The following is a 115343-nucleotide window of genomic DNA, read 5'->3' as shown; positions in this document are numbered from 1 at the left end:
CGACCATGCACACCTTAAAAGAGCGTTGGCAGACTCGCCCAAGGCTACGTCACCGCTCTAAGGTGTTGTTACGCCGAAGCATTATTCCATTTACTTGGCCAATCGTGGTAGAGCTCACGTGTGTGGTACTGATGAGTATTATCAGTACTATTTTGGTAAGTCATATTGGCGCGGCAGAAACCGCCGCCGTCGGCATTAGCGATAGCGTGACTTACCTTATCATTTCACTGTTAACCGCAACAGAATTGGGCGGTTCAGTGTTGATCGCACAAGCTTTTGGCCGCCGTAAACGCGAAAAAGCACTGGATATCGCTATCCAAGCCATGAATTTGAACGTGGTGATCAGTATCACCACATGTCTGTTTATCTTCCTATTTATTAGTCCGATTCTCGACATCATCGCCATGGGCGCTGACCATCATGTCATCGAACTTTCTGCACTCTATTTAAAAACCATCGCTTTTAGTTATCCCGCGCTAGCCATCACCTTAGCTGGTAGCGGTGTGCTGCGTGCGGTCGGTAATTCTCGCTCGCCAGCGATGAGCAATATCCTAATGAATATTCTCAATATTGTGTTTAGCTATCCGCTCATTTACGGAATTTCCAGTTGGGGTTGGGACGGATTAGGGCTCTTTGGTGCAGGTATCGGTGTTACCGCAGCTCGTTGGGTTGGAGCGATGATGATTCTGGCAGTACTGGCTCACAACAGCACATTGCGGGTCAGACTCAACGATTATCGCCAAAAATTTAAACGTTCGACGCTATGGGAAATTCTTGGCATCGGTATCCCTGCCAGTGTCGAATCACTGATGTTTAACGTGGGTAAACTCATCACCCAGATCATGGTAGCAGGGATGGGTACTGTGGTTATGGCGGGGAATGTGATTACCTTTTCGATACTGCTGTTCGTCAATATTCCAGGTAACGCTCTTGCCATGGCGGGAACCGTGCTGATCGGTAAACGTTTAGGACAAGATCAAACCCGTTTAGCGAAATTGGAAATGCGCCTGATTTTGTGGTCTGCCACGGCACTTTTAGTGGTGCTCGGCATTTTTTCCATTCCTTTTGCCCGGCAAATTGCCCAGATTTACACCAGCGATCCCAAAGTTATCGATGTGGTTGCCAACCTTATTTATCTCAACGCCATCATGATGCCCGTCTGGGCTGCCTCCTTTGTATTGCCCTCGACATTTAAAGGGGCCAAAGATGTGCGTTACAGCATGTGGACTGCGATCGCGAGTATGTGGGGTTGTCGCATCGTGTTTGGGTATGTCCTTGGCATCCATTTCAACATGAACGTATACGGTATTTGGCTGGGGATGTTTGCCGACTGGTGGTTTAGAGCCGCTCTCTATGCATATCGTATGGTGACCGATAAATGGCTAAACATTTACCGCAGAAATAAATTGCAAGAGGAGTCACGTTAAGACTTCTCATTCGTTTCTCCTCTCTTCGTTCTCAGGCACAATCCATTTTGTGCTTGAGAATAATTGCGTTAACTCAATTCCCTTTCAATCGCCACTTTCAGTGATGGATTGATGCAGTATTTTAACCCTCAGAAACATAAAGTTAACCTTTCATCTCTCTTTGCAACAATTTGATGCGGTTATTTTCCTCTATCACACCCTCACTTCGTTTTGTCGGTAAAAAGACAACACCATGTTTCGTGAAAGTAATCACATTCCAACGGAAAAAATAAAAAATGAACCGTTGTTTCGATTTGCATCACAGATAACAAGGTTTCATAAAAATATACTTCCATTCAAATAAATTAAAACACTGTTTCGAGGTTTGGATATGGAATATGATTATCTAGTCATCATTGGTTATTTTATCCTGATGGTGGCAATCAGTTTGCTGTTTAAAAAAATGGCGAGTAAGAGTACCAGCGACTACTTCCGTGGGGGCGGTAAAATGCTCTGGTGGATGGTTGGTGCTACGGCCTTTATGACTCAGTTTTCTGCATGGACATTCACTGGCGCTGCAGGTAAAGCGTTCAGTTCTGGTTTTGAAATTCTAGGTGTGTTTGTTGGTAACATGGTGGCTTACGCCGCAGCGTATTTCTACTTCGCTCGTCGCTACCGTCAAATGCGCGTAGATACACCAACCGAAGCGGTTCGTCGTCGTTTTGGTCATGGTAACGAGCAGTTCTTCACTTGGGTGATTATCCCACTTAGCGTATTGAACGCTGGGGTATGGTTGAACGGTTTGGGTGTATTCGCTTCAGCGGTATTCGGCACTGACATTAACCTCACCATTTGGATCACAGGTATTGCTGTACTGCTAGTATCACTGATCAGTGGCGCATGGGGCGTGGTGGCATCTGACTTCATCCAATCTCTTGTGGTTGCGGTTATCTCGATTGCTTGTGCAGCCGTTGCGTTATTCGTGATTGGTGGTCCTGGCGAAATCGTGACTAAGTTCCCTGGCGGTTTCTTTGTTGGTCCAGACATGAACTACCCAATTCTGATTGTGGGTTCATTCCTGTTCTTTGTGGTGAAACAGCTCCAAAGTATCAACAACATGCAAGAATCTTATCGTTTCTTGAATGCTAAGGACTCTAACAACGCATCAAAAGCAGCGCTGTTAGCACTAGGTATGATGTTCATCGGCGCGATGATTTGGTTCATCCCACCATGGGCGCTACGTATCTTGGATCCAAACGCTGCCGCTGCTTACGCAGGTCTTGGTAAAAAAGCAGGCGACGCGGTTTACCTCGTGTTTGCTCGCGACTACATGCCTACTGGTACAGTGGGTCTGCTAATGGCAGGTCTGTTCGCTGCAACTATGTCTTCAATGGACTCAGCGCTAAACCGTAACTCAGGTATCTTTGTTCGTAGCTTCTACGCACCTATCGTGCGCCGCGGTAAATCAACCGATAAAGAACAACTACGCATGGGTATGATTGCCAGCATCATCAACGGCATCTTAGTTATCCTATGTGCTCAGTTCTACGTCTCACTACGCGGTTTGAGCTTGTTCGATCTCATGATGCAAGTAGCGACTCTGCTGCAATCACCAATCTTGGTACCACTATTCTTGGCTATCTTGATTCGCAAAACACCAAAATGGGCACCATGGGCAACTGTTGTCTTCGGTCTATGTGTTTCGCTGATGGTTGTAAATGTTTGGACACCAGAAGTTGTTGGTGGTTGGTTTGGCATGGAACACCTAACTGGTCGTGAATCTAGCGACATGAAAATCATGATCACTATCGCAGCGCACTTGATTCTGACTATCGGTTTCTTCCTATGCACCACCTTGTTCTACAAAGAGGAAAAAGACCCTTACAAAGCACAAACTGAAGAGTTCTTTAAAGACATTAATACCGAATGTATCGAAGAAGAAGGTCAAGATGTGGTTGACCGTCAACAACGTAACAAACTGGGTAGCTTGGTAATGTGCATGGCTGCTGGTTTGGTGCTGATGGTGTTGATTCCTAACCCATTATGGGGCCGTCTACTCTTCTTGGCGTGTTCTGCAGCGGTGTTCTTTGTTGGTTTTGCGCTGCGCCGCAGTGCCAATGCCGGCCTTGTGACTCGTAAAGTGGCAACGAATTAAAACGTAATTACCCTGTGCCATGCTCGATCCTCCCCTAAGGAGCATGGCACATTTTCTCTTGATTTTACTGAACATGACTGGGACGAGCGATTTGCTTGTCCGATAAAAAGGAGACAGATTATGGCTAAAGGCGACGTAGTACAGTTGCATTTTGAAAGTTTCACCGACAGTGATACTCAAGTCAAAGTAACTCGTTTAACCCCTACCGATGTTATTTGTCACCGTAACTATTTCTATCAAAAATGCTTCACTCAAGACGGTTCTCAGCTGTTGTTTGCCGGTGATTTCGATGGTCATCGCAATTACTATCTCTTGGATCTAAAGACCCAAAAAGCACGTCAATTAACTGAAGGTAAAGGTGATAATACCTTTGGTGGTTTCCTCTCTACTGACGAACAATCGCTTTTCTATGTAAAAAATGAACTGAACCTGATGAAGGTTGATCTCAACAGCCTAGAAGAGAAAGTCATTTATACCGTTGATGAACAATGGAAAGGTTACGGCACTTGGGTAGCCAACTCTGAATGTACCAAGCTGGTTGGTATCGAGATTTTGAAAAGCTGCTGGAAGCCACTCACTGACTGGAAAAAATTCCACGAATTTTTCTACACCAATCCAACTTGCCGCCTGATCAAAGTCGACATCAACAGTGGTGAATTGGAAGTGATTCATCAAGCAGATACATGGTTAGGTCACCCTATTTATCGTCCATTTGACGATTCAACCATCGGCTTCTGCCATGAAGGTCCTCATGACTTGGTTGATGCTCGTATGTGGCTGATCAACGAAGACGGCACTAACGTTCGTAAAGTGAAAACGCATGCGCCAGGCGAATCTTGTACCCACGAATTTTGGGTGCCAGATGGCAGTGCCATGGCTTATGTCTCTTACTTCAAAGGTCAAGCTGGACGCGTTATTTATAAAGCGAACCCAGACACCCTAGAAAATGAAAAAGTGATGGAAATGCCACCTTGTTCTCACCTAATGAGTAACTACGATGGCACTTTGATGGTGGGTGACGGTTGTGACACCCCAGTGGATGTGGCTGATGACGCTAGCTACAGTATTGAAAACGACCCATTCTTGTACGTGCTCAATACCAAAAACAAAACCTTTGCCAAATTAGCCAAACACAATACGTCTTGGGAAGTGCTTGACGGTGACCGTCAAATCACTCACCCACACCCATCATTCACACCGGATGACCACGGTGTATTGTTTACCAGCGATTTTGAAGGAGTCCCAGCACTCTATATTGCTGAGGTTCCAGAGGAACTCCGATAGTACTGTTCAGTCTATCATTTCGCCCTTAGTTACCCCACTAAGGGCGCTTTTTTATCTGCCGTCATTTTATCTACTGCAAATAGAGACGTTTTACCGTGCCCCTATTTTAATATACCCAAGTAACCTCAAGATGCTGTTTCAGCGAGAATGTATTCGCTCATAGGCAAGGCACCGATTTGAATACATAGTTATTCTACGTAGAAAATCGGTAACGCAGCATAGGAGCGAATACAACTCGCCCTTTGGGAGCTCATCAACAAGCCCATTTCTGCGCCCAATGACATTGAAAGGGAATAACCATTCCTGCCGTCATTGAGCTTGATCTGTGCTCGTTGATGAAGCTCTGAATTCTGCATATTGAGGTCATTTGGGTATAAATAGGCGGCTTTTCAATTCATTGCGTTTAATACGTCAAGCTCAATGAATTAAGTGCGATAAAGCACTTTCACTACGTGCCAACCAAATTTGGTTTTTACCAATTGCGGGGTTAATAGTTCGCCCGTAAAACACGCTTTATCAAATTGAGGTACCATTTGACCACGGCGAAACTCACCTAAGTCGCCGCCACGTTTACCAGATGGACATAAGGAGTGTTTTTTGGCCAAAACTTGAAATTTTGCGCCTTTTTTCAATTGGTTGATGATCTCTTCAGCCTGTTCCTTGTGCTTAACTAAGATATGCAACGCTGCTGCTGTAGATGCCATGATCGCTCTCATCTGTGTAAAAAAGTGGCCTAGTTTACCCAAAGCGCCGCCAAAATGCATCACACTCGAAAGAGTTGCTAAACGCGCCATGGTTTACTCGATTATTCATTTCAAATTCAATGAAAATATTTTTCCCTATCAGATCAATAAAATCGTCAATAAAGGCAGTTAATTGCCTCTAGACCATTGCCGTAATATGGAATTCAGTTAATATAGATCGTAATACGTGTTCCACTAAGTAATGTTATCGACTATGGCTAAAACGATCAGTAAGGCAAACCAATCGCAAGGTATGCTCATGTTCACCTTGAACATGCAAAAACAGTTGTTTGCGATCGGCACCCTGAAGGTAAGGGAGATCATTCCTTACATGCCAATGACTCAAATTCCTTATTCACACCACAACGTGGTGGGTACAGTGACGTTTCGTAATACCACAGTACCTGTCATTGATATGGCAGCTGCGATTGGTTTTCGTCGTATCGACCCAAGTGAATACAAAGATTGCTATCTGATTGTCACCGACTGTCTGCGTACTGTTGTGGCATTTATGGTGCGCAGCATAGAGAAGATCATTGAGTGTAACTGGCGTTCGATTGAATCAGCACCGGCAACCACAGGCAAAAATGTCTTCGTTACTGGGATCACCCATTTTGACGATCACATTGTTCAGCTACTTGACGTCGAACTTTTGTTATCCAAAATCTATCCGCAGTATGAATCGACTAAAGTGCCGATGTTAACCGACATTGAACGTGAACGTCTTAAAGCACTGAACATCATGTTGGTTGATGACTCCTCTATCGCCCGTAAGCAGCTTGCCGATGCCTTAGACCGGATCAACATTGGTTATCAAGTGTGTAAGAACGGCGCAGAAGCATTGGAAGTGATGCGTGAAGTCGCCAAAGAAGGCAAAGCGATTGATATTCTGGTAAGCGATATTGAAATGCCAGGATTAGATGGGTATGAATTAGCTTTTGAGGTACAAAGTGCCAATGAACTACATCATGCTTACATCATTTTGCATACCTCTCTGTCGAGCGAAATCTGTGTTGATCGGGCTCACCAAGTGGGTGCTCATGAAGCGCTAGAAAAATTTAATGCAACCGAACTCATCGAAGCGATGCTGCGTGGTGCGAAAAAAATCGAAAAAGGTCAATTAAGTCACGCAGTGGCCTAATAACGAAAGCGAATGAGAAAAAGCCTTACTGTAATGTAAGGCTTTTTTAATGGAATCCATTTAACTCAATACTGCTTATATCGCTTCGAACTTAGTCAGCCACAGGGCTAATTCTCCATCAAGCGCTTTCTGTTGTGCGGGTGAAAAGCAATCCATCACCGCAGCCTGCTCTTGAACATAAGCGTCAAGTATACCGTTAATCAGTTCTAGCCCCTGCGCAGTAAGCGCCACTTCCACACTGCGCCTATCTACTTCACTGTGTTGTCGAGCGATCAATGCCTTCGCCTCTAGTTTGTCTAAGCGGTTGGTCATCGCTCCTGACGTTAACATCATCGAGTTGAGTAAATCTGAAGGGGTCATTTGATACGGAGCCCCAGAGCGACGTAACGTCATTAACACATCAAATTCCCCCATCAGCAATCCATGCTCTTTGAGCCACTGGGCAATGTGATTTTCCAAGTGTTTGGTCAGACGAATCAGACGACCTAAAATTCCCATAGGTAACGTATTGATTTCAGGAAATTCTTTCGCCCATTGACCGCGAATAATGTCTATTGCATCCATTTCACTACTACTCTGTTTTAGTTCCTTTGCCATATTACTTTAACATTAAGATACTTTACAAAACTCTTTTTCTTCTTTATCTTTGCGTAAACTATTTTAACGTAAAGATACTTTACATGAATATTTTACTCGCGATGATACCGGCGTTCTTTTGGGGAACCACTTACGCGGTCACGCAATTTACTCTGCCTGATTGGCCACCATTGTTACTAGGAATACTCCGCGCGCTGCCTGCCGGACTGCTACTCTGGTTGGTCAAACCCTCATTTCCTGCTGCAAAAGATTGGCGTCCTCTGTTGATCGTCGGCACGATCAATATTGGGGCTTTTTTCTGTTTGATCTTTTTAATGGCACACACCCTACCCTCGGCTATCTCTGGGGTGGGAATGATTTCAGTGCCAGTGTTTGCCATGCTGTTTCAATGGGTTGTTTTCAAACAGCGTCCTAGCGTGATTCGAGCCATCTGTGGTTTTGGCTTAATCGTTCTGGCTTGGCAGTTATTTGATCCCAGCCACCTAAGTCTGAGTCCACTGGGGATGATCGCTATGCTTGGGGCGATTTTGTGCATGATCGCAGGATCAACCTACACGCAAAAGCTCGGTCAGAAAGTACACTGGTGGACAACGCTGACCTGGCAGCTTATTTTGGGGGGCTTGGTCTTAATTCCCGTAACGGTGATACACGCGCTGAACGCTCCAGAGATCTACGTAGCAGCATTAACTCATATCGATTGGAATCACATTGCAGGTCTTATCTGGATTTGTGTGCTCAATACCGCGCTCGCTTATGGGCTCTATGTTTGGTTGCTTCAACGAATGTCAGTGGTGGATTTTACCTTTGGTGGCATCGCCAACCCCGTGGCGGGTATTAGTTGTGGCTTCCTGCTGCTCGGTGAAACCTTTACGACGTATCAATACCTGCTTATGGTGGGCATGATCATAATGTCATTGGCTCCACAATGCGTTATGCAGTGGCAAAAGGCGCGACGCAGCGCCCTTGCGCTAAAAGGCGAATGTCATAGTTTATAACTCTTCAATCCGCTGCAGATTGTCCTGCGCCGTTGCTAAGATTTGCCCCTGAAGTTCAGGGGTAAATCCTTCCCAAACGCGATACATCATTTTCATGCGATGATTCGAGGCAAAACGCTCACGATGACGATGTAAAAATGCCCAATACCAAGCGTTAAGAGGACAGGCACTTGAACCGACTTTCTCTTTGACTTGGTAAGGACAACCCTTGCAATAGTCACTCATCTTGTTCACGTAGGAACCACTCGCGATATAAGGTTTGGTCGCAATCAAACCATTATCCGCAAATAACGCCATACCACGCGTATTAGGCAGTTCAACCCATTCCAACGCATCAATGTAGATACCGAGATACCACTCATCGACTTCATCTGGGTCGCAGCCCGTCAGCAAAGCGAAGTTGCCGGTGATCATCAAGCGTTGAATGTGATGGGCATAGGCGTAGTCGAGAGATTGCGAGATAGCAGCGCTCATGCAACGCATCTTCGTTTTGCCATGCCAGAAATAGTTGGGCAGTTTACGCTGTGCTGCTAGCGCATTTTTCTCCTTAAAATTTGGCATGTTGGCCCAGTACATACCGCGAACATATTCACGCCAGCCCAGAATTTGCCGCACAAAACCTTCTACCTGAGCCAACGTGACACTCTGCGTGTGTTGGTTGTAAAAATAGATAACCGCATCAATCACCTCTTTGGGGTTGAGCAGTTTTACATTGAGCGCAAAAGAGAGTCGGCTGTGATAAAGCGACCATTGATGAGGAGAATTGGCGGTCATCGCATCTTGAAAGCGACCAAAATTCGCCACACAGTGTTGGCAAAAATAGGCCAAGAGGTTAAGGGCTTGGCTACGATTAATGGGCCACAACAAGGTTGAACTTTGGGTTCCGAACGTCACCACATCATGGCGTTCGATTCGTGCCAAAATAGCATCGATGGGGTTTTCAAAACGAAGTGGTGGTGGAATGTCAGCCAAATCCGCCTTCTTAAGCGCCGACCGGTTCTCTTCATCATAATTCCACTGACCTCCCAGTGGATTCCCATCTGGTGTCATCAATATTTGATGACGTTTACGCATCCGACGATAAAAGTGCTCCATCAACACCGATTTATCACTGGGAAAATCGGCAGCCAATTCGTCAAACGGTACCATGAAATGCTGTGAGTCATATTCGCTTTTGGTGATCCCTTGTGGACGCCATTGGCGCAGTTGCTGTAACACGCGATACTCATCTGGCGTTTGATAGCCAAACTGGTCAATATCAAAACGTTGCAATAGCGATTCCAGTAAACTAGGCAAATCAGCAAACGAAGCCGTGTCATCTAACGTAAGATGCAGCACATGATGTCCAGCTTGTTGCAGTTGATGGGCAAACGCTTCCATTGCTGCAAAAAAAGCACAGACTTTCTGCACATGATGTTTTACGTAATCGGTCTCTTGCTTCAGCTCAGCAATCACATAAAGAGTGTCAGGGTTCACCTGAGCGAACCAGTGATGTTGGCTATTGAGCTGATCACCAAGAATCAAGCGTAATGTGGTATATTTCATAGGGTTCCCGTTATTTAACTGCATGATTTTTACGCAGCTAGTCTAGGTAGGATCATTCTTGATACAGAAAGCTTACACCAGCCTGTTATACTAGGAGTATCTTCCACGGTTTCCGTTTTTGGGTTTATTAGTATTGCGGATACCTTTTGCGAACAGTGACTCATGACCGACGAATTCAAAAAATCCACGGACAATCTAAAAAAAGCAGTACCACTGATGATGAAAAATATGGTGGCCACCACGCCAGCCAATTACGCTCTTTGGTACACCTATGTCGATAACACCCTCCCTGAGATGAATGCCCAGATCGACAACATCGTCGCGCAAAATGGTGTCTGCCCACCATCAGCAAACGAGCAAATGTATCAGCAATACATCGCGAGCAAAGCAGAAACCAGTATCAATGACCTTAAGTCGAATCTAGAAGTGTTGGTCGGGGAAATTAGTTGTTCGATGACCGATACATTAACCGACACCTCTGTATTTAGCTCATTGATTGATAAAAGCTTTAATGATCTAGAACGAGTCGAACGAGATAATCTTTCCATCGAAGAAGTGATGACCATTATCCGTAAGTTAATTGCCGACTCACGCCAAATTCGTCACTCGACTTCGTTTTTACACAATCAGCTCAACACGGCAACTGAAGAGATCACCCGCTTAAAAGATCAACTCGCAGAAGTACAAAAAGATGCGCTGTTTGACAGCTTAACAACCCTCTATAACCGCCGTGCTTTTGACCGCGATATCCAGACCTTATTTGAAATCGATCAGCCCATGTGCTTGATTGTGGCCGATATTGACCACTTTAAAAAGTTGAACGACACCTACGGTCATCTGTTTGGTGATAGTGTGATTCGCGCGATTGCCAAGCGCTTACAGTCTTCCTGCCGCGAGGGTATTAATGCGTATCGGTTTGGTGGGGAAGAATTTATCCTATTAGTGCCGCAGAAGAGTTTACGTATTGCGCGTCAGTTTGCAGAGAGCCAACGCCGTTCAATCGAAAAACTCAATATCAAAGACCGCCGTACGGGTGAGCAAGTGAGTAGCGTCACCGCCTCATTTGGTGTGGCTGAGCGCCAACCGCAAGACAACCCAACCTCCCTATTAGAACGCGCCGATAAAATGCTCTATGAAGCGAAAAACTTAGGCCGCAACCGAGTAATGCCCCTTTAGAAAAGACCACGCCCTGACTTGGTCAGGGCGTGAAGCTCAAATGAATCGACTTTTACAATTCATAACAATACGTTAGACAATACTCTTCACCGCATTTACCGCGATACTCTTTATCTTCAGAACACGCTTGAGGGCGACCTTGTTCATCACCTTTGACTAGGCTAATCCAATGGCGCATACCTGAGGTTTCATTGAACATGGTATTGGTTTCAAGCTGAATATCATCGATGGTGACTAATTGCACTTCGCCAGTCCCTTGATGGCGCGCAATCAATAGCTCAACATGACTGCCGTTTCCATCGCGGAACAGAATTGAGGTCGGGCGGTCTTTCTCACCAACAAAGGCAACAAACTGTTGATTGTTGCTCAAACCACTATGGGTGCCATCTTTGAAGTAAGCCAGCATGTGGTGGTAATCAATTTGGTAACTGGTGACATCTTGGTGCGAGCCCTGCTCAAGTGGGAAAAGGCGATCCAACAGCTGCTTGGCTTTGACCTGCTTCTCATCTTGCTGCTCGGCGCTGATGTTCTCCACCGCAAACACATGTTCAGCAATAAACGGTGTCGAGTGGTGGGGTTGTTTTTTGTCAAAAGTCAGCATGTTCATCTATCGTTCCTTCTAGGATGTTTCACGTATTCATTCTGTTTTATTGATGCCATTCACTGTTCACAGAGCTCAACTGAATTTCAATCGATTTTGTGACTCGGCTTACTTGGAAGAGTAATAGATTTCTCACTACAATTTCACAACAAAAATTTTACAATGTGAATTTTACAAATGGCCGTGTCAAAAAGTCTTATTCGACAATCCCATTTTTTGGGAACCAAAGTACGTAATTTGCGCAAGCGTAACCATCTCACCATGGAAGACCTCTCTGCCCGTTGTATTAGGATCAACCCTGAAAACGCGCCATCGGTCTCCTATTTGTCGATGATTGAACGGGGCAAGCGTGTCCCAAGCGCCGAGATGCTAGAAGTAATCGCAGAAGTCTTTCAAAAGCCACCCACTTGGTTTTTAGATGACGAGCCAGATCAAGAAGAGATCACACCCGATAAAGGTAATCGTGGCGGCATTAGTGGTATGGCGCTCGAACCGAGTTTTCTTTTCTCTCGAGACATTCTGCAAATTGCTATCCCAGAAATGCTGTCACAAACTGGCATCACTGGTCGCCAGTTCGCGCATCTTTTGATTCGAGCTCATCAAGAAAGCTTACAAAACCATTTTCCTGATTTAGAGCGAGCCGCAGAAGACGTCGGCAAAAAGCAGCTCAATCTTGATGTGCAAGATCTGTTGGATCTCGCTAAACATGTTGGGCTCACCGTTCATTGGATCAAACGCACACCGAAACAGGTGGTTGATGAGTTGGGGATCAGTGCCAAACAATTGGTCACCTCCTTTTTTGAGCCGCCAGGTCATGTTTATCTCAATGAAATGCTTCGAGATTACCCAACCCGTCTCAAATATGACCTTGCGGTGTACATCGGTCATAACGTACTGCACAGCAAAGATGGTTTGAAAAGTGTTCTGACGATAGGTCACACCAATCGTTGGGAAGAAGAGACCACAGGAACGGCTTCGTCGGAACTGAACTCACAGGACATATTGCAAGCATGGCGCGATTTTGAATCAAGCTTTTTTGCCGGAGCACTGCTTTGCCCCAAAGTACCTTATCGCCAATTACTGGATAGAAATGGCTATGAAATCGATGTTCACAAAAAAGCGGGGGTCTCTCCTTCCGTGGCAATGCGCCGAATGACGGTCGTCTCCCCCTACCCACATTGGCATTACTTCGATGCCTATGGGGAAGGAAAGCTCAAGGCGGTTTACCGTGGTAATGGGATTCCTCTCCCGTGGGGCAATATGCGAACCGTTAACGACCCCTGTCAGCATTGGGCAGTATTTCGCCGCTTGGCCAATCCACAATCGGGAAGTTCAGCGCAAATATCGATTCTCAACGTGGGTAACGAACCGCGAATTTATTGCTGTGAATCGGTTAACATGACCGATGCCGCAGGTAACAATAGGGTGTTGTGTGCTGGGATTGATCTTAATCCAGCGATTGATGCTCAAGGCGGGGATGCCGTGATGATAGCGGAGCAATTAAAAGCATCCTGTGTTCGTCAAGGTGGCTCGACACCGATTCCTTTGCCAATCAAACGCGACCTGAAAACCATCGCCAAGATTTTGAACATCAATTGGATTGAACGGGGCATTGAAGCCGAGGCGCGACTTATTTGTTCTCGGGGTGCCGTGTGCCCGAGAAACCCAAGCTGCTATGCCGGATGTGAAGAGACCACGGCAGGAAGTGAAGCGAACCAAGATCCAAATAACGCAACCTAGTGGTAAACCCAAGCTCGCAAGCATCACAGAGGCTATCGTTAAGATGGCCTTTTCTTTAGCCAGCGACAAATTGCAGGCAAAAAAAAAGCCAATCACAATAAGAGTGGTTGGCTGTAGATATTTGTGAACAAATTGGTCCACTAACAACGTCAGTTGGCTAGGTGACCCTCGGCTTAATAAGGGTCACTTGTATATATGCAGGTAGCGTGCCAACTTTTAAAAAGGCAAATTTTATGGTTTTTATACCACTAAATAGCTAATTTTTGCTGACAAATTAGGCATCAAGTGGAATATGTGATTTGCAAATTGCGAATTTAATTTCAAAATGCAAAGCAATTTTGCGCAAGACATCAACTTTTCGCTGAATGCTTTCCATCGAGTTACTTTCTGGTTAGAGTTTTTATCAGTGGCACATTTGTTATCCCCAACCAAGTCATAGGATACGCATCATGGATCAACTATCGCTCTTTTCATCAGCACAGCCAGAATGGCTCAACGTTGAAAATGGTCGACTGTACTGGTCTCCTCATTTTCTTAGTGATGACCAAGCTTCCGATCTGTTTGAACAGTTGCTACGCGATGTACCGTGGAAACAAGAAGTCATTACGCTCTTTGGCAAATCGGTTCTGCAACCTCGATTGCAGGCTTGGTGTGGGGACAAGGGGTATCAATATTCCGGATTAACCCTACCGGCAACGCCATGGCTACCTGCCCTGTTAAGCATCAAACAACAATGTGAAGCGATATCTGGACAGAGTTTTAACTCGGTATTGGTCAATTTATATCGGGATGGGCAAGATTCGATGGGCTGGCATCAAGACAATGAGGTTGAGTTAGGAAAAAACCCAGTCATTGCTTCTCTATCTTTGGGTGAATCACGTCGTTTTTTGCTACGACATTTACATTGTAAATCAAAAATGGAGTACGAACTGACGTCCGGTTCGCTATTAATCATGACCGGTGAACTGCAACACTTTTGGCAGCACAGTGTGCCAAAAACGGCGAGGCCTAAAGAGCCTCGCATTAATCTCACCTTTCGCCAAATCGTTTAACGACTAAGCGTGATGTGGTCGGCGTGCTTGAAGTGACTGAGCCAGTTTTGGCCCTAGTGCCACTAAAACGGTGGAGGCGATAATCAAGGTCAACCCCAGACGCTGCGCATTTGAGTAATGAACATCGAAGAACAACACTTGCCAAACCGCCGAAAACATCAGGTTGGTAAAAATCAACGGCGCCAATTGTGAGCCAGATTCGGCAATGCGATAGGCTTTAGCTCGAAACAACTGCGTGTTGATAACAAGAAGAGCGATGGCAAACACAGCACCTCCCATCAAGACATCGTGACCCGTTAGGCTACCTGCTGGGGAAAACGAAAAAGGGGATGTCCCGAGAAGAGGCAGTAACACTAGTGCTGCCATCACAAAACTCCACGCGTTCAGCTCAGTATTACGCATCTCACTTTTAGTCACACGATAGAGACACAATTGAGAACCTGCATTAAGCAAACCGGCCAGTACGCCCATACCTAATTCTGGCCGCCAATGGATGCCTGAAACATCCCCAGCTAACAACATAACGCCAGTAAAGGTAATGACTAAACTCACCAAGGTGATCGCTTTAAGCTGAACACGAAAAAACAGTTTTTCTAACAAAGGAATGAAAAGCGGCCCAGTACTAAACAGCACCACACTTTCCACCAAAGTTAACGTCTGCAGTGAATAAATAAAGCAGAGTTGACAACCTGCCATACATAACGAGCGCAGAAATAGCGCTTTCCGCATCGATTTCACGGGAAGACGAAACTTGGTCATCATCAGTACTGCCATGAGCAGTAAGCCAGGTAGTGCAAAACGCAAGAACGCCAATTGCTGCGTCGCGAAGCTGTCTGAAAGATATTTGGTGATTAACCCAGATAAAGACAAACTTAACGTTGAGCAAAGCATAAATGCGATAGCAAAAATTCGACTTGGCATGATGACTCCTTATTTCGTGTTCACTATTATAAGAAGTGCTATCCTCAAGAAATAACGAGTATTATTTAACGGTCTTGTAAGAAAAACTTACCAATGCGCAAACTACTACCTCTTAAATCGCTGTACACTTTCGTTGCTGTTGCTGAAACAGGCAGCATGAGTGAGGCTGCTAAAGTGCTCAACGTGAGCCACTCAGCGGTGAGTCAGGCAATCAAATCGATAGAAACTCAGCTGGATCAGCCTTTGTTTAATCGCATCGGCCGTAATGTGGAGCTCAATCACGCCGGTTACCGTTACTATAAAAAGATTGGCCCAGCGCTAGAGCATATTGTTGACGCCACCGAAGCGATGCTGCATAAGCCGAATGACCATCGTTTAACTCTCAACATGATCACGTCGCTTACTCTGCATTGGTGGATTCCACGAGTTCCCAAGTTTCAGCAAATTGCTCCTTCACTGGATATTCGTATTTCGAACTTATCCGGCCCTTTCTCATTAGAAGCCGAAGGCGTTGATGTGGCGCTAATCCATGGCATTAAAGATGAGTGGCAAGATTACTACTGTGAAAAGCTGGGTGATGACCAACTGGTGTTGGTCTGTCATCCTGAATTGGTGCCATCACAACAAACTTCTGATTTGGCTGCAGTGATCAATCAATACCCGATTATTATGGCCACCAGCTCACGTAGGATTAACGATTGGAAAGTATGGTGCCAAGCGCACCATCTGCCACAACCGAAACAACAGAATAACTTGTCATTTACGTCGTCAGCACAAGCAGTGCAAGCGGCTTATCGAAAACTGGGACTGTTTGTTACCCATAAGATTTTTGTCAAAGAGAGCTTAGAACAAGGACTGTTAGTGACTTTAGGGCAAGAGGTTCCTCACCCAACGCAAAGCTTCTTTTTTGCTTGCTCGGTCGACAAACTGAAACAAGAAAGCGTATTAACTCTGCGGCATTGGTTACGAGCTGAGTTTAATCCGCCAGCCACTAAGGCTTAAGCATGTAAACAAAACCGATGCAAAGCACACAGAACACACCAAACCACAGTAAAAACCGGCGCAAAGGTGAAGGTTGATTGCGAGCGCGACGTGCCCGACGCAATGCCATCAATTTGGCTCGACGCAACAGCGACAAACGTTTGAGCCGTTTCTCGACCAACACATCCATCTCATGTTGCAACTCGTGTTTGCGCTCGGCCTCATTGGCCTTTTCTGTGTAACTATGCAGCTGTTCCTTAGTGAGATCTTCACTCGGATCATATACATGGGGCGGTGGCGTTTTGTCATGAATAATTGGCATTGGAACCTCCCACTCTTTGGGACACAGTTTAAGTATATACACTCTGGTCACAAACAATCTGGAAGCCATCCCTAATTGTGGCTTTTGCCAATAACACTATCGGTTATTTTACGATTGGAAACACACTAGTTCGAATTTTTCGAATATGTTTCTCAATTCGTCCCACTCTTCATTTTTATAAGACAAACCTAAAATAGCCACATAGTCCATTAGGAGAGTTTGTTATGAGCACTTTACGAGAAATACGCCAATTGATTCCAGCCCAACCCACCTCGGATGGTGACGGTGTAAAAATCCGCCGTATCGCTGGATTCAATAATGCGGCTCTGTCACCTTTTTTAATGGTTGATGAATTAAAATCCGATCAACGTGCTGATTATGTAGGTGGCTTTCCTCCTCACCCACACCGTGGTATCGAAACGTTGACTTACATGATTCAAGGTCACTTTCAACATCGTGACCATATGGGAAATGTAGGAGAATTACGTAGTGGCGGCGCCCAATGGATGGCGGCAGGTCGCGGTGTGATTCACAGTGAAATGCCAATTATGCAAGATGGTCAGTTGCTCGGTTTCCAAATTTGGATTAACCAACCAGCAAAAGACAAGATGATTCCAGCGCGTTATCACGACTACCAACCGGAAACGATTACCGAACATCGCGATGAATCTCTCGGCCTAGTGCGTGTTCTGGCGGGGCAATTATCCCTTGAAGATCATGATTTGACCGGACCGCTAACCCAAACGGGTGTTCCAGCAACGGTTGCCGACTGGCGCTCAGATCTTGGTCAAGAGATCACGTTCAATACACGCACTGGTGATAATGTCATGGTGTATGTCTATCAAGGCAACATCAAAGTGCAAGGTAAACCCATCAAGCAAGGTGAAATGGCCGTATTCACTAAAGGTGAACAGCTCACTCTTGTAGCCAATGAGAATAGCGGTGTGTTGATTTTTATTGGCGAGCCGATCAATGAACCAGTGGTTCACTATGGACCATTTGTGATGAACAGCGTGCGTGAAATTGAACAAGCGATTAATGACTTCAACAACGGCGTATTTGAAACCTATTAGGGTTTAGAATCCATCAACTGCTTTTTCTGGCTTTGGCCGGATTTGAAACGTAAAACATCCATGCCATTTGTTTGTTTCAACCACACCGCATTGCGGTGTGGTTTTTTTCTAACTGCAGAAACCTTATAGGTATTCACACAAGTAGGCAGTATTCACAGCGACTTTAAGCTCAAATGAAGAGTTACCAGCTACTTCAAAAAGATCACCGTTATTGAATGTATGCCAAACTGATTCGCCTTCACGTTTAACGACCAATTGGCCTTTGACAACCGTCATACGCTCCGGTGCGCCAGTAGAAAACGTGTATTCTCCTGCTAGCATCACACCAACAGTCACTGAATTGCCTTCCTGTTCAAAACCCAATGATTTAACAGTCTCATTGAAATAACTATTTTCCTTGATCATACGTCTTCCTTGTTCGAAATTTTATGAATGGAGTGCACCAAGACCTCGCCATTAAGCAAAATGTTAAGCTCAGTCCAAAGATTTACCCTCACCCGCAAAAACGGCTTTGTAAGTTGTAGGGTATAACACTAACTGGCTAATTCTTTTACTCTATACCAATAATTTTCGCAAGACTTAGTCTTAGTCTCTATACTGACGACAAGTGGTTCAAAAGCAACCACATCAATATGCTACAGTGCGAACAGCAACAAGTTAAAAGTGAGTTTGAAGTCTAATTTTTCGCATTTTACATTTGATTAAAAAACAGCCGTTCCCCACTCTTGCGGCACATTGTGTCACTAGAGATAGTGTTAGAAACCACGTGGGGAGATAATTGAATGTCAGTGTCAAGTAACCGAAACCAGACTTTGAGAACTGTTCGTATGAGCGACATTTTGCTAAACGAGAAATTATTTAAAGCCGTATTTTTCTCTATTTCCTTCGTTATTTTGGTGGTATCCGGTGTTTATGGGTACGATGCTTACAAAGCCTACACTGACCCGAGCAATGTCTACGGTAAGTGGGTTGAAGTGGGTACACCAACTTATCAAACCGAAATTTTACAACTGTCAGATAAGGGCGTTTACCGCAACAACCATCTGATCAGCACAACCTTTGAATTCAGTGGTAGCACTGTTTCGATTTCCACTGGTGAAGGGGTAACGGAATACGAATTCACTGGCAGTGAATCCGCACCACAATTGAAACGTATTAAACCAAGTATGCCTGAACAGCTACTGGTAAAACATGGATATGAAGCCAAAGTAGAAGCAACAGAAGGGTCTAACGGTTCTCACGATAGACGCCTAATGCTGTCCGAACATTTTAAAGAAGGCAAATAATCAGCCGGTTAAAACGTTATCTTCTGGATACTTCAATAAAGTCGGCTCAGGACGAGCCAACATATACGCTAGGGTCAATGGCCCTAAACGTCCCACCACCATCACGACAATCAAAATCCATTTACCCGGTTCGCTTAATTGAGCGGTTAATCCTGCGGTTAACCCAACCGTTGCAAAAGCAGAGATGGTTTCAAAGATCACTTGAGCAAAAGTAGCTTTCTCAGTAATCATCAACAAAAACATCGCTAAGGTGAGAATCGCACCACTAACAACAATGATAGCGAGCGCCTTCGTTACCGTTGGCCAACTGACACTACGACGAAACATCACCACATGAGGTTTTTGCCGCAGGAAACTCCACGTAGCCACCAGCGCGACCATAAAGGTCGATACCTTAATCCCGCCCCCGGTCGAGGTTGACCCCGCACCAATCAACATCAGCAAAATCATGATCAGCAGTGCTGGTTGAGTAAAGGCGCTGATATCAATACTGTTGAAGCCTGCTGTACGCGCACTGGCTGATTGGAAAAATGCCGCCAACCATTGAGATTGGGTCGACAGAGGTGCCAACGTGTGCGGATTATGGCGTTCCAAGATATAGAACAGTAACGTGCCTACAATCAGTAAAGTTGGCGTGCCCGTTAACATGATTTTGCTGTGCAGATGCAGCTTGTGCCAACCTCTTAGACCATTAGCCCACACATCACCAATCACGGTAAAACCAATGCCGCCTAGGATAAACAGACCCGATAGGGTAAAAATGACGAGCGGATCGCCGACATACCCAGTAAGGCTATTTGAAAAAAGAGAAAAGCCCGCGTTATTAAATGCGGAGACTGCATGAAAGAGTGCATAAAACAGCCCTTCGCCCCACCCCAGTTGCGGTACCCACCGCCAAGCAAGTAGTGCCATACCAAGTAACTCGGTACACAAAGCAAAGGTCATGATTTTCTTCACCAGTGAGCGCAGATTGACGCCACGATCTTGCCCTAATGCTTCTTTCGCTAACGCTTGCTGCTGCAAACTCAAACGCACCCCAAATAGATAGAGCAATACGGCAGAGAGGGTCATTTGACCTAAACCACCTACTTGCATCAACAGCAGCAGCAATACCTGACCAGCCCGTGTAAAGTGTTGCCCAGTATCCACCACGCCAAGTCCAGTGACACTGATAGCAGACGTTGCCGTGAACAGTGCATCGACCAAACTCAGCCCATTAACGGAAAAGACCGGTAACGTTAACAGCAACGCGGCAGGAACCAATACCAAGAGAAAGGTGATAAAGATAACACTTGGCTCATTACCTTTGTTACTGTGTTTTTTGCTCTGATAATTGAAGAACGAACCACCCCGTGGCTGATACATCATAACGATTTCAATCCCTTGGTCAGTGTGAGCTGCGGGCCAACCACTATCAGCATATCGCCGATTTCCATTTCAATATCCAAGTCTGGGGTTGGGCGCACATGAGAACCACGTTTAAAACCTAAAATCAGCACACCTTCTTGTTCAGCGAAAGGCAAATCGCCAATTTTCTTACCCATTAACTTGGACCCAATCACTATCTCTGTCATGGCTAAGCCACTACCAAGCTCTTGAAATTCCAAGACACGTTTATCCAGCATTTTACGCGCGACACGCACGCCCATATCACGCTCCGGCATGATGATGTGGTCTGCGCCAATTTTCTGGAGAATTTTGACGTGAGCTTTGTCATTCGCTTTAACCCACACCGATTTTGCTCCGAGATCTTTGATGACGAGCGTAGCCAACATCGATGCATTGACGTTTTCACCAATCGAGACCATCACCATGTCATATTCGTTCAATTTAAGCTCAGCGACAGTCTCTTCACTGGTGCAGTTTGCCACAATAGCTTGGGTCGCAATGTTCGCTGCGACTTTGACTTTCTCTTCATCGACATCAATGGCCAGAACTTGTGCGCCAGAATCGACAAGCTCCTGACAGACGGATAGCCCAAAACGGCCTAACCCAACCACTGCAAACTGTTTATCTCGAAATTTCATACTAAGCCTTACTGTTGTTATTGTGCCCGTTATTAAGCCGAACAAATCTCTCTCTGTCTACTATGCCGAGACATTTCCCATAGGAATCAGGCAGCTAAATAAACTTGGGGTCTTAAAAAATGGAATCGAACCCGCATTTGGCAACAGCGCCAAGTTAACCAGCTGTAAGCTGTTACAGCTGCTTGCTGTCCACATCCTCAATGATGAAACCAATCTCGATATTTATAGATGTGCTTATCTAGATTTACCATTCGTAACTGATTATTTTCTGCGCCTAAGTCGCAGCGGTTATTGGTGGTGAATCCGCACAAATTCTGTTACTTTTGTGATGCTTAATTGATACACAGTAATAGGATGTATGGACGAATTTATTCAACTGTTAAAAGACTCCCCTTACCTTAAAGATTGGGATAACAGTGTTGTTTTAATTACTCTCGCTAGCTTCGTCGCTTGGGGAATATGGCGATTTACTTACACACGGCTGCTGTCACTCTCAGAGCGTACCAGTTTCCATTGGGATGATTTGCTCTTACATGCGCTTAAAACCCCTATCAGTACGTTAATCTGGTGTTGGCCGGCGACAATTTCAATCGGTCTGATCCTCGAAGATAACGTCAAGATGCAGTTCAACTGGCTGGCAACACTAAAGTTGTTGATGGTGATATCGATCTTTGTCTGGATTTTGATTCGCCTAGTCACTGAGATAGAAAAACAGCTGCTAAAAGATAAAAAACGGGATGAAACAACGGTACAAGCCGTGGCGAAAGTAGCGCGAACGTTCTTTGTCATCATTGGTCTGCTATCGTTCATGCAGGCATTTGGCTTAAGCCTTTCGGGTTTACTCACCTTTGGTGGTGTCGGTGGTTTGATCGTCGGTCTTGCAGCTAAAGACCTACTATCCAACTTTTTCGGCGGCATGATGATTTACTTCGATCGCCCATTCAAAGTTGGCGAGTGGATTCGTTCTCCCGACCGTCAAATTGAAGGGACGGTTGAACGTATTGGATGGCGTATGACCATCATTCGTACCTTTGATAAGCGTCCACTCTACGTGCCAAACTCAGTGTTCAGCAACATCATTGTCGAAAACCCATCGCGCATGCTAAACCGCCGTATCAATGAAACCATTGGTTTGCGTTATCAAGACAGCAGCAAGATGGATACCATCATCGCGCAAGTGAAAGAGATGCTGGAAAATCACCCAGAGATCGATAGTCATCAAACACTGATCGTCAATTTCAATGCTTTTGGACCATCATCGTTAGACTTCTTTATTTACACCTTTACCAAAACGGTAAACTGGATTCGTTACCACGAAGTCAAGCAAGATGTGCTGCTTAAAATTATCGAGATCATTCGTCATAACGATGCGGATATCGCGTTCCCGACTCGCTCGCTGATTATTGAACCCAACCAAGTCGAATCTGTACCTGCAGCACCACACAGCAAATAGCAAATAGCGCTGCAATTAAACAGCGAACTAATAAATAAGCCCTCCATTCGGAGGGCTTATTGCGGGCAGCATACTTTTCTTTTCAAAGAGTTTTATTTAATCACTTCGTACATTTTTTTCGTTGAACACGCAGAAGGTTATTCGGCGAGCTCAAGTGCGGTATTGATATAGATTTCACGCAGTTTAAGCGCCAATGGACCAGGCTTACCATTGCCAATCGCTTTGTCGTCAATCGCCACTACTGGCCAAACAAACGTAGTTGCTGAACTGATAAACGCTTCTTTTGCGGCATACGCTTCTTCAATGGTGAAGTGGCGCTCTTCAATTTTAAAATCAAAGTCATTCGCCAGTTTCATCAAAGAAGCACGGGTAATGCCATGCAAAATGTCGTTGCTTAAAGGACGAGTCACAATGGTATTATCTTCAGTGACGATGTACGCGTTGCTTGAACCACCTTCTGTCACAAAACCATTTTCAATCAACCATACATCGTCGGCATTGGCTGCATGAGCCATATGTTTAGCCAGACATGCAGGAAGCAGTTGTGTGGTTTTAATATCGCGACGACGCCAGCGAATATCATCAATGGAGATAACACGAATACCTGTTTCAGTCTTAGCGCTTTTAATCAATGAACGGGCTTGAGTGAACAGAACTAGGGTTGGCGTGATCTCTTCACTAAAGGAGAAGTCACGATCCCCTTCATCACCACGAGTCAGTTGCAGGTAGATGCCCCCTTCCTCCAACTTATTTTTCTCAATCAGCGTTTTTTGAATGGCAGTAAGCTCTTTACCTGTCACAGGAAGCTTTAGGCCCAACTCTTTGCATGAGCGTTCTAAACGAGCTAAGTGGCCTGCGTTATCAATCAATTTTCCGCCAAGAACTGCCGTCACTTCGTACACTGCATCGGCAAACAGAAAGCCACGGTCAAAGATTGAGATCTTTGCTTCGGATTCGGCGATGTACTCACCATTTAGATAAACTGTACGTTCCATCGTTTTTTCTCCTAGCCCCACAACGTTGTTGCAAAAGGCATCATAGTATTTTGTTCAAATTCAAAACCATCGTCGATATCTGCGCTTAACAGCAAAGGTCCATCGAGATCTACAACCTCAACGCCTTGAGCGGCGACAAACGCGGGTGCCATGCTTAATGATGAAGACAACATGCAACCGACCATGATATGTAACCCAGCTTGTTGCGCCTCACGCTTGAGTAATAACGCTTCGGTCAAACCACCGGTTTTATCGGTCTTAATGTTGATCATGTCATAACGACCAATCACTTTACTGAGGCTTGCACGGTCATGGCAGGATTCATCAGCGCAGATAGGAATTGGTCTGTCTAAATGGTCAAGCGCTTCATCGGCATTGGCCGGGAAAGGCTGCTCAATCATTGCAACATCCAATTTCAGCAACTCGGGAATCAGTTTGACATAAACCTCTTCAGACCACGCTTCGTTGGCATCCAAAATGATTTTCGCGTTAGGAGCACCACGACGAACCGCCTGCACACGCTCAAGATCTTCCGGCCCTCCCAATTTCAGTTTCAGTAAGGGACGAAAAGCATTTTCAATCGCAGCCTGTTCCATCTTTTGTGGTGTATCCAGCGACAAAGTAAAGGCGGTGGTAAGGGACGTTGGCTTAATCGCAACCTTGTTCCACACACTCTCACCTGATGCTTTGCATTCTAGGTCCCACATGGCGCAATCCACCGCATTACGCGCAGCGCCAGAAGGTAGCGCCTCTTGCAATGCTTCACGTGTAAGTCCCTGCTCCAGAGCCGGAATCACAGATTCAATCTGCGCCATAACGCTGGCAATAGACTCACCATAACGGGCGTAAGGGACACACTCGCCACGTCCGCGATATCCATCTTGTTCAAGATGCACAATAATGGTTTCAGCCTTGGTTTTTGAACCGCGGGAGATAGTAAAACTCCCACGGATCGGCCAAGTCTCAGTAGTGACAGTGACCTTCATTACAACTCCAACAAACGATCAACGATGCGAGCCACACCTTGACGGAATGGGTCAACAACAGGTAAGCCAAGTTCTGATTCGACTTTATCCATGTATTCCAAAGCGGCTTTTTCTTCAAGACCTGAGGTGTTAATCGACACACCGACAAATTGCACTTTTGGATTGGTCAAACTTGCTGTGGCGATATTGCGTTCCATACACTCTTTAAGACCAGGTAACGCATATTCTGGCAAGCCACGCATATGAGTACGAGTAGGTTCGTGACAAAGCACCAATGCATCAGCTTGCGCGCCATGAATCAAGCCAGTTGTTACACCTGCAAATGAAGCATGGAACAGAGAACCTTGACCTTCAATCACGTCCCAGTGACCATCGCTGTTCGCTGGAGAAATGGTTTCGATCGCGCCAGAGATAAAGTCAGCGACCACGGCATCAGCACTTACGCCAGCACCCGAGATCAAAATACCTGTTTGACCTGTTGCACGAAAATCAGCATCTACGCCACGATCTTTCAGCTCTTTTTCAATCGCTAAAGAGGTGTACATTTTGCCTACAGAGCAGTCAGTACCGACAGTTAATACGCGTTTACCAGAGCGTTTTTTACCACTGGCAACTGGGTAAGTTTGAGTAGGGAAACGAACATCATAAAGTTTGCAACCATTACGAGCGGCGCTTTCAACCAATTCTGGAATATCGTTAAGGCGATTATGCAAACCTGCTGCGAGATCCATACCTGCATCTAGGGCTTCTAATAATACACTCACCCATTCTTTAGAAATAATGCCGCCACGGTTAGCAACACCAATCACTAATGTTTTAGCACCAGCTTTAGCCGCTTCTTGAATAGTCACATCTTTCAAGCCAACATCAGCATGACAGTTTTCTAAACGAATTTGTCCCATGCACGCTTCTGGACGCCAAGTTTTAATACCTTGCGCTACTTTAGCGGCTAATGAGTCGGCTGCGTCACCTAAGAAAAGCAAATAAGGTTGTTTAAGTTCCATCTTTCTATCTCCATTAAATAATCTGTTTAAATATCGGTACTGGTGATTAATGTTGTGTTTCTTTCACTTCTACAGTGCAAAATACATGACAGAAAAAATGTGTAAATGAGATTTTTGAATCGATAGATAGCCATTAATTTGCATTATTATTCACATTTAACACTTATAATAGAATATTAATTCACAAACAGTCTTGAGGATAAAATTTACACAATATGCTTTAAATGTATTCAAATATAGAGAATGATAAAAGCTTAGGTGATCAGTTTCAGAATATCCCATGGCTATCGAACCAAATTTAATTTTATATAATTTCGCTTTATGACTGGTGTTATAGTCAATTAATCCGAAGAAAATATTGCGAAATTTATTCTAAAAAACCTGAAATAGATCACATAATAACCTTAAAAATACCAAGCCTATATATTCAAAAGCCAAGTTATTTATGCACCAAATTAGGCAAATATAGCCATATCAAGCCCCAATATAGTGCATAAACGGTTATTTTTATGCATTCGACACTCAATCAACAACAAGCAATAACCCTATTTTTAGTTGGTTTATCACCCTATTTTTCCCCAAATTAAATAAAAGTTTTAAATATTATTTTTTATACACTTTAAAGTTTTTTATAAAACTCGCTGTCTTTTTTTGCTAGCAATCTAACAGAATCTTTCGTCAGCATATCTCTCTGGGTTTTTCCACCAAATATGGCAACTACGCTAGTTTGGTAACAAATGTTAACCTTTGGTCTATATATTGCTAACGGTTTGGAGAAGGAAAATCTAAACAGCACTCCCAATGACTGGAAAACTGAGCGATAGCATTACGCTCATTGGCGACAATTAAGGAAGATGTGAGTGGATGTATCGCCAAGTTTGTCAGTACGTTAGGGATTAATTGAGAGAGACAGGGATGGAACTGATTCAAGATATATTAGGGAAGATTAACGGCTTAGTATGGGGCGTCCCCATGCTAGTGATGATCTTGGGTGTGGGCATTTTTCTAAACATCGGCTTGAAGTTTATGCCGCTATTTAATATTGGTCGCGCCTTTAAACTGCTTTGGAGTGGACGTCAAACCACCGACAAAGGAAAAGGTGAAATTCCTCCTTTCCAAGCATTGATGACGGCTCTTTCTGCCACAGTAGGGACAGGTAACATCGCCGGTGTTGCGACCGCAGTGTTTATCGGTGGTCCTGGCGCACTCTTCTGGATGTGGATGACGGCGTTACTTGGCATGGCAACCAAGTTTGCTGAAGCGGTTCTTGCGGTACATTTTCGCGAAAAAGACAAAAACGGCAGCTATGTTGGCGGCCCTATGTACTACATCAAAAATGGCATGGGCGAAAAATGGAAGTGGCTGGGTACCCTATTTGCTTTGTTTGGTACGGTAGCCTGTTTCGGTATCGGTAATGGAGTGCAAATTAACTCGATTGCCCAAGTGCTCGACACCACCTTTGCTATTTCACCTTTGGTCGTCGGTATTGTGGTTATGGTGCTTGCTGGCGCCGTATTGCTTGGTGGGATCAAACGTATTGGTGCTTTTGCTGGTGCGCTCGTTCCATTCATGGCAGTGGCTTACATTGGCTGTGGCGCGGTGATTCTCATTTCAAATGCGCATGCGGTGTTACCTGCCATTGGTACGGTAATTCAAGAAGCCTTCACTCCTTCTTCTGCACAAGGTGGCTTTGCTGGTGCAACGGTGTGGATGGCAATCCGCTACGGTGTTGCTCGTGGCGTGTTCTCTAACGAAGCGGGTTTAGGTTCAGCCCCTATTGCTCACGCCAGCGCCCATACAGACGATCCTGTCCGTCAAGGTTTGATTGCCATGTTAGGAACCTTTATTGACACCATTTTGATTTGTTCGATTACCGGATTAGTTATCATCATCACAGGTCAATGGACATCTGGTGAGTCAGGTGCAGCCTTAACTTCTGCTGCATTCGATCAAGTTCTGCCTGGTATTGGAGGTTATTTGGTCGCCGTAGCGCTGGCCATTTTCGCCTTCACTACCATCGTTGGTTGGTCTGTTTATGGGGAGCGTTGTGCAACCTATCTATTTGGCCATAAAGCGGTTCTGCCGTTTCGCATTATCTTCGTTCTCGCTCTGCCAGTCGGCGCAACCATGTCGCTTGATTTTGTATGGCTACTTGGCGACACCCTCAATGCCATGATGGCGATTCCGAACTTAATTGCACTCGCAGTACTCAGCCCTGTCGTGATTAAACTGACAAAAGGCTACTTTGCTTCCGAACGTAAGGCAGAAGCAATCACTATGGAAACCAATAAATAAGTAAGTTCAATCCTCCTCAGCAATGAGGAGGATAACTTCGATAAAAAATCAGGAAAGATTATGATTACAGCACAAGCCATCATTGACTTAACCGCTCTGCAGCACAATTACGATAACTTAAAAGCACGCCTTAAAAATCAAAAGCTTGTCGCGGTCGTAAAAGGCGACGCTTATGGTCACAACTCTGTCGAAGTGGCCAAAGCACTTCCTCAAGCAGACATGTTTGCCGTGTCGCGAATTGAGGAAGCGGTAGAACTGCGAGAAGCGGGAATTTCTCAACCTATCCTTCTTTTGGAAGGATGTTTCTGCAAAGAAGATCTTGAAACTGCAGCCGAATTGGAGTTACATACAGCAATTCATTGTCAGGAAACGCTACGCGATCTTGAAGAAGCCCAGTTAACCAAACCCATTTCGGTGTGGCTAAAAGTAGATACTGGGATGCACCGCATAGGTGTCCAACCTCACGAAGTTTCAGACTACGTTAGTAAAATTGAACGTACGGGTAAAATTGCCGGAAACGTCGGGTTTATGAGTCACTTTAGTTGCGCGGATGATCTGGACTCTCCCACAACTCAACAACAGATAAACCTGTTCAAAAAAGCAACAAGCCAGTATGCTGGTCCGAAAACCTTAGCCAATTCCGCCGGAATTCTTTTCTGGCATGACGCTTATTTTGAAGTATGCCGTGGCGGGATTGCCATTTATGGCGTCTCACCTTGTGAAGGTGAAACTGGACGCCAACACGGTTTACAACCAGTAATGACATTGAAGTCCAAGCTGATCGCAGTAAGACAACACCAAGCTAATCAACCTGTTGGTTATAGCCAAACTTGGACTTCCCAACGCGACACCACTATGGGGGTTATCGCGCTGGGTTACGGTGACGGCTTTCCCCGCACCGCACCACAGGGAACCCCTGTGTACGTGAATGGACGCATCGTACCTATCTCAGGCCGAGTGTCCATGGATATGATAACCGTTGACTTAGGTCCTAATGCTCAGGACAAAGTGGGAGATGACGTAGAGTTTTGGGGTAATCATTTACCAGTTGAAACCGTCGCAGCGCATATCGGAACTATCCCTTATGAACTGATGATCAAACTGACCAAACGAGTGAATAAACGCTTTATTCGCTGACCTCAAATCTCTTAGGGAAAAGACCGCGCTCGGTTTTTTCCCTATCGCAATGCTTCGCGCATCGTCATACACGCCGCTCTCAAACTGCCTGTCTTCATACCCGATATGAAAAGACAGCTTTGCCCTCTGAATCCGACCTATTGTTCGCTAGATAAATGAGCGACCAGAGTCGTTAGGAACAACTTTTTTGTTCTCTCTCGTCGCTTAAACATTCGCACGAAAATGGAGAGATCACAGATGATACTATCTAACCCCATTGATCAGCATGGGTTACAGTCCTTGTTTGAGGACTTACTCAAAGACACTGATATTCAAATCAATGGTTCTCGCCCTTGGGACGTCAAAGTTTTGGATAACGCTTTTTACAACCGAGTATTTAGCCAAGGCTCATTAGGTTTGGGCGAAAGTTATATGGATGGTATGTGGGAATGCGAGCAGATTGATGAGCTCATTAACCGCGTGTTGCGCCACGATTTGGAAGCCCATCTGGATAACAAAGCCAAATTTAAAATTGGGTTGAATGTCGCAGGGGCGAAGCTCCGAGATTTCGTCAATCCCCAAAGTATCAATCGCGCTAAACAGGACGTTTCTTCTCACTACGATTTAGGCAACGATCTTTTCCAGAAAATGCTCGACAAACGCATGACCTACACCTGTGCGTATTGGCATCATGCAGAAAATCTTGAAGAAGCTCAGGAAGCAAAACTCGACCTCATCTGCCGTAAAGCCGGTTTAAAACCTGGGATGCGAGTGTTGGATATCGGCTGTGGCTGGGGCAGTTTTATGAATTACGCTGCTGAAAAATATGGCGTGATTTGCGATGGTATTACCCTGTCTCATGAGCAAGCCGCGCTAGGTCAGCAAATCGCTGATGACAAACGCCTACCCGTTACGTTTGTGCTGCAAGACTATCGCGAATACCAACCTAAAGAGAAATACGACCGTATCGTCTCTGTCGGCATGATTGAACACGTTGGCCCAAGTAATTACGACGAATATTTTCGTTGTGCCAAACGCATGCTCAAAGACGATGGTTTATTTGTCCTGCACACCATTGGTGGCAAAGAGTCCGCAGAGAAAACCGACCCTTGGATTGATAAATACATTTTCCCCAACGGTGTGTGCCCCTCTTTTGTCCAATTGGCCCAAGCGGTGGAAAACAAATTCGTGATTGAAGATGTGCACAATATCGGTGAAAGCTACGACAAGACTCTAGTGGCATGGTGTGAAAACTTTGAGAAAGCGTGGCCGGAATTGGCCGAAAAATACGGTGAACGCTTTAGAAGAATGTGGCGTTACTACCTATTGAGCTGTGCTGGTGCGTTTCGCGCTCGTAACATCAATGTTTGGCAGTTTGTGTTAAGTCATCACAACCTTAGCCAACCCGCTTACGTTCGTCAAATCTAAGCCAAAACAATAAGGCTCACCGAGGTGAGCCTTATTGTTTCACTTAGCATAGAGCGTATTCACGAGCTTCGCTTTTTGCTCTTCGAGCAGGCATAACAATCGTAATCATCATTGCTACAACTGAGCTGCACTTTCACGCACCATGGTATCGGGTTGATGTTCCGCTAGCCAATACAGCCCGACCATCACGACACTCATCAGCAGGCACAAACCAAAGAGAACCACCGAACCGCCCCAGGCAATCAATATGCCACCCACCACTGGCGCCACGGCAAAGCCTAATGAGTAGAGTGCCGCAGCTCCAAAATAGCTACCCCGTAAATGAGGTGGCGCTAAACGGTCAATCTGTACCCCAAGGGTTGGGAAGGTGATCACTTCACCTAACGCCAAGATAAATGCAGCGATATACCAACCCTCTGGCCATTCTGGCGACGAAAAGAGAAACACCACCTGAGACAGCCCCACCAAGCTCATGCCAATTCGTGAGCGTGCAAACAGAGGCAAGCGCTCCATCAGTTTGAGCGTAGGAAATTGAAACACAATTACAGTAACGGTGTTGACTAACACCAAGCCTGAGACCCAAGTCGCAGCTTCATCAAACCCTGAACGGACAATGATCTGCGGTAATGAACTCTCGACCTGACCATAGATAAACATCAGTAAGAAGTTCGCCACCAGCATTTTGATAAAGAGACTGTCTTTTGAGATCACGCGTAGTGTTTGAGCAAAATTGGGCAGATCGGAACCACTTGGAGTAGCCACTCGACCAGAAGGCAAAAACACCATCAACACCACACAGTAAATCAGATAACTGACTCCCGTGGCGAGAAACAGCACTTGCGGATGCGCTAACGCTAAACCAATCCCCATCAGAGGACCAATCGCCCCACCAAAGTTGATCAAGAAGTAGCGTAAGTTCAGTGCTAACTCGCGATCCTTTTTATTTTCTAAACTGTCGCCGATAACCGACTTGGCTGGCGCTTCGATCATCGGGCGCATCAATCCTGTGCCAATCACCAGCAAAGTAAATTGCCACAACTGATTCGCCAAGCCGATACCACCAAAAGAGAAAATGGCAATCAATGCGCCTACCACCATGACGACTTTGCGACCGAAACGATCGGAAAGATAACCCGCATAGAGGCCAGTAAACGAGCCAACGGTGGCAGAAAGCGCCAATGTTGTCCCAATAAACACGGCGCTCGCTTGGTAATCTTGATACAAAAACACAATCAAAAATGGCCACGCCATAAAATAGGTGGTTCTTACTAACAAAGTGCCAAGCAACACCGCCCAAACAGGACTGGTAAAACGCCGCACGCGATCCCAACGAAATAGGGATTCGTCATGTTCCATCACAACTCCGAGGAAACCATTACGGTTATAAAATGAAAAACAAAGAGGAAAATCACTATATCGTAATGCCCAAGGCAAAGATAGGCAGCAACATGGTCTAAATTCGACCTTTTTTACATAAAAAAAGCCTGAGTAAACTCGGTTACTCAGGCTTTTCACTCGGTCGATAATTTTACTTACGCAATGCGTTTAATTTGGCTTGAGCCAAACCAAAAATGGTGTCGACAGGATAGCTACCATCTTGAGTTGCCACCCCCGCTTGCTTGCCAGTGAAAATTTCAATCGCTTCAGTAACATGGTCGATTGCCCAGATGTGGAACTCGCCTTTCTCAACCGCTTTTACGATGTCAGAGCGCAGCATCAAGTTATGCACGTTCGAACGAGGAATGATCACCCCTTGTTCATCGTGTCGACCTTTGATCTGACAGACATTGAAGAAACCTTCAATCTTCTCGTTTAAGCCACCAATCGGTTGCGACTCACCAAACTGGTTCATGGAACCGGTAATCGCAATATCTTGGCGGTTCGGGTGTTTGGAGAACGCAGAAACGATAGCACAAAACTCCGCCATACTCGCACTGTCGCCATCCACACCACCATAGTTTTGTTCAAACGTAATGGTCGTTGTGAGCGGTACACGCGCAGTACGGCCAAACACAGAGTTCAAATAAGCAGAAAGAATCATCACCCCTTTCGAGTGAATACTGCCGCCCAAATCCACGCTGCGTTCGATATCGATAATGTCTCCATCACCGTAAGAGGTGGTCGCAGTGATACGGTTCGGCGCACCAAACGCGTAATCATTGGTCGCCAACACCGAAAGCGCATTCACTTGGCCAATCGCCGTGCCTTGCGTTTGAATCAGCGTGGTGCCATCCATAAAGGTTTCCATCACGCTTTCTTGCAAGCGATTAACACGCAGCTCTTGGTTATGCAGTGCATCATCAACGTGGCTTTGGCGAATCATGGTCGAATTGGCTTGTTTCGCCACGTAATTTGCCTCACGCAGCAAATTAGCAATGTGCGCCGCATGCAGTGACAGTTTCATCTGGCTGCCCGTAATGCGCGAACTGTGCTCGATGATGCGAGCAATCGCCTTGCGGTCGCAATGCAACAGCCCATTATCGTGCACCATGCTGGAAATCAAACGTGCATAATGCAGCTCTGAGTCTGGTGTGCGCTTCATTTCATCTTCAAAATCGGCGGTAACCCGGAACAGCTCACCAAATTCTGGATCGTAATGAGTCAGCAGTTCATACGTACGGTAATCACCAAACAGAATGATTTTCACATCCAATGGAATTGGTTCAGGATCAAGTGATACCGTCCCCGTCAGCGTGACCTCTTTTTCCAGTGAGGTGAAGCTGAGCTGACGTGAGCGCAGTGCCCGTTTCAAACCATCCCACACGTAAGGTTGCTCTAACACTTTCACAGCGTCCATCAGCAGCACGCCACCATTGGCTTTGTGCAAGCTACCAGCACGAATCAATGAGAAGTCGGTAAAGACGGTTCCTTTGTAGGTTGCTGTTTCAATGTAGCCAAATAGAGAGTGATAGTTAGGGTTTTCTTCGACCACAATCGGCAACTCATCCGAAGGACGGCTGACCAACACGTTCACTTTATAACGACGCGGTAAACGCTTATCCAGCGCCGCGGTCGACACTTCCGCCTGATCGGTATCTTCTTCCAAAAAGATGTCGACGTTTTCGACAATATCTTTCTGTAAATCATTGAGATAGTTTTTGATCTCAGGATATTTGTTGTAGTTCTTTTTCAGTTGCTTAATAAAATGACCAATCACACTCATGGTCACTTCATCATTTAGCTTCTTGATTTTCTCACTGTAGCCTTCTTCCCACTCGGTCAGTTGGCGCACCATATTGCGCAGTGCCACTTCGAGTTCATCGATGGTATTGCTAAAGTACTCTTGCTCTTTCTTACTCAGCGCATCAAATGTCTCTTCGGTGTGCATCTCCTCGCCGTTCATCGCCACAAATTGGTAGTCGCCTTGTGGAGTAATCGTAAGGTTTACGCCTCGCTCTTTCGCGGTTTTAGTGATGTTTTCTAGTTCAGACTCTTGCTTTTGGGTTAATTGGTTTTTGAGTTTCTCTGAACGACTAAAATAGATTTCGTTGTCAAACGCGAGCGGAATCGCTTTGACTAAGCGCGCCATCAATTTCTCGATATCTTGACGCAACTTAACACCAATACCACTTGGCAATTTCAGCACTTTTGGCGTGCGGATATCTTCGAAATTCGCCACATAACACCAATCAAACAGCGCTTCGCTACCGTGTTGGTGACGGTTTAGATAACGGAGAATCATGGTGCGTTTGCCCAATCCATTTCGGCCAATGGCATACATGTTGTAGCCCTTTTCCCGAATAGACATGGCAAATTCCACCGCTTTTTGTGCTCGCTCTTGCCCGACGATTTCATCGATCGGTGGCAGCTCTTTTGTTGACTTGCATGGCAGCGCTTCAAGGTCTGCAACCTTGTACAGCTCCTCAGCGGTTAGAGTCTTAATCGCCATCACTCCCCCTCCATTCATTGGTATGAATATTGTTTTAGCCTAAGTCTAGAATGAAATCATCGAATATTTAGTGACTTACCCCTTACCCCCGTCTAAGTGGACAAAAATCAACCAACAACACCCCTTATAACAATAACTATCATTTGCAATTGAGAACTAATTGCATTTAAATAATAGTTCATCTGAATCCTTGGAGAACCGAAGATGGATTTACAACAGTGCTGGTCAAGCTTCCTTAAAGCTGAAGAATTGCTTAAACAGGGCCATTGGCCACAAGCTCACTATCTGCTTGAGGACGTGCTTCACGACTTGCCCGGACATATTCATCAAGCAGCCAGTGATCATGACACCAAACCGTGTCAGTTCGCCTGTCTGATTGCTGGCCTAAGAGATACCGCCGTATATCAAGCGGAAATTCTCAACAACATGGGACAACAGCACCGCGCGTTTGAGGTACTGAATCAGTCTTATGGGCTAATGCAATTTCTCGCTATCGAGTCTTCAGATCTGATTGGCAGCGTCGCGCCTGTCCTTGAAAAACAGAGTGAAGACCTGCTTAAACACATGGGTGCGTTCTGCCATGCGCAACGTAATGCGCAATGGCAATTAGAATATGAACAAGTCGAACGCGCACACCATTATTTTACTCAACTTAAACGTTTTAATGAGTTACAGCCGAGTGTGGCAGTAATGAATTAATTAGGAAGTATGCATGTCACAGACACCACTTTTACAGGTACGTAACTTGTCGGTCAGCTTTACTACCAACGATGGTATTGTCGACGCGGTGCGTAACGTCAATTTTGACTTAAGCATCGGCGAGACATTAGCCATTGTAGGCGAGTCCGGCAGTGGTAAATCGGTCTCCACCAATGCGGTAATGCAACTGTTACCCAAGAATGCCCTGTTACATAAAGGTGCCAGCATTCTGTTCGAAGGTGAAGAGCTGCTTAATCGCACTGAAGCAGAAATGCGTAAGGTACGCGGCAACCGCATGGGGATGATCTTCCAAGAGCCGATGACCTCTCTCAATCCTTACCTGCGTGTTGGAATTCAAGTCGCAGAAGCGGTGATGTGCCATCAAACCGTCACTCGTGCCCAAGCCAAGCAAAAGGTACTTGAGCTATTTGAACTGGTAAAACTGCCTAACCCAGAAGGCGCTTACAAGAAATTCCCTCATGAGTTTTCAGGCGGTCAATTGCAGCGCATCATGATTGCCATGGCGCTGATTAATGAGCCCGATGTGTTGATTGCCGATGAGCCGACCACCGCTTTGGATGTGACGGTTCAAGCCGAAGTGCTCAACCTCATTAAAGAGATTCAAGCCAAAATGGGCATGGCAATCCTCTTCATCACCCATGATTTAGGCGTCGTTAAACACGTGGCTGATCGCGTCTTGGTCATGTGCAATGGGGATGTGATCGAAGAGGGAGAAACCGCACAGCTGTTTCGTGATCCCAAAGAGGATTACACGCGTATGCTGATTAACTCCATTCCTCGCGGGCAAAAAACACCGGTCGAAGAAGCTGCGCCACTGCTCCTGAAAGCCGAAGAGATTCGAGTTAAGTTTCTGGTCAAACCTCATTTCATTGAAAGCCGCAATGAATACTTTGAAGCGGTGAAAGGAATTTCACTACAACTCAAACAAGGTGAAACCTTAGGTATCGTAGGCGAATCAGGCAGCGGCAAATCCACTCTGGGACGAGCCTTGATTGGTCTCTTACCGTCAACAGGAACCATTGAGTTCAAAGGCCAAGATTATCGCGCGCTGTCTAATAAACAGAAGCTGGAACTGAAAAAAGACATTCAAATGGTGTTCCAAGATCCATACGGTTCGTTGTCACCACGAATGACCATCGGCGAGATCATTACCGAAGGGTTGACCGTTCACCGCCCAGAAATGAGCAAACATGAACGGATGTTGAAAGCAAAACAGGCACTAGAAGAAGTTCGTCTTGATGCTAGCGCGATTAACCGTTACCCCCATGAGTTTTCAGGTGGTCAGCGTCAACGTATCGCGATTGCGCGTGCTTTAATCCTGGAACCTTCATTCATTTTGCTCGATGAACCGACCTCGGCACTCGACCGTTCTGTTCAGCTGACGGTGATTGATCTGCTTAAAGATATTCAGCAGCGTCGTAATATCGGATTTTTGTTCATCAGTCACGACTTAAGCGTGGTTAAAGCCTTGTCTGACCGAGTACTCGTAATGCAAAAAGGGGAAGTAATGGAAGAAGGTAGCGCGAGCGATATCTTCCACCGCCCGCAGCATGAGTATACGAAAAAGCTAATTGCAGCCTCCTTTACTATTGAGGATGCCGCTTAAACCGAATCAAGCTCCCCCCCAAAAATAGAAACATGGGCGTTGAGCAATCCAAATCATTAGCCTAATAAAACCTCAGTCCGCGATAAGCGGACTGAGCTTTTTTATGCTTGCTCTGTCGATGTTTTCTTCGCGGGGGATCGTTTTAGCATCAGCAGTGCCCCAGCACACACAATCAGTATTCCCCCAATAAGACTCGCATGGGTCGGTACTTCGCCAAACCACCAGTAGCCAATCAAACAAGCGAAGACGATTTGGAAATAGAAGAAAGGTGCCAAATAGCTTGCTTCAGCAAGTTTCATCGCTTTGATTAGGCAAAACTGCGAAACCAGAGTCACAATAGGAACCGCTAAGAGGTATGGCACATCTTGCCAGTGTGGCGTAACCCACCAGCTCGGATTCACCAGCAGCAACACCGAGGCAACACAACCCAACACCCAAAACGTGTTGATAAAGATCGAAAGAAAACTCACATCACTGCTGATGGTTTTGGTGATCAAGTTGTAGCCCGTTGCCGCAAACACAATCAACAAGGGCAATAGATACATCCAATTAAAATCCGCACTGCCCGAGGGTTGCAAAATCACCATCACCCCACAAAAGCCAAGCAGGGTTGCTCCCCACCGTAATCCGGAAAACTTCTCTTTGAAAAACAGGATGCCAGCCAACATGTAAGCAATTGGGCCAAGCTGAGCAATCATAATGTAGGTGTTAAGTGGAATGTCTTTTAGCGCGATAACCGATACCAAGGCACAAAACAAAAACATCGCTGAACGGGCGAGAAGGCGCCACTGCGTCACTTTGACTGACACCACAAACTCTTTGCGCATCGTAAAAGCGAGAATAAGCGCTGGAATAGCAAAGCGAAACCATAAAATTTGCACCGGATGATAGTGATGTAACATCAGATACTTATCTGCACTGTCTTTGATGGTGAGCGTGAACGTCGCAATCAGTACTAACAACGCCCCTATCGTATTTTTATTTTTGCCCAACTTGCTGATCCCGACTTCATTCGTATAAAGACAATATACGCGATTATGCTCTGTTCGTGGATAGGTAAAGCCGCCCCATATAGTGACTAAGATCACCATTGAATAGGAACTTAACGCTGGGAGTTGAAGTAGGAACGCTTGCGCTGATACTGCTCTCGCAAAAACTCAATTAAACAACGAATTTTATATGGCGCTTTACGGGTAAAAGGATAAACCGCGTAAATGCCGAGCGTCTTTTGTACCTGACCAGGGAATAACTCAACCAATTTGCCAGCAAGCAAATCTTCATAAACCAAGACACGAGGCAAAAACACAATCGCTTCACCACTCAATGCAATTCGTCTTAACGCTTGTCCATTATCCAGCCTCATTTGCCCACTTACCTTGACACTGAAATCTTTTCCATCACGACGAAAATGCCAGTCATCCGCGGTCGCACCAGATTGATGGTAGAGGGCGCAATTATGCTGACTCAGCTCTTCAGGAGCGTTGGGGGTACCAAATTGAGCAAGATAACTCGGGGAAACGCAGATGAGCCATTCCGATTCAACCAGATGCCGGGCGATCAAGCTTGAATCGTTGAGTTGCCCAGTTCGAATAACCAGATCAAAGCCTTCGGCGACCACATCTACAAATCGGTTATCGAGGGACATATCAACACGTAGCTGTGGATGCATACGGCAGAATTTGGCAACGGCCTCAGCAAGCAATAACTCGCCAGAGATAGTCGGTACTGACAAGCGAAGGGTGCCGCTAATCTGCTCTCCCATACCGGCCACTGAATCAAATGCCTCTTGTGTTGCAGCGTGGATGTGACGAGCTTGAGTCAGTAACATCGTGCCAGCTTCGGTCAAACTTAACTTACGCGTGGTGCGATACAAAAGCTGCACACCTAAATCTTGCTCAAGACGGGAGATGCGTTTACTGACCACCGAATTGGTCACGTTAAGTTGCTCGGCTACCAAACTAAAACTGCCACAGTCCACCACTTGGGCAAACAAAATCAGATCATCTGCACGCATAATTTCATCACTTTTGGAAATAATGAATTTCATTATTTCCATATATCCACAAAAAATAAAGATCTACCTTAAGCCCTAACTCTGCAGAACATAACAAAATAACCCCATCAACCCAAAATAATAACAATGCAGTCTCTGCACTAGGAAGCCATATGCCAACAGATCTTTCGTCATCACAGCCACAAACAAAGCGCTATCCTCTATTGTTAGAACGCTTACGCAGCAAACTCGACTCCGACCAAATCATCACCGATGCGACCCGCCGCCTTGCTTACGGGACGGATGCCAGCTTTTATCGCCTCATTCCTGAACTTATCTTGCGCTTAGACTCTTTAGAGCAAGTCATTTTTACCATTAAGCAATGCCGCGAATTGGCCATTCCTTATACCTTTCGTGCGGCAGGAACTAGCTTATCGGGTCAAGCAATCTCCGATTCCGTATTGATTACGCTCAGCGACAAATGGCGTTCACACCAGATTTTAGATAAAGGTGAGCGCATCCGTTTGCAGCCCGGTGTTATCGGCAGTGATGCCAACCAATACCTAGCCCCTTTTCAACGTAAAATTGGGCCCGATCCTGCGTCAATTAACGCCTGTAAAATCGGCGGCATTGCAGCCAACAACGCCAGTGGTATGTGTTGTGGCACCGCGCAAAACTCTTATCAAACCATCGATAACATGAAAATCGTGTTTTACGATGGCACTCTGCTCGATACGGCCTCTCCTGACAGTATCGAGCAGTTCTATCAAAGCCATCCAGCGCTGATTGCTCAGCTCTCCACGCTCGTCAATCAAACTCAAGCCAATAGCGAACTGTCGCAACTCATCAAACACAAATATCGCTTAAAAAACACCACAGGCTACGCGCTGAATGCCTTGGTGGATTACCACGATCCCATCGATGTGATTAAACATCTGATGATCGGCTCTGAAGGCACATTAGGCTTTATCGCTGAAGTGACTTATCGCACTGTGATTGAGCACAGCCACAAAGCCTCCTGTCTGATTGTGTTTGCCAATATCGAGCAAGCCAGCCAAGCCGTCACAGCGCTCGCCAAAACGGAGATTGCAGCCATTGAGATGATGGATGGACGGGCAATGCGTTCGGTTGCCGATAAAGCGGGAATGCCTGATTTTATCGCCGAGCTGGATTTGGAAGCCGCCGCTCTCCTAATGGAATGTCGCGCCACTGAGCATGAGGAACTAGTCACACAATGCGAACGTGTCATGGCGCTACTCAATCAAGACCAAATGCTGCACTCGATCCCTTTTACTTCCGATGCCAAAACCGTCGACACTCTGTGGGGCATTCGCAAGGGTATGTTTCCTGCTGTCGGTGCGGTGCGCGAAGTGGGCACCACAGTCATCATTGAAGATGTCTCTTTCCCTATCGAACAACTCGCCCAAGGCGTTCGCGATTTACAAACTCTGTTTGACAAATACCACTACAGTGAAGCGATTATCTTTGGTCATGCTTTGGCGGGTAACCTGCATTTTGTGTTTACCCAAGCCTTTGACAATGAAAAAGAGATCGCGCGCTATGGGGCATTTATGCAGGATGTCGCTGAGTTGGTTGCGGTCAAATATCAGGGTTCACTCAAAGCAGAACATGGTACTGGTCGTAACATGGCACCCTTTATCGAATTGGAATGGGGACAGGAAGGCTATCGTTTGATGCAAGCGATAAAAGCCCTCTTTGACCCAGAAGGGCTCATGAACCCAGGCGTTATCATCAACGATGATAAAAGTGCTCACCTAAAAAATCTTAAACCGATGCCCGCCGCAGATCCTTTGGTTAACCGCTGCATCGAATGTGGGTTTTGCGAAGCAGTCTGCCCTTCACGTGGGTTAACCCTAACCCCAAGGCAACGCATTGTACTCTATCGTGAATTGCAAAGACGTCGTCGTGAAAACGACACTGAAGGAGCGAAAAGCTTAGAAAAAGAGTTTGATTATCTTGGCATTGAAACCTGTGCTGCTACAGGTTTATGTGCCCAGCGCTGCCCTGTTGAAATCAACACAGGTGCCTTGATTAAACAACTGCGTACCGCCAAATACCGCCGCTTTACTCCGATTGCGCGCTGGACATCAGAACACTTTTCGACCACCACCAAATTGGTTAACGCCAGTCTTAAAGCCAATCAGCTCACTACATCGGTTATCGGCACCAAAGCCGTTGGTGCGATTACCTCCGGCATACGAAGAGTCTCTCTCGATACCATTCCCAAATGGATTCCAGAGCTGCCAACCGCAAACCGTTTTCCATTAGAGCAAGAAGTTCAAGCCATGCATCAAGAGGGCAAAAAACGCGTGGTGTACATGCCCTCTTGTGCCAGTCGCAATATGGGACAGCAGCAAGACAATCCCGATCAACGTCCTATTACGCAAGTGGTGCTCTCTGTATTAAACAAGGCAGGTTACGATGTTATCTTGCCAGCCGCACTCAATGACACCTGTTGCGGTATGCCTTACGACAGTAAAGGCATGACTGAGATTGCAACACAAAAAGCGCACCAGTTAGAAGCCATTTTATGGCAAGCCTCTGAGCAAGGACGTTATCCCGTATTAATGGATATGAGCCCCTGTGCCAAACGCAGTATTGAACTCTTTCACATGCCACTTGAGATCTACGAGCAAGTCGGCTTTATCACCCGCTATTTGCTGCCTTATCTCACTATCGAACAAAAAGAGGAAACCATCATGTTGCATATCACCTGCAGCACGCAGCATCTAGGCTTGGCCAAAGAGATGCGGCAGATTGCCGAGCAGTGTGTGAGCCATGTGGTGATCCCTGAACACATCACTTGTTGTGCTTGGGCGGGTGATAAAGGATTTGTGACACCAGAGCTCAATGCTGCTGCGGTAGCCACATTAAGAGAGCAAGTGCCCGCAGATTGTCATCGCGGCTTTAGTAACAGCCGTACCTGTGAAATCGGGCTTTCTCATCACAGCGGCATTCCCTATCAGTCACTCTTTTATCTGCTCGACGAAGTTTCTAAACCTCGCGTTTAAGCGTCATCACTCCCCTTCACTCCTCCTCGGTGGTTAGCAAGTTAACCTAAGAGGAGTGGGTGATAAAAAGGCCTTTGAAAATGAACCTCATATGAATGCCACTGACAGCTTCCTGACACAACGCTAACAGTGTTGAAAAATCCCTTACTAACCGGTGAAATTGCAAAAATCCCAAATGTTTTCTATCCAACATCTGACATTGCCTGACAGACTCCTAACTTAGGCATTGATAGGATGAATTCGTGTTCAAAAGAAACATCACGACAAAAATACATGAAGGAGATATCGCATGAAGAAGACGATTTTTATCCTAGCCGCAATGACAGTTAGCGCAGGAGCTTTCGCAGCTCAAACTCACCTTAACGTCGGTGAAACAACCATCGATTCAGGTGTCTACAGTACTAAACAAGAAGCTTATGATGCTGGTTTACAGAAAATTCATGACCTGCAACAGCTACCAGGCACCAAGCTGAAAGACAAACTTGTTATCTACAACCCAGATATGGTTTACGGCAGCACACGACTGCGCGATATGGAAGTACAAGTAGAACCTTTTATGCAGCAAGACGGTACAACACAATACCGCTCGCAAGTGGATGTGAACTACCACTACACAGTGCATGAGAGTAAAAACAGCTAATGCTGTTGTGCCGCTATCCTATTCATACTGATAGCCGTAGCGAAAAGGCAAAGGAATGCCTGTTACAGCACCCCCTCTATATTGTTCTGTTGCTATGTTGTTATATCGCTAGCTTGTTCTACCGCTTCGATTGTATGACGAAAGCTAAGCTTTAAACTGATTAATAAGACGCGACAGATCTTCCAAGTTGTCCACCAGATCTCGAGTACGATCAACAGACTCACCAGAAGCACATGATGTTTTTTCCGCCAGTAACTTGATGTTCATCGTATTAGCTGAAATTTCTTTAGTGACAATAGCTTGCTGCTCTACTGCCGCCGCAGTTTGCTGACTTTTATCGGTAATCAAAGCCAATTTATCTGAAATACTGCGAATCACTTGACCCGTTTCATCAGCGCGCTGTTTACAAAGTTCCGAAAGATCAGAGCCCTGCGTCATACTGTCGACAACTTGATTAGTCAATTCATGCAGTTGAGCAATCATGGTCTGAATTTCATGAGTAGAGTGACCGGTTTTGGCCGCCAATTGACGCACTTCATCCGCCACCACAGCAAAACCTCGGCCAGACTCCCCAGCTCGAGCCGCTTCAATGGCTGCGTTCAACGCAAGCAAGTTGGTCTGCTCTGCAATCGAATTGATCACATCCAGAATCATTTCCACTTTTTGTGTATGTTCAGACAAACTGGTTAATATGGTGCGGCTGTTAGCCAATTCCCTATCCAATACCCGAATCTGTTCGATAGTCGTGTCGATTTTTTTCAACCCAGTAAGAGATTCGATCTGCGCATCTTCCGTAAAACGGGAGCTCTCGGCTGCATTATTTGCAATATCATTAATAGCATAAGTGAGCTCTTCTACGGCCGTCGCCACCTGATCCGTTTCATGTTGTTGCGAGGTTAAGCTTTGCTCAACCACTTGCAAGTTCGCAAGCTCTTTATTGGCATCGTCAAGGATCTGTTCTGATGTATCAGCACTGCGCGCAACAACCGCTCGTAGCTCCGCTTTACGCATCATCAGTGCTAATTCAATGGCCGACAAATCATCAAAATGCCCCGTGTAAACACTCTCCATCAGCGGATTATCGTAAGCCGCCTTGGCCAATTTGTTTACCTGCGTCATCCGACTTTTGCAATAAACGCTTACAAGCAGTGCACCAATACCCAACACAGCGCTTGACGCAGAGAGCCACCAAGGAGCAGTAACCGCACAACTGACTAAAGAGAGAACGGTCGATGTCGCAACCAAAATTTGTGTCGTCAGTAGTGAGGAAAAACGCCATGAAGAGACTTTCTTGTTCGCATTCATTTTGGCGTAGAGTGCTTCAGCGCGCTGGATTTGTTCTGCGGTTGGTTTAGAACGAACCGATTGGTACTCCACCACTTCGCCTGCGGCATTTTTAATTGGCGTAACAAAAGCCGACACCCAATAGTGGCGTGGGCCTTTGCAACGGTTTTTGACTAACCCCATCCAACTGTCACCGCGTTTAACATAGCTCCATAACTGAGCAAACGCCGCTTTCGGCATGTCCGGATGACGAACAATATTATGGGGATGTCCTTGCAATTCTTCTGCTGAATACTCAGCGATATCGCAAAATTCCTTATTCGCATAAGTGATATAGCTTGAACAGTCTGTGGTAGAGATAAAGCTAATACTCTCTGGATACGATTTATTGTTCGTCTTTGTCATGGTTGGAAACTCAGTGGCAAAACCAGTTGTTACAATTTGACAATTTGTATCATGGGATGAGTATCACATTGTTGACAAGAATCAATTACATTCGTTACTTTATGAAATATCTCTAAAAAGAGAATGCAGAGCAAAGAATTGCATAGCATTGTGATAACAATTCCTAGCCACATTTCTAAATGCAGAATTTTTATCCAAAATATTTTGCAGAGACAGTTTGATATGTAATATGTCGCACTCTTTGTTTAGTCTTTCCTGATATATATCATAATGATTAGATAATAAATAAGTTTCATATTAAGCTGGTTACTCATTAGGCAGGATGCCAAATTAAAAAGGGAGCTAGTCGTGGTCGTCAGCCATTGCTTTAACCGAAACAATAAAAAGAACGGAAAAGGTGTGATCCTAAATAAACTCGGGCCGCAGAGCACAGCATAGAACGGATCAGACTAAAGAATTTAGCTAGGTACAATGTGTCATATCGGCAGTGGGCACTGTCACGCGAAAAGGTGAACAACAGCACCATCAGCTCATCATCGTCAGTACGGATACATTAGGCTTTATAAAAATAACGTTGTTCACCAAAACAACGTATGGGATTGGATAGAAAAACTAAATGAATAACGTTGAACTTACCCCCCCTATTCCCCATGATCAGGCACAGCTCGTGGCGCAGATCGTCAATCAATGTCCTTCTAGCATCGCAGTGACTCACTTAGATGGCTCTCTGGTATTCTGCAACCAAAAATTTGCGCGCACCTTCCATGCTCAAGCAGAAGAATCGATTGTAGATCTCTTTCCATCGACCTTTGCTCAGTTCTCATTAGATCACTTTATTGAGCGCTTAGAGAAAGACAGCAATCCTATTCATGTGATTGAAAATCATGCAGATAGTGAATATCTACGCCATGGTCAAACACACGACTGGTGTGTGATTAAAATCAGCCGACTCAAAATTCAAGGCAACGCCTTACTGCTCTTTTTTATCGAAGACCTGACCTCATCGGTGGTCAATAACCTCAGGGTTAACATTAAATTGGAGACTATTGTTGATCACCTTCCTGTACTGATCGCCCATGTTGACCATCAAGACCGTTACATTTTTGCCAACCGCACCTACGAAAAGTTTTTCGACCGTCCATTAAGCGAGGTGATTGGCAAGAGAGTAGAAGAACTGATTGGAACCGATGCCTATTTAGAAAGAAAGCCATTTTTAAGCCGAGTCAAAATGGGCGAAAGTGTGGTGTTTGATAACGCTTTCTTTTTTGGTGATGAGATTCGTCTTTTACAGCTCAAGTTAGTCCCAGGAGAGAGTGGTCTGCAAGACTATTACATCTTCGCGCAAGATGTGACTGAGTTGCGTTCCTTCCAGAAAAAGCTCGAATATCGCGCTTATCATGATTCACTGACGGGATTGACCAACCGGACCTTTTTTGTGCGAGCTTTACGCCAAGCACTGGAAAGTAAACAAGCGGATTTGGGCTTACTGTTTATTGATGTGGATGGTCTAAAAGTCGCTAACGATAAATTTGGCCATGATATCGGCGATGAACTCCTTAAACGCTTCGCTCATCTGCTAAAAAACACTCTACGCCCCAATGATGTTGTCTCTCGATTGGCGGGCGATGAGTTTACGGTGTTATTGGCTAACTTAGATGAGCCGGAAAAAAACCTAATTGATATTTGTGAACGCATCCAAGCGACTCTCCCAGTCGCCATGCAAATTGAAGGAAATTGCGTGCCATGCAGTTGCAGTATTGGCGCCACCTATATCAATATTGAGGCAAATTATGATGAAGAAAAATGGCTCGCCATTGCCGATACCGCCATGTATCGAGTGAAACGCCAAGGTAAAGGTGGCTTCAATATTCATCTTGATCTCTAGCCCATCTTCGATATGTGATTGCGTTAGATGACATGAGCCCAAAACAGAAAGAGGACCTTGGCTTAGGTCCTCTTTTGTTATCCATTAGCGCTTATTGCAACGTTAGGCAACGTTAAAGTGATGGCGCATAAAGGCATGAATCAGCGCGATAAAATCTTTCTCGGCTAACTTAGCACATTTTAAGGTCTGCTCATGAGAGAGCACCACATCACTCAAACCTTCCGCCATGTTAGTGATCGCACACACGGCTAATACTGGTAAACCACAATGCGCGGCTGAAATCACTTCAGGAACCACTGACATACCAACCACATCACCACCAATGATTTGCATCATGCGGATCTCTGCAGCGGTTTCAAAGTTAGGACCAGTGTAGGAAACAAACACACCTTGGTTGAGGTGAATATTCTGCTGTTGAGCAACGTCTAATACTTCTGCACGCAGAGTTTTATCGTATGCGTTAGCGACACTGAAGAAACGTGGGCCGTATTCATCATCATTTGGCCCAGTCATTGGTGATTCAGGCATGGTATTAATGTGGTCGTTAAATACCACTAATGAGCCCACATCAATGCGGTCTGGACGCAAAGAGCCCGCAGCATTAGTAACTAACATGAATTCACAACCTAAACGCTTGAACGTACGCACAGCGTTCGTCATCACTTTCATGCTGCGATGTTCGTAGTAGTGACCACGACCTTTCATGCAAGCCACTTCGATGCCAAACAGTTTACCGAGCACCAACTCACCAGAGTGACCTTCCACTGTGCTAACAGGGAATCCAGCGAGTTCTTCATAAGGGATGACTACTTTATCTTCTAGCGCATCGGCGATAATGCCAAGGCCTGAGCCTAAGATAAAACCTGCTTTTGGCGCAAAGCCTGGCTTACGCGCATAAATGGTTTCGAGAGCTTGATTCACTGGATCGGCAGACATGTTTTTTCCTTCGCTGTAACCGTTTTTTGCACTTTACCCTAATTATCATGCTGACAAAATCTCAAAATTCGGCACAATTGTACTGATTACCAACACAATAGAAAACGTTTGCTATGGATAACGCTACTCAACGCATCACGCTCAAAATGCTGCGCTACTTTTATCAGGTCGCGCAAACTGAAAATTTCAGCTTAGCAGCCCAGCAGCTCAATATCACCAAGTCACCGCTCAGCGCGCAAATTCGTGAGTTGGAGCAGCTCATGGAGGTCGAATTATTTCTGCGTGATACGCGTAACGTGCAACTGACACCCGCAGGCAAGCAACTACAAAAAGAGTGTCGTTTGATTTTTGATGTGCTCGACACCTCCATCAGTCGAGTCAAACAGCGCTATCGAGTTGACCACCAGACGATCAATATCGGTTTAATGAGTTCGATTTTCTGGGCGGGATTTGGCGATGCACTTTACCAGCTCCAACAGCGTTATCCTGCGACCAAATACAATCTGATTGAGATGTCACCAGGGAAACAGAAACAGGCGCTAGAGCAAGGACGCATTGATATTGGGTTGGTACGTTATGCCGATACGGTCAACGTTGCGCCACTTACCATGACCTCACTTTACCGCGAGAAAATGATGGTTGCCCTGCCCGAACATCACCTTTTGGCTAACCACAAATTGCTCAGCCTCAACCACCTTACTGAGCAGGAATTTGTCATGCTCAGTCGCGAAAATTCATCCTCCACCGATTGGATCATTCAGCGCTGTCAGCAGAGCGGCTTTCACCCCAATATTGTGCAGCAAGTGGTGGAGCCGAATACGCTACTGGCGGTGATTTCAACGCGTGGCATTTTGTCGATTGTGCCAGAAAGCTATGCCAGCCTTGCTTGGCCCCATGTCCGTTTTATCCCACTGCGTGAGGTGATTGCCGCTGATATTTGTGCGCTGACCGTCCAAGACAATCCACTGCTACAACAAACGCTCAATGAGCTTAAACAAGCGTTACAGTAGTTAAGGATTACCGCTAGCGCGTAGCAACGCAGGGTGCAGATCAACAAAGGAAATCACAAACTATGAGATAACTCGCTGAATCAACAGGGTGTTATCTCTAGAATAATGCGTTCTTTAGCTGATGGGCATTTCAAATGAAACAAGCAAAACAACTGAATTTCTTAGTAACAGGCGCAACCTCTGGGATCGGTAAATTACTGACTAAACAGCTGCTGGCGTTGGGGGCGAACGTGGCATTTTGTGGTCGCTCTTCGGCCAAAATGGATGAACTGTTACTGGACATTGGCGCAACCGAAAGCATTCTTTATCACGATAGTTTTGATGCCACCGATTTTGCTCATGTAAAACAGTTTGTTGCTAACGCACATGCCACTTTAGGCAGTATTGATGTTCTGGTTAACTGCGCTGGTGCCAATACTGCACGCAGTGCCGTCGCCGATTTGGCGATTGCGGATCTGCAACATCTCATCACCTTAAATACCGTATCCCCCTTTGTCTTTATGCAAGAGGTATACAATGTGGCGATGAAACCTCGCGAGCAAGGCACCATCATCAACGTGCTCTCTACCGTGTGCCAATTTGCTAATGAAAATATCGGTGCTTACACTGCCGCTAAATCCGGGTTTGATGCGCTCACTCAAGTCTTTCGCAAAGAAGTGCGCCCGATGGGCGTTAAAGTGTGTGCACTCTATCCCGGCGGCGTTGATACACCATTTCGCAGCACTGAGCGTCCGGACTATCTCGATGCACAAAGTGTCTGTGATGCGATTCTCTTTATGGCCACCCAAGAAGGCGTGGCAAGCGTAGACGAATTAACCATTCGCCCATTGGTAGAAAGAAACTTCCGCTAATCGCAAAGCACAATACCGTTTGCTCGGTATTGTGCGTTTTCGACGCTATCGATTGTGATGAGAGAGCAGCGATGGGAAAGCGAAAAGTGTAGCCGAGTTATAGCGAGGATTCAGCAGAAACGGTTTCGTGCTATGGCTGAGCGAGTTTCTGCCAGATGTTGGAAAGTAGGTTGAAGCATCGAACTACTGTGATAACCCAGCGACTTAGACATCATCTTTTCTAAAGACATTGTCTTCATAGTATGTTCAGAAAATAAAGACACACGGCCAGTAACATACTGTTCTATAGGTCATATTCTTCCTTGCGTTCACATACGTCAGAACATGTCTATGTGGTCACAAGCACTCAACTGGGCTCATAATCAGCTATTGGCAAATATAGGTCAAGAAATGACATGAGAAAGTGGTTGGGAAATTGTAATAAATTCAGTAGGATGAAGCTTATTATCTAGAAAAGGAGTCTCTCTATGTTTGTGGTTTCTTTAACCTACACTAATGGTATTGAAAAGGTTAACCAACACCTTGAAGAGCATCGGCAGTATCTTGATGAGCACTATGCCAAAGGTCATTTTATTGCATCGGGACGTAAAGAGCCGCGTACCGGCGGGGTGATATTGGCGCAAGGAATGACGCGCGCAGAGTTAGAAGAGATGATTACGTTTGATCCTTTCTATCGTAACCAAGCGGCAAGCTATGAAATCACCGAATTTGTGCCAAGCAAAACCAGCGAACAGCTAAACTTTTTGCAAGAAGCCTAACCCCGCATTACAGAAAAAAATATCCTCCGGCATAGCCGGAGGTTTTTCATATGCGCCTATAAGGCTCTCCTACCAGCAGCGCCCTAGCAGGCGCATCGTGATCTGACATTTGCATATGACTATTTCTTGCGACCCGTAAACGGGTTACCTGAATATGGGATCGACAGTTGCTCTCCCATTTTATCTTGATCTAATTGATGCTTGATGTAACTTTGGATCTGGCTTGTATTTTTGCCGACTGTATCAACGTAATAACCCCGGCACCAAAATTCTCGATTTCGGTATTTGAACTTCAAATCCCCAAATCGCTCATAGAGCATCAAACTACTTTTACCTTTTAAATATCCCATAAAACCTGAAACACTCAACTTCGGTGGGATTTCTAAAAGCATATGAACATGATCTTTACAGCATTCAGCCTCGAGTATATTCACGTCTTTCCATTCACATAGCTTTCGCAAGATTTCTCCAACTGCTCGACGTTTTTCACCGTAGAACACCTGCCTTCTATATTTGGGTGCGAATACTATATGATATTTACAGTTCCATCTTGTGTGAGCTAAGCTCTTCTCGTCCCCCATATTGGGACCCCCTTTCAATTTCTGATTAACTCTTGTAGTTGCCAGACCACAAGGTATTTCTAACAAATTGAAAGGGGTTTTATAACTGACTTATAGCTATAAGCTCAACGGAACCCCCCAGCCAAGCTGGGGGTTTTCTCTGTACAAGAAAAGAGAGCCTCTTTCGCAGCTCTCTTTCTGACTAAAACCATCAGCCCTGAAGACGGCTATTCGATTATTTTGCTTTACGTGCGGCAGCAACAAGACCATCTAACCACTCTTGGTGACCATTGATCATTGGATTTGGCTTAGTGTTTGCTAACTCTTTAGCTGGATTACCTTTTTGCGATTCCTGAGTCAGAATGCGTACGCGATTTTCCGACAAATCTTCAATCAACCATGCGTGGTGTACATCGAGACGTGTTTCACCTTCACCAGCCCAACCGTGCCAAGCAAGACGCGCTGGTTGACCGGCAACAGGAGCTACGCACTCAACACATTGAGATTCGACAGGGAAACCGAAGGTTTCAAAGTAAAAACGTACGCCATCGGTAAGTTCAGGCCCTTTGTCATCATAGAAACGGGGATTGGCTGAGTTAGCGTAGTAAGTTGGCCATTGTGCTGGGGTATTTAATAGTGGCCAAATCTCTTTTGTAGACAAACCAACCACAATCACTTCATTAGAACAAAAGTTGTCAGTGAACCCTGGTACAAAACCTTCAGGCCAAATAATATCGCTCATGATCATTTCCTCTCGTAACATTGGATTAAACGGATTATTTCGTTGAGGTCGATATCATCTGAGATTTGCCGGGTTCACTCCAATCACATTAAACGATACCTAATATAACGAATCTTTAGATCAGAAACGTTCGCGGTAGCAAGGTACGATTCTGTTTAAACAGCGTTGTCGTCCCAAAAATCGTCGTGACTATTGTATGGCAGCCACATATTTGCCGCAGGTATGTCCTAAGCGAATCTCAGTAAGCGCATCGGGTATGTCAGCCAACTCGATCACGGTAAGTTTAGGGGCTTGAATTTTTTGCTGTTCCATCAACAGATTCATCGTCATTCCCGCATTAACAATTGAACGGAAACCACGGTCACCGTAGACATGCCCGGAGCCTAAACTCAGTTGATGAAGCGTCAGACCACGTTCAAATGCTCGTTCATGTTGAGCAGAGTCGATGGTATTGACCAACTCCACTAACTGACCATCAAAGCCCAAACTTGCTGAAAGCACTCCTTGTCCCTTTTGACCAAAGCAATCTAAAGCGCAATCAATGCCATCCGAACCCACCGCCATTGCCAGTTTCTCAAGCAGCTTTTCATCGCGATAATCGAAGCAGTGAGTCGCCCCCAGCGAACGCACATAGTCGAAGTTTCGCTCAGAACAAATGGCTATCACTTGCGGTACGTTGAAATAACGACAAAGCTGAACAGCGTAACTACCCACCCCGCCACTCGCACCGTAAATCGCGACACTCTGTTTATGACTCGCCATATGCAGTTTATCATTAATGGCTCGATAAGCAGTCCACCCCGCACAAGGTGAAGCTGCAGCTTCGCAGGCATTCACCTCAGGGTGCGGCGTGAGTGTACGAGAATCTTGTACTGCCAGCTGAGCAAATCCACCTTGGCGACGGCGCATATTGCCATGATAAAGGACGCGATCCCCTAGCTGCCATTGGTGAACCTCTTTGCCTTTAGCAACAATGGTTCCCGATACATCCAAACCACCCACAAACTCACGAGTCCCGTCAGCCACTATTCCAAACCAGTAATTGACTTTGGCATCGACTGGGTTAAGACCGACCGCATCGACTTCAATCAATACATCGTAAGGCGATTCAAGCTGCGGTGTCGCCATATCAAAGGCGCAAAAAATATCATTATCCGGTTGATAAATAATGGCTTTCATAGACAAGTCTCGATTTAGTTGTAAGCGCCGCTAGAGTAAGTTAACTCATAACTGTGGCTGTAGATTTCTAGGATGTTGCCAAATGGGTCTTCCATATAAATCATGCGGTAAGGTTTCTCACCAGGGTAGTAAAAACGAGGTGCTTGCATGCGTTTCTTACCGCCAGCTGCAACGATTTTTTCTGCTAACTCTTCTACATTCGGATCTTGCACACAGAAGTGGAACACACCGGTACGCCAGTATTCGAAGTTGTTTTCTGGATTTTGTGCATTTTCAAATTGGAAGATTTCCACACCAATGCGATCACCGGTAGAAAGGTGAGCAATACGAAAACTCCCCCAGCCCTGACCGAAAACATCAGTACACATTTCACCAATCGGGCTCTCATCTTCGACGATGGTAGTTGGCTCCATAATGAGATACCAACCGAGCACTTCGGTATAAAACTTAACGGCCTTATCTAGATCGGGAACAGAAAGTCCGATATGAGAAAAGGTTCTTGGGTATTGCGTTGGGTTAGACATCAAAGATCTCCTCACTGCTTTTTCTTGATGTTATTGACCATGGTATTTCTGATCATGAGGTCATTCTACAAACTCATTTTTCAAATAAAAAATTATTAATTATTCTATTTTTAATAATTATACATTATTAAAAAATTCCTTAATAATGGTCAGATAAAGCGAAAGGCATTAAGGGTTATACGCTTAGAAGCTAGACAAATGTGTACCCATTTCGTGGTTTGACGAATGTGCAATCGCTGCTTACTGTAAATAAAACTGGGGCTGACCATGATGCAATGAACTTCGCCCTATTTTGACTTGATATCTGATGGCTAAAGGAGACTGCAGCAAGGTGAACAATGACATCCGCAATTTAGATCTGAATTTATTGAAAGCGTTCGATGCCTTGATGGATGAAGGAACCGTCACCCATGCCGCGCAACGTCTCTCGCTGACTCAGCCAGCGGTTAGCGCGATGTTGACCCGCCTACGCGACTATTTTAATGATCCTCTTTTTGTACGTGCTCAACGTGGCATGATCCCGACCGAACGTGCACTAGCGCTTGCACCACCCATCAAACAAGTCCTGACCGACATCAACTTGCTTTTACAACCCGTCCATTTTGACCCTCTCACCGCAGACATGACGTACACCATCGCGGCGACCGACTATGCATTAAAAGCGGTGATCGTACCTTTGATGTCCGAGTTAAAGAAACAAGCTCCAGGAATTCGCGTCGCCGTGATTGCGATTAATCCCGAAACCATGGTGAAACAGATGGAGCAAGGGGATGTCGATTTGGCCTTAATGACCCCAGAAACTACGCCAGTCGATCTGCATAGTCGCTCTTTGTATCAAGAGCACTATGTGTGCATGATGCGCGCCGAACATCCAGCGGCGCAAACAGGACAAATCACGCTAGAACAATTTTGTACCCTTGAACATATCTTGGTCTCCAACCATGGCGGCTTTTGGGGACCAACTGACGATGCACTAGAAGCAATTAGTGTGAAACGTCGCATCGGGCTGTCCGTCAATAGCTTTTTGGTGTTGCCGGAGATTCTGCGGATCACCGACATGATAGCCGTAGTGCCACGCCGACTGGCTTGTCGCCATGATCACGTGGTGATCATGGACACACCACTGGAAGTGCAAGGGTTTACCAAGAGCATGGCTTGGCATGAGCGTTCACATCGCAACCCCGCCCACCAATGGATTCGCGCGCTCTGTTTGGAAGCGAGCCAAATTCATCATCTCTGATATAAATTTCATTTATTTGGCACATAAACAGATCGCCATTTTCCTTCTAATCTCATCGCACTAGCATGGTTCTGTTATACCCGTTCGGTTAACCGTTCGGGTATTCCCTCATCTGTCATTTACCAGAGGAACCCACTATGACCGTGCTTTTTGATGATTATATTTTAAGCGGAAAACCACTCAAAAATAGAGCGGTTGTCGCGCCGATGACCAGTGCTCGCGCGCCTGGTAATGTGCCAAATGAAACCACTGTGCGTTACTACGCCCAGCGTGCCGATGCTGGACTTATTGTGACGGAAGGAACGCCGATTAGTCAGCAAGGCTGTGGCTTTGTCGATTGTCCGGGGATCTGGAATCAGCCGCAGATAGAAGCGTGGCGCAAAGTGACGCAGCAGGTTCACGACTTAGGCAGTGTTATTTTTACGCAGATTTGGCATGTGGGTCGAATCAGTCATGTGTCGCTGCAACCCAATGGTCAAGCGCCGGTGAGTTCAACGGCAACACAAGCCATTCATAGTAAAGCGTTTGGGTATGATAAGCAGGGACAACCCGGTTTTGTTACCGCCAGTAAACCACACCAACTCACTACCGAAGAAGTGCAAGCCATCGTCAATGAATTTGCCCAAGCCGCCGAGAATGCCATGGCAGCCGGCTTTGATGGCGTAGAAATTCACGGCGCGAATGGCTACTTAGTCGAACAATTTATCAATGGTGCCGTCAACGATCGCCAAGACCAATACGGTAGCGAAAGCATCGACAATCGCGTGCGTTTTGCGTTGGAAGTGGTTGATGCCTGCATCGCTCGTATCGGTGCAGACAAAGTCGGTATTCGTCTTTCTCCTTTTGGACGCCTGCATGAATTGGGTGATTTTCCACAAGAAGCCGAAACCTTCCTTCACCTTGCCACTGAATTAGATAAACGCCAGATAGCTTATGTCCACATCATGGACCAAGCCAGTCGCGGTGCTCCAGCCATGCCCGAGGGATTTTTAGCGCGTTTTCGTCGCGCCTTCACAGGCCCTTTAATTCTCGCTGGCGGGCTTGATTTAGCCAAAGCCAACCAACTTCTGGACTCTGGTGTAATTGACTTAGCGGCCTTTGGCGCAAGCTACATTGCCAATCCCGATTTGGTGGAGCGTTATCGTCATGGTTGGCCGATTGCTATCCCTAATCAAGATCTCTATTACGGTGGTGATGAACACGGTTATACCGACTACCCCACCTACAGCGGCCCCCAAAGCTAAGACTATTGTTTACGAGCCACACCGGTTGTGGCTCGTTTTTAAACAGTTGCAAACTCTATTCAATTTTTACATAACAGCCTGAATTAAGAGGTTCTATTTATGCCAGCGGCAAATCTAATCAAACCTGTACTCTTTGTCCTCACCAGTCATAAAGACTTAGGTCAAGGCCATGATGATTCAGGATTTTATCTTCCTGAATTGACTCACCCACTTCACGTTCTTGAACAAGCCAACATCCCCACCGCATTGGCCTCGATTCAGGGCGGTTTACCTCCCGTTTATGGGGTTGATCTTTCTGACCCAATTAACGAGCACTATTGGAACGATGAGACGTTTCAAGATCAATTGCGCAATTCTATCGCACTGGAGCAAGCCAATGCGGAGGAGTACAGCGCCATCTTGTTTGTCGGTGGACACGGCACCGTATGGGATTTTCCACAACATCCAGCGGTATTAACTCTAACTCGCACACTGTTCGAGAGCGATAAAATCGTGGCCGCGGTATGTCATGGCCCAAGTGCCTTAGTCAACGTCAAACTCAGCAATGGAGATTACTTGGTCGCAGGCAAAAAAGTGGCCGCGTTTACGGATTCTGAAGAACAAGCGGTCGGCATGACTGAGCTTGTACCGTTTCTTCTGGAAACCACTCTAAAACAGCGTGGTGCATTGCATCAATCCGCGCCTGATTGGACCAATAACGTGGTTGTCGATGGTAAGTTAATTACCGGACAAAACCCACAGTCAGCGCTGAGTGTCGGTGAAGCACTGCGCGATGCCTTATTAGCTTAACTTTATGGAGATATGTCACATGAAAGGGTTCAAACTTAGCTTACTCGCTTCTCTATTAATGGCGACAAGTACTTGGGCTAACGCGGCCAATGTGTTGGTCGTGTTGTCTGATAGTGACCATTTAGACCTAAAAAATGGTGTCACCTATTCAACGGGATTTTATCTCAATGAACTAATGCAACCGGTTAAGGCACTGCTTGATGCCGGTGATACCTTAACTTTCGCCACACCACTTGGCAAAGCACCGACTTTAGACCAACACTCAGTTAACGTGAAAGATTTTGGTGGTGATCAGCAAGCATTCGACGCACATGTAAAATTGCTTAAAGACCTCAAACTCACCGATCCAGCACACTCTCCTGTCATCAGTCTTTCCCGTGTAGAGCAAATTGGTTACAACCATTTTGACGCGATTTTTGTCCCTGGTGGTCATGCGCCAATGCAAGATCTCTCCGTTAGCCCAGCAATGGGGAAACTGCTTCAAGCATTTCATGCGGCCGGGAAACCAACCGCCTTAGTTTGTCATGGTCCAATAGCCTTAGTGTCCGCTTTGCCTGATGCCCAACAATACACGCAAAAATTGGAACAAAACCCCAAAGCAACCGATGCTCATTGGATCTATGCTGGCTACAAAATGACATCGTTTACCAATAATGAGGAAGAAGCAGCCAAAGGTATGTTCAATGGCGGTCAGTTGAAATTTACCCCACAAACCGCATTGACCAACGCTGGAGCCAAATTCTCCGTGGGCAATCAGTTTAAGAGCCATATTGTTCAAGACCGTGAGCTGATCACCGGGCAAAACCCTCAATCGGCATTAGCTGTCGTTCAAGCGTTAGAAAAACAGTTAACCCACTAATTTGAACGGTAAGGTCTTCGATGAATCTGTTCTATTTTGTCATCGCTTTAGCGGGCGGTGCTGGCCTATCCATACAAGCGGCGGTGAATAGTCGTTTAAGTGTAACGGTCGGCTCACAACCTTTGATCGCCGCCTGTCTCTCATTTGGGATTGGAGCCTTATGTCTTGGCGTTGCTTCACTTGCCTTTGCCAATTGGCAAGGCACGGCTGTTAATTTAGTGCACCAAGCCAGTTGGAAATGGTTAGGAGGCGTGATTGGTGCCGCCTTTGTCTTCACATCCATTTTCCTTGCCCCCAAAATCGGCATTACCAACGTGATGTTTCTTTTTATCATTGGCCAATTGGCAACCGGTTTATGTATCGATACATGGGGTTGGCTTGAAATGCCGACGCGCCCAGTACACTGGTGGCACTTTACAGGGCTGGCGATTATGTTGAGTGGACTGGTATTTTTTGTCTACGGTGAACGCCTGTTTGGCAAGATGTAATCACTCTTAGTCCATGTTTGCAGTGCAAAGCACGTAAACAACCGGGCATCCGATAAAGGATGCCCGTGTATTTTGGAATGACCTAACGCAGCACTTTAATGCTTTTACGCTCAATTAACGTCGGTTCTAACTGAATGATCTGTGGGGCACTTTCTGGATGTTGCAATTTGGCCAGCAGCGCTTCAACCGCCGCTTTGCCTAATCGATATTTAGGCTGATGAATGGTGGTCAGCGACGGCGTCATAAATTGGGCGATGCGAATGTCATCGTAACCAATAATCGAAATTTGTTCCGGCACGCTGATTTGCTGCTCAGCAGCGGCATTGATCGCTCCCATCGCCATCATATCGTTACTGACAAACAGTGCGCTGGGTAATGAATCACCCGCCATGAGCTGATTCATCGCAGCAAAGCCACCTTCGCATTCAAAGTTTGACTCAACTACCCACTCAAGATGTTCTGGTAAGCCGGCATCACTGAGGGCTTTTTGGTAACCTTCGTAACGACTTTTGGCCTGATGTTGATTGAGCGGGCCTGTAATACAACCAATGCGCCGATGCCCACAATCAATCAGATGCTGAGTCGCCATATAACCGCCGCGAAACGAGTTATCCAAAATCTTATCGCTACCATTCACCATTGGGCCCCAGTCCATCACCACCACGGGAATATCTGGATAGCGCTCAAACTCATCAAGATGCTCGCCTTCGAGGGTGGTACACATCAGCATTAGTCCATCAACCCGTTTTTGTAACAGGGTGTCAATCGAGGCGCGCATGCGCTCGCTGTCCCCTTCGGTGTTACATAAAATCAGGTTGTAACCTTGGTGATAGCAGCTTCGTTCCACTCCTTTTACCACTTCGCCAAAGAAGGGGTTAGTTGACGTGGTAACGAGCATACCTATGGTTTTAGTGCGATTCATTTTCAAACTGCGCGCCAAAGCAGAAGGCGCGTAGTTGAGTTGTTTTGCCGCGGCGTTGACCTTCTCGGCAATTTCGTCACTGACAAAGCGAGTTTTATTGATCACATGGCTGACCGTGGAAGTCGATACTCCTGCAAGTTTCGCGATGTCTTTCATGGTCGGCATAGGATAAGGTCCTTCGTACTAGTGAAAATGCTGTGCCAAAAATTCGTCCACTTCCTGACGATGCGGAATCGAGGTTTGCGCACCAAAGCGTGTTACCGAGATTGCCGCCGCAGCGTGAGCAAATTGGATCGCTGATTCTAAAGGCATTTTCTCTAGCAGACCAGCCACAAACGCGCCATTAAAAGTATCACCTGCTGCTGTGGTATCAGTCGCTTTAACGCGAAAACCAGCGATAATGCGACCTTGTCCTTGTTCACTCACCCACACGCCTTTAGCGCCAAGGGTAATCATCACGGTATGAATGCCTTGATCATGCAGTGCTTGAGCCGCTTTCGCAGCGGATGCTTCATCGACTACCGCAATGCCAGTTAACACTTCGGCTTCAGTTTCATTTGGAGTAATGATGTCGATATTGGCAAGCAATTGTGCAGGTAGGGCTTTCGCTGGCGCTGGGTTTAAAATCACTTGTGTGTGCGCTTGTTTTGCCATAGCCGCTGCCGCAATCACCCCTTCCATCGGAGTTTCCAGTTGCATCAGCAGATAATCGGCTTGCTCAATCGCTTGGCGACTTTGGTTTACAACCTCAGTGGTCAAATGATCATTCGCTTCTGCGGAAATACAGATGGTATTTTCACCTTCGTCAGAGACTTGGATCATCGCAATACCAGTTGGGCAATCTTGTTCAATACGCACATGCTCGATGTTCATACCGTCTTGGGCAAAATGGTCACGAATATCACGGCCAAAGGCATCATCGCCCACACAGGCAATAAAGCCGATATCGGCTTGCAAACGAGCTGCCGCCACTGCTTGGTTTGCACCTTTACCACCAGGGATAACTTGATAACGATTCCCGTGAAGCGTTTCACCAGGACGAGGAAAACGAGGAACCTGAAGTACGTGGTCTGCGTTAACGCTGCCTAACACCACTAACTTATTCATAGAAACTTTCCTTTACGTGATAAAAACTGAAAGAAATACGCTCTGCACCCTAACTGTTCGTCACTAGATACCATCGCATGGAATCAGTAAGTCAGAACCTATTTCTTTCAGCGCTGCTCCCCATTGAGGAGCAGCCTGAACCCATAAAATTATTGAGTCACTATCTTCAATGGAACTGGGATAGATTTTTCAACAGTTTGGCCTTTTAGCATTTTATCTGCTGTTTCCACACCTAATGCACCAATCAAATCAGGTTGTTGGGCAATGGTTGCGCCCAATTTGCCACGTTTTACCGCTGCAATACCATCTTTTGTCCCATCAAAACCAACAATCAATACTTTCTTGCCTGATGCTTGCACAGCGCGTAAAGCACCCAATGCCATCTCATCGTTTTGTGCAAATACCGCTTGAACCTCTGGATGGGCAGCCATTAGGTTTTCCATAACGTTCAACCCTTTAGTACGGTCGAAATCTGCAGGTTGGCTAGCGAGCAAGTCCATTTGTGAACCTTTGACTGCTTGCATAAAACCTTGACCACGTTCACGCGCCGCAGAAGTACCGGCAATGCCTTCAAGTTGAATCACTTTGGCTTTTTGACCTACTTTTTCCATGATGAAACGACCGGCCATTTCACCACCAGCCACGTTATCCGATGCAATGTGTGCAACCACTTTGCCATGACTTGCGCCACGGTCGAGGGTGAGCACTGGAATATTTGAACGGTTAGCCAGACGAATGGCGTTTGATACCGCATCCGAATCGGTTGGGTTGATCAAAATCGCTTTTACACCGCGTACAGTCAAGTCTTCCACGTTAGAAAGCTCTTTACTTGGGTCATTTTGCGAATCAAGCACAATTAGGTCGTAACCTAATTCTTTTGCTTTTGCTTCTGCGCCTTCTTTCATAGACACGAAGAATGGGTTATTTAGGGTAGAGAGAACAATCGCCATGGTATCTTGCGCTTGTGCTGCTACTGAAACAGTTGAGCTCAAAAGAGCTGCTGAGATAAGCATCGCCAATTTTTTCATAAGTAGGTTCCTTCGGGGTAGAGGTTGAGTCTGGTCATAGCCAGACTCGTGTGTTGTTATTTGTTTTTATTGTCCACTAGCACAGCCAGCAGAATGACAACGGCTTTGGCAATCATTTGGTAGTAAGACGACACATCCAAAAGGTTAAGCGCGTTATTTAGGAAACCGATGATAAGCGCACCAATCAAGGTTCCCATGATTTTGCCTTTACCGCCCATGAGGCTGGTACCACCAAGCACCACGGCAGCAATCGCATCCAGTTCGTAACCCATACCAGCGGTAGGCTGAGCAGAAGAGAGTCGCGAGGTCACAATCAATCCTGCTAGAGCAGCCAGCAGACCACAGATGGCATACACACCGATTTTGACGCGATCAACGTTAATCCCAGAAAGACGAGTCGCCGATTCGTTACCACCAAGGGCATAAACATAACGACCAAAGCGAGTGTGATTAAGCAGATACCAAGCACCAGCAAATACCACCACCATCAGCCACACTGGCACTGGAATACCCAGTAGATAACCGGTACCAAACCAAGCAAATGCATCCGATGCATCACTAAAACCTGTCGAAATTGGTCTACCATCGGTATACACCATGGTGACGCCGCGCAGTAAGGTCATGGTAACCAAAGTGGCGATGAAGGCCTGAACTTTACCTTTGGCGATGATCACACCACTAATGGCACCCAGTACAGCCCCCGCCAATAAAGAGACAGGAACAGCCACAATCACCGGCACTTCTAAAGCGATCATACTGGCGGCAAATGCACCGGAGAGTGCGAGCACTGAACCAACACTTAGGTCGATACCGGCAGTCAAAATCACCAATGTCATCCCAACTGCGATGATCGCATTGACCGAAGTTTGACGCAGGATGTTCATTAGGTTGCCAAAGGTGAAGAAGTTAGGGTTAAGCACCGACACTACAATCACAAGGACAAGCAACGCGATCAGCGATTTCTGCTCAACTAATGTCTCTTTGGTTAACCACTTCTTACTTGGAGTCGCGGTGGATTTATTCATGGTTTCGGTACTCATGCTGGTTCCTCGTTTAATAAGGTCTTTGGCTGATTCGCTGTTTGGCGTTGAGGGGTTCGCCCTACAGCACAGGCCAATAAGTTTTCTTGGTTTGCTTCGGTAGCGCTAAATTCGCCACTGATACGACCTTCATGCATCACTAGGATGCGATCGCTCATACCGAGCACTTCTGGCATTTCTGAGGACACCAAAATGATGCTCATGCCTTCCGCTTTAAACTCATTAATCAGTTGGTAAATCTCTTTTTTCGCACCGACATCGACACCACGCGTCGGTTCATCGAGGATGAGAATTTTAGGTCGTGTCATCAAACCTTTGGCGATCGCCACTTTCTGCTGGTTACCACCAGAAAGGTTGCCAATGATCTGTTCGCGTTTCGGGGTCTTGATATTGAATAGATGAATGAAATCATCCACGGCCAGTTTTTCTGCGCCATGTTGAATTTGCATGCCTTTACTCAATTGCGGCAAAGCGCACAAGCTCATGTTCTCTTTCACCGATAACCCAAGGATTAAACCATCCCCTTTGCGGTCTTCGGAGATATAGGCGATGCCTGCGTTCAAACCATCTTGTGGTGAATGAGCGTCAACCAATTGTCCATCGACTTTCACTTCGCCGGCGGTTTTAGGTAGTGCGCCATAGATGGTCTTCATCAGCTCGGTACGGCCAGCGCCCATTAAACCAGAAATGCCTAAGATCTCCCCTTTACGTAAGGTAAAGCTCACGTCATGCACACCTTTGCCACTGAGGTGTTCCACCGCAAGAGAGACATCGCCCTGTTTAACGGCTACTCGAGGGTACTGTTCATCCAAACGACGCCCCACCATCATTTCAATCAAACCTTCTTCGTCGGTCTCTTTCACTGCACATTGGCCGATAAATTTGCCGTCACGAAGCACTGTGATGTCATCACAAATTTCGAAGATCTCTTTGAGACGATGGGAGATATAGACAATGCCGCAACCTTGGTCACGCAGTTCATTGATCACGTTAAAGAGCGATTGCGTTTCCGTGTCGGTTAACGCATCGGTCGGCTCATCCATAATGATCACTTTGGATTCAAAAGAGAGCGCTTTGGCAATTTCCACCATCTGCTGCTCACCTAAACTCAGCTCACCAAGCAATGTGCGCGCACTGTGCTTTACATTAAGACGCGCCAACAACTCATCGGCTTTGCGATACATGGTCTTCCATAGGATGCGACCAAACGGCGATACCATTTCTCGACCAAGAAAGATATTCTCAGCAATCGTCAGTTCAGGAATCAAATTCAACTCTTGGTGAATGATACTGATACCTGCTAATTGCGACTCTCTTGGCCCTTTAAACTTGACGGGAAGACCTTGGTACTCAATGCTACCCGCGTCTTTGTTATAAATACCGGTGAGGACTTTCATCAACGTGGATTTACCCGCGCCGTTTTCCCCCATAAGCGCCATAACTCGTCCCGAATACACATTCAGACTCGCCTTATCCAGCGCTTTCACACCTGGAAATGCCTTTTCAATCTGAGTCAGAGCTAAAATTGGCTGGGTCATGTTCGGTCCTCAATTGTTCTGTTTTACTAAGCTAGAATTCATTACTGCAACACGTGATAAGTGTGAGTTAAAACACCACGCCGACTTGGAAAATCACGTTGGCATAAGGCGTACATTCACCTGTGCGGACAACGGCTTTGCTATGATGAGTGCGCGTTTTAAACTCTTCGTGTGGCAGGTAAGTGATAGCGAAAGCTTTACCACACTGCTGCTCTTCTTTATGCAGCACCGATAACAGCTCATCGTGCAATTGAGGGCTCACTTTGACGAACTCTTCCGCCAAAATCACACCTTCAATTTGCGATTCAGACAACAGTGCTTTCACTGTATCGATGAAAGCAGGAATCCCTTTGGTTAATGCTAAATCGATACGTTGCGCCGATGCTGGAATCGGTAAACCTGCGTCGCAAATGGTGTATTCATCGGTGTGGCCGAGAGTCGCCACTAAATGAGAGAGTTCAGCGTGAAGAAGTGTCGCTTTTTTCATGATTTCACCTTATATGGCATGCGATTCATATACATTTGGTGGCAAAAGAGCCGATCATCGAATCTTCATAAAATCGCCATCGAAACGTTTCGATGGCATAGTAATGAGTCAGCGAAACGTTTTCATCACGATCAAAATCAGAGTGTGAGTTCAGTCAGTAAAAAATTTCAATTTACAAAAAAATGAGTGATAAGGATCACGTAGACTTAAGGGAAGCTCAGGACATTTGGCAGGGATTTAACATAGCAACAGCAGATCCGGCTAGACTAATGGCTATGGACATGCACCATTCCTATTCCCTTTAAGAAGTTGGATACTCTTCATGATAAAAAGAACGCTGTTATTGATTGTTACTGCGATGACACTCTCCGCCTGTGGCGATGAAGTTGGGAGCAAATCTTGGTGCCAAGACTTGCGTGATAAACCCAAAACCGATTGGAGTAGTCAAAACGCCATCGATTATGCCAAACATTGTCTACTCAATAATGAAGTGGGCAGTGAGCAGTGGTGTAAAGGGATGGACAACACACCCAAAGGCGATTGGACGGCTAACCAAGCCACATCTTACGCTAAACACTGCGTCCTTTAGCCAAGTTAGCTTCTATACCCAAGTAACATGAAAAAAGAGAGCCACATTGCTGTGGCTCTCTTTTTTTGTTTAGGCTAATCCTTTGAGATATTGATCATTGGTGGTCGGAGCTACCGACGCAAGTAACTGCTCACTTGCGCTCTCTCGCAATTGAGGTTCACAAAGCTGTTTAAACAGTGATACCAGCGTTTCACGGTCCAAATTCACCTTGGTTTCGGTCGGTACGTCACGTAAATCAATGAACAGATCAGTAAAGAGCTGTGGCAGATCCTGCACCACTTGCAGGTTCATACAATGATGTTGATGATAAATACTGTTGTGTTCGCCTCTTTGTTTATCAATCACATAGGATGAACCATTGAGATTGATGATCGACGCAGACTTCTTACAGCTCGCCAAGCACCCTTTAGTGACCCGCTTTTTACGACAACCAATGGTTTGTTGGAACATGCATTGGCGACTCGTTAGAAGAACTAAAGGATGGTAGACGCTGTAGCAAAGACGAAATTGCTCTGGACGCACCACATGCTTCATCTGTTTTGCAGAAATCTCATTCGACAAAAATGCGCCAACACATTGATACTCTTCCTGTAAGCAGTGCAATGCATAGGAGTTGGTTAGGTTAAGCTGCGGGCCTGCAACCCATGCAATCCCTAACTGGTTAGCTAAGGTGGCGACCCCAGTGTTGTTGGTCACGATAAGCGCTGGAGATAAAGACTCGAGCAATGTTTGCGCTGCATCGAAATCGTCGCCAATCAGCACCGCTGGGAACCACGCAATCAAGTGCGGATGCTGCGCAAAAAGCTCAAGCATCGCTGGCAACTGACGCGCGAGTGCTGATGGTAAAGCGTAGTAAACACTCACCTCTTGCCCACGGTAGCGAGCCGCATCAGCACTGTCGCCAATCAGCACATTTAGCCGCATAACATTGGGCTCATCACTCCTGTGCTGAGATTTCAATACCGGAACTTGAATATCCGCAATCTTGTTTTTACGCCCAGGCTCTTGATGCACTTCTTGGTCAAGGTCAGCGATACGCTGCTGCATGTGCGTCATGATTTGCGTGTTGTCGTCATACACTTTTTGCTTGATAAGGCGTTTTTGCTCTTGATCAGACACGCCCGCTAGCTGAGCAAAATGGTCACCCGCATGGTTACGCGGGTTATCAATGTACATATCGCGATTAATAGTGCCTGTTAAATAACCGGCTGAAAAATCGCGGTTAAACACCTTGTACAGCTCGCTCGTATCGGTCAGCAACTGCCCTTTTTGTTCATAGCTGTCGATCTGTTTACGCCACTGATCCACTACGGTATACACATAGTGCGATTGCTTCATGCGCCCTTCCACTTTGAGGGAATAGACGCCGGCATCGGCCAATGGCGCAAAATCTTCGTAAGCGGAGTTGTCTTTCATATTCAGCGGATGAGAGACACCTACATCGGTTTTTTGGTAGGTATCGCGACATGGTTGGCTACAACGCCCGCGGTTACCGGAAGCGCCGTTACGCGCTGAACTCATGTAACACAACCCCGAATAACCAATGCAGTAAGAACCGTGCACAAACACTTCCAGTAACATATTGTGCTGGCGACCAAAGTTGGCTAACCGCGTGATTTCGGGTAAATCCAACTCACGGGACACATTGACCCGGCTGGCATTGAGGTTACCCAAAAAACTCATCTGCCCTTCATTGTGGGTGTTTAACTGTGTTGAGGCATGCACATCCAGCATCGGGAAATAGTGTTTGATGATGTAACCCAGGCCTAAATCCTGAATAATCACACCATCAATGTCAGTGTGTACTAACTGGTTCAGCAGGCGTATTACGGCTCGAATTTCACTTTCAAGCAAGATGATATTAAGGGTCAGGAATATTTTGCAATCGTGAGCGTGGGCAACCACCAGAATGGCTTTAAGGTCATCGAGGGTCAAATTGGAGGCACGGTTACGAGCATTAAAGCGTTCTAGCCCGCAATAAACCGCATCGGCACCTGCCACGATGGCCGCCTTTATCGACTCAAGATCGCCACCAGGGGCCAACAATTCAAACTGACTTTTACTCACGACAACTTCCACTGACTTACTATTGATTTTGGGCTGGCCATTCTACTACTCAAAGTAAGGGAATTGCCAATAAGTGTGATCAATATCTAGGTGATTAATGGCGTGTTGAGTTAATACAATGACCTACATTCGCTTAGAGTGGTTAACTAAAAACGGTCAGCGCACAATAACAAGGCAGCCACATGGACTGCCTTGAGTATTACTTTCGATGTCTATGACGCTGGGAGGCTAGATATCTAACGCCGCATGATGCCCCTGATAGATAGCGGTGGTAATGCTAGAGACTTTCACGCAATCTCCCACTTGCGCCACCATAGGTGCACAATCCCACAGTTCATCAACAGCCTTACGACGCGATCGCTGTCCAACCGCACACAAAACGCTGGTTCCTTCGACTAATACTTGCTCACCTTGGTCAGTGGTACATAACACCCCATGAGGCAACACTTCTAAAGCTCTATGGTTTTTGAGTACTTCAATGCCCATATTCTCGATTTCTGCCAGCAAGATGGGGCGATGACGAATGTTGGCATCGGGTGACAGTGCATCGTTCATTTCAACTAAGCGCACGCGTTTGTTTTCGCGTGCAAAGTGAATCGCCGCTTCACACCCAGCCAATCCACCGCCGAGCACCACAACATCATCCGTAATAACGTCTGGTTTGCTGTGATAATCATTGATGGTGACCACGTTCGCCGCATCAATTCCTTTAATTGCCGGAACGAAAGGCTCAGAACCTACAGCAATAATGATGTGATCCGCATTCACCGCATCCGCGTACGCTTTATCCACTTTGGTGTTCAAACGAAACTCGACGCCCGCATCTTGGCATAAACGACCAAGAGAACCACCCAATTGGTACATCTCATACTTAAATGGAATGGCTTGTTCACCAATTAAGATCCCGCCTACTTCAGCGTTTTGATCACAACAAATCACTTCGTGACCACGTTTAGCAGCGGTTAATGCGGCGCGAAGTCCACCAGGGCCAGCCCCAACCACCAACACTTTTTTCTTATCGGCAGCAGGCACAATTTCCATTCCATCCAGTTCACGACCGATGAATGGGTTGACCGTACAGCGACGCGTCGAGGTTTCAGCACGTTCAGCCATACAAGTGAAGCAGCGCAAACAACGCACGATGCGATCATCTTGGTTGGTAATCACTTTCTTTGGTAACTCAGGGTCGGCAAGCAGTGCCCGAGCCATTTCCACAATATCGGCTTTGCCAGAGGCGATGATCTCTTCCATATGCTGAGGATCATTTAAGCCACCAATAGTTGCCACTGGCACACTGACGTTCTTTTTGATCGCTTCAGCCAGATAGACGTTACTGCCATGAGGCAAAAACATTGATGGGTGCGTCACGCCAAAGCCGCGTTGGTAAGTCCCAGCAGAGACGTGGATTAAATCGACACGACTTTCTATCAGTTGCGCAATTTTAATTCCCTCTTCCAAATCATAGCCACCGTCGAACAGCTCTGAACCACTCATACGAAACTCGATAGGGAAACCTGGGCCAACCGCTTTGCGCACGCTGTCTAACACTTCTTGAGCAAAACGAACACGGTTTTCTAAGCTGCCGCCATATTGGTCGGTACGTTTATTAAAATATGGCGACAAAAATTGGTTAATTAACCAACCGTGGCCGCCATGCACCATGATCATTTCAAAGCCAGCTTTTTTCGCCAGCAATGCTTTTTCACCATAAGCTTTGACGATATCGTCGATAAGCTCTTGTGTTAGCCCGCGGACTTCACGACCATCAGGACGTACGGTCGCACTTGGCCCCCACTGACATAGACCCGCTTTCTTCTCTTTATCAACAAGGTAAGTTCCCGCATATTGACCAGAGTGCGACAGTTCCACGCTCGCAATGGCGCCGTGACGACGTATCGCATCGGCAGTGTAAGTAAAGCTGGCTAGCGATCCGGGTGTTTGCAGATCAAGATGATACATATGCGAGCCTTCAGTTTCTGGGTGAACCACCAGCTCACTGACCGTCACACTTGCGACACCACCTTTGGCACGGTATTCATAAAATGCCGTGGTTTTGGGGCCAATCGTACAATCTGCAGTAATGTCGGTACCGCCCATAGGCGCACCGAACATGCGGTTGCGGAAATAGACGTTACCAATTCGAATCGGCTTACTTAAATGAGGAAACTTTCTTTGCATGACATTGCTCCGGATGCGTTATTGAGTTTTATAATTCAGTTGTAATTGAGCGCGGTTATTCAGGGCACGATAAACAAAGGAGAGCACTAAACCGACGAAACTAAAGGCGATACCAACAAGGAATGAAGTTTTAAAACTCCCAGTGCTGGTCAAAATGGAATGCATGATGGTTGGACCGGTATAGCCTGCAATCGCAAAACCGATAAACATAATGCCGAAGTTCACACTGTTGTGGCGGGTGCCAAATTGGTCAGTAGTGAAGCCAGGGAATACGCCCATAAATGCCCCAAAACAGCCACCCACTAGGCAAATACCAATGTAAAAACTAGTGATATCACCTTGTCCAGAGATATAAAGGGAATACAAGCCAAACATGGTAAAGAGTAAGGCAAGAGCTAAGGTGTTATTACGCCCGATACGGTCAGAGAGCCAACCCGCAATCACACGTCCACATACGTTGAACAGTGCCAAAGTAGACACCACGGCCGTCGCGGCTGCAGTCGACATACCAATCATGCGTTGAGCCATTGGCGCGGCAAGAGCAATACACATCATCCCAGCGACAGCGCCACTGGTTAGCATCACAATCAAGACGTAGAACATTGGGCTAGCCAACATTTGGCGCCAGTTTTTATCGACCGTTTTCGAACCTTTGGCTTTGTTAGCGTCTAGATTCCACCCGGCTGGCTTATAGTTATCTGGGCATTTACTGATAAAGAATGCACTGCCGCAAACAATGATGATGAACGCTGCACCGATGATTTTGAATGATGCGATAACGCCCATATTTTCTGTAATCAATGAGGCGATGGGAGGCAAAATCACAGAGCTAATCCCAAAGATCGCGGTCGTTAAACCGCCAACTAAACCACGTTTGTCTGGGAAATATTTAATGCAGGTGCTGATGGTGGCACCATACACCATGCCTAAACCTAGTCCAGTTAGTAAGCCATAGGCCCAAACGAGATGTTTTACTTCAGTGGCCATGCCACACAGGAACATACCGCCGCCAAACATCAGACCGCCAATGAAAATCACCGTTTTAGGGCCAAATGTATCGTTGATTTTGCCGCCAGTGATCATCGTAATTGGACCTACCGAGTTACACACGATAAACACAATCGCCAGATCAGCCCCCGTAAGATGACTGCCATGCAGTTGATTTAAGTAGTCGGCCATCGGTGCTGAGAAAACACTCCACGCATACATAGAGCCTACGCATAAGTTGATAAAGCAGCACGCAACCAAAATAGACCAGCGTTTTGTTGATGTATCCATCGTTAAAGCCTCCTTGTTACTGAAATGAAGAGGTTTTTTTCTTTCATCATGTTCACCATTATTGCGAATCTAATCGCTATCTAAGTTTGAAATCATGTCAATATTGACATGTTCAAAGGAACAAATAATTGTTGTGAATCATTTTTAGATAAGGAATACGATGCATAAAGAAAGGAAAAATTACGCGTTGATCTACAGCAATTTCGGTTAAAAAATTATGAAATACAGTGCTTTATTCCAAATATAAGCAAAGGAGTTGTTCGATAGCAATATGAACAACTAGGCGCAGGAAAAATGACATTAAAAAATGTGTTTAGTGGAGAAACAATAACCAGAGGATCAAAAAAGGCCATCGCTGAGTGATGACCTTGAATGGTTATTGCCGAGATAGAAATGCTCTAATGAGACTCGGAGGTGGAGCTATGGCTCAGTGACGGTGGGACTTTCGATTGTGTAGCAAACAGCAGCCCAAGCACGACCACACCGATGATCGTCCCCGCAGGCCATCCGGGCAGAAGCAGCACACCATAAGCCAATTTTCCTGCTCGATGATCTTTCACGACCGACCAAATGCCCAATATCGCCATGATCAAACAGAGGATGGGAATAATGGTCATGAGCGAACCGACCGTCGAATCAAACCCGAAACTCCCCGCCATTCCCGAGAGAAAAAAACCTGCTGCGGTGAAAACCAGCATAAATAAGCTCATGATTATAATTAGAATATTAGTTAACGTAGCCACGTTGTCTTCCTAAATTAGATAATGAATTGGGTCGATTTACAGTGAATCACACTCAGCCAGCGTTTGTGATAACGTCTGATTAAGCTCATCAAATAGATGTCGAATATTCAGTTGAGCTTGTTCACTCTTCGCTTTATTGGTCTTGGCATGCGTAAGCATGTTGCTTAGCGTTTGGTGCATGGCATTCACTCTCTTTTGCACCACGGCTAACTCAGGGGCTTGCTCCTTTTGTTCTGCAGCATCAACCAGCTCCTGCTGCCAAGACCTTAATGTGTCACACATAATATCTTCGATACCTGCAAGTAGTATCTGGTTCCCTTGTTGTGTAAAACGAATTTGTGGTGCGAGATTGAGCGCAGCGAATCGTGCCATCATAAGTTGATCCACTCGTTCATCGAGTTTCATCACCGCCTGAGTCGCTTCCTGATATTGCTGCGCATCGATAATATGGCCGCTCTTTTGTGCTTGCTCTTGAAGCTGAGGTAACACGGTATGGTTAAGCTGAGCCAATCGAAACTGACCCGCTTCGATATGCATTTCCAACTGCTGAAGTAGATTGGCACAGTAGTGAGTTAACTGCTCGAATTGGCTCAGTTGTTGGCCGAGTTTCACCATTTGACCTTGAAGCTCTAGTATCAGTCGATCGAACTGGACTTTTTGGGAATCTACGTAGCAACAGAACGTCTTCACGGGATCATATCGTTCACCAATTAAAGGCAATTTCGATAGGAAAGAGGGCTGGAAAAGTTGCTCAAGTGCGGGAGACTCCACCACATCGACCATGGCTTGTAATAGATTCACCGTCTCACCCAACTCAACGCGCTGCTGATGGGCAGATAATTGCGGGGCTAGTTCCACCATTTCATTCACCACTGCGATGCCAAAATCTTTCATCGCTACAACATCGAGGGGATCGAATGTCTCTGCCAAATCAAGGGCTGCCTGCGACAAAATAAGCTCAGGTGCTTGGATAAAATCACAGCTAAAGGTCATCGAAGCTGATGCCATTTCATTCATAAGCTTCTCCTAGGTATCGGCGACGCCAGATAAGAGTTGGACAAGGGAATAAAACATGACGCAATAATGGATGTGCAGATTGGCTTAGAAAAACAGCAGGAAGGAGGTTAAGTGTCATAACCCAAGCTAGCGTATCGCTAACCCATTTGAGAAAAATAGAATAATCATGAACGCCCAGCCGGACATCTCTGGTCGAGGTAGGTATTGGTTTTACCACCACTCTCTTTTGTCTTGAATGAAGCTGCATAAACTTCATATCACTACATCGACGAAGTAAAGCTGTGGAAAATAATAATAAGAGACTTAAAAAAGCCTGTGATTTCATATTTACCAACTGGACGTTATTTATCTTTCAATCGTTATACGGTTCATACTCTTTTATTCTTGGTAAGAATCCGTTCATTTGTGGAAAGTGACCGATTATCGTATCGGTTATTATCACTTCCTAATAAAATTTAATTATTTAAAATCAGATAGTTATTTAAGACTTATCTCATCGACAATGCAAATGTCATTCGAACATCTCACGGTGATAAATAGACGATGTCTAAACCCAAGACTTATCATGACGAGCAAAAGTTAAACGGTATAAGAGATGTTGCGACTTAGTGCTATCTGAATGTTTTTCTAGCCACTAAATAGACTACTTGATCATAGAGTTAGCTCGTAGTGGTGCGACAACAAAATGGGTACAAGTTCTCATTTTTTTGGCTCTCCTGACACGGAGACTGAAATCAAGTTGGGCTCTTGCTTCACGATCTTTAATGGTGTGTCTTTTATCGCTACAGCAAGTGCTTGGCGAATCGACATTTGTCCTTTGACCGGATTAACCCCTATCGCTGCTGTCTGTGATAAATCCGTTTCAATAAAGCAGCCTGTCGCATGCGCTAGCTGTTGGGCTGTCTCATCAAAACGTGGAAACGCAAAGTCATATTGAGCGATACGGTCACATGCGCCAGATAACTCAGGAACGCCCCCGTCAGACTCCATCGGAGCAGCCACACATCCTGACATAAGGGCAACTAACCCCGCTAACCACAAATAACGCATTATTATCTCCTCACACATTCCGATTCGCGACTCTGAGCCAACCAGCACACTCACTTGGCTTAACTCGATAACATGTTACACTCACTCGAGTCACATTGTCTTATCACTACAAAGCATTTTCGTCTGCTGTACTGTAGCGATAAGGTTCAAATTCATACAAAAGGTAAGCACGATGCTCGATATCAAAACCCTCACTAGCACCCTCTCTGTTAGTCCACAGATCGAAAAGATGGATCTTAAGAAAATTGCCGATTTAGGGTTTAAAACCATTATCTGCAACAGGCCTGACGGTGAAGCAGAAGAACAACCATTAAATGGTGAGCTGGGAATGCTAGCAGAGCGACTTGGTATGGACTTTATTGAGCAACCCGTCATTGCGGGCGCTATCTGTGCTGAAGATTATGTCGAGTTCGCACAAGCATTGGCCACAGCTACCCCCCCTGTTTTGGCGTTTTGCCGCACCGGAACACGTTGTACAACGTTGTGGGTCAATGGGACTGAAGATTTAGGTAGCCGTGAAGAACGTCTAAACCACGCCACGCAACTTGGTTTTGTGATTAAGGCGTAAGTGAAATCTCAGACATCCAAGCCACGGTAAACAACCGTGGCATGGGTTCACTGAGCTGTACTGATATGGCTATATTGTGAATTCACTGAGATACTAAAATCGTGATACTTCTCCAAACAATACCAAACAATCTCTTGCCATCATTCGTTACTAAAGAAGACTTCGATCGAATTAACTTAATGTTTTTATTTAATTTTTAGACTATTAACTTACTCACAGGCCAATGGTTCACGTTTTTTGATAATCGCCTATGCCGTAAGAGATATTTACTAACTGACCATCACTCGATATATTTCTGCCACAAAAATTATTAAATGGTTATTACGAAATGTCAGTTGAATTTATCCTAATTGCTCTATTTATATCGAGTATAATAGTCGCTATTATTTCTCCGACAGAACGGAGTAAAAATAGACGAGAAAAATACATTCAAGAGTATCAATTCTCTTCATCCATAGTAGATAAAATAAAGAAAACATATCCTCATCTAAATGAGGAAAATATTCATTTAGTGTTGCGTGCATTAAAAGAGTACTTTTTAATGAATGCACGAACAAAAAATCAGAAAATTGCAATGCCTTCCAAAGTCGTTGATCTCGCTTGGCATGAATTTATTCTGCATACCCAACATTATTCTCAATTTTGTAAGAAAGCCTTTGGCTATTTTCTACATCATAGCCCAACAGCTGCAGTATCGAAGAATGTGCAAGTACAACAAGAGTCTGCAAGAAATGGGATGCGATCAGCATGGCGATTAAGTTCTAAGAGTGAATACTCACAAGTTGAACATTTATCGATGCCGTTACTCTTCGCCATTGATGAGTTATTAAAGATACCCGATGGTCAGTACTATAATATGCAATGCTCAAATAATGCGAAAAGAAAAAAATCGCGACGTCTTTCCAAATCCTCGTCCAACTTCAATGACAGCCAATACAACAGTGTCACCTTGATCTGCGTGAGTGAATTTGCAACAGGCGGCTATTCGAGCTGTTCAAGCGATAGTAACAGTTCTTGCTACAGTGATGATAGAGATAGATACAGTGACAATGATCGATATAACGACTGCAGTTCAAACTCAGATATAAGCAGTTGTAGTAGCTGCAGTAGTTGTAGCAGTTCAGATTAATTGGTGGGTGATGGGCTACCCCATCACTTTTCAATATACCATCTCATGTCAGAAGATTCTGGGTACTCCTGGAACCCTTTCGTCATACTTTTCATTCTTCAATATATAATAAAAATACTTATTAAATGTTGAGACAACTGTTTCCGAAAGAATAACCTCATCTTCAGAAAGATAAGGACGTTCATTAATTATTGAATTTATTGTGATATGAATATTCAATAACATTGACTTAGGAACACACTCAACATCTTTTAAAGTAACGGTGATATTTTTGAGTATGTCTATCAGCCTAAGGTAACAATGTTGGTCCAACTTTTTTTCAATTTGAACACTTAAAACCAATGTTGTCATTTCCCGTTTTAATTGCTCAGCCAAAAAATCAATATCATACTTATCCATATAGTCATCTTGCTAATAAATTTATATCTGTGCACTAGAAATTTAAACGGAGGTGAATACGACTACTGCCATCGTATTCACCTCTCAATCAAATCGCCAAATTCAGAATCAAATTAGGATCGGGGCAGTTAGCCAAGTAGAAATCTGCTTTAGCAGGATCAACCACACCAGTGTAATCATCGGTTTGACCTTCCATATCGCGCACTATTTGAAAATGCACGTGAGTGGGCCAACCGCCGTTTTCACTTGATTCACCAATCGTTGCAAACTGCTCACCTTGAGCGATTTTTTGCCCAACTTGAAGCGTTGCTAAAGAGGTGCGAGCTAAATGCCCATATAAGGTGTGAAATACGTGACCTTCCAATTCATGACGAAGAATGACGGTTGGGCCGTAATCTCCTTCAGCTGCGTGATCGGCAAATCCCAACACCTCACCAGCAAGAGGTGCAAATACCGGATTACCCGCAGGAATCCCCATATCAATACCGATGTGCAACGTGCACTGCTCACGTCCACTAAAGTTATCCGTATCTTGGTAAATCATACGCTCTTCGTTATAGCGCCCTACTTCAACCGTTGCATTGATTTCAGCGGCTAAACGCTTAATTTCTTGGGCGTAGCTATGCTCGGCATTGATGCGTTGCCAAAGTTCACTGCTTGGTGATAAGTCGATATTCAATGGCGTGCCATGCTGCAGTTTCTCTGGAATCACAGGATGAAAAGTATGACGTTTTAAGGTCTCTTCTAATGAATGCTTCATGCTGTTACCTCTTTTAATTTGGTTTGTTGCGTACGCGGAACTATCACAACGGTAATGATGTAGCTAACCGCAGCAACAATCGTCGGCAAAATAATGTTCACATTGACCATAATGGCAGTGAGATACCCGGTTAGCGTCCAAGAAAGGCCAATCATGGTGCTCGCCAGTGCCATCACCCAACCTTGGTCTTGAGCGCTTGCTCGGTCTGACAACACGGTGAAATAAAGCGGGAACGATAATGCTACCAGAATGGTGGTGAACACCATCGCCACAACGTGAGTGGTGAAAGTGGGTGTATAAGCTAACAGAATCATGCCTAATGCGGCTCCGCTCAAGACCACTTTTAGAGCAGGAATAAGCGGAAAATAAGAGAGCACTAATCTTGGTACAAACAACAACGATGCCATCATGATGATACCAATCCCCATCATGTAGTACTGGTAAGTGGTGCTCGCGACGGTCAAATCAAAACGCTCTGGGAAAATAAATGAGATGTTTTGGAAATAGAGGCTCCAGCTAAACTGGCATAGAAAAACCACGAGTAAACAACGAATAATGCCCGGCTTGCTACGAGACAATGGCGCCGCCATCGACAATGGGTTTTCATGAGTGGTAATAACCTGCTTTGGTACTGCAACCATATTAAGTAGCGCGAAACAGACAAGTGCAATCACAAGGCAAGCATAGAAAGGCGCTTGCGGGCCATAAAGTGCCGACAATTTACTGCCTAAAGCGGGGCCAAATGACATCGCCGCTGTCATCACTACTGCTACCCAACTCATTAACGTCGCTTTGGTTTTCCCCTGGCTGTTATCTGCCAAAATTGCCTGAGCAATAGGCTGGCTAGAAGAACCGATACTGTTGATCATATTGCCCGCAAATAGCAGAGCAACTGAGCCAATCACGATAGCGTAGACGGGGATAGCAAAGCCTAGTGCGCCAATCAACAAACAGATACTCATAACGAGTTTACGGCTAAAACGGTCGGCAAAACGCGCTATAAAAGGCGTGAAAAACATGGAAATAAAAGGCGCTGCCGACATCACCGTACCAAATAAGGCACGACGCTGCTCTAATGGCATATTTTGCGCAATTGCCATCGAATGGTCATCGGTAAGAAATAGTCCCACATAGGCTGGAATCGTGATAAAGAAGCCTGCGGAACCCAAGAAAATAATAAGGTATAAAACAATCAATGTCGTTTTAGACACGTTGGGAAGAGTTTGCGTGTTCATTGATATCTCCAAAAATGTACCCGAGCATATTACTCAGGTAATGACATCAATGCCATCTGTTCTACTGCTGCTTTACACTTGCAAAGCAGAAGTCAACCACTCGAATACCAATCTAAAAGATCATCAGCTGAGTCACTCGCGTTTAGGGAGTCGTAATATCCAACTGGCTCAATTTGCTACCTTACGTTGCGAGAGCCAATCTAACTTGTTCTAGATTTGTTTAGTCATTTACTTTAAGGTTTTTAGCAAAGTCACCGCGAAGGTAAATCAAGATGGAACAATCTTATACAGAATTTAATCGCCATAAAAAACAACTCACTGCAGCGTATGAAAAAGCCAGCCCAGATGTGATGGCCGGGTTTAGAAAACTTCAACAAGCGGCACTAAAAGAAGGCGCGTTAAGTGTTAAGCAAAAAGAGCTGATTGCATTAGGTATTGCGATTGCCGTGCGCTGTGATGGCTGTATCGGCGCACATGTGGCAGGCGCAATTCAACACGGAGCGACGAAGCAAGAACTGGTTGAAACGATTGATATCGCGTTATTAATGGGCGGTGGCCCTTCTATCGTCTACGGCTCTGAAGCCTATGCTGCGGTTGAAGAGCTGATTGGTGAGTAACTAAGTCAGTCACACAAAGAAAAAAGAGCGCTGTGAGAGCGCTCTTTTTAGAGGATTTCGGCTTATTGATCTTTGGGTTCAACCCACAAAACACCGACTGCTGTCTCGACCACTTTGACCCATTGCCCTTTTGTTAATGGGCTGCGGCTACGAACTTTCCAACTAATCCCTGAGTAGGAATACAAAACATCGTTAGATTCACTATCGACATCGCCAGTTAATTGAAAGGTCTCTTGAGCAAAATCCGATTCAATCTTATTGTTGTCAGGCTTGTTTTGCATACGACGCAATGGCTTCCACAGAAGCAATGCGGAACCCAATGTAATGATAGAAACCGACCACATAGCATGATTGATATCGACTGCGAGCCAACTAAATTGCATCATCAAGCCTGTGAGTAGCAGCCCTAACCCAAGGAAAAATAAGATAAAGGTTGCAAAACCCAATACCGCCACTTCCACCGCCAGTGCAACAATACCGCAAGTGATCAATATTTGAGGAAGATAGTCGAGAAGCATAATTCGCTTTACCCTTTCGTACTCAGTTTATTAATGATAGCCATTCCTTGTGCGACAAGAGAACTTGCATCGTAACCATTTTCAGGCAGCAGTACGACTGATGACTCTTTGGCAATCGCTTGTTTAGCTTCAATGGCTTTGCTCGCCAATTCTAACTGAATGGCTTTTTGACCCTCTTCCGTATCTGCCGCGGTACCCACAATATGCAGTGCTTTGGCTTTCGCTTCAGCTACCGCCAAAATGGCTTGTGCTTCACCTTCCGCTTTAAGAATTTGCTCTGCTTTATCCGCTTCTGCCGCAAGAACTTGGGCTTGTTTTTGACCTTCCGCCACGTTAATGGCTGCTTGTCGATCCCCTTCAGATTCAAGAATTTGAGCACGTTTAACCCGCTCAGCCTTCATCTGTGCTTCCATGGAATCCATGATCGATTGCGGTGGCACGATATCTTTAATTTCGTAACGTAATACCTGAATACCCCAAGGCTCAGAAGCTTGGTTAATCGCAGCAACGATATTGGTATTCAATACATCACGCTCTTCGAAGGTTTTATCCAGCTCCATTTTACCTAGCTCAGAACGCATGGTGGTTTGTGCCAACTGCGTCACCGCAAAGGTATAGTCGTCAACACCGTAAGTCGCTTTGTAAGCATCGAGCACACGAAAATACAGCACACCATCAACGACGAGAGAAATATTGTCTTTGGTGATGGCAGATTGCGACGGAACATCTTGCGCCTGTTCTTTTAAGCTACGAATGGCGGCGATGCGATCAATGAAAGGAATAATGAAGTTGAGACCAGCGATTTTTGTCGACTGGTATTTACCGAATCGTTCCACAATCCAAGCCTGGTTTTGTGGTACAAACTTAATGCTGCTTTTAAGGATGACAATGATAAAAATCAGCGCCACAACAGGCACGATATTTGACAATAAAAGATAAGGAATACTTTCCATAAACTAGCCTTCTGATTGTTATGTTGGAATATTTTTCCCAATAATACCGCAGTTTACTGTACACCGTGGTTGTTTGATTGATAAATGGGTAGTAAAGCACACCTTAAGGGTTTTATTGATTGGTATGCCAGTAAAGTAACTAACAGTGTGGTGGGTAAAGCTGGGCTGTATTGGCGAGAACATGAACGGTAAAAACACGCTAAATAGATTTAACTCGTAGGGGGAGGTTAACAATACCGAGCAGTCAGTAAAGAAACAGAAGAGATGAACAATGCGAATACGACATTGTTTTAGTTGGCGATCCACTTTGAAGGTCGTTTATATGACATCTTAGAGATTTAGTCAAAATAGCTGACACAGAATTCTAAACGTCCTCTTTAGCTATATATGTTAATAATCTCCTGAATTATATTTTGATCTTCTGTAGATAAACCTTTTTGGTAAAAAATCGCCCCTACTCTTCTACCTGGAATGTTCCCTACTAAAGAAACAAGATTTCTAATTAACCTGATTTTTTCCTCATCAGTAGTGAAGTATTTATCTATCAAGTTAATCAGAACTTTTAAAGCATATGTTTCATCATGGTATAATTTATCAAAATCAATCATTACTCCTCCGGAGTGTGAACATTGGGTCAGTCTTGTTTTTTACCACTATTCAACTGTTACGAAAATAATGTAATCCAAAGTATTCATCTATTTCCTTTTGTGTATAACCACCACTTTGAAATGCTGCAATGTTACTCAGATTATCGTTTGGTGTTTCGACTAAAAGATGGTAATGGTTGGTCATTAGGCAGAAGCTGTGAATCACCAAATTAAACCGTTCTCAGGTTGAGGCTACGTACGCCTCAAGAAAAGCCCAAAATACGCCTCATCTAAATAAATCGGCGCACGGGTATTTCCTCTGAACGTAACGTGATACAAAGCTCCTGCGTACTCAATCCTTAATGGGCGACTCATCTTTTCTTATCGACTATTGTGTAGAAGATAAATGAAGTCCAACACAGCCAGTTAGACAAAAGGCAAGACTTGACCCCATTATTTCACTCGTTTAACGGTGGGTGTTCTTGTTAAACTCTTAAAAATATTGAAATGAAAATATTTAACGCGGTGTATCTCAGTTAAATCTCAGTTCGGCTATTTTTCATTTAGGAAATGTTATTCCAACATGGCAAATATCACATATATAACCTTCCTCTGCAGCATTATGAGGGGTTCTTTTTGTCTCCCAGTAACGTAAATTGAGCTGTTCTAATTCGATCTGTTCTCTTTCTGATTCTGAAAGTTTATTTTTCACATAAACAACCTGATTAATCCTTGACCAGCCTTCACTAACTTCCGTGACCTCATTTCCAAATTTTTCAATTATTTTGACAACATCGGTAATATGTTCACACTTAATATTAACATTCATATTTTTTTACATTCCTAAATCAATCACTTTCACTAATTTAAGTACTTTTTCATAGTCCCGAATCCAAAATTGATCGCCTCCTCCAGGGCCTAATTCAGTATTTGCCTTCACAATACCTGATGGTATTTTAGACAAATCTTCTTGAACTTCATAAATACCTACTTGAGGTCTAAAGCCAAACTCTTTATGTGGAGTTACTTGCAAACTCTTAAATAAAGCTTCTCTACTTCCACCGGAAGCATCCAAAGTTCTAAACGTAGTATAGTAAGATGACTGCCCAGGTAATCCACCGACTAGTTGATCACCAGCTTTAAGTGAAGTGAGATTCCATTCATCAGCTAAGTAACCCCAACGAATTTGGTCTGACTGCGCAAGATGAATCTCAAAATTCGAAGCATTTCTGGCAGCTTTGCTTTGTGCAATGTTTTCAAGAACGCGTTTTCTAATAGCTTCTGGTGTATTACTTTCTCCCGGAGGACAATCCCCAGGAATCTGCTGTAGCCCCAGCGGATCCACCCAACCCGTCGGGTTTTTCACGTACTGATAGTTATTTAAACCACCCGCCAGACCTATTGGGTCTGCCGTGATAAAACGCCCTGTTTCAGGACTATAATAGCGGTGGCGGTTGTAATGCAACCCTGTTTCTTCATCAAAATACTGACCTTGGAAACGAAGTGGGCTGTTCACTACTCTCACGCGTTCACGGGCCACGTTACCGTAGGCTTGGTAATCCACCGCCCAAGCGATCGACCCTTCTACGTCAGTGATCTCAAGTGGCGTTCCCACTTGGTCTAAATGGTAGAAGTAGGCTTGAGCTTGTTCTGCTCCTTCCCCAGTTATCAGTGCAAGAGGGCGGAAAGAACCATATTCGTAGAGATAAGTTTGATAGCCTTCTTGTGACGATTCAGCAAGCAGTTTATTACCTTGCCATAAAAACTCAGTCGTCTTGTTCTGACCGATTTTATCCGTGACCGATTTTTCGATACGGCGACCAAACGCATCGTATTGATAGGTTGCAACTGTGCTATCGGGTTTTGTGACTTTAATCAGTCGATGCTGAGCATCGTACTCATAATCCGTTACTAACTTACCACCATGGCCACGGCTTTCACGAACAAGATTCCCAAACTCATCATATTGATAATGTTTGTCACCTTGGAACAGTAATTTGTTGCCTTCAACGTTGGCTTTACGATCCAACAGCAAGTTACCAGCCGGATCGTGCATAAACGTTTCGTTGATCACCCCACGAACTGCCGTTAAACGGTCAAGCGGATCATATTCATACTCCGTTTGACCCCGTTGGGCATCTTCTATCTTAGTAAGGTTACCCGCTTGGCTATATTCGTATCGACGACGCAGTTTCAACTGTGCTTGTTGATGCGATGTATGCTCAAGCAAACGCCCCATATCGTCATACAAAAATTGGCTGTTTAAGCTCCCTTGTTGGCGACTGGTCTCTAATCCGTTGGCTTTGTAATGGTGTGTAGTGAGCTTTTCGCCATTGAGGTTAACCTGCTGCACTTGCCCTTTTGCAAATTGGTACTCCACCACCTGACCATCAGGCAGCAACATCGCACTTAATTGCCCCATCGGATTGTAGCGATAGCCTTGGCTTGCCCACCCTTGATGCTCCGCTTCCAACTGCCCGAGTAAGTTATAACGGTAAGCAAGAGGCCATTGGCCATCATCTACTTGTGTTAATCGACCATGGTCGTCGTAGCTGTAATGCACTTCACTTTCATCGGGCAAAGTTTTAAGCACAACATTGCCGAGCGCATCATATTGATATTGAGTGATGAGTTCCGTGCCTTCACTACCCACTTCAATTTTGGCGATAAGCTGGGTGTGCGCATCGTATTCATAACGAAACTCACGACCGTCAAAAGTGACTTCTCGACTTACGTGTCCTGTCGGCGCGTACTCTATGTGATAATGTTCGCCACGTTCATTGACAATCTCGCTCAGGAAATTAAAGCGGTTATTGTATGCATAGCGAATTGATGAACCATCCGGATTCACTCGACGGGTCACTTGGTGGTTTGGCCAAGCGTATTCAAACTCGGTCTTACGCCCTTGCTCATCGGTCTGCTGAGTGACTTTACTGTAAGCGTTGTATTGGTAGGTCCGAACATGGCCACCCGGCAATACGTGTTTAAGCAGTCGCCCAACAGGGTCATAGTGCATTTCACTTACGCCCATCGAATCCTGACGATAGCGCAAACGTCCCATCACATCGTAGCGATAACGAATGGTTTCACCTTGAGGCGTCACTTCCTCAATGAGGTGTCCATTCAGGTTCCACACCAATTTATGAACGCAGCCATCAGCGTAAGTGATTTTGTCGATTAAGCCGTGTTCGTTGTAACGATAACGCGTGGTATGTCCAAGCGGGTTAACCTGTTCGGTAATATTGCCAAAATCATCATAGCGATAACGCCACTTCGCTTTGTCCTGTACGACTTCAGTCAACAAACTTTTATGGTAGCTAAATTCAGTTACCAATCCGTTCGGATCGGTTTTGGCGATCATTTCGCCTTTCTTGTTGTAGGTAAATTCCGTTTTATTACCTAATGCATCAATCTCAGCCGTTAGTCGACCTTTTTCGTCATACTCTTTAAGATATTCACCGCCAGAGGCATCCACTTCTCTGACTAAGCGCGCATTGTTATCGTGCTGATAAACTTGTTGAGTACCATTGCTACTGGTTAAGGTAACGGTGTTAGAGGCGTCATCCCATTCATACTTGGTATCCACGTTGGCCAAGTTACTGTACTGGCGAATGGCTCGTACATCTTTACCCACGCCTTCCCAATCCCAATAGAAAATTGCGCCACCCGCTAATTCTCGAGATTGAATAACATGCAGCTCATCATAGGTGTATTTTTCTACTTCACCATTGGCGTTCATCGCAGCAATCAATTGCTGCTGTTCGTTATACGAGTAACGAACTTGTGTTTGCGCTAATTGCCACTCAGTGGTATTAGCCTGACAAGCATAAAGATCAACTTGTTGAATAAGGGATGCTTCGGTATAGGTGAGAACATACTTAACATTAGTATCACCACCGACTTCCACTGGACGCTGGTGTTTATCGTAACGAATGCGCAGTTGATGGTTATATTTATCGCGGATAGTAATTAATCGCCCGGTGTCACCACCAAGTTCAAACACATACTGTTTACTATCAGCAATAACAACGATGTGGTCATCGCTGTCGAGGAAGATGGCTGAGCCTGCGACAATATTGGTCACAGCAGGGAGCTGTTTCGTTGGCTTAGGGAAACGAGTTAACTTACTTTCACTGTCTTTCCATACTAATTCATCGCCTTCCACACGCAGTGAATGCGCTAAAGGATGAGTCCAGCCAAAGCCTAACCCTAAGTTATGCTCTACAGCACTGGTACGGTACAAACGCTCCCATGAAAATGGCAAAAGCCCAATCAACTCGCCATCTACGACGGAAAGCAACTCTTCTCCTGTCGACATGGAAATTGGGTCTTCATCGCATTTAGTTTCTTCTTTTTTCTGAGTGGGTTTCTCGCTTTCCGTCTTGGGAGCGCTACTCTCATCATGTACGACATTAGTTGCCCTTGTATCGTCCAATTCGGAATTGATTCTATTATCTGCCTTAATGTGAATATTGCCGTTATGGTACTCTTGAGTTCCGCCTTTATTTATCGCTAGTCGCTTAAATTTAGCGCCAGCTTTTTCAACTAGATTTTTAGCAAATGTTAATAAATCATCAAAAATTTTGATGAAAGGCTTAAGCGCATTCCACGCCGTTACAGAGATATTTTTAACGATTTTAAAGCTAGCGTAAGCGACACCTAAAGCAGGAGTTGCTATAAAAGAGACAATGACGCCACCTAATAATCCTAATAACAAGTTAACGACGGCTTTACCGCCGAGTTCCGCTAACTCTTCGAAAAATGGCATCATGGGTGCCATGGAAAGATAAGTGATGATTGCATTGGTAAACAGAAACATCGCCGCTTCATCAGAAGCAAACAACATCAACTTTTCAAGCGTTGCAGGGGCACTTTGAGCAGCATTTTTTATCGAAGCGATAATTTCAGCAGCGCCTTCCTGCATCCCTTCCAGCGCCTTTTTAGGATCTTTAATAAGATCGTAAATATCACCGATCCCTTTCCAAAACTCGACTAAACCATCCCAAATGCCATCTGCAAACTTGCCGATAATAGAAAGCACATCGTCCGCACCAGAACGGCTAAATTCCTTTTCCCAAGTAGGTTTAAAACCAACCCATTTACCATCAAGCCATGTGGTTAAATCCTTACCTAAAGCATCATAATGACCAAATAAAGCATCAAGTTCACTGGCACTAGGTTGATGGTTAATCTCTACTGTGTATTTTTTTCCTGGTGTTAAGCCAGTAAAGGTGTATTGACCTTTTTCATCTAAGTTTTCACTTCGCTCATAACTACCATCATCGGCTTTAATTGTGACGGGTACTGAACCAATCGGCACAGTATAAATAGATTCATAGGCGGTCGTAACACTGAGTTCACCACTCAATGGACACGTTACAGAAGTTGACGCATTATCATCGTCTTTACCCACCGTTGTTGTTTTATTGCCAACACGTAGCTGCTTGTCCATCGAGAAGAGAGAAGGCAAATCCATCGTTTCCGTGGCTTGATCTGCCATTTGGGCATACCATTTTTTGGTCAGCTCACGGTATTTAGGAAGCAGGTCGGGAATTCCTTTAATCTGTTGATCTATATAAGCATAAAATTCTTGTTGTTCACTCATTAGAAATTCCCTAGCCAGTGTTGTTCTTTTTTAATTGATTCAATAAACGTTGCTAAATATTGCCCTTCAGGACCGTTGTAATGGGCAACGAACCTTTGCGCTTTTTTATGTAATACCGGTTCTGGATAGGCTTCATACAAAGCCTGACTGTAATCGCTTAAGCCATTAAGTAAGTTAGTGATCAGTACCGATGGATCTTCAGATAAACCTTCCACCACACTCTCCGGCACGTTCCACCATGGAAACTCTTTTTTATTGAGCACGGCAGGATCGCCGTTTTCTACATAAGTCTCTTTCGCAAGCCAAATGGCGGTGGGGCCCATCAGTTTTTTGCGTTCGGTGTCATCGCATAGAGTGGCGACTTTGATGCCAAAGCGAGGATCGTAAAAACGAAAGAAGACATGTTGAACGTTTGGCATCCACACTTGGGTGAGACTTTGCAGGTGGTCGCGCACGTCATTGAATGCGAAAGGTGATGCCACCAGCATGCCCCAATCTTGAGGAGCGTCGTCGCTTAGCGCCCATTCCACAAAAGGATGGTCGGTGGTGATGACAGCAATACGCGGCATTACTTCACGCCACTCTTCATATTGAGTACCAAGCCAAAAACCTTGCGCATCCGAGCCTTGATGCTCGTAAAACGCCTGCATGATATTTTCATCGCAGGTCGCATTCAGCACCACAAACCAATGCAAATCGGCATGTTGTTCTATTACGCTGCGCATGACCCATCCTTACATTTTTCACACTCTTCACAGAATGGCGCAGCCGATTTCATCGTTGCGACCTGTGCTGGAGTCAGTATTGGATTAGGGTTAACTGGCGCCGCTTCAGCCACGCCTGGTAAGGTTGCCGCTTTACCGCTATACGCCACCGCACTACCCGCGCTCCCGCCGGCGTTCAAATTGATGACCGAACCGGATATTGAAACACCGCTGCCATCAACTTTGACAAAGTTACTGCCATTAGTGAGGGTAATTTCCGAGCCCGCTTCTACCACAATTTTGGCACCGGCTTTGAGTGAAATCGTTTTGCCCGCTTGTACTGCGGTTAACGAGCCGACTTTGTACTGATCCAACGCGCCCACTTCTTCACTGATGTCTTTCGTGACATTAAGACGGCTTTCGCCTTTTATCGTGGTGTGATCGTCTTTACCTACTTTGGTAAAGGTGTCGTTATCGACGGTAAGATGCTTGTCGTGATGAATCACTTCAGTGTGATCGTTGAGCACCAAGGCTTGGTAGTCTTTCTGCGCGTGCAGGTAGATTTTCTCGCTGTCGGCTTGGTCTTCAAAACTCAGCTCGTTGTAACCTTCCCCTTGGTGGGTTTGGGTACGGATGATGGTTTTGGTCTTATTATCCGGCAGGGTGTAAGGCACCGTGTTGGTTTGGTGATAGGTACGACCGGTAATAATCGGTTGATCCGGATCGCCATTAAGAAACGATACAATCACTTCGTGACCAATACGTGGCAAAGCGACCATGCCGTATTGGCTGCCCGCCCAACCTTGTGACACGCGCACCCAACAAGAGCTTTGATCGTTAGCAGAGGAATATCGGTCCCATGGGAAATGAAGCTTTACTCGTCCATATTCGTCACAGAAAATCTCTTCTCCTTCTGGGCCAACCACTTTGGCGATCATTGGGCCATCGACTTGCGGTTTTGGCTGCGGTGTCGCGCGCCAATTCACTGTTGAAGGAACCAATTTAAACTGGTTTGAATAGGTTGTTGCACCGCTACCGGCTTCTTCTTCCAACGCCTGCGGTTGAGTGCCTTGATGGCGAATGCTCACCACCAAATAGTCCGTATTGAGCGTCTCGTTCAGATGCTCAGCTAAAGTAAACTGGTAACCTGCTTGCAGTTTCGGTTGATTACTTTTGCCCACCAAGGTTTTAGCATTGCGTCTTAGGTAATCAAGGCGAATTTGGTTAAATGCCGCCCCAGAGGTGTCATCTTTAAAACGCCCAGGTGCATCAAAGTGCTCGTAAATGCTTTGTTGGTAAGCCATATCTGTGCCTGTCGCTTGTTGAGCAAACAGATACGTCGGCTGTTTAAACGAGTAATCTTGCAAAGCGGTGGTGCTGACTTCCATCTCGGTTTTAAGCTGCAAGTTCGAGACATAAGGCGTATCGACAGCGCCCCCCGCAAGAGAATTGTAAGCAATAGCACCACCAAGCTTTGGTAAGCTTTCTGTGCTGTCGGTAAAGAGAACGGTATGTTTACCCTCTTCATGAATCACCGAATAGACTAAGCCTTCTTCTGCCGCCAAGCGCTGTAAGAAGGCTAAATCGGTTTCACGATATTGAACGCAGAATTCGCGTTGAGCACAGGTTCGTTTGATCGAAAAGGCATAATCATTGATACCCATCTCTTGCAAAAGCACCGAGATGATTTCAGGAATGGTCTTTAATTGAAAAATGCGGCTATTTTGACGCAGCGATAGGCGCGCCAACGCAGGCACTAACGTCAGCGAGTAGTAAGTGTAATTATGACCAATATCGCCTTGGCTAAATTGACGAACGATGCCATGAACGCGCTTCACCAATTCATTATTGCGATAGATCTTTAGTTCTGCCGTTTTATCAATGATCTGATCCGGCGTAATGTCCGACTGACGACTCGCTAAATCAATCGAGTAACGAAAACCGTAGTCACAATCACCAACTTTATCGTCTGATAATACTTCTTGACCATCGAAACCTCGAACCACCAAAGCTTCGCTGTCTAAACCTTCTACTTCTAGGGTAAAGCCTAACGTTGTAGCCATCCTGCCAATTCCTTCTCCCCTTTCGAAAGGGGTATATTGTGACGTTGAATGTGCAGCCTTCGTTTTTGTTTTTTGTCGCCGCATTAAGTCCCGACGTTGATTGTCGATGTCGGGTATGTGAGAAAATTCAGTGCATTGCTTTCATTCTGTTTTGACTGCTTCGTCAATTCCACAGAAGAGATAGAACACCAAATTTTCACCACTGATAAATCCAACCTTTTGTTCAGCAAAGTCGATGCCAACTTAAAATTACTATTTATCAGTGGGTTATATTTTCATTTCATCCATTAAGGCAACATTCTGCCTAAGTCGAGCAAAAAACTGCTTCCAACCACGATTTATTGCCCATTTGCAGTCGAGTTAAGGGCAATCTGCTGCAAGCTGGCTTCAATCACTGACATTTGCCAACTGAGGTTATTCAGCCGTGTTTTTAATACCGAAAACTCTTTCCGTGCTTCAGCTAGGTCTCCTTGTTTTATAAGCGATTGCACGTAATCGACCCGCCCATAAATCGGTGAAAGGCTAACGGCAAAATCTTCCAGAGACTTGGTTTGCTTTTGTAAATCAGACCAACGCTGCTTTTGTGCTAGCAGTGAGATGTTCGCCATTTTGGTGCGAATATCTCTAAAGCGTTCAATGAATTTTTCGGTCTGCGCTAACGCCTCTTGCTGCGCTTGGGTAAACGCTTGTTCAACTTGTTTAACCGACTCAGACTGCGGATAAAGCTGGGTTAGGGCGCGCACCTGCGCCGTTGCAGCGACTTTATTTTGCTCGATAGACTCAGCCATATTCTTTTGAATTGATGCCTGATACAGCTCAATAAATGGCGTTTGCCAGCTTACACGCTGACCTTCTGAGGTTTCATTTTGAAAAGCCGCTAACTGAGATAAATTGGCGATGGTCGGTTCATCAACTTGCTTTGCATAAGCGCTCTGACCAAACCAATGTTGATAGCCCCATGTTCCCGCCAACGCGACGATGGCACCCAACAACAGAGTAATGAGAGCAGTAACGCGATAACGCGTAACAGACACAGTTGGCGCTTGTTCAGTTTTTTGTTTTTGCTGGCGTTTTACTAAGGTGTGATATTGAGTTTCGATTCTGTCGATGTGCTCAAACAACGCAAAACCAATGCCTTCAAAGTCAACTAGCTGCTCCGGTTGTTGGTTTTCTAATACTTGGTGGAGCCTTTCACAACATCGTTCAGCACGATAAAGATCGCGAAGGGCTTCATAATTGGGTTTAAGTGCTTTGAGTTCTGGTACGACTTTACCATTGACCCAGTCAAAGACCTCTTTACGCATTTTAGCGGTTTTGGCATCTGGCTTATCAAGGGCAGATAAAGCAGCGAGCAAAATTTCCAATCCGTTGGCAAAACCGTTTAAGCCATGCACTTTTAAACTGGCTACCGCGAAATAGCCCGCCATAAGCAGATCCAAACCTTGCTCTTTCGCTAACGTTTCGCAGCAAGCAAATACTTTTTCCCAATCGGTGCCGCCAGCGAGAGGGTTAAAACGACGATTAACTTCGTCACGAATTATTTGATAGTTATCCGATCCCCGAATGACTTCTGAATCATTAATTAGACGGTAGAAGCCGTTATCCAGGAACAACACGTTCGACATATCGAAATCGCTCTGTAAAGCTAAAACAAAGAAAAGGAGCGAGTTTCCCCGCTCCTGGTTGATTAATATAAGGTTTGAGACAGGTTGAACGATTTGAACAACCGTTCAGTGAATGGGTTTGCGTCTGCCTCAGAGTTGATGCGATAGATCATATCACCCTCATCAACCGTGAACTTATAGTCAACAGAAGTTGCGCTCGCCGCAATCACATCACCTTGATCCAGCAGGCGGAAGAACGCCCATGGGCCTTGAATGGAGATACTGCGTGGAGAAACGTTGCTCTTCGTTGGTACCAAAGTCACTTTAGAGATAGCGGAGTCACGTAAGGTGTTTGGCCAAATCAGTTCTACGTTTTCACGAGGACCATGGCTGTACGCCAAGTACTGACCATCGACGTTAAGTACGCTACGACGTTTGTTACCAGTTAGACGCAGTGGCTCAACAGAGAAGCTCACATCCAGCACCCCTTTACGGTTAAAGAAGGCTTGGCGGATACGCTCTGCTTGTTTGATCTCTTCCAATACATCTTTACGAACGATCGAGTGGTCACCTTCGCCGTTACCAACACTGATGTTCTCATCGATGAACATTTTCAGTTGGTTTTTGTAGAAGCTATCCAGTGTACCGTTTGGTGCAAAGAACGATTCGAAATCATCTAAAGAGACATCTTTTTTCGAGGTCGGATTAAACGGATAACGGTTAGCCAATTTTTCTTGGAAAGTAGCATAAACATCATCATGCCAACGAGTCTCAAGGTGTTTGATCGCCGCCTGTTTCACTACATACCAGCTTTCATCGGCCAATTTAGTCATCATGGTATCGAGCGGTTTTGGTAAACCAGAGGCGATACGTTTTAGGGTATAAATTGGATCCGCATTGACCAGTTTCAAACGCGCTTTGGTTGCATCCAGCGCAGCAGTGCCCATGTCTGGCGCATCTTGAATCGCTTTCAGATAGTTTTTCAACTCATCAATCGATGACAATACTTCTTGGAAGTATGCTGGCTTATCACCAACAGGTTTTAGCATGTCGTTCAATTCAGAGAACGGAGCTTCAATATTGGCAGCCACTTTGTACTTAGAACTTTTCACTAATTCTTTGCTTGCGTCATCATTGCTGATTTCACCAAACATTTCAGTGTTGAAGTCTAAGGTACGCAGCAAGCGTTGCAGCGGTTCGACGTTACCTGTGATGTTTTCCAATACGGTAACCGCATCATTAATATCGCTGAAGTATTTCACGTCGATTTCATTTAATGCGTTACGCCAAGTGTTGGTGTAATCACCGATATATAGCTGGCGAATACGGTCACGTAGAGCTTGTTTGTCCGCTTCACTGAAGTTAGCCGATTTGGTTTGACCTAAAACCCAACTGTCGATCAACGCCAGTTCAGAAACTGATTCTGATTGCGGCATAAAGTAATCTTCAAAGCCTTGTTTAGTCAGCATTTGAGGAATATACAAGTTGCCACTGTTCATGACACGCTCTTCAAATACCACGTCAAATACCGGACCAATCAAGCTACGTAAGTTGATAGCAGGACCTAATACCGTTTGCGCGCTCAATTTCAGATTACGATATACGCGCTGTTCGTTTGGCATTGAACCTAACTGTTGTTGGACTTTAGCGATCGTTTGGTCATAAGGACTCATTACTTTGTCCGCCATTTTGTCACCGTGTTTACGGTCGGCAGTCAAATCGGTATGACGCATTGCGTAATCTAAGTGACCTTGCAATTCATCTTGGATCTCACGCTCACCAGAGAACTCTTTTTGCCAATGTTTAGCAAAGTAGTCCATAACGTAATCTTTATAGCGACCGCTCTTGTCGGTCATCATGCGATACACACGTAAGATGGCGAGCTTCTCTTCATCGGTACGCGCGTTTTTCAGATCAACAACAACGTCAGCCATCAATAGCGGTAGGAAACGAGTTTCCAGCAGGTTCAGATACGTCTCTTCAACGCGAGGACCAATGGTGTGCCCTTGATATAAGCCCAAATCCGATACGTATTTAGGTTTGTCACGGAAGAAACCAAATTCAAGTGTTGCTTCACGAATCTTATTTAACGGCTCAAGCACTTCTTGCTGTGATGCCATTTTTAGATTGGATGGAAACTCTTGTTTATACTGGTTTACTTTAGCTAACACCGCGTCAGAGTGGTGGATGTTTGCATCGTAATTACGTTGCCAAGAGCCGATAAGGAGCACAGAAACAATCGAGCAAGAGAGCACAGACAGCCCCATCAAGCGACGTTTTTGACGAGTAACACGGAAGTTATCCGATGCCAAACCCGCTTCAGGGTAGATGATGTTATTAAACAGTTTCTGTGTGAAATAAACCGTTGAGTTTTTCGCATGTTGCGCGCGGTTAACTGCATGGGTTAAGCCATAGCGACGAGACGCAGCATCATCAAATGCGTTGGTTGGAACACCTTGTTGATACACAGAAGTAAAGTACGCACCACGCACCAACGCTGAAGTGGAGAACTGGTCACTCGCTAATGCATCTTCAAAGAATTGCAGCAGGATATCTTTTAAACCCGCCATTTGGCGCGTAAAGCTGTAAATTGCATTACGCTCATCAAGTGGCATGGTATCCGCAACGGCTTCAGGAAGAATGTCGTTAATACGCTCAACAAATTTACCGTAATCTTTAGAAAATTCATCAAGCCAATGGTCTAACTGCTCAATCGATTCTAGAGAGAAAGTGAAACCTAATACTTCTTCACGTTCAGACTTGGAGTAGTGTTTAAAGAACGGTTCAAAGCCATAAAGCAAATCGAGTTTAGTTAGTGCGATGTACACAGGCAAACGAGTCGACAGCGTTTCCATCACTTCGCGAATACGAGCACGTAGCAAACTTGCATAAGCTTTACGTTCAGTAGCTGTTGCAGTCGCGAGATGAGAAATATCAAGAGCCAGCACAATACCGTTAAGAGGACGGCGACTGCGGGTACGGTCAAGCCAATTAACGAAATGTTGCCATAAACGGCGTTCCATTTCGCCATCGTTATCCATTTCACGACTACCCTGAGTTAACAGCTCACCATCAGGATCAATCAGAACGGAATCGTCACCAATCCACCAGTCAAACGAATATGGGTTGTCACTCTTCTTACCAGAGGCGCGACGAACGGAAGAGAAAACGAAGTTTTGTCCAGAGCGGTTGATAAGGCTAGTCTTACCGGCATTTTCCAGGCCCATCACCAAGTACCAAGGCAAAGCGTATAAATAGTTACGCTTATTCAAGTTCTGCTTCATATCAACCATCACTTGGTTGAGTTCTGCTTCTTGACGCTCTTCGTAGACTTTGATTGGGTCTTCACGTAGCTGCTCTTCACGCTGTTGCTGCGCTTGGAATGCTTTGAGTTTACGCGCTTGCCATAAACCCCATAAGCCAAAGCAGCCTAAGGTAAATAGTGCACTCGCAATCGCTCTAGCCGTTACGGATTCGAGAGGTTTAATGCCATAAATTTCTAGCCAAGGTCCTGCCCACCAAATTGCCACATTCAATAGAATGAATGTGGTGAATAGCAAAATGGGAAGTGCTGAGACCATTCCTGGCTTAAGCTTTTTCACTATTCCGACAATAACTTTCCACATGGATTGTGTCCTTCATTTACTCTGACGTTGTATTTCTTTCTAGTTGTGCAATTAGTGACGGTTCCCAATCGGTAACGCTCATGGTAGTCACTTGTTTATGTAATGTTTGGTACTGCTCTTTTGCCATTCCATCGAGGTGATTTGCTTGCATCACATCAGCAGACAGCAAGCGCCAATAGAATCTGTCGCGAGGTTCGTTGGCGTTCACAAGCCCTTCATTGAGCATCGAAAGTGCCACAGCAATGCCACCCTCTTTTGCCATAGTGAACGCTTCTTGGCGTTTTTCTTGCCAATCACCGCCGCCAGATGAACCTTGAGCCTGTACACCGTTTTTAGAAGCTAGCCACTCCTTTACGGCATCAGAGACAAAAGGTTCTCCCCCTTTAAACTTCAATTCTAATAGCGATGGTAAACGCTCTAAAAATTGCTGAGTTTCTTCTTTAATCGCCTGACACCAATCTTGTTTACCTAGATTGTCGGCGATGGTGTAACTCATTAAATGCCCGTCAAACCAGTATGGCGACATGGTTAAGCTCTGCTCAACTTTGCGCCATAAAGCCAAATCTGGATGACGCATTTGGTCTTGGTAATCTTTTACTCGGTCTTGTTGCATACCGCGCAGTAGAGTTTCGCCATCAGGTTTGTGATCGGGTAGCGAAGTAATACTGCCCCACACGGCATAACGGCGAAGACGAATGGATAAAGCGATACCGAACTCTTGTTCTGCAAGAAAATCAGCGACTTTTAATAACGTTTGCTTAGCAGCTTTATCACTGGAATGATCGACTGACAACGAAGTTGGCGTCGCAGTTGAACGCACTTCACTTTCTGGCGCCGTCGCAGGCTTTTGTTGCTCGACTTTTTGTCGCTCTTCAATTCGACGTAATTCGTTTTGAATTTTGCGCGCAACAGCCTCAACCACATCAGATGACAAGCCATGCGATTCAATCACTTGCTCCCATGCTTGCAGCGACTGCAGCACTGCTTCGCGCGCTGTTCCATCAAAACGGTGATATTCCAGTTTCTCCACTACGAGAGAGAAACGTTGCACCATTTGGCTGAAAAACTTACGGCGTGGTAGATTGCCTCGCTTCCCTGGTGCGGGATAACTCTCTTCCCAAAAATGCACCATGAAATCGGTCATCACATCCAAAGAGGTGGTGAAACGTGTCGGTGTCGGATCGTTGTGAAGACATTGCAGCAAATACACCAGTAACTTGATGTCTTTGCTTTTTTCCGCCAACAACTTAACCGCACTGTGCTCGACCTCTTCCCATTGCACACTGCCATGAGAAAGTGAGCCCACTTTCATCATCTGATCTTCAACAAAATCAAACAGCGGATCATCGATTAAACGTTCACCAACTGGGTTCTCACCCGCAATCGGCTGGGCAACACATTGACGATATTGAGCTAATTCCATCGTGCCCCCTACCAACCACAACGTTGACGCAGTGCAGAAAGATCATCTGCCACGTCACGTGTATCAAACTCTAATCCATCAGCAAACGTCGCGTTAGAACGAAGAACTAAACGATTCCCTGATGTCATGGCTTTCATCATATCAATCGCTGGCAGACCACGAGCAGATGACATCAATACGCCTAAATCGTCACTACGCCAAAACTGTTGCTGTCCGCCCGCTACAGCAACACGGATACGACCGTCTTGCACTGGATCTGGAAGCGCTAACTCAACCCGACTTAAATTGTTCATACAGCTCATCAACAACACGGGTTTAGCATTACCTTGAAACTGTGTATGACTATTGAGCGCAGTAAAAGCTAACCAAGCGCTGCTTCCCTTACCTTCACCTTGAGTCACCAATGTTCTGACCTTATCACCGTCTTGATGGGCCGCATCGATAGCGCGTTGCCATGCTTCGGGATAAGCCTGACCGGTCACTTCTGTTGCCGGCAGCGGAGTTTTAAATACCCGATCAAAGCAGTCTAAACGCTCTAAACGTCCAGACACTAAACGACACTGCTCAGCTTGCTCCAAACGTTTATCTGCCGCCTGAGTGACACTAGGCACAGTGGCTAACGTTGATAAAAGGCCTAACCAAACACATATGCGCTTCTTATTCATTGAGCTTTGATCTCCAGTTTCAGGCATTTGTATGCCAGAGTCCGTTTAGGAATACCTAAACTTTCTGCTGCTTTTGCCCGATCGCCAGAGAAACGTTTAAGACGTTCGCTAATGATTTTGGCTTCGAAATCATTAAGTGCCTGTTTCAAATCACTAATGACGTTGTAATTGGATTCTGCCGGAGCCGTTACCTGTGTTTGCATTACTGACTCTGAGGCCATCGCTTGTGGCATTTCAGGCTCAAGAGAGAGTGCTGCCATTGCATGGATACGATGCGCAAAGCAATGCTCCTCGACTTGCGTACCATCCAGCGTTTGCGCACATCCAAATTCGATCAGGTGCTTTAGCTCACGAACGTTACCAGGAAAGTTATGCTGCTTTAGACAATCGATCGCTTTGAAATGTAACCCACGGATATTTCTACCGTTTTGTTGATTGAATATTTCAACGAAATGCTGACTCAGTTGATCAATATCGTCTAAACGAGTCGCTAGACGAGGCAAGGTAATCGGATATTGGAACAGACGGTAATAAAGGTCTTGGCGAAAAGCACGCTTACGCACTTGGTCAATCAAGTTCACGTGAGTAGCCGATACCAAACGAAAATCAGATGTCTGCTCTTGCTTGCCACCCACAGGGCGGAAAGTACGCGATTCCAATACACGCAATAACTTAGCTTGCAGAGCCAAAGGCATATCACCGATTTCATCAAGAAATAGCGTGCCGCCATTGGCTTGGGCAATTAGGCCTTGCTTATCACTATCTGCACCAGAAAACGCCCCTTTGCAGTAGCCAAATAGCTCACTTTCCAGCAGGTTTTCAGGAATCGCAGCACAGTTGATCGCAACAAAAGGTGCCTCTTTACGGGAAGAGAGCTGATGCACTGCCTCCGCAACCAACTCTTTACCAGTACCGGTTTCGCCCTGAACCATCACAGAAAGCTGAGACTGAGCAGCACTGGCGATTTGCTGACGCAATTTCTGCATCACTTCACTTTGGCCGATGAGCTTACGAGCAAGATTGTTCACCAGCGATTGCTGCGTAGAGCTACGTTGAATATCAGACAACGATTCGGTCAGAACCTGACGATTTTGCTCTTCGCGCGCCATTTCACTGAGCAGTTCCCACTGCTGAGAAAATACCGCCACAAATTTAACGAAATGCTCATCATCAAAAGCCGTGGTAACCACATGACTCTCACCAATCATCAATAAAATGGATTGGACGTGACGAGTTCCCAATGGCAATGGTTGAATCAGTACCGAATCAAACATGCCAACGCGAGTTGTCAGTTGATTGAACATGCGGTTCGCTTGCCAAAACACCAGCTCATCCGCCGTCAAATGCATCGCATTGGATGACTGCAGCACATGGGCAAATGGGGTATCAAAATCCGTTACCGACCATGAAAATGGCAGTGTGTCATTGTGAGGAACAAGCAGACGCCCATCCGAAGAGGGCATCAATAGCATGCAAGTAGAAAGACCAAGCTCTTGCGACACGATATCGACGAATCGAGTCGCAAGTTGTTGGGGCTTTCTTAATCCAACAAGATCGGTCGCGAAAGCTAGCCAATTACTCATGATTACTCTACCTCTCCTACAAATTCACCATCTTGCGCAGACAATGAAATGCGCACGACAGGTTCTTTAGCAGCCAGTTTATTTAACAGTGCTAATGAGACTGGCGGTAACAGTTGTCCTTCGATAATCGCTTCGAGCATACGCGCGCCATTTTCAGAGCGAGTCGCGCGGTTAAGAATCTCTTCAATCAGAGAATCTTCAATCACTACTTCAGCACCGTAACGAGTCTTAAAGAGCGTTTCTAGACGAGCAAGCTTGCCTTTCACGATCTCATTCAGTACTTCTTTGTTTAGTGGCATGTAAGGAATCACTTCCATGCGAGCGAGCAATGCAGGTTTAAAGAAAGCCGCTAATTCTGGATAAAGCGCATCACCAAGTTCAGACAGGTTTTCTGAGTAATCAACGATGGTTTGGAAACCGAGGTTTGATGTCAGGAAGAAGACGATGTTTTGGCAATCAATCTTACGACCTTCACCATCACAAAGTTCGCCTTTATCAAACGCTTGATAGAAGATGTTCAGCACTTCAGGGTGTGCTTTCTCAACTTCATCAAGAAGAACAACGGAATATGGCATCTTGCGAATTGCTTCCGTTAACACACCACCTTCACCGTAACCTACATAACCTGGAGGTGAACCAATCAGGCGTGAAACCGTATGTTTCTCTTGGTATTCCGACATATTGATAGTGGTAAGGAACTGTTGACCACCGTAAAGCTGGTCTGCAAGTTGCACGACGGTTTCTGTTTTACCAACACCACTTGGACCAACCAATAGGAAAGCGCCTTTAGGGCGACCAGGACGACGCAAGTCAGCACGAGCAGTCAAAAGATGACGATGTACACGCTCAATAGCGGTGTCTTGACCTTTGATAGCCTTACCTAAAATCTCAGTAAGATGCGTGATTTTGTGGAGTTCGTCCGTGTTCATTTGATCCACAGGTACGCCAGTCCAATCAGCAATTACCTCGGCAATTTGATCGGCACCAACTTGTGGGCACATCAGACGTTCATCATGAGGAATCGCATTCAGTTCTGCATACTGGTTTTGCAATTCACGGCGCAGATCAGCTAACTGCTCTTCGTCTTTCTCTTCTGCATCAACCGCTTCCATCAACTCAGCGCGCAGCGCAACAATCGATTCCACAAGCGCTTTTTGTGATTGCCATTTTGCGTTTAAGGTTTCTTTTTCCACTTCATCTAACTGCTCTTGCTCGCGCAGTTGATCTAGACGATCTGCATTGATCTCTTGACCTAAATACATCGCGCGCTCAAGCATTTTGATCTCAAGTTGACGCTGATGACATTCTGTTTCGAGCAACGCAATACGATTCGGTGGTGTGGTCATGTTGATTGCGATACGCGCACAAGCCGTATCCAACACATCGATCGCTTTATCTGGCAGTTGACGGCCAGAGATATAACGAGCTGAGAGTTCAGCAGCCGCTTTCAACGCATCATCGGTGATCAATACGTTGTGTGCTTTCTCATAGACGCCGTTCAAACCACGAAGAATATCAACGGCTTGAGTGATGGTAGGTTCTTCCAATTTTACCAGTTGGAAACGACGAGTTAATGCAGGATCTTTTTCAAAATACTTTTTGTATTCTTTCCAAGTCGTTGCCGCAATCGTACTTAACTCTCCACGAGCAAGTGCCGGTTTTAGCAAGTTGGCTGCATCACTGCCCCCTTCTTGGTTACCAGAACCAATGAGGGTATGAGCTTCATCAATAAACAAAATGATTGGGTGGGGTGCGTGTTTAATCGCATCGATAACCCCTTTAAGGCGCTTTTCGAATTCCCCTTTCACTGATGCACCCGCTTGAAGCAGACCTAAATCGAGCGAGTACAATTCAATTTTTTGTAGTTGCGTCGGTACTTGACCCGCAACGACACGCAGCGCCAAACCTTCAATCATGGCACTTTTACCTACGCCGGCATCGCCAACCACGATAGGGTTGTTCTTACGACGACGGCACAGGATGTCGATCATCAGGTTCAGTTCATTCTCACGACACAAAACCGGATCAAGTTCGCCATTGCGAGCTTGCTCGGTCACGTTGGTGCAATATTTAGCTAGTGGTGACGAATCTGCATTCAATGCTGCATTTTTTGCCGCAGCTGGAGAAGACTTCTCAACCGCAGTTTCAGCAGAATCCGCCAAAATGGTCGCAAAGTGTTTTTTCAAACTTTCACGGTTAATGCCATCAAAAAGTTTAATCAGTTTCAAAGGCAAATAGCGGTCGGCGCGAGTAATGGCCGCAAGGAAAACCGCCCCAGAGCGCAATTCACTCTGCTCAAGTTCGGTCGTTGAAAGCAACCACGCTTCTTGCAGCACTTCGACGAGAAGAGGAGAAAATGCTGGGTAAGTATCCAGAGACTGTTCACGGGCATAACTGGATGCAAGCGCTTGTTTAACAGCATCTAGCTCAATGTTCGCTTGTTTTAATACGATGCGAACATCAGACAATGGGTTATCTGTCAGGACATCCAAGTAGTGTTCTAAGGTGACTTCTGGATGCTGACGTTCAATGCACAACGACGCCGCTTGCTCGAGAGCCAGCTTACTTTGCGCATTCAACTTTGCAATAAGAGTGGGTAATTCAATACGGATCACGACGACCACCTAGCCTGTTTAATTATAGTTAAAGTATTTGATTTAATTGATTTAGTACGTCACTGGTTTTTTCATGAAGTAGGTATGTATAGCCAATAAATACCCCAATCCACAAAACAACAAATCCAGCAAAAACTGACCATATTGGTAACTGAGTGCTTAACTTATATTTGGATTGCACTACATGGTCGGTTGCACTGGTTAGCGCTTCGAGCGGTTTCTCTTCTAAGCCACTGAGCATATCGTGTAGACGAGCAATCACGCGTTCACGTTCAACGTGTCCACCTTCAATCACACGATATTTACCCTCGAAACCAAGCACCAAGCAGTGGTAAATAAACTCCAGCAAAAGCTGATAACGTTTTGGGTCATCTTCTAAACGGCCAAGGATGGTAAACACTTTTTCGCCACCCCACGTTTCGTTATGGAAACGCGAGAGCATTGAGTGTTCAGCCCATACGCTAGATGAACCCCATTCAGTTCCCATCACCGCTTCATCTAAAAACGCACATAAGATGTAGCGGTAAGCCATCAAAATGGCATGTTCGAAACCTTTTTCAGAAAGTTCGATTTCGATAGCCTTAATTTCTTCTATTGTCTGTTGATAGATCTGCTCGATGTTGTCGCAATCACTCAACGAACGAACACGCAATGACAAACCAAATAGAGGCGTCGCCGCATCAATCAAAATATTTGGGTTATCGCCACGTAACTGAAACCAATAGTCTTGGTCGTAGTTAATCTGTTCCACATCATCAAACAGTAAGTTACTGTATTGTTGTTCTTTTTTACCTAAAGCCATGGTTAACTCCTAATCGCCCAGAATTGCAGATCCAAATCATCAAATGCCGCAGCCACATGGAATGCAAAACCACTTGAATTAGTCAGCATTTCCCAAGCTGGGCTGGTTTTATCAAGTTGGTAATAGGTGTAACCAGCGTGATAAGGCAATTGACGAGGAGCAACAGGTAACGAAATCAATGGAATACCTGGTAACTGCAGTGAAATAAGTTCGCGAATTTTTTCCACAGACGACACTTTGGTTTGCTGTGTAAACAAGCGACGTAATTCGTCTAATGGCATACGAGCTTTCACTGCAATAATGAATTCAGCAGAACCCATCAGCTGTGGATCGTGTACCGGAGCAACCATCAAGCCGTACTTACGTTTATCCAATTGAATTGAAACCGCACGTGGTTCAAGTACCACACTCAAGCTTTGACGTAAGTTACGAATCAACGGACTAAAAGAGAGCCCTGGCATATCGTGGTTATAACTGGGTAACGATGGCGGTAAACGGCTTTCATGGGTGAATGTGGCTAACTCACCACATACCGAAGAAAGGCATTCAAACAAGCGTTCTGGGTGTAAGCTACGCAGTTCAGCCAAATGCTGCATCTGTGGTTGTAAGCGGTTAAGTGCTTGAAGCAACATAAAGTCGGATACATCCGCAACACCACCTTGTGAAGGTGCAGCAATACGTTGAGCAATGTTCTTTGCACGCTCACGCATTAAGCCAGACATTTCATTAATGAAGCGGTGTAAGCCAGACAAGCCAACCACGTTGTAATGGCAAGGGATAAAGTCTTGGTCAAGCACCACACTACCATCAGGACGTTTTTCCAGAATACGAGCAATAGCAATCGAAGCGTAAGCACTGCGATCTTCTTTCTCGAGCATTAATTGCATTCTCACTGGAGAAACATCAATCGTGGTGGTATCGCCTTGCACACTATGGACATCACGTACTTCCATACGACGGCTTACATAACGACCCGTTCCTTTTTCTTCTGGCCAGTTCACTTCCATCAAGGACTCACTACGAAGTGGCACGGCAAGATAAATCAGTTGGTTCGCTAAGGAGGCATCTTCAATTTCAAGCGCATCAGGCATCGCATCTTCTTGCGGAATACGAAACGCTGTGCCATCAGGCATGATGCCAACTGCACGTTCAATCGCAATGCGGCCAAACGACAAGTATTCAGGGTTCAATGACAATTCAGAGATGCCATAAAGGTAGCGGCTGGCAGCACTGATACGTTCATCGATGTAGTACTCGGTGAAGCGCTGTTGCTGTTGAAAATGTTGCGGCTTGATAAACAGCCCTTCATTCCAGATCACTCGGTTACGTGCAAACATGGTCTATCACTCCACCCGTTCTAACTTGACGTTATAATCTTTAAATAACATCAGCATGTGATATTCACGGCCAACAGTGAGAACTTTCACTGCCTTCTTCCACTCACTCAATTCAGGATCAGCGAAGTGCGCCATCACACCGATATAATGCGTGTTTTTGTCCACTTCAAAACTGTTCACAAACTTGAACTGTCCTGGCATCAATACGTAGTCGTAACTTTTAACGAAGTTACTGCGCAGTGCCTTTTTGTAGTCTGTTTTCAGTTGGTCATAGTCCGCAGACATAAACATAGAATCGTCTTGTAACTCAAAGACCTGAATTTCAATCGGTGAGGCTTCACCCCAAATATTTGGGTTAACCCCTTCATCGGCAACTAGGCTGAGTGTCACCTTAGTTGGCTGTTTCGCTGGGTTGTATGCGTCTTCTGCATCACTACTCTCAGAAGAGCCACTGCTACTACAAGCAGTCAACAAGATGAGCGGAAACAGCAATAACAGCAGTTTCTTCACCATTACAGCTCCAGTTGCTTCTCACGGATTTTCTTGTCGTAGGCTTGCTCAAAGATTTCCCAGAACAGTTTTTCAAAACCACGTTGACGATTTGAAGTCAGTTCCTGGTAGTAGCTGCAGTACATTTCCCAAGCCCAAGCTTGATCGGATGTATGTTGAGAATCGGTGTTTCTTCTGTAGTGTTGGAAACGACGCATCAGTACTTGTGGCGAGAACGCTGCCAAAATTTGAGTCAGAGCTTCTGAAGTGGCATGTTGCATCGCATCATTATGATCGCGAACGTTTTTCAAGCTTTCTTCGATTGCTGCAGGAGCAGAAAGGTGCACCATACTCTTGTCTGAGTCATACATAGTGCGTACCGTCTCTTCGTAAGAAAGACCTAGGCGTAATGGGTTATCTTCAATCGGTTGAAGATTGCGATTTAGCGTACCAAAACGTCCTTCGCTCACCTGTTGATGAAGATCGAGCAAACCTTTCACACAAGCTTGCAGAGACTGACCTAGCTCTTCAGAGAGAAGATGCATACGTTTCATATCATGCTCATCACTAAGATCCACACCTAAGCCCTGTAACATTGGGCCAGTTAGCAAGTGTTGACCACCAGAAGTAGAGGTAGAACGTTCTACTGGTGTGTGACGCTGTTCGATATGATCAGGATTGATGCTTTTCGCAACTTCTTCCTCGAGTAAATCCAATACTTTTTCATCCATTGGTGAGCCCTCTGATACGTTGTTGATAGTTGTGTCGTTATTATGTGTGTAAGCCGAGTTTGGTTGAGTTGGTTCTGCAACTTGAGTGTTAGCCACAACTTCCTCTTGTTTAGGCGCAGATTTTTTCCACAAACCAAACCCTAAAATTCGTTTTAAACTGATTGATGAAGACATTTCGAAATCGCTATCAGCCTGAGGTGTGTAACTTAATTCATTCAGAACCAGGTTATCCTCAGGCACTAGTGACTCTGATTCTTCATTACGTTCAACCTTAGGTGCATCGATCAACGACTCTTCTTCTTCGTCATTGGTCTGTAATGCATCTAATGCAATAAGTGGATCGGCATCAATTCGGTGTTCGTCCACTTGAACTTCGTTTTCATCAAATGGAGCATCAGCCAGCAGATCAATCTCGTCAGAGCTGAACATGGTATCTAACGAACCGTACGTAGGATCTTCAGCCACCGTGCCACGCAGTACGCGAATCTGATAAGGGCCAATCGTCACTTCATCTTTGTGGGCCAACTTTGCTAACTTGTTTAACCCAAGTGGCATATGTGAACCGTTCACGTAGGTTGCCCCACAACGATCTTTTAAACAGAAAGCACCATCGACCATAAGAATTTCACAGTGAACAGGGCGAACCTGACCTTGATTGTCTTTTAAACGCCAAGTAGCAAAACTGTCTGAGCCAATCGTGCCGCCCACTGGAGTCCAAGTAGATTGAGCCGCTAGGCCCGATTCCAATAACTGTACGTTGGTCACTAACAAAGTGAGTGAAGGCTGTACCGCTTGATTCATTGTTATTGCCTCACTTGAATTAATACGTGTTGATCTTGAACGTTGCTGCCTAGGAAGGATGTCCAACCTAAGGCGATACCTTTATCAGAACCAAGCTCCAGTTTTGGCGCTTCGTCCTCAGCCATAGTCAGTTCAAGGTCATAAGCCATTTGTTCACGCAAAATCACTTCAACCAACTTACACAGCGGTTGATATTCCTTGCCTGAAGGGAGAAAGTCTGCAAAGCGCTCTCTCGTTAATTTATTGATGCAAATAGTGAATTTGCCATTACAGTCCACTACGGTATCGCCAATGATGGTGTCCATACCTAATTGCGCGTTTTGCATGCCCAAAGCACATTGTTGTTCTTTACCAATGTTCACTTTGCGTCTTACCCACAGTCTAATCTCCACTTCTGGAAGGTCAAAACAGTGTGCGATAATCCCAGCAACCACCTGTGGTGAGCGGCTTCGTCCAGCCAAAGTGCCCGAATAAGCCAGCATCTTGCACCAGTTAATTGGTGCGTCCCCACGTAAGTTCGGATCACCTAACCCAACTAAAGCAAAAAGTTGAGCGGAAAAATCATCCTGAGCATCAGGTTGGAACCGTACGTAGTAGCGATATTTACGCCACACGCGGTACACCAGATTGATTAACCGATTATTGAAGAAATCAAAAAACGGCTGTTTGTAACCACCTGGATCTTCGGTTGCTAGCTGCTCAGTAATAAAACCAGGCAATGGTGATTGCGCACCTGACAAACCAAAGAAGTTCGTTAGCATTACCATGCGATCATCGGCTCTCTCATCCAGTGACATCACATCGGATGGAGAAAATCCCAGACTTGGATTGGCACTGAATACTAAACGGCATTCACGTTCCCATTCCTCATCTTCTGGATTGAATTCGTTCACTTTTTGCAGCAATTCAACCAATTGGTAGAAGTTGTACGAACGCACATTGTCAGGCAAATGCGTTTGGGGCATTTGCTCGTCAGCAAGCGTTAGATCAACGGCTGCATTCCGCTCTGAGTTCCCCATGTGTACTTCTCTTGGTTAGTAAAATTCACGATGACCAATTCGTGAAACGAATTGATGCTCGCATACAAGGCAAAAAAGTGGCTCAACACAGTTCCGAATAAGAACAGGTCGCCTTCCGAACCGAATTTGGTTTGATCGACATATAAAGTCGATTGCAAACCACGAACAGGTAACCCACGTAGGATCTTGTCGACGGGCTTCGACTCAATATTTAAAATGCCTTCCAGACGCTGACGACCAATACGTTCCGCTTGTCGGTCGACCAACGCACGAAAATCGTAAGCACGCAGTACACTGCTCAATGCATCTTTAGAGAGCAAAGAGAGGTAGTTAAGCGAAAGGTTTGAAATTAATGTCCATAGCAAACTGCCATCTAATACAGGACGTAGAGATTGCGTTGGTACTGAAATATTACGAAATGTAGCGTACGGTGGAGAGGTATCCGTAGGCTCACAAATATCACCAACACCCAACTCCAATGGCAAAAGGCGATTGGTGCAAGTGAGCTTAATAGAGACCGCTTCATCGACGCCGGTCGATACCGTTTCATCACTACGGACAAACGAGATAAACGAATCAAAACCGTCGCCACGAATACTTTCTTTAGTGCGAGAGCGGTAATACAAGGCTTTACGATTACGTGCACGTTCCACTTCGTGTTGGAAGCTTTCAAAGGCAGAGTAAACTCGTTTTTCACCGCGTACTCGACGTCCTGATTCCATAGAATCTTGCCATCCAGTCACGCTATCAATGCTAAACACTTCGTAATGAGCTGGATAACGACTCGATGGAATCACACGGTATTCGGTCTTTTTACCATTCAGATCAATAGGATCTGCATCGTGCTCAAACAAGTTGATCACTGGTGTACAGTAGAGTTGGAAATTGTCGTTACGAACACGAACATCCGTCGGTAATGTCTTAGAGAAGTAGATTTTTAGCGTGAATTCACCGCAAACCTGCTTCGGTAACGCCTGATTAAGCCCTTTAACATCCACAAAATGAAACGCTTCTGGGAAAGAGAGGTATTCCTGCAGAATACGATAACCTTCATAGACGTTTTTTGGATAAGGCAACAGCGCCTGATCACTATCAAAACCGACCGTTGCAAAGGCATTGCGTGGTAGAGCAAATTCGACGCCATTTACCTCAACCGTCATTTTGCCTAGATAGTGATTGAGCCACAGATACAACATCTGCGAACTGTATTTGTCACCACCAAGGTAAAAACGCAGCGTATCCAGTTTTGCATCACCAGCACTGATATCACCGTTGATCGACATATCTAGGCTAAGAATGGTCGACTCTCTTGAGTGCTCAGCACTCACGTTCAAACAGTGTAAAGGGTAAAGCTCAACATCGCGGCAAGTACGAAAATGACACTTGGTACCAAACACAGGTTTGCTATCCAATTGAGTACCACGAACGACGGTTTGTTTTTCACTAACGCTTTTATCTGGATCAAACGCAACAATGCTCATGCTTGGTACGGGACGAAGATAGTTCGGCCACAGCATATTAATGATCGAGTGAGTAAGTTCAGGGAACTCATCTTCCACCTTTTCTCGCAGACGCGCGGTCAAGAATGCGAAACCTTCAAGTAGGCGTTCCACATCTGGATCGGTATTGCGGCCATGAAGGAAGCGAGCTAACTGCGGGTGAATTTCAGTAAATTCTTTCCCTTGCTCCTTCAAAAAGGCGAGTTCTTCTCTGAAATACTTATCTTGAGTCATAATAATTTAGAACACTCGGTATTGACGGTTTTGGTCCAGTAGCAAGTTAAATTGCACTTTGTCATGTAAGGCTTCACTGTTTAGCATGGCTACGATGTGGAACCTTAGTGACAACGGATCACGTTCATTACTGTCTGCTCGAACCTGAATATTGGCTAATCTTGGTTCGTACGTCTGTAGGCAGTGTTGAATCGCAAGTCTTATCCGTAATGACAAATCCATGGTTTCAAGGGTTGCATCGTTAAAATCGATTAAACCAAGATGAGGTGAGCTTTCAGAACCACCCACTCTGGTATTCAAAATATTCGATACGTTACGTTTAACTGACTCGAGTACATCCCATGCATCAGGACCTTGGGTCAATGACATGGGTCTAGAGCCGGCTTCTAAACGTTCGAAGAAGCCAACTCCAAATGCACTCTCTTCGGGTGCAATGTAAGTCATAGTTATGCCTGATCCAGACGGCCTACTAGAGATAGTTCGAAGTTAGCACCCATGTATTTGAAGTGCGGACGAACAGCTAGTGATACCTGATACCAACCTGGGTTTCCTTCAACATCAGAAACTTCGATTTTCGCTGCGCGTAAAGGACGACGGCTACGAACATCTGCTGGTGGGTTTTCCTGGTCTGCAACGTACTGTTTGATCCAACCATTCAATTCGCGTTCAAGATCTTGGCGTTCTTTCCAAGAACCGATTTGTTCGCGTTGTAGCACTTTGATGTAGTGTGCTAGACGGTTGATGATCATCATGTAAGGAAGCTGAGTACCCAGTTTGTAGTTGGTTTCTGCTTCTTTACCTTCTTTCGTATTCGGGAATACTTTTGGCTTTTGAATTGAGTTAGCAGAGAAGAACGCTGCGTTATCGCTGCCTTTACGCATCGTTAGGGCAATGAAACCTTCTTCAGCAAGTTCAAACTCTTTGCGGTCAGTGATAAGCACTTCGGTTGGAATCTTAGACTGTAGAGCGCCCATTGATTCAAACACGTGAACTGGAAGATCTTCAACTGCACCACCGCTTTGAGGACCAATGATGTTTGGACACCAACGGTATTTTGCAAAACTGTCAGTTAGACGCGTTGCAAATGCAAATGCAGTGTTGCCCCACAAATAGTGTTCATGAGAGTCGCTTACATTTTCAGTGTAGTTAAAGGTTTTGATTGGGTTTTCTGTTGGGTCATAAGGAACACGCAACAAGAAACGTGGCGCAGTAAGACCAAGATAACGAGCATCTTCAGACTCACGCAGTGCACGCCATTTAGTGTATTTAGGGCTTTCAAAAATGGATTTTACATCTTTGATGTTTGGTAGTTCTTCAAATGAATCGATACCAAAGAATTCTGGACCAACACTAGAGATGAATGGAGCATGAGCCATAGCGCCAAGTGCGCCCATGTACTGAAGCAGCTTCATGTCTGGTGTCGATGGCGTGAATGAGTAGTTACCAATAATGGCACCTGTTGGTTCACCACCGAATTGACCATATCCAGAAGAGTATACATGTTTGTATAAACCGGCTTGTGCAGTTTCTGGTGCGAATTCAAAGTCTTCTAGTAGTTCTTCTTTTGTGACATGAAGAATATCAACTTTGTTGTTTTCGCGGAAATCAGTGCGGTCAACAAACAGTTTAAGACCACGCCATGAAGATTCAAGTTGTTGATAAGATTCGTTATGTAGAATCTCATCCATTTGAGCACTGATTTTTTTATCCAGTTCAACCAACATTTGGTCAACAAGAGATTTATTGACTGGTTCAGCAGTTTGATCAGAACCAATTAGATTTTCGATAAAAGCAGCAACGCCTTTTTTCGCGACATCGTAACCTTCTTCACTTGGTGCGATGCGTGTTTGAGACATGATTTCGTCGAGTAAGCTACCTGTCGCAGCTAGCTGTCCATTCTCTAGTACTGAATCTGTCGTAGACATAGTTTTTGTTCCTGAAGTAGATTTTATGACAAAAGTATTAAGTCAAGTTAGAGCGATAAATCACTCTTGCTCAGTGCTAACTAAATTCAATTCAGCTAGTAGCTTTTCACGAGACTCTTCTGAGTTAAGAAGATCTTGCAAACGCTCACGGAACGCTGGGATGTTGCCTAGCGGGCCTTTTAGAGCAACAAGTGCTTCACGCAACTCAATTAACTTTTTCAATTCAGGAACCTGAGACGCTACCGAGTCAGGAGCAAAATCAGCAAGAGATTTGAAACTGATTTCAACTGGAAGCTCAGCGTCTTCTTCGTCTGTCAGCTTATTCTTCACTGTAGTGCTTAGTTTTAGATTGCTTTCACGCATCACTGCTTCAAAGTTGTTTTTATCAACAGAAACGGTGGTACGTTCTTCAAGTGGGGTATCTTCGGTATGACCTTTGAAATCGCCCACTACTAAGGTTTTAAGTGGTAATTCCACTTCAGCCTGTGCATCTCCCGTTGCCGGAACATATTTGATATTAATCCGCTCTTTAGGAGCTACACTTCCTTCTTTAGACATGTTATGTCTCCACTACCTATGCCAATCGTTGTTAATGAATGCGACTATGTATGAGTAACCAAAAACCCGTACATAATCTGACGTTATTTATCTATCAAATTTATTTAATATAACCGTACAAATATCAGTAGTTTTAAGCCGATTAATTTATGTAACTACCGAAAGTTTATTATCTATATTTAAGATTAAGCCAGTACGATTACTTATTTAATATTTTAATTTTTAACAAGTTCGCTGATTAATATACAACCTATAGAGTATTTATTCAACGCCCAAGCAACTTTTTACCCGGCTATTCTATTCACTCAAAGCAGAAACGCATCACATCAATTTAGCAAAACATGATCTAGTTTCCAAAAATAGCCTTACTACTAATACAGTTTAATATCCGGATGGTACAAATTAACCTCATACCATCCGGTTAAATATCCCAATAAAGATCGTGGTTATAAAACGTATTCTTCTTTTTCAATTGCGCTTCAATTGTTTGTGACTTTTCAATGTCTTTCGGTGATATTGTCTTCATGATATCTGCATAGTGACGCTCTACATTCTGGTATAGAACATCTAATCTATCGGACCCTGCAGTTTCTAAATACACATCGTAGTAAGCCTTTGCTTTGGCTAAATCTTCTTGCACAAAAGCATAGTTACTGCTGTATCCACTCAAGATAATGGCCACGGCAGCTAAAGAGGTTAAGTCCCCTTCTTCGATTGCTCTCTCGCGCCATTTAAATGCTTCTTGATAGTTGTGCTGATCTTCCAATCGTTGGATGTAGTTACGAATGGCTGGCATATAACCGGTATTTGCCGCTTGTTCGTATAACTTACTCACCGCTTTATCACGACCACCAGGTAGTAAATACGTACCTTCTCCATTTTCTAATTCAGCGGCTTTTTGCATCAAAGCTCGAGGCACATCAAACGCCACAGATTTGTCTAAGTAGTACTCTGACAGCTCTTGGTCGGTACTTTGGTAATACTGCGCTAAGCCATACAGAGCCTGGGCTGGCTCAGTTTGACCGAGTGTCACCAATGAGTCATGGTAATGATTTTGCCAATATTTTCTTTCGCGGATACGCAGCCAATCTCCTTTTAGATAAAGGTGCTGCATAGCCTGACGATTGCCCTCACGTGCTGCTTTTAGCAGGTACTCTTGCGCTTCGGGTGGCGTGCGAATCGTCGTGTTGTAATTGGACAATTCCATCGCATACAAATAGGCCGCTTGTGCATCACCTTTGTCCGCTGCGTACTTCAAAAACGGACGCGCTTTCATATTTTTTAGCTGCGCTCTCAATAACTTACCTTCTTGATAAGCTTGAGATGCCGTCATCTGATTCATTTCATAAGCGCTTTGCGCATTTTGAGCGTCTGCAGCGACACATGAGCCAGCAACACCAAAAAGGAGAAGCCAAGTCGCTACAAATTGTTTTGCTGTTAAAGACACTACATTCACCTTCAGTTAATACGAAAATCTTCTCTGTTTACGACAACTTACCGTAGGTATATCGTCGTTTCGGGTTTGTATGAAAGCCGATTTTCTAACCGAATTTTACTTTGTAGCTCAGGGCGTTATCGTTACGCCATGCTCTGATGTTGCTCATATCAATTCTCCGTAAGCCTTTGTTTTCAATATGTGAGATTGGTATCTAGCAATGGCAAATCCATCGTACTGATGTTTGCCTCATTGGTGCGATTCAGCGCTGCCTAGCCATGCAACTATCTGAACCACAACTTTGTTTACTCTACTTAATTCACCTCAATGCCAAGTCTTTTTAGTCATAGTTGGTCATCGATTTCATTTACCTTTCGAGATAAATAGTTCCACTAAGTAACGAGGACACATAATGGATCAAAATCATCAAAAAATAATCACTTCATTTAAGGTAATATATAAATTTTGAGACAGATATTCCAAATACTCAGTTTTGACTATTTTTTTACTTTGTAATTTTATTGTCAGAACTTAATTATTTATTTCGATTTCAGTATTTTAAATAAATATAAAATGAGCAAATATTTACCTGCTATTCTTAGAAACACCTCTTAAGTGTTACTGCAATATTTCTACAGAACTAAACATTCTCCTGACACAAGATCACTAATTTGACAAAAACCTGACAAATAGAAGATTAGCAAATGGAGGAATATCACATTTAACCATAAAATATAGCGCAATGACGTTTAATCAAATAACCATTCAGATAATGAATAGGAGGTGTATAACAAAGACCATTCGTCACGCATCATCAACATGTATGACTTACTATCAAATTTGGCTTATAGAAATGACGTATGTCACAAGTCCACTCTATTCAAAAGTGAACTGTGACAAAACAAAAGGAAGGGGATTAGAACTCTTGGTTCATTTTGCGTAGCATTTCGCTCAATGCTTGTTGCTGCTCAGGCGTGAAATGCCGAGTAAGATCTTCCGTTAACTGAAGATGCAAAACATTATGTGTTTGAAATACCTGATGACCTGCCTCTGTTAGCTCAACCAAAATTGAACGGCGGTCGCCTTCTAAAGAGTGGCGTTCAATCAGGCCAGCTTTGACAAGCTTATCCACTTGTACAGTCAATGTTCCGGTAGTTATGCCAAGACGATTAGCCAACTCTTTCATACGCATCGCTCCATGGCTTCCCAAAACTTCTAGGGTATGAACTTGTGCAAGAGAGAATTGGGTCTCTTTTACGACCGCTTGCTCCCACGACGACATCTTGTCGTAGAACTCAGTAAGCAAATTGTTTAAGTCGGCTAATTGCTGCATTTTTACCTGCCTAATGGCTGTACCTCAATTGTTAAGTGGCTGATCTTATCAAATTCTTCCAGCTCGTGTCTAAAAAAGGCGACATCCTTTCCATCACGTGAAGTCAATGTCATCATGGCTGCATAGTGGTTAGCACTGACTTTCCACATATGTAAGTCCTTGACTGTTGCCCCACTCTGGGTGATTTTTTGCAAAATACGTTGTTCATATTTTTCATCGACTTGGGCATCAAGCAAAATCGGTGAGGTTTGACGAACAAGCCCCCAGGCCCATTTCGTGATCACCAAGGCTCCAACAATGCCCATCACAGGGTCAAGCCACACCCACCCCAGATATTTGCCCACAATCAAAGCTACAATCGCTAATACCGAAGTTAACGCGTCCGCCAAAACATGCATGTACGCTGCCTTAATGTTGTGGTCTTCATGGTGGTGTTCATGCTCGTGTTCAGAGTGATGGTCATGATGGTCATGATGGTCATGATGGTCATGATGGTCATGATGGTCATGATGGTCATGCAGCAGAAACATACTCAGTATGTTGACTGTCAAGCCAATCACGGCAACAAAAATTGCTTCATTAAATTCGATAGTTTGCGGACTAAACAAACGATGGATCGATTCCACCACCATGAGTAAGGCGACAATTTCTAATCCTATCGCGCTAGTAAACCCTCCCAATACGCTTACTTTGCCAGTACCAAAAGAGTAAAGACGAGAGTCCTGATTTTTGCGTGAATAACGCAGTGCAAAGAGAGTGATACAGAAAGCCGCTGCGTGTGTGCCCATGTGCCAACCGTCTGCCAGAAGAGCCATAGAACCAAATAGAGAGCCAGCCGTTATCTCCACGGCCATGGTAATGACAGTCAATAACAAAACATAGAAGGTTTGCTTTTCCCCTTCGGTATTACTATACGAAAAGGTATGTGATTTCGAACAAAGCGAAGTAGTCATAGTTAATTACTTTGATTATCAAATTTTCCAAAGTCTAGTTAGTTTGATAATCAAAGTAAAGTCGCCAAACGATAAATTTAAATCCTCTGGCATTTCGATCTTGCATCGGTACAATGCCAGCGTTTAAACCACCAGTGCCTACTATTACGCCATGCAATATAACAACACCTGTTTCACGCCTTTCCAATCTGATGTTTCAGCGATCGCACTACCGGACAGATTTACCTATCCGTTTTGTTATGAACCGCATCCACTTTGCGAAATTGCCGCTAAACAGCTGCAACAATATTTGCTTGAGCAAACCGATTGGTCACATCCCTTTGGCTTAGATCATGAAGGCCACTTAGATAACAACAGCGATGAAGCCAATGGCAAAATGTTTGGTGTACTGGTGGTGCAAAACTCTCAAGGAGTGCTGGGATATTTGGCGGCATTCTCTGGATTACTTGCGGATAAGCTAATCCAACCAGGATTTGTTCCTCCAGTTTACGATCGCCTTGCAGATGCGACTCTATTTCGTCAAAAAGCCGATGAAATTGCCGTGATTAACCATCAGGTAAAGTCGTTAGAACAAAGCCCAAAACTGGATCAGTTGAAACAGCAACGACACGAACTTGAAACCCAAGCTCAGCAAGAGATAGAAGCTTTACGTTTATCGATTATTGAGCAAAGAAAAGCTCGTAAAGCTGAGCGCGAAGTCATCGCGAATAGTGAACACAGTCTGCAAAATGAACAACGTCTTGAACAACTGGCTCGTGAAAGCGTGCTGGAAAAACGTCGGCAGCAGGACCTAAAAAGCCAGTGGCAACAAAGCCAAGATGATGTTCGAGCCGACATTGAGGCATTCGAAAACCAGCTCTTAGCGTTAAAACAGGAGCGGAAAGATCGTTCTGCTCGGCTGCAGCAGCATCTGTTTGAACAGTATCGTTTTCTCAATGAGGCTGGCGATGAGAAATCCCTGTTAGACATTTTTGCTGCTTTTCCCAAATTAACACCTCCGGCTGGATCAGGTGAATGTGCTGCGCCTAAGTTGTTGCAATATGCGTTTCAACATCAACTTACCCCGATTTGTATGGCTGAATTTTGGTGGGGAAAATCGCCAAAATCAGAAATTCGCCAGCATCAAAAGTACTATCCTGCTTGCCAAAACAAGTGTTTCCCGATTCTTTCGCATATGCTCGCAGGATTAGAGTTGGATGATAATCCGTTATTACAAAATCCAGCTCAAGACAAAGAAATTGACATCATTTATCAAGATGAAGCAATTGTTGTTGTCAACAAACCCGCTGGGTTACTTTCCGTGCCCGGAGTCCATATCAAAGACTCAGTGGCAACTCGCCTTGCAGAACAGTTCGCCGATAAAGAAGGACTGTTTGTATTGCACCGTTTGGATATGTCGACCTCCGGTTTACTGGTATTTGCACTGACTAAACGTGCTAACAAACAACTGCAAAAGCAGTTCATCACACGTCAAGTGAAAAAGCGTTACGTGGCGGTACTGAGCGGAAAATTAAACGAAACACACGGTGAAATCACGTTACCACTGCGAGGTGACCTTGATGATAGACCACGCCAAATTGTCTGTGTCGAACACGGTAAACCCGCTCTAACCACTTGGGAATGTATCGCGCAAGAGAGTGATGGTTCAAGTCGTGTGAACCTTTACCCACATACCGGCCGCACCCACCAGCTACGTGTGCATTGCGCGCACCATGATGGACTCAACTTGCCAATTAAAGGTGATGACTTGTACGGCACGAAAGCCAATAGACTGCATTTGCATGCAGAGCAGTTGAGTTTCACTCATCCCTATACTCGTGAACTGATGACGTTTTGCGCTAAGCCCGATTTTTAAAATCGATAGACAAACACCAGTAAGCGTAACAAACTCCTGACAAGCATCTCATTTTTAAACCTTATTCTGTATCGAGTGCTGTAAGAACGATATGGCCAGGTATGTTGACGAGCGAAGAGATGCAGGGAAGGAGCAAAGGGATGACTTTAAGATACGCAGCGCGTCTGGCTTTAATTGCAAGCCTACTGCCTATTACGGCCAGTGCCGCTCTTTCCGATAAGCGCGGCATTGGTATTGCAAGGCCTTCCGCTTCAGATGTAGAGCTGCTCTCCAATAATGTCGCTTGGTATTACAACTGGAAAGTCGCTCCTGATGGCTGGCTTGCAGTCGATAAAGTGGCGAATGCTCCAGAGTTTGTCCCCATGGTTTGGGGAGGCAACTTTAACGAGAAAAGATTGCGTCAATATTTGAGCCATCACCCCAAAGTAAAATACCTATTAGCTTTCAACGAACCTAATTTTCGTCATCAAGCCAACTTAACGCCTAAACAAGCGGCAAAGTTATGGCCAAAGATCGAAACCATCGCCGATCAATACCATCTTAAAATTATTGCTCCCGCCGTTAACTACAGCCCAGGAGATGTTGATATTCCAGGTACCAAACAAGATAGTAGCCCGTTTGCTTATCTAGACAGCTTCTTTGCAGAGTGTCCTCACTGTCGGGTGGATTATCTCGCCGTACACAGTTATATGAGTACCCCTGAAGCGGTGAAACGTTATGTCAGTAAATTTTACCAGCGTTATCAAAAACCTATTTGGCTAACCGAATGGAATCTCAATTTAGGTAAACGCAAAGAAACCCAATCACAGCAGATGGACTTTATGGCAGAAACGGTACGTTGGCTAGAAGAACAACCGTTTGTTTTTCGCTACGCGTGGTTTGTTGCTCGCAGTGGAAAGGTTGCACAACCACGGCAAGCTGATTTGCTCACTGGAAATCATTGGAATCCTTTAGGTGAGCTCTATACTCAGCTACCCAACACTAACTCTCTTTATAAGATTCCTTTTACAATTAATTCATTCCAAGCACAGCGGCTACGTGGATTTCACCACCAAGTCGATAACTCATCTACCACTATCTTGCTTAACGGTGAAAGAGGAGCAACAACGGAATTTGCTTTTACCAGCGAGATATCTCGCTCAGCATCGGTTGCTCTCAATTATAAAAGCCAAGATAAAACCAATGTGGAGTACAAAATGGATGATGAAACTTGGCAGCTTGCGGTGCTACCCAAAGCCACTTCGCCAACATGGTTCAATCTCTCCACGCACAAGACAATATCTCCAGGTGAACACACGCTAACACTGCGGATCCAAGAGCAAAACTTACGTATAGCTAAGCTTCGCATTCAATGACAGGTTATTTAGAAATGTCTTATGTAACAACTAGTTGATAAATAATTATCTCAGAATAATAAACCAAGAAAAGGAATCGATTACTCTTACGTCAATCCAGATAGTTCAATATGATGCATAAGAATCCATGCATTGAGTAAGAGAGATATTTTGTCATGCTATTTTCCCGATCGTCCCGGTTTACCATTCCTGCCTTCACCCTTACGGCTTGCTTTTCAGCCCCCATTTTTGCTAACCCCAATCAAGAGAGTATCGATATTTTTGCGATCCCCTCCAATGAGATAGTCAATGTCGTAGAAGACACCAGCCAAAACCTGAATAGCTACGGAATGAAAAGTTTCTATGACCAAGGCAAACCGACTC

The 115343-nt window shown here is 45.2% G+C and carries 98 protein-coding genes and 2 pseudogenes (2 of these 100 cut by a window edge); 36 read left to right on the top strand and 64 right to left on the bottom strand.

From position 1 onward, the window contains the following. The 3 genes from OCV11_RS17625 to OCV11_RS17615 form a co-directional block, all read left to right on the top strand. Window positions 1–1427 carry the 3' portion of an EmmdR/YeeO family multidrug/toxin efflux MATE transporter gene (locus OCV11_RS17625; RefSeq protein WP_261897332.1) on the top strand. 49 nt of this gene lie to the left of the window's left edge, so the window shows 1427 of its 1476 coding nt (coding positions 50–1476); its start codon lies beyond the left edge, outside the window; its stop codon occupies window positions 1425–1427. Window positions 1428–1797: 370 nt separating this feature from the next. Then, window positions 1798–3561 (top strand): sodium:solute symporter family transporter, encoded by a 1764-nt coding sequence (locus OCV11_RS17620; protein WP_261897331.1) that lies wholly within the window; start codon window positions 1798–1800, stop codon window positions 3559–3561. Between the two features lie 120 nt (window positions 3562–3681). Next, window positions 3682–4845: an oligogalacturonate lyase family protein gene (locus OCV11_RS17615; RefSeq protein ID WP_261897330.1), complete on the top strand. Its 1164-nt coding sequence runs from the start codon at window positions 3682–3684 to the stop codon at window positions 4843–4845. 188 nt (window positions 4846–5033) lie between these two features. Here the strand turns inward: OCV11_RS17615 and OCV11_RS17610 are convergent, their stop codons facing one another. Further along, complete coding sequence (locus OCV11_RS17610; protein WP_261897329.1) at window positions 5034–5201, bottom strand: hypothetical protein; 168 nt, start codon at window positions 5199–5201, stop codon at window positions 5034–5036. A gap of 69 nt (window positions 5202–5270) precedes the next feature. Continuing rightward, complete coding sequence (ppiC, locus tag OCV11_RS17605) at window positions 5271–5549, bottom strand: peptidylprolyl isomerase PpiC (protein WP_261897949.1); 279 nt, start codon at window positions 5547–5549, stop codon at window positions 5271–5273. Window positions 5550–5802: 253 nt separating this feature from the next. On the opposite strand from ppiC, the gene OCV11_RS17600 reads away from it, so the two are divergent. Next, window positions 5803–6729 (top strand): chemotaxis protein, encoded by a 927-nt coding sequence (locus OCV11_RS17600; RefSeq protein WP_261897328.1) that lies wholly within the window; start codon window positions 5803–5805, stop codon window positions 6727–6729. 75 nt (window positions 6730–6804) lie between these two features. On the opposite strand, the gene OCV11_RS17595 is transcribed toward OCV11_RS17600, so the two are convergent. Further along, window positions 6805–7293 (bottom strand): MarR family winged helix-turn-helix transcriptional regulator, encoded by a 489-nt coding sequence (locus OCV11_RS17595; protein WP_261897948.1) that lies wholly within the window; start codon window positions 7291–7293, stop codon window positions 6805–6807. A gap of 116 nt (window positions 7294–7409) precedes the next feature. Between OCV11_RS17595 and OCV11_RS17590 the strand changes: the two genes are divergently transcribed. Next, window positions 7410–8321 (top strand): DMT family transporter, encoded by a 912-nt coding sequence (locus OCV11_RS17590; RefSeq protein WP_261897327.1) that lies wholly within the window; start codon window positions 7410–7412, stop codon window positions 8319–8321. Here the strand turns inward: OCV11_RS17590 and OCV11_RS17585 are convergent. After that, window positions 8316–9866, bottom strand: a complete 1551-nt coding sequence (locus OCV11_RS17585) for a cryptochrome/photolyase family protein (RefSeq protein ID WP_261897326.1) — start codon at window positions 9864–9866, stop codon at window positions 8316–8318. The genes OCV11_RS17590 and OCV11_RS17585 overlap by 6 nt on opposite strands. A 162-nt stretch (window positions 9867–10028) precedes the next feature. Between OCV11_RS17585 and OCV11_RS17580 the strand changes: the two genes are divergently transcribed. After that, on the top strand, window positions 10029–11042 hold the full coding sequence (locus OCV11_RS17580) for a GGDEF domain-containing protein (RefSeq protein ID WP_261897325.1): 1014 nt from the start codon (window positions 10029–10031) through the stop codon (window positions 11040–11042). Between the two features lie 52 nt (window positions 11043–11094). Here the strand turns inward: OCV11_RS17580 and OCV11_RS17575 are convergent, their stop codons facing one another. Then, entirely contained in the window at window positions 11095–11649 is a 555-nt protein-coding gene (locus tag OCV11_RS17575) for an aldolase/citrate lyase/malate synthase family protein (RefSeq protein WP_261897324.1), read from the bottom strand. A 171-nt stretch (window positions 11650–11820) separates the two neighbouring features. Between OCV11_RS17575 and OCV11_RS17570 the strand changes: the two genes are divergently transcribed. Continuing rightward, on the top strand, window positions 11821–13383 hold the full coding sequence (locus OCV11_RS17570) for a DUF3612 domain-containing protein (RefSeq protein ID WP_261897323.1): 1563 nt from the start codon (window positions 11821–11823) through the stop codon (window positions 13381–13383). A gap of 449 nt (window positions 13384–13832) precedes the next feature. Then, the gene (locus OCV11_RS17565; RefSeq protein WP_261897322.1) at window positions 13833–14435 is read left to right on the top strand and encodes an alpha-ketoglutarate-dependent dioxygenase AlkB family protein; all 603 of its coding nucleotides are present in this window, start codon (window positions 13833–13835) and stop codon (window positions 14433–14435) included. Between the two features lie 3 nt (window positions 14436–14438). Here OCV11_RS17565 and OCV11_RS17560 read toward each other — a convergent pair whose 3' ends face one another. Next, window positions 14439–15356 carry a DMT family transporter gene (locus tag OCV11_RS17560; protein ID WP_261897321.1) on the bottom strand — a complete coding sequence of 306 codons (918 nt, stop codon included), beginning with the start codon at window positions 15354–15356 and terminating at the stop codon, window positions 14439–14441. 93 nt (window positions 15357–15449) lie between these two features. Between OCV11_RS17560 and OCV11_RS17555 the strand changes: the two genes are divergently transcribed. Beyond that, window positions 15450–16358: a LysR substrate-binding domain-containing protein gene (locus tag OCV11_RS17555; protein WP_261897320.1), complete on the top strand. Its 909-nt coding sequence runs from the start codon at window positions 15450–15452 to the stop codon at window positions 16356–16358. Here the strand turns inward: OCV11_RS17555 and OCV11_RS17550 are convergent. Continuing rightward, window positions 16348–16659 (bottom strand): hypothetical protein, encoded by a 312-nt coding sequence (locus tag OCV11_RS17550; RefSeq protein WP_261897319.1) that lies wholly within the window; start codon window positions 16657–16659, stop codon window positions 16348–16350. The genes OCV11_RS17555 and OCV11_RS17550 overlap by 11 nt on opposite strands. Before the next feature lie 224 nt (window positions 16660–16883). On the opposite strand from OCV11_RS17550, the gene OCV11_RS17545 reads away from it, so the two are divergent. Beyond that, window positions 16884–17732, top strand: coding sequence for a pirin family protein (locus OCV11_RS17545; RefSeq protein ID WP_261897318.1), 849 nt, complete (start codon window positions 16884–16886; stop codon window positions 17730–17732). A gap of 123 nt (window positions 17733–17855) precedes the next feature. Here OCV11_RS17545 and ppnP read toward each other — a convergent pair whose 3' ends face one another. Continuing rightward, entirely contained in the window at window positions 17856–18137 is a 282-nt protein-coding gene (gene ppnP / locus OCV11_RS17540) for a pyrimidine/purine nucleoside phosphorylase (RefSeq protein ID WP_261897317.1), read from the bottom strand. A gap of 377 nt (window positions 18138–18514) precedes the next feature. On the opposite strand from ppnP, the gene OCV11_RS17535 reads away from it, so the two are divergent. Beyond that, the gene (locus tag OCV11_RS17535; RefSeq protein ID WP_261897316.1) at window positions 18515–19018 is read left to right on the top strand and encodes a DUF2850 domain-containing protein; all 504 of its coding nucleotides are present in this window, start codon (window positions 18515–18517) and stop codon (window positions 19016–19018) included. Here the strand turns inward: OCV11_RS17535 and OCV11_RS17530 are convergent, their stop codons facing one another. Next, window positions 19019–20386: a TrkH family potassium uptake protein gene (locus tag OCV11_RS17530; protein ID WP_261897315.1), complete on the bottom strand. Its 1368-nt coding sequence runs from the start codon at window positions 20384–20386 to the stop codon at window positions 19019–19021. It abuts the gene before it with no gap. Next, window positions 20383–21045 (bottom strand): potassium channel family protein, encoded by a 663-nt coding sequence (locus OCV11_RS17525; protein ID WP_261897314.1) that lies wholly within the window; start codon window positions 21043–21045, stop codon window positions 20383–20385. The genes OCV11_RS17530 and OCV11_RS17525 overlap by 4 nt, the downstream gene beginning before the upstream one ends. Window positions 21046–21403: 358 nt before the next feature. On the opposite strand from OCV11_RS17525, the gene OCV11_RS17520 reads away from it, so the two are divergent. Then, a complete protein-coding gene (locus OCV11_RS17520) occupies window positions 21404–22498 on the top strand; it encodes a mechanosensitive ion channel family protein (protein WP_261897313.1) in 1095 nt (364 codons plus the stop codon). Window positions 22499–22635: 137 nt separating this feature from the next. Here the strand turns inward: OCV11_RS17520 and OCV11_RS17515 are convergent, their stop codons facing one another. Genes OCV11_RS17515 through dgcN form a run of 3 tightly spaced genes read right to left on the bottom strand, consistent with a single transcriptional unit; the run spans window position 22636 to window position 25483 of the window. Next, window positions 22636–23493, bottom strand: coding sequence for a D-amino-acid transaminase (locus OCV11_RS17515; protein WP_261897312.1), 858 nt, complete (start codon window positions 23491–23493; stop codon window positions 22636–22638). Window positions 23494–23504: 11 nt separating this feature from the next. After that, window positions 23505–24479: an N-acetyl-D-Glu racemase DgcA gene (gene dgcA, locus OCV11_RS17510; protein WP_261897311.1), complete on the bottom strand. Its 975-nt coding sequence runs from the start codon at window positions 24477–24479 to the stop codon at window positions 23505–23507. Next, complete coding sequence (gene dgcN, locus OCV11_RS17505) at window positions 24479–25483, bottom strand: N-acetyltransferase DgcN (RefSeq protein WP_261897310.1); 1005 nt, start codon at window positions 25481–25483, stop codon at window positions 24479–24481. The genes dgcA and dgcN overlap by 1 nt, the downstream gene beginning before the upstream one ends. A gap of 915 nt (window positions 25484–26398) precedes the next feature. Between dgcN and OCV11_RS17500 the strand changes: the two genes are divergently transcribed. The 3 genes from OCV11_RS17500 to cfa all read left to right on the top strand — a co-directional run bounded on the left by OCV11_RS17500 (window position 26399) and on the right by cfa (window position 30322). Continuing rightward, entirely contained in the window at window positions 26399–27778 is a 1380-nt protein-coding gene (locus OCV11_RS17500) for an alanine/glycine:cation symporter family protein (protein ID WP_261897309.1), read from the top strand. Window positions 27779–27838: 60 nt separating this feature from the next. Further along, complete coding sequence (gene alr / locus OCV11_RS17495; protein WP_261897308.1) at window positions 27839–28915, top strand: alanine racemase; 1077 nt, start codon at window positions 27839–27841, stop codon at window positions 28913–28915. Window positions 28916–29152: 237 nt separating this feature from the next. Next, window positions 29153–30322 (top strand): cyclopropane fatty acyl phospholipid synthase, encoded by a 1170-nt coding sequence (gene cfa / locus OCV11_RS17490; protein ID WP_261897307.1) that lies wholly within the window; start codon window positions 29153–29155, stop codon window positions 30320–30322. A 114-nt stretch (window positions 30323–30436) separates the two neighbouring features. Here the strand turns inward: cfa and OCV11_RS17485 are convergent, their stop codons facing one another. Continuing rightward, the gene (locus OCV11_RS17485) at window positions 30437–31678 is read right to left on the bottom strand and encodes an MDR family MFS transporter (protein ID WP_261897306.1); all 1242 of its coding nucleotides are present in this window, start codon (window positions 31676–31678) and stop codon (window positions 30437–30439) included. 172 nt (window positions 31679–31850) lie between these two features. Continuing rightward, window positions 31851–34211, bottom strand: a complete 2361-nt coding sequence (locus OCV11_RS17480) for a Lon protease family protein (protein ID WP_261897305.1) — start codon at window positions 34209–34211, stop codon at window positions 31851–31853. A gap of 204 nt (window positions 34212–34415) precedes the next feature. Between OCV11_RS17480 and OCV11_RS17475 the strand changes: the two genes are divergently transcribed. Together OCV11_RS17475 and OCV11_RS17470 are read left to right on the top strand one after the other, a co-directional pair. Then, window positions 34416–34910 carry a hypothetical protein gene (locus OCV11_RS17475; protein WP_261897304.1) on the top strand — a complete coding sequence of 165 codons (495 nt, stop codon included), beginning with the start codon at window positions 34416–34418 and terminating at the stop codon, window positions 34908–34910. A 13-nt stretch (window positions 34911–34923) separates the two neighbouring features. After that, window positions 34924–36537, top strand: a complete 1614-nt coding sequence (locus tag OCV11_RS17470; RefSeq protein WP_261897303.1) for an ABC transporter ATP-binding protein — start codon at window positions 34924–34926, stop codon at window positions 36535–36537. 101 nt (window positions 36538–36638) lie between these two features. Here the strand turns inward: OCV11_RS17470 and OCV11_RS17465 are convergent, their stop codons facing one another. Both OCV11_RS17465 and OCV11_RS17460 read right to left on the bottom strand, forming a co-directional pair. Continuing rightward, window positions 36639–37529, bottom strand: coding sequence for a DMT family transporter (locus OCV11_RS17465; protein ID WP_261897302.1), 891 nt, complete (start codon window positions 37527–37529; stop codon window positions 36639–36641). Window positions 37530–37639: 110 nt separating this feature from the next. Then, window positions 37640–38551 carry a LysR family transcriptional regulator gene (locus tag OCV11_RS17460; RefSeq protein WP_261897947.1) on the bottom strand — a complete coding sequence of 304 codons (912 nt, stop codon included), beginning with the start codon at window positions 38549–38551 and terminating at the stop codon, window positions 37640–37642. A 152-nt stretch (window positions 38552–38703) separates the two neighbouring features. Between OCV11_RS17460 and OCV11_RS17455 the strand changes: the two genes are divergently transcribed. Both OCV11_RS17455 and OCV11_RS17450 read left to right on the top strand, forming a co-directional pair. Next, window positions 38704–41562: an FAD-binding and (Fe-S)-binding domain-containing protein gene (locus tag OCV11_RS17455; protein ID WP_261897301.1), complete on the top strand. Its 2859-nt coding sequence runs from the start codon at window positions 38704–38706 to the stop codon at window positions 41560–41562. A 289-nt stretch (window positions 41563–41851) separates the two neighbouring features. Continuing rightward, the gene (locus tag OCV11_RS17450; protein ID WP_261897300.1) at window positions 41852–42202 is read left to right on the top strand and encodes a DUF3316 domain-containing protein; all 351 of its coding nucleotides are present in this window, start codon (window positions 41852–41854) and stop codon (window positions 42200–42202) included. A gap of 144 nt (window positions 42203–42346) precedes the next feature. Here OCV11_RS17450 and OCV11_RS17445 read toward each other — a convergent pair whose 3' ends face one another. After that, a complete protein-coding gene (locus tag OCV11_RS17445) occupies window positions 42347–43891 on the bottom strand; it encodes a methyl-accepting chemotaxis protein (protein ID WP_261897299.1) in 1545 nt (514 codons plus the stop codon). A 616-nt stretch (window positions 43892–44507) separates the two neighbouring features. Between OCV11_RS17445 and OCV11_RS17440 the strand changes: the two genes are divergently transcribed. Then, on the top strand, window positions 44508–45776 hold the full coding sequence (locus OCV11_RS17440; protein WP_261897298.1) for a sensor domain-containing diguanylate cyclase: 1269 nt from the start codon (window positions 44508–44510) through the stop codon (window positions 45774–45776). 102 nt (window positions 45777–45878) lie between these two features. Here OCV11_RS17440 and xapA read toward each other — a convergent pair whose 3' ends face one another. Further along, window positions 45879–46712 (bottom strand): xanthosine phosphorylase, encoded by an 834-nt coding sequence (gene xapA, locus OCV11_RS17435; RefSeq protein WP_261897297.1) that lies wholly within the window; start codon window positions 46710–46712, stop codon window positions 45879–45881. A 113-nt stretch (window positions 46713–46825) separates the two neighbouring features. Between xapA and OCV11_RS17430 the strand changes: the two genes are divergently transcribed. The 3 genes from OCV11_RS17430 to OCV11_RS17420 all read left to right on the top strand — a co-directional run bounded on the left by OCV11_RS17430 (window position 46826) and on the right by OCV11_RS17420 (window position 49331). Then, window positions 46826–47722: a LysR family transcriptional regulator gene (locus OCV11_RS17430; RefSeq protein ID WP_261897296.1), complete on the top strand. Its 897-nt coding sequence runs from the start codon at window positions 46826–46828 to the stop codon at window positions 47720–47722. A 134-nt stretch (window positions 47723–47856) separates the two neighbouring features. Continuing rightward, window positions 47857–48573, top strand: coding sequence for an SDR family oxidoreductase (locus OCV11_RS17425; protein WP_261897295.1), 717 nt, complete (start codon window positions 47857–47859; stop codon window positions 48571–48573). Window positions 48574–49040: 467 nt separating this feature from the next. After that, window positions 49041–49331, top strand: a complete 291-nt coding sequence (locus OCV11_RS17420; RefSeq protein WP_261897294.1) for a YciI family protein — start codon at window positions 49041–49043, stop codon at window positions 49329–49331. A 119-nt stretch (window positions 49332–49450) separates the two neighbouring features. Here OCV11_RS17420 and tnpA read toward each other — a convergent pair whose 3' ends face one another. The 4 genes from tnpA to OCV11_RS17400 form a co-directional block, all read right to left on the bottom strand. After that, on the bottom strand, window positions 49451–49912 hold the full coding sequence (gene tnpA / locus OCV11_RS17415; protein ID WP_261893050.1) for an IS200/IS605 family transposase: 462 nt from the start codon (window positions 49910–49912) through the stop codon (window positions 49451–49453). A 214-nt stretch (window positions 49913–50126) separates the two neighbouring features. Then, window positions 50127–50633 (bottom strand): SRPBCC family protein, encoded by a 507-nt coding sequence (locus OCV11_RS17410; protein ID WP_261897293.1) that lies wholly within the window; start codon window positions 50631–50633, stop codon window positions 50127–50129. A gap of 189 nt (window positions 50634–50822) precedes the next feature. Continuing rightward, complete coding sequence (locus OCV11_RS17405; RefSeq protein ID WP_261897292.1) at window positions 50823–51812, bottom strand: zinc-binding dehydrogenase; 990 nt, start codon at window positions 51810–51812, stop codon at window positions 50823–50825. Window positions 51813–51826: 14 nt separating this feature from the next. Beyond that, a complete protein-coding gene (locus OCV11_RS17400; protein WP_068718717.1) occupies window positions 51827–52336 on the bottom strand; it encodes a lactoylglutathione lyase family protein in 510 nt (169 codons plus the stop codon). Window positions 52337–52667: 331 nt separating this feature from the next. On the opposite strand from OCV11_RS17400, the gene OCV11_RS17395 reads away from it, so the two are divergent. The 5 genes from OCV11_RS17395 (at window position 52668) to OCV11_RS17375 (ending at window position 56956) form a co-directional block, all read left to right on the top strand. Continuing rightward, entirely contained in the window at window positions 52668–53576 is a 909-nt protein-coding gene (locus tag OCV11_RS17395; protein ID WP_261897291.1) for a LysR family transcriptional regulator, read from the top strand. Window positions 53577–53713: 137 nt separating this feature from the next. Then, on the top strand, window positions 53714–54820 hold the full coding sequence (locus tag OCV11_RS17390) for an alkene reductase (protein ID WP_261897290.1): 1107 nt from the start codon (window positions 53714–53716) through the stop codon (window positions 54818–54820). A 99-nt stretch (window positions 54821–54919) separates the two neighbouring features. Then, window positions 54920–55609 (top strand): type 1 glutamine amidotransferase domain-containing protein, encoded by a 690-nt coding sequence (locus OCV11_RS17385; RefSeq protein ID WP_261897289.1) that lies wholly within the window; start codon window positions 54920–54922, stop codon window positions 55607–55609. A 19-nt stretch (window positions 55610–55628) separates the two neighbouring features. Beyond that, window positions 55629–56468, top strand: coding sequence for a type 1 glutamine amidotransferase domain-containing protein (locus OCV11_RS17380; RefSeq protein WP_261897288.1), 840 nt, complete (start codon window positions 55629–55631; stop codon window positions 56466–56468). A gap of 20 nt (window positions 56469–56488) precedes the next feature. Then, window positions 56489–56956, top strand: a complete 468-nt coding sequence (locus OCV11_RS17375) for a DMT family transporter (RefSeq protein ID WP_261897287.1) — start codon at window positions 56489–56491, stop codon at window positions 56954–56956. An 82-nt stretch (window positions 56957–57038) separates the two neighbouring features. On the opposite strand, the gene OCV11_RS17370 is transcribed toward OCV11_RS17375, so the two are convergent. From OCV11_RS17370 to rbsD, 6 genes are all read right to left on the bottom strand, one after another. Further along, window positions 57039–58043 (bottom strand): substrate-binding domain-containing protein, encoded by a 1005-nt coding sequence (locus tag OCV11_RS17370; protein WP_261897286.1) that lies wholly within the window; start codon window positions 58041–58043, stop codon window positions 57039–57041. An 18-nt stretch (window positions 58044–58061) separates the two neighbouring features. After that, entirely contained in the window at window positions 58062–58985 is a 924-nt protein-coding gene (rbsK, locus tag OCV11_RS17365; protein ID WP_261897285.1) for a ribokinase, read from the bottom strand. 149 nt (window positions 58986–59134) lie between these two features. Continuing rightward, window positions 59135–60013 carry a ribose ABC transporter substrate-binding protein RbsB gene (gene rbsB / locus OCV11_RS17360; RefSeq protein WP_261897284.1) on the bottom strand — a complete coding sequence of 293 codons (879 nt, stop codon included), beginning with the start codon at window positions 60011–60013 and terminating at the stop codon, window positions 59135–59137. Window positions 60014–60069: 56 nt separating this feature from the next. Then, window positions 60070–61053 carry a ribose ABC transporter permease gene (gene rbsC / locus OCV11_RS17355; protein WP_261897283.1) on the bottom strand — a complete coding sequence of 328 codons (984 nt, stop codon included), beginning with the start codon at window positions 61051–61053 and terminating at the stop codon, window positions 60070–60072. After that, window positions 61050–62591 carry a ribose ABC transporter ATP-binding protein RbsA gene (gene rbsA, locus OCV11_RS17350; protein WP_261897282.1) on the bottom strand — a complete coding sequence of 514 codons (1542 nt, stop codon included), beginning with the start codon at window positions 62589–62591 and terminating at the stop codon, window positions 61050–61052. Before rbsA ends, rbsC begins: the two co-directional genes overlap by 4 nt. Before the next feature lie 67 nt (window positions 62592–62658). Continuing rightward, on the bottom strand, window positions 62659–63078 hold the full coding sequence (gene rbsD / locus OCV11_RS17345) for a D-ribose pyranase (protein WP_261897281.1): 420 nt from the start codon (window positions 63076–63078) through the stop codon (window positions 62659–62661). A 325-nt stretch (window positions 63079–63403) separates the two neighbouring features. Between rbsD and OCV11_RS17340 the strand changes: the two genes are divergently transcribed. Continuing rightward, on the top strand, window positions 63404–63667 hold the full coding sequence (locus OCV11_RS17340; RefSeq protein ID WP_261897946.1) for a DUF3012 domain-containing protein: 264 nt from the start codon (window positions 63404–63406) through the stop codon (window positions 63665–63667). Between the two features lie 69 nt (window positions 63668–63736). Here OCV11_RS17340 and OCV11_RS17335 read toward each other — a convergent pair whose 3' ends face one another. From OCV11_RS17335 to OCV11_RS17310, 6 genes are all read right to left on the bottom strand, one after another. Then, window positions 63737–65734 carry a peptidase U32 family protein gene (locus tag OCV11_RS17335; RefSeq protein ID WP_261897280.1) on the bottom strand — a complete coding sequence of 666 codons (1998 nt, stop codon included), beginning with the start codon at window positions 65732–65734 and terminating at the stop codon, window positions 63737–63739. A 228-nt stretch (window positions 65735–65962) separates the two neighbouring features. Beyond that, window positions 65963–67912, bottom strand: a complete 1950-nt coding sequence (locus OCV11_RS17330) for an NAD(P)/FAD-dependent oxidoreductase (RefSeq protein WP_261897279.1) — start codon at window positions 67910–67912, stop codon at window positions 65963–65965. An 18-nt stretch (window positions 67913–67930) separates the two neighbouring features. Beyond that, on the bottom strand, window positions 67931–69190 hold the full coding sequence (locus tag OCV11_RS17325; RefSeq protein ID WP_261897278.1) for an L-lactate MFS transporter: 1260 nt from the start codon (window positions 69188–69190) through the stop codon (window positions 67931–67933). Between the two features lie 398 nt (window positions 69191–69588). Beyond that, window positions 69589–69807, bottom strand: a complete 219-nt coding sequence (locus tag OCV11_RS17320; protein ID WP_261897277.1) for a hypothetical protein — start codon at window positions 69805–69807, stop codon at window positions 69589–69591. A 162-nt stretch (window positions 69808–69969) separates the two neighbouring features. Next, the gene (locus tag OCV11_RS17315; RefSeq protein WP_261897276.1) at window positions 69970–70950 is read right to left on the bottom strand and encodes a toxic anion resistance protein; all 981 of its coding nucleotides are present in this window, start codon (window positions 70948–70950) and stop codon (window positions 69970–69972) included. A 699-nt stretch (window positions 70951–71649) separates the two neighbouring features. Continuing rightward, window positions 71650–72000, bottom strand: coding sequence for a hypothetical protein (locus OCV11_RS17310; RefSeq protein WP_261897275.1), 351 nt, complete (start codon window positions 71998–72000; stop codon window positions 71650–71652). Between the two features lie 172 nt (window positions 72001–72172). Between OCV11_RS17310 and OCV11_RS17305 the strand changes: the two genes are divergently transcribed. Together OCV11_RS17305 and OCV11_RS17300 are read left to right on the top strand one after the other, a co-directional pair. After that, window positions 72173–72568, top strand: a complete 396-nt coding sequence (locus tag OCV11_RS17305; RefSeq protein ID WP_261897274.1) for a TIGR01244 family sulfur transferase — start codon at window positions 72173–72175, stop codon at window positions 72566–72568. 328 nt (window positions 72569–72896) lie between these two features. Continuing rightward, window positions 72897–73697 (top strand): glycine-rich domain-containing protein, encoded by an 801-nt coding sequence (locus tag OCV11_RS17300; RefSeq protein WP_261897273.1) that lies wholly within the window; start codon window positions 72897–72899, stop codon window positions 73695–73697. Window positions 73698–73745: 48 nt separating this feature from the next. Here the strand turns inward: OCV11_RS17300 and OCV11_RS17295 are convergent, their stop codons facing one another. The 3 genes from OCV11_RS17295 to OCV11_RS17285 form a co-directional block, all read right to left on the bottom strand. Continuing rightward, window positions 73746–74096, bottom strand: a complete 351-nt coding sequence (locus tag OCV11_RS17295) for a hypothetical protein (RefSeq protein WP_261897272.1) — start codon at window positions 74094–74096, stop codon at window positions 73746–73748. Between the two features lie 88 nt (window positions 74097–74184). Beyond that, the gene (locus OCV11_RS17290) at window positions 74185–74856 is read right to left on the bottom strand and encodes a peptidoglycan DD-metalloendopeptidase family protein (protein ID WP_261897271.1); all 672 of its coding nucleotides are present in this window, start codon (window positions 74854–74856) and stop codon (window positions 74185–74187) included. Next, window positions 74853–76091: an MFS transporter gene (locus OCV11_RS17285; RefSeq protein ID WP_261897270.1), complete on the bottom strand. Its 1239-nt coding sequence runs from the start codon at window positions 76089–76091 to the stop codon at window positions 74853–74855. Before OCV11_RS17285 ends, OCV11_RS17290 begins: the two co-directional genes overlap by 4 nt. On the opposite strand from OCV11_RS17285, the gene OCV11_RS17280 reads away from it, so the two are divergent. Next, window positions 76084–76305, top strand: coding sequence for a hypothetical protein (locus OCV11_RS17280; RefSeq protein WP_261897269.1), 222 nt, complete (start codon window positions 76084–76086; stop codon window positions 76303–76305). The two genes, OCV11_RS17285 and OCV11_RS17280, sit on opposite strands and share 8 nt — an antisense overlap. A gap of 58 nt (window positions 76306–76363) precedes the next feature. Further along, a complete protein-coding gene (locus OCV11_RS17275) occupies window positions 76364–76708 on the top strand; it encodes a carboxymuconolactone decarboxylase family protein (RefSeq protein ID WP_261897268.1) in 345 nt (114 codons plus the stop codon). 62 nt (window positions 76709–76770) lie between these two features. Here the strand turns inward: OCV11_RS17275 and OCV11_RS17270 are convergent, their stop codons facing one another. The 26 genes and pseudogenes from OCV11_RS17270 to dmeF form a co-directional block, all read right to left on the bottom strand. Continuing rightward, window positions 76771–77226, bottom strand: coding sequence for an NfeD family protein (locus OCV11_RS17270; protein WP_261897267.1), 456 nt, complete (start codon window positions 77224–77226; stop codon window positions 76771–76773). An 8-nt stretch (window positions 77227–77234) separates the two neighbouring features. Next, window positions 77235–78179 carry an SPFH domain-containing protein gene (locus OCV11_RS17265; protein ID WP_261897266.1) on the bottom strand — a complete coding sequence of 315 codons (945 nt, stop codon included), beginning with the start codon at window positions 78177–78179 and terminating at the stop codon, window positions 77235–77237. A 377-nt stretch (window positions 78180–78556) separates the two neighbouring features. Further along, on the bottom strand, window positions 78557–78787 hold the full coding sequence (locus OCV11_RS17260; protein ID WP_261897265.1) for a hypothetical protein: 231 nt from the start codon (window positions 78785–78787) through the stop codon (window positions 78557–78559). A gap of 538 nt (window positions 78788–79325) precedes the next feature. Continuing rightward, entirely contained in the window at window positions 79326–79595 is a 270-nt protein-coding gene (locus OCV11_RS17255; protein ID WP_261897264.1) for a hypothetical protein, read from the bottom strand. A 6-nt stretch (window positions 79596–79601) separates the two neighbouring features. Beyond that, a complete protein-coding gene (locus OCV11_RS17250; RefSeq protein ID WP_261897263.1) occupies window positions 79602–84371 on the bottom strand; it encodes an RHS repeat-associated core domain-containing protein in 4770 nt (1589 codons plus the stop codon). Beyond that, window positions 84371–85096, bottom strand: coding sequence for a DUF4123 domain-containing protein (locus OCV11_RS17245; RefSeq protein ID WP_261897262.1), 726 nt, complete (start codon window positions 85094–85096; stop codon window positions 84371–84373). The genes OCV11_RS17250 and OCV11_RS17245 overlap by 1 nt, the downstream gene beginning before the upstream one ends. After that, the gene (locus OCV11_RS17240) at window positions 85084–87138 is read right to left on the bottom strand and encodes a type VI secretion system Vgr family protein (protein WP_261897261.1); all 2055 of its coding nucleotides are present in this window, start codon (window positions 87136–87138) and stop codon (window positions 85084–85086) included. Before OCV11_RS17240 ends, OCV11_RS17245 begins: the two co-directional genes overlap by 13 nt. A gap of 338 nt (window positions 87139–87476) precedes the next feature. Next, window positions 87477–88763 carry a type VI secretion system ImpA family N-terminal domain-containing protein gene (locus tag OCV11_RS17235; protein ID WP_261897260.1) on the bottom strand — a complete coding sequence of 429 codons (1287 nt, stop codon included), beginning with the start codon at window positions 88761–88763 and terminating at the stop codon, window positions 87477–87479. Window positions 88764–88825: 62 nt separating this feature from the next. Further along, entirely contained in the window at window positions 88826–92323 is a 3498-nt protein-coding gene (gene tssM, locus OCV11_RS17230) for a type VI secretion system membrane subunit TssM (protein WP_261897945.1), read from the bottom strand. 61 nt (window positions 92324–92384) lie between these two features. Next, window positions 92385–93791: a type VI secretion system protein TssA gene (gene tssA, locus OCV11_RS17225; protein WP_261897259.1), complete on the bottom strand. Its 1407-nt coding sequence runs from the start codon at window positions 93789–93791 to the stop codon at window positions 92385–92387. Between the two features lie 8 nt (window positions 93792–93799). Continuing rightward, the gene (gene vasI / locus OCV11_RS17220; RefSeq protein WP_261897258.1) at window positions 93800–94456 is read right to left on the bottom strand and encodes a type VI secretion system-associated protein VasI; all 657 of its coding nucleotides are present in this window, start codon (window positions 94454–94456) and stop codon (window positions 93800–93802) included. Then, window positions 94453–94626: pseudogene (locus tag OCV11_RS25085) on the bottom strand (helix-turn-helix domain-containing protein); the annotation flags it as partial. The gene vasI and the pseudogene OCV11_RS25085, both read right to left, overlap by 4 nt. Window positions 94627–94721: 95 nt before the next feature. After that, window positions 94722–96039: pseudogene (locus tag OCV11_RS17215) on the bottom strand (sigma-54 interaction domain-containing protein); the annotation flags it as partial. Window positions 96040–96041: 2 nt separating this feature from the next. Then, entirely contained in the window at window positions 96042–98654 is a 2613-nt protein-coding gene (gene tssH / locus OCV11_RS17210) for a type VI secretion system ATPase TssH (protein ID WP_261897256.1), read from the bottom strand. 28 nt (window positions 98655–98682) lie between these two features. Continuing rightward, a complete protein-coding gene (gene icmH / locus OCV11_RS17205; RefSeq protein WP_261897255.1) occupies window positions 98683–99456 on the bottom strand; it encodes a type IVB secretion system protein IcmH/DotU in 774 nt (257 codons plus the stop codon). Between the two features lie 2 nt (window positions 99457–99458). Continuing rightward, the gene (gene tssK / locus OCV11_RS17200; protein WP_261897254.1) at window positions 99459–100793 is read right to left on the bottom strand and encodes a type VI secretion system baseplate subunit TssK; all 1335 of its coding nucleotides are present in this window, start codon (window positions 100791–100793) and stop codon (window positions 99459–99461) included. Between the two features lie 6 nt (window positions 100794–100799). Beyond that, window positions 100800–101306: a type VI secretion system lipoprotein TssJ gene (gene tssJ, locus OCV11_RS17195; RefSeq protein WP_373332839.1), complete on the bottom strand. Its 507-nt coding sequence runs from the start codon at window positions 101304–101306 to the stop codon at window positions 100800–100802. Further along, on the bottom strand, window positions 101306–102814 hold the full coding sequence (gene tagH / locus OCV11_RS17190; RefSeq protein ID WP_261897253.1) for a type VI secretion system-associated FHA domain protein TagH: 1509 nt from the start codon (window positions 102812–102814) through the stop codon (window positions 101306–101308). The genes tssJ and tagH overlap by 1 nt, the downstream gene beginning before the upstream one ends. A gap of 2 nt (window positions 102815–102816) precedes the next feature. Next, window positions 102817–103833, bottom strand: a complete 1017-nt coding sequence (gene tssG, locus OCV11_RS17185; protein ID WP_261897252.1) for a type VI secretion system baseplate subunit TssG — start codon at window positions 103831–103833, stop codon at window positions 102817–102819. Next, the gene (gene tssF, locus OCV11_RS17180) at window positions 103797–105566 is read right to left on the bottom strand and encodes a type VI secretion system baseplate subunit TssF (RefSeq protein WP_261897251.1); all 1770 of its coding nucleotides are present in this window, start codon (window positions 105564–105566) and stop codon (window positions 103797–103799) included. Before tssF ends, tssG begins: the two co-directional genes overlap by 37 nt. Window positions 105567–105572: 6 nt before the next feature. After that, window positions 105573–106010, bottom strand: a complete 438-nt coding sequence (gene tssE / locus OCV11_RS17175) for a type VI secretion system baseplate subunit TssE (protein WP_261897250.1) — start codon at window positions 106008–106010, stop codon at window positions 105573–105575. 2 nt (window positions 106011–106012) lie between these two features. Further along, on the bottom strand, window positions 106013–107491 hold the full coding sequence (gene tssC / locus OCV11_RS17170) for a type VI secretion system contractile sheath large subunit (RefSeq protein ID WP_261897249.1): 1479 nt from the start codon (window positions 107489–107491) through the stop codon (window positions 106013–106015). A 60-nt stretch (window positions 107492–107551) separates the two neighbouring features. Then, on the bottom strand, window positions 107552–108049 hold the full coding sequence (tssB, locus tag OCV11_RS17165; protein ID WP_261897248.1) for a type VI secretion system contractile sheath small subunit: 498 nt from the start codon (window positions 108047–108049) through the stop codon (window positions 107552–107554). A gap of 421 nt (window positions 108050–108470) precedes the next feature. After that, window positions 108471–109391, bottom strand: coding sequence for an SEL1-like repeat protein (locus OCV11_RS17160; protein ID WP_373332842.1), 921 nt, complete (start codon window positions 109389–109391; stop codon window positions 108471–108473). Between the two features lie 1009 nt (window positions 109392–110400). Then, window positions 110401–110817 carry a MarR family winged helix-turn-helix transcriptional regulator gene (locus tag OCV11_RS17155; protein WP_261897246.1) on the bottom strand — a complete coding sequence of 139 codons (417 nt, stop codon included), beginning with the start codon at window positions 110815–110817 and terminating at the stop codon, window positions 110401–110403. 2 nt (window positions 110818–110819) lie between these two features. Continuing rightward, window positions 110820–111770, bottom strand: a complete 951-nt coding sequence (gene dmeF / locus OCV11_RS17150) for a CDF family Co(II)/Ni(II) efflux transporter DmeF (RefSeq protein ID WP_261897245.1) — start codon at window positions 111768–111770, stop codon at window positions 110820–110822. Between the two features lie 151 nt (window positions 111771–111921). Between dmeF and OCV11_RS17145 the strand changes: the two genes are divergently transcribed. From OCV11_RS17145 to OCV11_RS17135, 3 genes are all read left to right on the top strand, one after another. Continuing rightward, window positions 111922–113625 carry an RluA family pseudouridine synthase gene (locus OCV11_RS17145; protein WP_261897244.1) on the top strand — a complete coding sequence of 568 codons (1704 nt, stop codon included), beginning with the start codon at window positions 111922–111924 and terminating at the stop codon, window positions 113623–113625. A gap of 140 nt (window positions 113626–113765) precedes the next feature. Next, window positions 113766–114980 carry a glycoside hydrolase family protein gene (locus OCV11_RS17140; protein WP_261897243.1) on the top strand — a complete coding sequence of 405 codons (1215 nt, stop codon included), beginning with the start codon at window positions 113766–113768 and terminating at the stop codon, window positions 114978–114980. 155 nt (window positions 114981–115135) lie between these two features. Continuing rightward, a protein-coding gene (locus OCV11_RS17135; RefSeq protein WP_261897242.1) for a 2'-5' RNA ligase family protein crosses the window boundary here: on the top strand, window positions 115136–115343 show its 5' end (the start). It continues 506 nt past the right edge of the window; only the first 208 of its 714 coding nucleotides appear in the window; its start codon is at window positions 115136–115138; its stop codon lies off the right edge, out of view.

This window comes from Vibrio porteresiae DSM 19223 (assembly GCF_024347055.1).
In the GTDB taxonomy this organism is placed as follows: Bacteria; Pseudomonadota; Gammaproteobacteria; order Enterobacterales; family Vibrionaceae; genus Vibrio; species Vibrio porteresiae.
The sequence above is the reverse complement of the archived record's forward strand: the minus strand, read 5'-3'. Positions and strand labels throughout refer to the sequence as shown.

What these genes read in the sequence shown, in the direction of transcription:
- OCV11_RS17550 (WP_261897319.1), bottom strand. Translation starts at nt 16,659, where the DNA reads ATGCCAATTATTCATGACAAAACGCCACCGCCCCATGTATATGATCCG.
- rbsK (WP_261897285.1), bottom strand. Translation starts at nt 58,985, where the DNA reads ATGAATAAGTTAGTGGTGTTAGGCAGCGTTAACGCAGACCACGTACTT.
- OCV11_RS17265 (WP_261897266.1), bottom strand. Translation starts at nt 78,179, where the DNA reads ATGGAAAGTATTCCTTATCTTTTATTGTCAAATATCGTGCCTGTTGTG.
- OCV11_RS17595 (WP_261897948.1), bottom strand. Translation starts at nt 7,293, where the DNA reads ATGGATGCAATAGACATTATTCGCGGTCAATGGGCGAAAGAATTTCCT.
- OCV11_RS17155 (WP_261897246.1), bottom strand. Translation starts at nt 110,817, where the DNA reads ATGCAGCAATTAGCCGACTTAAACAATTTGCTTACTGAGTTCTACGAC.
- OCV11_RS17235 (WP_261897260.1), bottom strand. Translation starts at nt 88,763, where the DNA reads ATGTCGAACGTGTTGTTCCTGGATAACGGCTTCTACCGTCTAATTAAT.
- rbsC (WP_261897283.1), bottom strand. Translation starts at nt 61,053, where the DNA reads ATGAGTACCGAAACCATGAATAAATCCACCGCGACTCCAAGTAAGAAG.
- OCV11_RS17245 (WP_261897262.1), bottom strand. Translation starts at nt 85,096, where the DNA reads ATGCGCAGCGTAATAGAACAACATGCCGATTTGCATTGGTTTGTGGTG.
- OCV11_RS17530 (WP_261897315.1), bottom strand. Translation starts at nt 20,386, where the DNA reads ATGATGTATCAGCCACGGGGTGGTTCGTTCTTCAATTATCAGAGCAAA.
- OCV11_RS17375 (WP_261897287.1), top strand. Translation starts at nt 56,489, where the DNA reads ATGAATCTGTTCTATTTTGTCATCGCTTTAGCGGGCGGTGCTGGCCTA.
- OCV11_RS17480 (WP_261897305.1), bottom strand. Translation starts at nt 34,211, where the DNA reads ATGGCGATTAAGACTCTAACCGCTGAGGAGCTGTACAAGGTTGCAGAC.
- rbsD (WP_261897281.1), bottom strand. Translation starts at nt 63,078, where the DNA reads ATGAAAAAAGCGACACTTCTTCACGCTGAACTCTCTCATTTAGTGGCG.
- tssC (WP_261897249.1), bottom strand. Translation starts at nt 107,491, where the DNA reads ATGTCTACGACAGATTCAGTACTAGAGAATGGACAGCTAGCTGCGACA.
- OCV11_RS17310 (WP_261897275.1), bottom strand. Translation starts at nt 72,000, where the DNA reads ATGCGTTATTTGTGGTTAGCGGGGTTAGTTGCCCTTATGTCAGGATGT.
- OCV11_RS17585 (WP_261897326.1), bottom strand. Translation starts at nt 9,866, where the DNA reads ATGAAATATACCACATTACGCTTGATTCTTGGTGATCAGCTCAATAGC.
- OCV11_RS17535 (WP_261897316.1), top strand. Translation starts at nt 18,515, where the DNA reads ATGTCAGTGTCAAGTAACCGAAACCAGACTTTGAGAACTGTTCGTATG.
- OCV11_RS17580 (WP_261897325.1), top strand. Translation starts at nt 10,029, where the DNA reads ATGACCGACGAATTCAAAAAATCCACGGACAATCTAAAAAAAGCAGTA.
- OCV11_RS17320 (WP_261897277.1), bottom strand. Translation starts at nt 69,807, where the DNA reads ATGACCATTATTCCCATCCTCTGTTTGATCATGGCGATATTGGGCATT.
- OCV11_RS17260 (WP_261897265.1), bottom strand. Translation starts at nt 78,787, where the DNA reads ATGATTGATTTTGATAAATTATACCATGATGAAACATATGCTTTAAAA.
- OCV11_RS17255 (WP_261897264.1), bottom strand. Translation starts at nt 79,595, where the DNA reads ATGAATGTTAATATTAAGTGTGAACATATTACCGATGTTGTCAAAATA.
- OCV11_RS17450 (WP_261897300.1), top strand. Translation starts at nt 41,852, where the DNA reads ATGAAGAAGACGATTTTTATCCTAGCCGCAATGACAGTTAGCGCAGGA.
- dmeF (WP_261897245.1), bottom strand. Translation starts at nt 111,770, where the DNA reads ATGACTACTTCGCTTTGTTCGAAATCACATACCTTTTCGTATAGTAAT.
- cfa (WP_261897307.1), top strand. Translation starts at nt 29,153, where the DNA reads ATGATACTATCTAACCCCATTGATCAGCATGGGTTACAGTCCTTGTTT.
- dgcN (WP_261897310.1), bottom strand. Translation starts at nt 25,483, where the DNA reads ATGGAACTTAAACAACCTTATTTGCTTTTCTTAGGTGACGCAGCCGAC.
- OCV11_RS17500 (WP_261897309.1), top strand. Translation starts at nt 26,399, where the DNA reads ATGGAACTGATTCAAGATATATTAGGGAAGATTAACGGCTTAGTATGG.
- tssA (WP_261897259.1), bottom strand. Translation starts at nt 93,791, where the DNA reads ATGGAATTAGCTCAATATCGTCAATGTGTTGCCCAGCCGATTGCGGGT.
- ppnP (WP_261897317.1), bottom strand. Translation starts at nt 18,137, where the DNA reads ATGATCAAGGAAAATAGTTATTTCAATGAGACTGTTAAATCATTGGGT.
- OCV11_RS17590 (WP_261897327.1), top strand. Translation starts at nt 7,410, where the DNA reads ATGAATATTTTACTCGCGATGATACCGGCGTTCTTTTGGGGAACCACT.
- OCV11_RS17485 (WP_261897306.1), bottom strand. Translation starts at nt 31,678, where the DNA reads ATGGAACATGACGAATCCCTATTTCGTTGGGATCGCGTGCGGCGTTTT.
- OCV11_RS17470 (WP_261897303.1), top strand. Translation starts at nt 34,924, where the DNA reads ATGTCACAGACACCACTTTTACAGGTACGTAACTTGTCGGTCAGCTTT.
- OCV11_RS17300 (WP_261897273.1), top strand. Translation starts at nt 72,897, where the DNA reads ATGTCAGTTGAATTTATCCTAATTGCTCTATTTATATCGAGTATAATA.
- OCV11_RS17560 (WP_261897321.1), bottom strand. Translation starts at nt 15,356, where the DNA reads ATGCCAAGTCGAATTTTTGCTATCGCATTTATGCTTTGCTCAACGTTA.
- rbsB (WP_261897284.1), bottom strand. Translation starts at nt 60,013, where the DNA reads ATGAAAAAATTGGCGATGCTTATCTCAGCAGCTCTTTTGAGCTCAACT.
- OCV11_RS17420 (WP_261897294.1), top strand. Translation starts at nt 49,041, where the DNA reads ATGTTTGTGGTTTCTTTAACCTACACTAATGGTATTGAAAAGGTTAAC.
- OCV11_RS17445 (WP_261897299.1), bottom strand. Translation starts at nt 43,891, where the DNA reads ATGACAAAGACGAACAATAAATCGTATCCAGAGAGTATTAGCTTTATC.
- tssK (WP_261897254.1), bottom strand. Translation starts at nt 100,793, where the DNA reads ATGTTTGCACGTAACCGAGTGATCTGGAATGAAGGGCTGTTTATCAAG.
- vasI (WP_261897258.1), bottom strand. Translation starts at nt 94,456, where the DNA reads ATGAATAAGAAGCGCATATGTGTTTGGTTAGGCCTTTTATCAACGTTA.
- OCV11_RS17525 (WP_261897314.1), bottom strand. Translation starts at nt 21,045, where the DNA reads ATGAAATTTCGAGATAAACAGTTTGCAGTGGTTGGGTTAGGCCGTTTT.
- OCV11_RS17270 (WP_261897267.1), bottom strand. Translation starts at nt 77,226, where the DNA reads ATGCTTCTCGACTATCTTCCTCAAATATTGATCACTTGCGGTATTGTT.
- tssG (WP_261897252.1), bottom strand. Translation starts at nt 103,833, where the DNA reads ATGGGGAACTCAGAGCGGAATGCAGCCGTTGATCTAACGCTTGCTGAC.
- xapA (WP_261897297.1), bottom strand. Translation starts at nt 46,712, where the DNA reads ATGTCTGCCGATCCAGTGAATCAAGCTCTCGAAACCATTTATGCGCGT.
- OCV11_RS17610 (WP_261897329.1), bottom strand. Translation starts at nt 5,201, where the DNA reads ATGCAGAATTCAGAGCTTCATCAACGAGCACAGATCAAGCTCAATGAC.
- rbsA (WP_261897282.1), bottom strand. Translation starts at nt 62,591, where the DNA reads ATGACCCAGCCAATTTTAGCTCTGACTCAGATTGAAAAGGCATTTCCA.
- OCV11_RS17295 (WP_261897272.1), bottom strand. Translation starts at nt 74,096, where the DNA reads ATGGATAAGTATGATATTGATTTTTTGGCTGAGCAATTAAAACGGGAA.
- OCV11_RS17275 (WP_261897268.1), top strand. Translation starts at nt 76,364, where the DNA reads ATGGAACAATCTTATACAGAATTTAATCGCCATAAAAAACAACTCACT.
- OCV11_RS17315 (WP_261897276.1), bottom strand. Translation starts at nt 70,950, where the DNA reads ATGAATGAAATGGCATCAGCTTCGATGACCTTTAGCTGTGATTTTATC.
- tnpA (WP_261893050.1), bottom strand. Translation starts at nt 49,912, where the DNA reads ATGGGGGACGAGAAGAGCTTAGCTCACACAAGATGGAACTGTAAATAT.
- tssB (WP_261897248.1), bottom strand. Translation starts at nt 108,049, where the DNA reads ATGTCTAAAGAAGGAAGTGTAGCTCCTAAAGAGCGGATTAATATCAAA.
- OCV11_RS17475 (WP_261897304.1), top strand. Translation starts at nt 34,416, where the DNA reads ATGGATTTACAACAGTGCTGGTCAAGCTTCCTTAAAGCTGAAGAATTG.
- tssM (WP_261897945.1), bottom strand. Translation starts at nt 92,323, where the DNA reads ATGGTCTCAGCACTTCCCATTTTGCTATTCACCACATTCATTCTATTG.
- dgcA (WP_261897311.1), bottom strand. Translation starts at nt 24,479, where the DNA reads ATGAAGGTCACTGTCACTACTGAGACTTGGCCGATCCGTGGGAGTTTT.
- alr (WP_261897308.1), top strand. Translation starts at nt 27,839, where the DNA reads ATGATTACAGCACAAGCCATCATTGACTTAACCGCTCTGCAGCACAAT.
- OCV11_RS17565 (WP_261897322.1), top strand. Translation starts at nt 13,833, where the DNA reads ATGGATCAACTATCGCTCTTTTCATCAGCACAGCCAGAATGGCTCAAC.
- OCV11_RS17330 (WP_261897279.1), bottom strand. Translation starts at nt 67,912, where the DNA reads ATGCAAAGAAAGTTTCCTCATTTAAGTAAGCCGATTCGAATTGGTAAC.
- ppiC (WP_261897949.1), bottom strand. Translation starts at nt 5,549, where the DNA reads ATGGCATCTACAGCAGCAGCGTTGCATATCTTAGTTAAGCACAAGGAA.
- OCV11_RS17600 (WP_261897328.1), top strand. Translation starts at nt 5,803, where the DNA reads ATGGCTAAAACGATCAGTAAGGCAAACCAATCGCAAGGTATGCTCATG.
- OCV11_RS17460 (WP_261897947.1), bottom strand. Translation starts at nt 38,551, where the DNA reads ATGCGTGCAGATGATCTGATTTTGTTTGCCCAAGTGGTGGACTGTGGC.
- OCV11_RS17620 (WP_261897331.1), top strand. Translation starts at nt 1,798, where the DNA reads ATGGAATATGATTATCTAGTCATCATTGGTTATTTTATCCTGATGGTG.
- OCV11_RS17455 (WP_261897301.1), top strand. Translation starts at nt 38,704, where the DNA reads ATGCCAACAGATCTTTCGTCATCACAGCCACAAACAAAGCGCTATCCT.
- OCV11_RS17285 (WP_261897270.1), bottom strand. Translation starts at nt 76,091, where the DNA reads ATGAACACGCAAACTCTTCCCAACGTGTCTAAAACGACATTGATTGTT.
- OCV11_RS17305 (WP_261897274.1), top strand. Translation starts at nt 72,173, where the DNA reads ATGCTCGATATCAAAACCCTCACTAGCACCCTCTCTGTTAGTCCACAG.
- OCV11_RS17140 (WP_261897243.1), top strand. Translation starts at nt 113,766, where the DNA reads ATGACTTTAAGATACGCAGCGCGTCTGGCTTTAATTGCAAGCCTACTG.
- OCV11_RS17370 (WP_261897286.1), bottom strand. Translation starts at nt 58,043, where the DNA reads ATGCCGACCATGAAAGACATCGCGAAACTTGCAGGAGTATCGACTTCC.
- OCV11_RS17290 (WP_261897271.1), bottom strand. Translation starts at nt 74,856, where the DNA reads ATGAAGCATTCATTAGAAGAGACCTTAAAACGTCATACTTTTCATCCT.
- OCV11_RS17145 (WP_261897244.1), top strand. Translation starts at nt 111,922, where the DNA reads ATGCAATATAACAACACCTGTTTCACGCCTTTCCAATCTGATGTTTCA.
- OCV11_RS17575 (WP_261897324.1), bottom strand. Translation starts at nt 11,649, where the DNA reads ATGAACATGCTGACTTTTGACAAAAAACAACCCCACCACTCGACACCG.
- OCV11_RS17405 (WP_261897292.1), bottom strand. Translation starts at nt 51,812, where the DNA reads ATGAAAGCCATTATTTATCAACCGGATAATGATATTTTTTGCGCCTTT.
- OCV11_RS17240 (WP_261897261.1), bottom strand. Translation starts at nt 87,138, where the DNA reads ATGGCTACAACGTTAGGCTTTACCCTAGAAGTAGAAGGTTTAGACAGC.
- OCV11_RS17160 (WP_373332842.1), bottom strand. Translation starts at nt 109,391, where the DNA reads ATGAATCAGATGACGGCATCTCAAGCTTATCAAGAAGGTAAGTTATTG.
- OCV11_RS17410 (WP_261897293.1), bottom strand. Translation starts at nt 50,633, where the DNA reads ATGAGCGATATTATTTGGCCTGAAGGTTTTGTACCAGGGTTCACTGAC.
- OCV11_RS17515 (WP_261897312.1), bottom strand. Translation starts at nt 23,493, where the DNA reads ATGGAACGTACAGTTTATCTAAATGGTGAGTACATCGCCGAATCCGAA.
- OCV11_RS17250 (WP_261897263.1), bottom strand. Translation starts at nt 84,371, where the DNA reads ATGAGTGAACAACAAGAATTTTATGCTTATATAGATCAACAGATTAAA.
- OCV11_RS17380 (WP_261897288.1), top strand. Translation starts at nt 55,629, where the DNA reads ATGAAAGGGTTCAAACTTAGCTTACTCGCTTCTCTATTAATGGCGACA.
- OCV11_RS17440 (WP_261897298.1), top strand. Translation starts at nt 44,508, where the DNA reads ATGAATAACGTTGAACTTACCCCCCCTATTCCCCATGATCAGGCACAG.
- OCV11_RS17520 (WP_261897313.1), top strand. Translation starts at nt 21,404, where the DNA reads ATGGACGAATTTATTCAACTGTTAAAAGACTCCCCTTACCTTAAAGAT.
- OCV11_RS17325 (WP_261897278.1), bottom strand. Translation starts at nt 69,190, where the DNA reads ATGGATACATCAACAAAACGCTGGTCTATTTTGGTTGCGTGCTGCTTT.
- OCV11_RS17430 (WP_261897296.1), top strand. Translation starts at nt 46,826, where the DNA reads ATGGATAACGCTACTCAACGCATCACGCTCAAAATGCTGCGCTACTTT.
- OCV11_RS17570 (WP_261897323.1), top strand. Translation starts at nt 11,821, where the DNA reads ATGGCCGTGTCAAAAAGTCTTATTCGACAATCCCATTTTTTGGGAACC.
- tssE (WP_261897250.1), bottom strand. Translation starts at nt 106,010, where the DNA reads ATGACTTACATTGCACCCGAAGAGAGTGCATTTGGAGTTGGCTTCTTC.
- tagH (WP_261897253.1), bottom strand. Translation starts at nt 102,814, where the DNA reads ATGAATCAAGCGGTACAGCCTTCACTCACTTTGTTAGTGACCAACGTA.
- tssF (WP_261897251.1), bottom strand. Translation starts at nt 105,566, where the DNA reads ATGACTCAAGATAAGTATTTCAGAGAAGAACTCGCCTTTTTGAAGGAG.
- OCV11_RS17555 (WP_261897320.1), top strand. Translation starts at nt 15,450, where the DNA reads ATGCGCAAACTACTACCTCTTAAATCGCTGTACACTTTCGTTGCTGTT.
- OCV11_RS17400 (WP_068718717.1), bottom strand. Translation starts at nt 52,336, where the DNA reads ATGTCTAACCCAACGCAATACCCAAGAACCTTTTCTCATATCGGACTT.
- OCV11_RS17390 (WP_261897290.1), top strand. Translation starts at nt 53,714, where the DNA reads ATGACCGTGCTTTTTGATGATTATATTTTAAGCGGAAAACCACTCAAA.
- tssJ (WP_373332839.1), bottom strand. Translation starts at nt 101,306, where the DNA reads ATGGTGAAGAAACTGCTGTTATTGCTGTTTCCGCTCATCTTGTTGACT.
- icmH (WP_261897255.1), bottom strand. Translation starts at nt 99,456, where the DNA reads ATGGCTTTAGGTAAAAAAGAACAACAATACAGTAACTTACTGTTTGAT.
- OCV11_RS17385 (WP_261897289.1), top strand. Translation starts at nt 54,920, where the DNA reads ATGCCAGCGGCAAATCTAATCAAACCTGTACTCTTTGTCCTCACCAGT.
- OCV11_RS17615 (WP_261897330.1), top strand. Translation starts at nt 3,682, where the DNA reads ATGGCTAAAGGCGACGTAGTACAGTTGCATTTTGAAAGTTTCACCGAC.
- OCV11_RS17545 (WP_261897318.1), top strand. Translation starts at nt 16,884, where the DNA reads ATGAGCACTTTACGAGAAATACGCCAATTGATTCCAGCCCAACCCACC.
- OCV11_RS17425 (WP_261897295.1), top strand. Translation starts at nt 47,857, where the DNA reads ATGAAACAAGCAAAACAACTGAATTTCTTAGTAACAGGCGCAACCTCT.